This window comes from Luteimonas sp. e5, assembly GCF_054031035.1.
This window is the reverse complement of the sequence record NZ_JBSTRX010000001.1, coordinates 54,075-166,901: the sequence shown is the minus strand read 5'-3', so window position 1 is coordinate 166,901 and position 112,827 is coordinate 54,075. Positions and strand designations below refer to the sequence as shown.

Sequence of the window (112,827 nt, the reverse complement as noted above, 5' to 3'; positions counted from 1 at the left end):
CGGCATGGCTTCGGCGTGTTGAATCGGATACGTGCCGGATATATCAGAGCCGCATTGACTGAAATGGCTACACACCGCCGTTTCATTCGCCGTTCGCGGGGACAATGTATCCCCGTAACAGCTTTGGCGGGCCGGTTGCCGATGGTCTGCCGCCTGCCTGCTGGCGGGTCAGGTCAGGTGCGCCCATGCGCCAATGCGCGCCAGTGTTGCGCCAGTGCTGGCCTAGCTGCATGAGCGCGCTCCCAAAAGCGCGCCAATGCGCTAAGGGGTTATAGGGGACGGCGCGGCGCACTTTTTTCATGATTCGTTCAGCCTCGGGTGCGCCAATGCCCAGCGTTCGTGCTGCTTGCGATGGGTGCTGCGGTAGGTCTCACGGGTGATCCGGCGCTCCCGCGACAGGCGCACCAGGGCGGCTTTGGTGCGGCGCTTGCCCTCTGCCTTCCGTAGGTAGTCGGGGAACTCGCCCAGCGATTCCAGGACGTGCCACGCGGTATGGGAGCCGCTAACGGCGGTCGGCACGGTCAGCCCGGCCTGTATGGCGATCTCCAGCAGCCCCAGCACGGTGTCTGCATCCTCTGCGGCCTGTTCCACGTCTGCCGGGCCGATGCGCTGGAACGGCTCCAGCACGCCTTGCGGTGTCCACGCCAGCAGTACCGGGTCGGCGGTTTTGCCGTGTTGGTGCTTTTCGTGGAGTACCTCGACCGTATCGCCAGCGTCGGGGATCATCGCCAGCCGTGAGCGCGCGGAGTTGTGCCACGCGGTGCTGCCCGAGTAGCTGTTACCTGCCGCGCCCGTGAGTGCTGCCGCCTTGTTGATATGCGCCAGCAGGATCAGCCCTGCATTGTTGCGCTTGGCTGTCTGCGCCAGCCTCCGCACGAACTGGCGCACCGCGCGGCGCTCGTTCTCGTTGCCGTCGAATGCATCGGAAGCGTTGTCGATAATGACCAGGTCAGCGCCCGCTGCCGCCGCCTCGACCTCCAGCATCGCCGGGGTTGCGGCCAGCCATTTGCGGCCAAACTCGTTGACCTCTGTCATCAGCGCGGCGTCGGCTTCGGTGCCGTCGACCACGCGCAAGCCATCGGCCACCGCATCGGCATTCAAGCCATGCGCCTGCACGATCTTCCGCAGCCGGTGCCGCACCATCGGCCCGGCATCCTCCAGCGACACGAACAGCACGCGGCCCTGTGACACCTTCCAGCCGTACACGTCCAGCCCGCAGGCGACGTGTGCGGCCAGGGTGAGCGCGAACATGGACTTGCCGGCGCCCCCGTGGCCCCCCAGCAGCGTCACCACGCTACGGGGAACGGTCGGCTCCACAACGTACTGTGGCGGCTCTGGCGGCGCTTGCATCAGGCCGGCAAGGGGAACGTCCACCAGCAACGGCCCGGCGCTCTCCGGCGCCTCTGCGGCCTCTGTCGGCGGCGCCCATTCGCCGCTGCGTAACTTGGCCACCGCGCCATCTAGCGCCCGCTGCATTTCATCCGGCGTGACTTCCCGGCTCCAGCGTCCGCGTTCGGCCTCCTTGAACATCGCCGCGCGCGCCGCCTCCATCGACAGGCCGCGATGCACTTCGTTGGCCATACGCCCGGCCAGCTTCAACACGTCCGCGTGCCGGTCGGCGTTGATCGTGACCTCGCCGGTTCCGTTGCGGGCGGATGGGTGGGACACGCTGTCCGGCCCACGTGCCGCGTTGAACGCCTCGCGCACAACCTGGGCGGAGTAGGGCAGGCCGCCGGATTCATGAAAGATGCGTGTGCGGAACGGTTCGCCCTTGTGGTGCACGAAACCGGGCAGGCGCATCACACGCGACGGATTGCACACGCTGGGGTCACTTCCGTACTTGGCGGCGATGGCCTGCTGGATCGGCTTGAACGCCGCCACCTCCAGCCCGTCGACCAGCCAATAGGCGTGGAACTTGCCCGGACTGGATTGCACGATGATGTGCGGCTCCAGGTCGAAGCGATCCGGCAGCGTGTCGGGCTTGTCGAAGTCTGCGAACACGGCGCGGATGCGGGTGATCTCGCCATCCTTCTGGCCGCCCTCGTTGACCACCACGAACACGCCGCGCCCGTTGGCGTTGTCGATGCCGAGCGAAACGCGCTTGTTGTGGAAGTCACCGGCAAATGCCCTGCCGCCTCCGCCTCCCTTGTCCGCGAACGTGCGGAATTGCCAATCGTCGTTTTCCGGGTCTAGCAGCGCCAGGAATTGCTGCGCCTCGGCCATGCTAGGCTTGTTGTCGACTTCGCCGCCCGCGATAGTCACCGCATCGCCCGGCCCGCCAGCCGGGCTTTGCTTTTGGGGGATGGTCATTCATGCCTCCCTTCATCGATCAGGCGCTCACGGAAGCGGCACACGTACCGGCGCAGCCCTTCCAGCGCGATCAACATGCGGTCGCACTTGTCGCCGGTCGGGCGTGCGTGAAGCTCCTGCAACTGTCCATGCAGGCAATCGGAAATGTCGGCCAGCTCGCGGCGCATGGCTTCCGCGTTCGGGCCGTACAGCAGCCCCAGCGCGGCCAGGTGTTCGGCGGGGGTCATTGCTTGGCCTCCCAGTGATGGGACACCACTTCCTCGACCAGGGATTGCATTCCGCGCATCGCCAATGCGTCCAGCAGCGGCGAAATGGCGTTGACATCGTCGGATGACGTGGCCAGTTGATACATGGCCTGCCGCGCAACGCTTCGCGCGTCGATCTCCGGCTGGGCGTGAACGGTGTTCACGGCGGCGAACGCGTGGAAGTAAAGCGCGAATGCGACAGGGTCGGCCTTTTCAGCGGCCTGCATGTCGGCGCGAACTTCGGAGTAGGTCAGCATGACCGCACCTCCGTCGCTTCCCGCTGTTCCTCAACCCATGCGGCCAGTGCCTCCCGCGAATACAGGACGCGCCCATTGATCGTGAAGTACGGGGGGCCGATGCGATGACGTCGCCACCGCTTCAAGGTTTCATCGGATCGGGACAACCATGCGGCGGCTTGCCGCGTGGTCAGGTTCTCGGCGGCCAAGCTGGCCGGAGTGTTGACCTCGTTTGACACTGTTTCCTCCGCTTACGCCGTGGAATGTGGCGTGCGGGGAAATAGTTGGTGATGCAGGGCATGGCGCGGGAGTGCGCTAACTCGGCTTTGTTGGCCTAGTTAGCGCCCCCCATTGTGATTGGCGGAAGGGGTCGATCATCGTGCCGACGATTCCGCGCAAGCATCCGCTTGATCTTGCTTTCGGGGTCTTTGCCCAACGTGACACTGGACAACGCCAGCAGCGACGGCGCGGCCCGCATGAAGCGGCTGCGGGGTGCTGCGCTTACCCTGCCGATGGCCTTCTCCCAGCCCTCCATCAGCGCGTTGACCAGCCAATCATCAGCGCCACCTTTCGGCATCGGCCCGCCTTTGGAGTGAGTCTCCCAACCTGCCGTCTCCAGCCGTTCGGGCAGTGTGCAAAGCGTTTCCAGCACGTTGCGGAATGCGCCCAAATCAGCACGCTTCCCCAGCGGCCATGCAACGTCCAGGATGCGGCCCTCGGCTGTCTCATCGTGAAGCGCCAGCGCCGAGCGTAGACGGCGCGCTGCGGTGCTTATCGGCTTCGCTGCTGCCGTCACCTGCTTGTCAGTGATCGTTGCAGCCGGGTACTTGGTGCAGTGCTCCATCCACGCGCCAAGCGCGCGCGCGTCCATCGTGTCGCCAAGCTGGGACGCATAGGCATCGCAGAATGGCGTGGACAGCTTGCGGTCGATCTCTGCGACGGCTTCGGCTTCGGTGTCGCCGCCACCTGTCACCAGCATTGGGATAGATGCCCCGCCGACAAGCTCGGGCTTCACGAACACCTCTGCCCATGCCTTGCCGTCGCCGTAGGTCATGGCGCGCACTTCCAAGCGGTCGGTCACGCCGCCACCTCGCGCTTAATCGGCGTGACGTTGTCCGCTGGCGGCTCGCAAAGCATCCGCAGCAACTCCAGCGCCTCGCGCTTCTCATCGCTGAAATCGTGCTTGGCATAGTGGCGATTCTGGACACCGCCCAGCCCATGCGATTGCAGGTGTGCGCGGGTGCTTTCGTTCACGCCTGCCGCCTGTAGCCGGGTCTCAACGGTGATCCGCAACTCGCCAGCGGTGAAGGGTTCCGCAACCTCTCCGGCGGTGAACATGTCGGCGGCAACTTGGGCCACGCGGTGCCGCAGTACGTGGTACTCCGCGCCGGTCTGCCCAGCGTCGATGGTGAACACGTGCTTTCCCTCGCTGCCCTGCATCGCCTCCATTGCCTGCATCGCGTCGGGGATCAGCGGCACGACATGGCGGCGCGCCTGCTTGCGTCGGCCCTTGGAATCAAACAGCGTGAGCGTGTCGCCGTCCACGTTCGCCGTGGTCGCGCGCGCCAACTGCGCCGCGCGCTGCGCCCCGGTCAGCAGGTGAAAGCGCAACAGCGCGCCGTCTGGATCGTCCATCGCGGTGATCCGCTTCCAGTAGGCCCGCAATTCCTCCAGCGAAAGCGCCCGCTTGCCTTGTTCCTCCATCGCTTCGGTGTCGATCTTAGGCCGGTCGATGGTCTCCAAATCCCGCGCGATGTTGGGCAGGCCCGCAAACTTCTTGAACAGGTCGGCATTGTTCGCCTTGCCCTTGGCCTTGGCGGCCATCGTGTACGCGGCACGGATGTAGCTGCGCACCTTTTCCGCCTGCCGGTACTTCTTGGCGCGGATCAGCTTCGCCAGCGGTTGCAGCAAGTCATCCACCGTGACCTCGCCAGCGGGCTTTTTCCACAACGTAGGGCAGGGCGCTTGCACGTTGGTCTCCAGCGCCTTGCGCGTGGCGGCGGCGCTGGGCTTCTTGTCACGCTCCAGCGCGTCGGTGTACGCCTCCAGCAGCGCGCCCAGCGATCCGGTTGATTGGCGTTCCTCTGCGGCGGCGCGCGCGTCCTTGGCCTCTTGCCACGGGTCGCCACCGTCATTGACTGCGGCCCTTAGCGCAATGGCCTTGCGCTTGGCGGCAGACAGGGACAGGGCAGGGGCTTTGCCGTACTGGCCGATGACCATGCGGCGCTCGCGCCCCGTGGCCTTGGCTTGATACACCAGCAGGAACGTTTTGCGGCCAGCGGGTGTGGTCTGGATGGCGAAGCCTCGCACGTCGCCATCGTCGTAATCGATGCGGGGCCGTCCGGGGGTCGGCTCCAGCTTCGCCAGGGCGGAATCGGTGAAAGCGAACTTGGCCATTCGGGGTGTCCTCGGGCTGGTGGCGGGGTTCCCGGTTGTCGGATATGGCCCGGAAATATCCGGCACGTATCCGATAACGGGTGTCCCCGAAGTGACCACCATTTAACACCCATAATCCCTGTGATGCAACCGATACCGCTTAAAAACAGCGGTCTAGCGCATCGGATACATGGTGCAAGTGCTTGATCCGATTGGCGGGGACAACCCCCTAATCCGGGCTTGAAAATCCCCGTGTCGGGGGTTCGATTCCCTCCCCGGCCACCATCGCATCGAAAAGGCCTGCATCGCTGCAGGCCTTTTTCATTTGCACGCAAGCATGTTGTGCCGGCTTGCCGCATGCACTCAATAACTCAGCATCGCCCATACCCCGGCTTCGTTGGTGCGGGTGTTGCGGGCGTCTGAATCCAGCGTGGTGCGCTTGCCGACCAGGCCCAGGCGCAGGTGCGGGCCCTGCTTCCATTCCACGCCAAGCTGGTGGTAACGCTGTTCGCGGCTGGGGTCGAGTCGACGGCTCATGCGGGTACGGTCATGCCGCGCGAACGCCGTCCATTGCGGTGCGATCCGGTAGCTGCCCCAGGCCGACCAGCCGTTGCTGGCGTCCTCCTCGGGGCGCACCACCTGGGTCCAGTTGTCGGCACGGAAATATTGCACGCCGGCGCGACCGCGCTCGCCAACCCAGCTCGCCATCAGGTTCCAGCGTTGCGCGGTGTGCTCACGCTCGCGGCTGCCGGCATCCTGCGCCCGGGTGCCGTGGTAGGCACCGGCCGCCAGTTCCACCGACTTCACCGGGAACCAGCCCACCCGCACTTCCACGTCGGGGCGCTTGCCCAGCCGCGGGCGCTGGAAGCCGGCGCCGGTGACCAGCGATGCGGCATAGCTGACCTGGCCCTGCCGGCCCTTGATGTGGATGCCGTAATCCGCTGCTGCCCCCATGCGGTTCATGGCGATGAGCTGCGGGTCGACGTAGCGGAAGCCTTCGCGCGATTCCTGCGCGATCCATGGGGTGGGCGCACTGCCGATCTGCAACTGCGCGCCATTGCCCAGCTTGCGCTCGAGGTAGGCATGACGCAGCCAGATGTCGGTGGGATCGCTGTTGCGATGCCATTGCACGTCGGTCATGAACTGCGCGGACCATTGTTCGTTGAAACGATGGTCAAGCCGCAGGAACAGGCGCTTGAGGTCGACTGCGAGGCCTTCGTCGGCACTGCTGCGGCCTTCATGCTGGCGATCGCTGGCATTGACGAAGATCGTGGTCGAAAACTTGGTGGCCGGGGCCGGCCTGGCTTCGCCGGCGGCTGCCTGAGCCAAGGCAGGATGGGCCATGGCCAGCAGCAAGCCACTGGCGGCGAGCGGGAAAAGCCTGTTCATCGATTTCTCCGCGCGCGCCTCAGTAGCGCGCGTCCTTGGGTTTGTTGCCATCCGGCCAGTCTCCCGCCTTGCCGGCGAAATCCGGGCGCGGTTTCTGGGTGAAGTAATACGCCACGTCGACCGCGTCCTGGTCACTCATCAGGATCTGGCCCAGCGGTGCTTCCATGCTGACCGCGACCGGCATATTGTGCTTCACGAAGGCCGCCGCCTTGTACAACCGCGCCATGCCCGCGCCGATGTTGAAGGAATCATCACCCCACAGCGGCGGATGGATGTAATCACCGAACTGGTCCTTCATGCCTTCGCCATCGGCACCGTGGCAGGCCGCGCATTGCTGCGCGTAGATCCGTTGGCCGTTGGCAGGATCGGGCTCGAGCGTGTTGTCGATCGGCCCTTCGCTGACCGCCTCGATGCTGTGCCCCTCGGGCAGGCCCTGCCCGAGCCAACCCATGTAGGCCAGCATCGCCTTCATCTCCTTCGACTCCGGCGGCAGCGGATGGCCATCCATCGAGCGCTGGAAGCAGCCGTTGATCCGCTGCACCAGGTCGATCGGCTTGCCCGGCCGCGGCATGAAGCGCGGATAGCGCGCGGCGGCGTTGAGGTAGTGGTTGCTGAACGGGCGCTTGCCCTGCGCCATGTGGCAGCTGTTGCAGTTCAGGCCGTTGCCGACGTTCTCCGGCAAAAGGCGCGCGGTTTCATTGAGCAGGCGGCGGCCCAGCATCACCTCGTCGGCATTGGGCAGCTCGCTGATGCCCGACATGCGCGGTGCCATGTAATCGCCCACACGACGGCCTTCGCCATCGAGCACAGCCAGCGGCTGCGCGGCGGGGGCGTCGAGATCCGGGTTCTGGTAGCGGTGCCAGCCCCAGGCGCCGGCGATCACCACCGCCAGCAACAGCAGCAAGGCTGCAACGGAAGTCTTGTTCATGGTGCCTGCTCCTCCTCGACCTGCACCCCCGGCACGTGGTGGCGCGGCTTGTTGGCGATCACCCGGCGCATGCGGGCGATGTCCACCGGCTTCACTTCGCTGCCGTGGTTGCCCCAGGCATTGCGGATGAAGGTGATGATCTCGGCCAGTTCCTCGTTGTTGACATGGGTGTAGCCGGGCATGGCGAAGGTCATCACGTCATGCCGGGTTTCGGCCATGCGGCCACCGGCCAGGGTGACCTGGATCAGCGAGCTGGGGTCTTCGGCGAACACGATCGAGTTGCCCGCCAGCGCCGGGTAGATGCGCGGTGCGCCACGGCCATCGTTGCGATGGCAGTAGGCACAGTACTCGACGTAGCCCAGCGCGCCGCGCTCGCTGTAATCACCGGCGCGCAGGCGCGCGGTGGTGGTGTCCTCGCGCGGCTCCCAGGTTTCGCTGCGGCCCTTGCGTGCCGGCAGTTGCTTGAGATAGCGCGCCATCGCACGCAGGTCTTCGTCGCTCATGTGCTGGGTACTGTGCTCGACCACGTCGGCCATGCCACCGAAGGCGGCGGTGCGGTCGGTGCGCCCGCTGCGCAGGAACTCGTGGACTTCGTCCTCGGTCCAGGTCGCCAGCCCGAGCCCCTCGTTGCGCAGATTCTTCGCGTACCAGCCTTCCAGCACCGAGCCCGACAGATACACGCCGCTGGCATCATCCTTCAGCGCCTTTTCCTGGAAACCGATGCCGCGCGGGGTGTGGCAGGCGCCGCAGTGGGCCAGGCCTTCGACCAGATAGGCACCGCGTTGCGCCACCGGATCCAGCGACGGATCCGGCTCGAAGCTGCGGTTGCGGGCGAAGAACATCTGCCACCACGCCAGCGGCCAGCGCATGTTGGCCGGCCAGGGAATGGTCGCCGCCGGATTGGTCTGCTCGACCGGCTCCACCGCCGACATGAAGTAGGCATACATCGCCTTGATCTCGTCATCGGAGGCGATCATGTAGGAGACGAACGGCATCGCCGGGTACAGCGCCTTGCCGTCGCGGCGCACGCCACGGCGCACCGCGCGTTCGAAGTCGGCGAAGTCGTACTCGCCGATGCCGGTCCTGGCATCCGGGGTGATGTTGGTGGAATAGATCGCACCCATCGGTGTCTGCATGCCGAGGCCACCGGCGAATGGCTTGCCACCCGGCGCGGTATGGCAGGCGCCGCAGTCGGCGACACGCGCCAGGTACTCGCCCTGGCGAATCAGTTCCGGGTCTTTGACATCGACCTCCAGCTCCATGCGCGGCGCCATCCAGCGCGGTGCCACGGCGGCAACCGCGACTGCCGCCAACAGCAGCAGCACGATGGCGGCCAGGACCATGATCAATTTCTTCATCGGCACCGATTCCTGAATGGCGTGTCGGGCACTCTAACGAATGCCTGTTAACCAAACGTTGAGCACGATCAAGCACTTCCCTGCACGCAGGCGGATTTGCAAGTCACGAGTCAGCGCGGCGCGCTATCCTCGGGACGTCACTGCCAGGAGTCGTCGATGAAAGCACTGCGCATCCTTGTTCCACTTCTCCTTGTCGCCTTGCTTGCCGCCTGCGCCAGCGGCGGCAGCCGGCGGGTATCCGAGCCCGCGGCCAGCATCCAGCAATTGAGCGTGGATGCCAGTGGCGGATGGACGCTCAACCTGCGCCTGCAGAACTACAGCGCGGTGGCGATGCGCTTCGACCGCATCGAACTCGCGCTCGACGTCGGTGGTGCCAAGGCCGGTACCTTGAGCGCACAGCCGGGGCTGTCGATCCCGCCCGAGTCGGCCGACGTCATCGAATTGACGCTGACTCCGGATGCACAGGCACGCCTGCAGGTGGCCGACGCGCTCGCTGCCGGCCGCAGCATCGGCTACCGTCTGCAAGGCCGTGTCCATGCCACGCCCGATGGCGCCGGCATGCGCCAGTTCCAAGTGCAACGCGACAGTGCGCTGAGTCCGGCCCCGGGCCTGCCCGGCGTGTTGCGCTGAGATCGGGAGAGGATTGCGATGAGCCATTACCAGGCACCCCTCGCCGACATGCGCTTTGCGCTGTTCGATGTCTTGCAGGTCGAGTCCACCTGGACTGCGCTGGGGCTGGACGAGGCCGGGCGCGAATTGGCCGATGCCGTGCTGGAAGAAGCCGCACGCTTCTGCGAACAGGTGCTGGCACCGCTCAATGCCGTCGGTGACCAGGGCTGCCGCTTCGATGCCGACAGCGGCGAGGTGAGCACCCCGCCCGGCTTCGCCGCCGCATTCGCGCAGTTCGTCGAGGCCGGCTGGCCCGGCCTCAATGCGCCGCTGCGTTACGGCGGTCAGGGCTTGCCCGAATCGCTGGGTGCCGCGGTCAAGGAAATGATCGACGCCGCCAACCTTGCCTGGGGCAATTTCCCGCTGCTCTCGCACGGCGCCACCGAGGCGCTGCTGCATCACGGCAACGACTGGCAGCGCGAAGTGTTCCTCAAGCCGCTGGTCGAAGGCCGCTGGACCGGCACCATGTGCCTGACCGAACCCCAGGCCGGAACCGACCTCGGCCTGCTGCGTACCCGCGCCACGCCCAATGACGATGGCAGCCATGCCATCAGCGGCACCAAGATCTTCATCACCGCCGGCGAGCACGACATGGCCGAGAACATCGTGCACCTGGTGCTGGCGCGGCTGCCCGATGCGCCCACTGGCAGCCGCGGCATTTCCCTGTTCGTGGTGCCGAAGTTCAAGGTTGCCGAAGACGGCAGCCTCGGCGAGCGCAATGCACTGCGTTGCGGCGCGATCGAACACAAGATGGGCATCCACGGCTCGGCCACCTGCGTGATGAACTTCGATGCGGCGCAGGGCTGGCTGGTCGGCGAGCCGCATCGCGGCCTGAAGGCCATGTTCACCATGATGAACACGGCGCGACTGGCGGTCGGCCTGCAGGGCCTGGGCCTGGCCGAGCGCGCGTGGCAGAACGCATTGGCCTATGCCCGCGAGCGGGTGCAGGGGCGCGCATTGTCCGGCGCGGCCTTCCCCGCGCAGCCGGCCGATCCGATCATCGTCCACCCCGACGTGCGGCGCATGTTGCTGACGCAGAAGGCGTTGATCGAAGGCGCACGCCTGCTCGCCTGCCATGCCTTCGTGCAGGTCGATGTCGCCGCGCATGCGCAGGACGCCGCCGCGCGCGAACGTGCCGATGCGGTGGTCGGCTTTCTCACCCCGATCGTCAAGGCCTGTCTCACCGAATGGGGCAACGAGTGCACCTCGCTCGCGCTGCAATGCTTCGGTGGCCACGGCTACATCAGCGAGCACGGCATGGAGCAACTGGCCCGCGATGCGCGCATCACCACCCTGTATGAAGGCACCACCGGCATCCAGGCACTCGATCTGGTCGGTCGCAAGCTGTTGGCGCTGAAGGGCGCCGGACTGCGTGCGCTGCTGGAAGACGCACGCACGTTCTGCCGCGACGAGGCCGGCAACCCGGCATTGGCCGAACTGCTGCCGCAGCTCACCGCCAAACTGGACGAATGGGAGGCACTGTCCGCGCATGTCGCGAGTGCCGCCGCCCGCGATGCCGAGGAAATCGGCGCGGCGGCGTGGGATTACCTGTTCCACTCCGGCTACGTGCTGCTGGCCTTCTGGTGGGCGCGCGCGGTGGCCGCAGCAGAAGCAAGCGAGCATGCACCCGCCTTCCGCCAGGCCAAGCGCGATACCGCGCGCTTCTACTACCAGCGCATCCTGCCGCGCACGCTGGTACACAAGGCGGCGATCGAAAGCGGTGCCGGCAACCTGATGGCGTTGCCGGCGGATGCGTTCGGATGAATCCTCACTATCCACCCGCGACGTGGCAGCTGCGCGGCGGCTGCTGGCCGCCGGGCAACCATGCGCTGTTGCGACCTTTTGCGGCGCGGACTACACAAATCGTCATGTTTGGCGTATAAGCTTTTGTTTCAATGGGTATCGAACGCGCACGCCTGCGCCAGATCGAAACCGGCCCCGCCACGGGATCGGACAGCCCGGTTTTCTCCCCGCCCCACCCCGCCAGCGTGCGCTTCCTCGCGCTGGATGCGCATGGCCGGGCACTGGAATGGATCCGCTGGCAGGACGCCGCCTGCCTGTATGCACGCGACGCCGTGGCCTGGACGCTGGGCGAGCCGTGCCTGACCGTGCATGGCGGCATTTCGCGCCTGACCGGCCGACAGAGCACGCTGGACCTGCATCCGATCGTTGCCGCGCGCGGCCATGCCCGCGGTCGCGCACTCGACCCCACACCGGCACTGACCAATGCCGCGCTGTTCGCACGCGACGCGCACCTGTGCATGTACTGCGGCCAACGCCCCTCGCGTCAGCAGCTGACTCGTGACCACGTGTTGCCGGTGTCGCGTGGCGGCCGCGACATCTGGGAAAACGTGGTCACCGCCTGTTACCAGTGCAATTCGCGCAAGGGCAGCCGCACCCCGCAGCAGGCCAACATGCCGCTGATCGCGGTGCCCTACCGGCCCAGCTGGATCGAGCATCTGATCCTGTCCAATCGCAACATCCTCGCCGACCAGATGGACTTCCTTGCCGCGCAGATGCCGCGCAAGCCCAGGCGCCGTCTGGACTGATCGACCACAGATGGATGCAACCGCATGGGCGTGCGCCCGGCACGCGCAACGGACTGCGGCTGGCGGCCGGCTACAGCGGCTTGACCGGGAAAATCACCCGGCGGTTGCCTCGACTTCACATCCAGCGCACCCATCGCCTGCGCGGCCACCGTAAAATGGGCGGATGATCGACTCCACGCGTTATCCGCGCCTGGCGCGCATCGATTCCCCCGCCGACCTGCGCGGCTTCGAGGAAGGCGAGCTGCGCGCCATCGCCGACGAGCTGCGCGCCTACCTGATCGAATCCGCGGGCAAGTCCGGTGGCCATTTCGGCGCCAACCTCGGCGTGGTCGAACTGACCACGGCGCTGCATTACGTGTACGACACGCCCGAGGACCGCATCGTGTGGGATGTCGGCCACCAGGCCTACCCGCACAAGATCCTCACCGGCCGCCGCGACGCGATCCACACCGTCAAGCAGAAAGGCGGCGTGGCACCGTTCCCCAAGCGCGAGGAATCCGAATACGACACCTTCGGCGTCGGCCATTCCTCGACCTCGATCTCGGCCGCACTGGGCATGGCAATCGCCGCGCGCCATGCCGGCAGCGATCGCCACGTGGTGGCGGTGATCGGCGATGGTGCGATGACCGCGGGCATGGCCTACGAAGCGCTCAACCACGCCGGCGGCATGGACGAGGAGCCGGACATCCTGGTGATCCTCAACGACAACCGCATGTCGATCTCCGAGGCGGTCGGCGGCCTGACCCGCATGCTCGGGCGCATGTCCGGCAGCAAGACGCTGAACGCATTGCGCGAAGGCGGCAAGAAGCTGCTCGGTGACAAGGACGGCCAGCCGGCGCGCTTCGTCAGGCGCTGGGAAGAACACTGGAAGGGCATGTTCGTGCCCTCCACCCTGTTCGAGGAAATGGGCTTCCACTACACCGGCCCGATCGATGGTCACGACATCGATGCGCTGGTGTCCACGCTGAAGACCTTGCAGGGCCTCAAAGGTCCGCAGTTGCTGCACGTCATCACCACCAAGGGCAAGGGCTACGAGCGCGCCGAAGCCGACCAGATCGGCTACCACGCGGTGTCCCCGTTCGACCCGGAACTGGGCATGGTGTCCAAGCCCGGCGCGGTGAAGAAACCGACCTATACCGACGTGTTCGGCGACTGGCTGTGCGACATGGCCGCGGCCGATGACAAGTTGCTGGCGATCACCCCGGCGATGCGCGAAGGCTCGGGGCTGGTGCGTTTCAGCAAGGAATACCCGGAGCGCTACTTCGACGTCGCCATCGCCGAACAGCACGCGGTGACCCTCGCCGCCGGCATGGCCTGCGAAGGCGCCAAGCCGGTGGTGGCGATCTATTCCACCTTCCTGCAACGCGGCTACGACCAGCTGGTGCACGATGTCGCGATCCAGAACCTCGACGTGCTGTTCGCCATCGACCGCGGCGGCGTGGTCGGCCCGGACGGGGCCACCCATGCCGGCAACCTCGACCTCAGCTACCTGCGCTGCGTGCCGAACATGGTGGTGATGACACCCAGCGACGAGGCCGAATGCCGCAAGTTGCTGTCCACCGGCCATCGCCATGTCGGCCCGGCCGCTGTGCGTTACCCGCGCGGCAGTGGCACCGGCATCACCGCCGGCAACGATCTCGACGGCGTGCCGGTCGGCAAGGCGGTGGTCAAGCGCCGCGGACACCGCATCGCCCTGCTTGCCTTCGGCGCCCCGTTGTCGGCTGCCGAACAGGTTGGCGCGGAGCTGGATCTGAGCGTGGTCGACATGCGTTTCGTCAAACCGCTGGATCGCGAGTTGCTGCTCGATCTGGCCCGCAACCATGAGGGCCTGGTCACGCTGGAGGACAACGTGATCGCCGGCGGTGCCGGCTCGGCCGTGGCCGAACTGCTCGCCGCCGAAGACATCCAGCTGCCGATCCTGCACCTGGGCCTGCCCGATGCCTTCCAGGCCCACGCCAGCCGCGAAGACCTGCTGGCCGAGGCCGGGCTGGATGCGGCCGGCATCCGTGCCGCGATCACCACGCGCTGGCCACGCGATGCACTGCGCGCGGCCGCGAGTTGATCAAGCCCGGCTGGATCGATACGCACGCCCGGTTTTCGGAGATTGATGTTGAACCGCATACACCTTTCCCTGCCCCTGCTCGTCCTGCTGGCGGCCATCACCGCCTTGCTGCCTGCGCCTGCGCGCGCGGATGCTGAAGCCGGCAGCATGCCGTTCGTGGTCGAACAGACCTTCTGGACCCGCCCCGGTCGCGCCGAACAGTTCATTGCGCTGTATCGCAAGACCCGGCTGCCGGTGTTGCAGGCACAAAAGCGCGCCGGCCATCTGCTTGCGATCCGACTCGCCCAGCCACAGCTGGCCGCCGGCAAGGACCAGTGGGACTTCCGCGTGACCCTGACCTGGAAAGATCGCGACGCCGCGCTGCGCTTCGCCGCCGAGGAAGCCGGCGCCGGTCGCCAGGCGGTGGAAGAACATCTGCGCGAGGAGCTGGTGCAGGAGCGCAGCGAAGTGCTGGTGCTGGAATACAGCTACTGACGCACTCGCTGCCGGCGCGTGGCGCAGCGACGCCGCATCCCGCCATCTGATCCGGCGACGCACACCCCGGTTGCGGGCTATGCTGCCGCCATCGTGACGCTGCACGGGCCGTGTTCATGACCACCCCGATCACTTCCGTCACCCTGCCCGACTGGTCGGCCCTGCAGGTGGCGGCCATCGGCACCGCGTACTTCGCTGTCCTCTACTTCGGTTTCGGCCTGCTCGGCTGGTGGCTTTCGCGGCATGCATTGCCGCGCCTGGGCTTCGGTCGCCGGCTTGATCCGCGCCCCTTGCGGCCGGGTCAGTTGCGCCGGGAAATCGGCCGCTCCTGCGTGTCGATCCTGCTGTTCGGCATGGGCGTGTTGCTGCCGTGGTGGCTGCTGCGCAGCGGTATCTCGCGGCTGGTGGCCGAGCCGGGCGCGCTGCGTGTCGCGCTGGAAATCATCGCCCTGTTCCTGTGGAACGAGCTGCATTTCTATGCCTGCCACCGCTTGCTGCACACCCGCCCCTTGCGCCGTTTCCACGCCGAGCATCATCGTTCGCACACGCCGACGCCATTCTCGACCTATGCCTTCCACCCGGTCGAAGCCTTGCTGCTCGGCAGCGTGCCGATCATCCCGATGCTGCTGCACGATTTCAGCGCCATCGCATTGCTCAGCCTGCCGGTGATGAGCATCATGCTCAACGTGTTGGGGCACGCCAATTACGAGTTCAGCCGCCATGCGCCGGCCCGCGGCCCGCTTCAGGCCAGCCGCCGCCATCACCTGCATCATGCGCTCTACCATGGCAATTACGGCTTCCTGCTGGACGTGTTCGACCGCATCGGCGGCACGGTGATCACGCCGGATGCCGCCAACGAACGAATCGCCCAAGGCACAAAGGACTGACATGCCCGCGTATTACGACAAGGTGTTCATCACCGCCAGTGCCCGCCACCTGCCCGGTCCGGCGATCGACAATGCCGCGATGGACGCCTTCGTGGCGCCACTGAACCGGATTTCCGGCCGTATCAAGAAGCGCATCCTCGACGAAAACGGCATCCGCACCCGGCATTACGCCATCGATGCCGATGGCACGACCCGCGAAACACCCGAGGCGATGGCGGCCGCCGCCATCCGCATCTGCCTGCGGGACGCCGGTTGCACGCTGGAAGACATCGGCATGCTCGCTACCGGCGGCTGCAGTGGCAACGCGCTGCTGCCGGGCCTGGCCAACATGCTGCAGGGCGAACTGGCCGCACCACCGATGCAGGTGCTGACCTCGCAGGGCATCTGCGCCTCGGGCGTGGCCGCGTGGGCCGCGGCCGCGGCGACGATCGAGCTGGGCCAGCATGCGCAGGCGCTGGTCGCGGCAGCGGAAATGCCCTCGCGCCTGTTCAAGCGCTCGCGCTATGCCGGCTGCGGCTACGACGCCGACTTCGATGCCCACTTCCTGCGCTGGATGCTGTCCGATGGTGCCGGCGCCCTGCTGCTGGGCCCGGCACCGCGCGCCGATTCGCCAGTGCGCCTGCGACTGCGCTTCATCCACCAGCGCTCGTTCTCCGGCGACTACCCGGTGTGCATGCAGCTCGGCCTCAAGGCCGATCGCAGCCGCTCGCACCTGGATTACCCGCGCTGGGAGGATGCCGAGCGCGATGGCGCGCTGCTGTTGCGCCAGGACATCCGCCTGCTGCCGCATCTGTTCGACGTCGGCATCCACGAGTACGCCTCATTGGCCGCTGCAGGCCATTTCGACCCCGCCGGCATCGACCATTTCCTGTGCCATTACTCGTCGGAAAAATTCGCACCGGTGATCGACGAGTTGATGCTCAAGGCGGGCCTTTCGATCCCGCGCGAACGCTGGTACAGCAATCTGGCAACACGCGGCAATACCGGCGCGGCCTCGATCTTCATCATGCTCGACGAGTTCCTGCGCAGCCATCAGTTGCAGCCGGGACAGCGCATCCTGTGCTTCGTGCCCGAGTCCGGTCGCTTCACCGTCACCTTCATCCTGCTTGAAGTGGAGGATGCCGATGCGCCATTGGCGGCAGCCGCGCCTGCCGCGGTTGTCGCGGGCAAACGCAGCGATGCCGATGACGGTGCGGGCGCCGTGGCCGCACCGCACGATCCGGCCGATGCCGCCGACCCGGTGCTGCGCGACCTGCTGGCGCGGCTGGCCGGCATCTGGCACGACTACCGCTCGCGGGTGTGGCGCACGCCGACCGTCAGGCGCCTGCGCGAAGGGGCATGGACGCGCGCCGATTACCTCGGCTGGATGCGCGACTGGATCCCGCAGGTGCGCGAAGGCTCGTACTGGATGCGCGAGGGTGCGGCCTCGGTGAGTGCGCCGTTCGAGCCACTGGCCGCGCTGATCCGGACCCATGCCGGCGAGGAACAGGACGATTACGAGATCCTGTTCGACGACTATCGAAAGGCCGGCGGCAGTGTCGCCGACATCGACCAGCTGCGCCGCAATCCAGGCGGCGAGGCGCTGAACAGTTATCTGCATGCGCTGGCGGCGACACCCAATCCGATCGGCCTGCTCGGTGCGATCTACATCATCGAAGGCACCGGCCAGCGCATCATCCCGGCCCTGCTGCCGCTGATGCGCAGCTCACTGCGCGATGTGCCGCGGGATGCGTTCCGCTTCCTCGACTACCATGGCGAGAATGACCAGAATCACCTGTTGCGCTGGCTGCGCGGTGTGGAGATCGTGCTGCAGCATGATGCCGATGGCCGCCATGCCGAGGCCATCGTCGACACCGCGCGGCGCACCGCGGAGCTGTATCTGATGCAATTCCAGCACCTGCTGCCCGTCACGGACGCCACCGCATGAACCAGCGCCGCCCGGATTTCATGGAGCTGCCGCACGACCCGGACGATCCGAGCCCGTGGCGTGCACTGTGGCTGGACCAGTCCACGCCGATCGATGACGAGGTCAAGCGCGCCTGGCTGATCGACTCCAGCTCGCCGTCCAGGCAATACCTGTTGCCGTTCATGCGGCCGTTCGCGCGCAGCCTGATCATCCTGATCCAGGTGCTGAAGGTCATCCTGCCGCGCAAGCTGGCGTTCTCGCGCGCACTGCATCGGCTGCTCGCCTGGGGCATGGAGAACTTCATCCGCCCCGAAGCCAACTGGCTGATCCTGCGCCATTTCTGCATCGGCTCGCAGGTGCTCGGCTTCATCGCCGCCAATGCCCCGGTCGAGGTGCCGACGCGGCCGCTCACGCCGAAGCGGATCGCCGATGTCGAGCCCGACATGTACCTGGTCCACGACCTCAATCTGTACAACTTCATCATCAACTTGAACCAGGCGCTGCGCGATGCCGGCAAAAAGCTGGAATACGTCGCCGAGCCCGACCTGTCGATGGTGCGCCAGCCCGACCACCTGCGCATCGAGGACATGCCGCATCGGTGGCGCAACTTCCTCGACCTGCAGAGCGCGATCGAGCTGTTCACCCCGATCTATCAGCTGTTCCTGTCCGACGACGACTTCTGGCGCGCGACCAATTCGCTGCAGCTGGACGAAACCATCGGCATCTACGCGGCCACGATCCTCGGCGCGGAGTCGCGCCTGGGCCTGGTCAACAACAAGCACCCGCTGCTGCCGATGTCCACCCTGCGCGCCGGCTACCGCCTGTCACTGCATGGACTTTCGACCGAAATGCTGCACGGCTTCCTGATCCGGCTGAAGGCCGCGCAGGCCGCTGGCAACGGCGGCGATGGTCTATAATGCGCCGCTCACGGGGTGTAGCGCAGCCTGGTAGCGCACTTGTCTGGGGGACAAGTGGTCGTCGGTTCGAATCCGGCCACCCCGACCAAAACATTTTTGAAATCAGCAGCTTGTGGTACATCCATGAGCTGCTTTTTCGTTGCGGCGCCGTTGCCTCACGGGTGCACGCGGCCTGCAGCAGGTTCCGCTCATGGCCTTCGGGCACGGTGGTGGTCACCACTTCGAGGTGACCCGTCAGGGCGCGTTCCCGGGGCCGTGCTGCGGCACTGCTCCGCCTTCCTCGGCACCACCCCGCATCCCGTGCCAGCCTCCGTGCCGCCTGCTCACATGGCCGGAGCCACGAATCCGGACACCTTGCTCAAGTCCGATGCGTGAAGCACCCCTGACACGCCGAACCCGCCTTGCGGCGGGTTCGGGGGAAGTCGGGCCGGCGGCATCCGCGGCCGTGTGCCGACTCGGTAATCAACAGGCTTACCAGCACTCCGAGAGGCTGCCGCTGCTGTTGGTCTTCACGCCGGCTTGATTGACCGAAAGATTCCCGCAGCGATCCGAGGCTTGTGCACCATTGGCGGTGGCGGTCACGGTGATCGTGGACTGGGTGGCCACGGGATTGATCGCCAGCGTGTAATGCGCAGTGCCGCCTTCGCGTGGCGACTGCGCAGCCGGCAAGGTGAAGCCGACGTACGTGTTGTTGACGGTGTGGAAGCGCTCCGCCAACTGCATGTACTCGACCAGATCGGCCTTGGCCTGTGCACGGCGTGACTTGCGCACATACTCGTTGTAGCTCGGATAAGCGATCGCGGCGAGGATCGCGATCACCGCGACCACGATCATCAGTTCGATCAGGGTGAAGCCGGCATGTCGCTGCATCGTCAGGTTCTCCGGTTGGCGGCGGATCATAGCAACTGCACCCAGGACTGGCGGCCACACGGGCGCGGCAGGAACATCGGCTGGGCACCGGCCACGCGCAGCATGAATTTGCAGGTCCAGCCTTCCGGCAGACCTTCGGCACCCTTGGAGCCGGCACGCGACAGCGAGTTGAGCGCGATGTCCTTGATCGGCGCCGAGCCGCCGGTGGCCAGCGTGAATGCATTGCTGCCCGCAGCCGGGCGCACCCCGTCGGGGGTACCCAGGTTGACATGGTTCATCGCCGAGGCACCGCTGAGCGCACTCACGCCATACAGGCGGTTGTTGCCTCCACCCACGCAGTCATCGGTGGCCTCCGGCTCATAGGTGGTGAAGAACACGGTGCCGCTGGCCACGCGCGGCGTGCCGACGACGCGTTCGCCACGCAGCTGCCGGCTGCTGCCCGTGCCCACTGCCAGATCCACGTACCAGCCCACATGCGTGCTGGCCAGTGCATTCACCGACAGGCTGCGCTGGCCGGTGGCATTGGATGTCAGGGTCTGCGCAAGCAGGTTGCTGCGCGCCACGGTCGCGCCATCTCCCTTGTCGAGCACGCCGTAGAAGGTCTGCAGGCTGCTGTCGGCCGGGTCACCATTGAAGGAGAAACTGCCGGTGCCGAAGAACAGCATCACCCCGCCCATCGGGCCGGGCGCGGCCTCAAGGCCGCCGAGGATCGGCTGGCGGTTGCCGCCGCTGTTGGCATCCGTGGCGATGAACACCGGGTTGGACTGCACGCTCATGTCGCGCAGGTCGAAGCGCCAGATCGCACCGTTCTGATCGGCGGCATACACGGTATCGGCCAGGCCATCGCGGATCCGCGTATTGGTATCGCCGTGGTAGCGGTCGAGCACCACGATGTTGCCCAGGCCATTGGCCGCGATGCTGCCCGCCTCGTGCGCCTGGATCACGTCGACCGCACCGCTGGCGATATCCACCACGAACAGGGCGGCACGCTTGTTTTCACTGTTGTAGCCATTGCCGAAGATGGCCTTCCAGGCCACCGAGTTGCCGGAACGCACCGGCACGATCACCGGGCGACCAAGCACGTGGCCGATGTTGTTCGCGATGGTCGGATTGGCGACCTTGTCGTTGATGTCCCACAACACCTGGCTTGCGCCAAACGTGTCCGGGTTGCTGACGTCAAGCGCGAATGCGCCACGCCCACCCGCACCGGAGGTACCGACCAGCACGCTCTTCCAGCCACCGCCGATGTGCACATCGGACACCGTCACCGGACCATCGACGTAATAACGATGCTGGAACACCTGGTTGTCCCGGTCCGCCACGTCATACGGGAACAGCAGGTTGCCCATGTGGCCGAGCGCGGTGACCGGGATGTAGGCGAACTTTTCTTCACCGGTCTTGCCGTCGAAGGCATGCAGCATGCCGTCGTTGGCGCCGACGAAGACCATCGGCCGATCCGCGGTGCGCTTGGCGGCCAAATGGTCGGCATAACCGCCACTTCCCGCAGTCCCCATGTACGGATAGACCGGCGAAGCCACGGTGCCAAGGCGGATGGTCTGGTAGCCGAAGTCGAGGCCCGGCGACGTCACCAGCGGTGAAGAGTTGACGATGTCGCCCAGGCGCGTACCACGGTCACGCAGTCGGCCGCCGTTGGCCACCTCGAGGCTCTGGTCGCCGCGCAGATAGGCCACGGCATTGGCCAGCGAGATGTCCAGGCGGCTACCCGGACCGCTGATGCCATTCACCGCACCGGATGCCGAACAGCGTGCCAGCGGCCCACTGCACAGATTGCCCACCGAAAGGTTGCCGGCAGTGAAGCTCAGCGCCTGTGGCGTGACGCCGCTCGCCTGGTTGCGACCGAACAGGATGTTGCGGCTGCCGGGCGCGGGCAGCTTGCTCGATGCTTCCCACGCCGACTGCCACGCGCCCGTGCCGGTCGCGGGATTGACCTGCCAGCGTTCGGCGGACAAGGTGCTGAACCAGTCCGTGCCGTTGTTGCGCGAGGTATAGGCCGGGGTCACCGACATGCTGTCGCTGCCGACGCGGGCACCGGCCATGCCCAAGCTGCCGGAGGGCGTGGTGCCGCCACCGGCCGCGGAGAGCACGCGACGCATCGCCGCGGTGATGTCCAGCGGTGTGCGCGCATTGATGTATTCACCACGGCCGACGACCGAGGCGTGCCAGATTTCGTCGACCGCACTGGGATCGTTGTCCACCCGTCCCGGCCAGTTGGCGTACACGCTGCTGTCGGTATACGGATCCTGCGGCGGATCGGCATCGGGGTCGTACAGGTTGCCGCTGGCACCCAGGGTCACCCCGTAGAAGTTCATGTGCAGATTGGCATTGCAATCCAGCCGCTTCCACTCGGTGGTGTTCGGGTCCAGCGTGGCACACAGGTCGGAAACCGGCACCTTGCCCGCAGGCAGGTCGGGGCGCAGGTTGTTGTAGTAATAGTTGGCTGCGATTGCGCCCATGCCATTGGCCGGGCCATCGAAGGGAGCACCACGCCCGGAGATCGCCGGCGCAGTCGGCCCGCCCGCGTTGCTGAGTCCGTCGGTGAACAACATCGCGATGTTGCGCTGACACTGCAGCTTGACCGGGGCATTCGCGTCGGTACGCATGAACTGCTGGCCGATGTAGTTCACCGCCGCGCGGTTGGGCGTGTTGCCACCTGCACCAAGGCCCAGCATCCTGGAGTACAGCGTCTGCTTGTCGCTGTTGCTGCTCATGTCGTACATCGGCAGCTGCGCGGGCTTGGTGCCGTTGATGGTGAAATAGCCCACGCGCATGTCGCGCACGCTTACCATCGACTGGGTCATGCCCGCGATCATCGCCCGCTGTCGGTTGCCATAGAAACTGAACCAGTTGGCGAAGTTCTGGATCGCTGCCTGGTAGGCGGCGGCCGAGGTGTAATTCCCGGGACGGATCTCGTAGCGGTACATGTCGCAACGTGCGGCACCGGTCGCGGTGGGATAGGTGCAGGCGTTCTGCACCAGCACGCGCTGGTCATTGCGATAGCCGGCCGGTGCCGGCTGGCTGACCGGCAGGTAATAGGTGGCAGGGAAAAAGCCGAGGTGGACGTTGGTGTTGCAGCTCGCGGTCACGTCGTGCCTCATCTCCCGCCAGCCGCTGGGCGATGAGGGCTGACTGTTGGCATAGGAAAACCCGCAGTTGGTCGTACCGCGGAAGCGGGTGCCCTTGGGGATGACCATCCCGGTACGAACGCGGAACTGGTGATCGGTCGCATTCGTGGTACTGGTCCGGAAGGAGTCGGCGGTCAGGTCGACCGTGTAGGTGCCTGACGCAGGATGCACGCGCGTCGCAGTAGGCGTTGCCGCCGGCCACGAGCTGCCATCGGAGTTCAGCCACGGCTCGTAGGTGGTTTCCGGGTCGAAATACGCCTTGTTGTAGACGTGCGAACGCGAGAAGCCGTACTGGTCGAAGGGCGGAATTGCAGCGTTGTCATTGCCCGGTGCGGTCTGCTTGGGTGCGGGATACGGCGCCACATACACGTACTGGCGGCCGGCATCCGTGCGCACCTGGCCGGCCCGCGTGCCCGTGCTGTGGAAGAAACTGTACGGGCCGCCCCAGTCCGCGCCCCAGTAGGCGCTGCCGTCACGCCCCGGAAACAAGGTCTGGAACGTCATCGAACCCGAGTCGTCCACCGCCATGATGAAAGCGGGCGGGACGATGGCCTGGATGTTCATCGGCGCCTGCGCCAGATCCCCCACGCCCTGTGCCGCGACCAGGCGCCAGGAGTGGAAGCCGATGCCGGCCACACCCGCCAGCAACAGGGCGGAAAGCGCAACGCGTTTGCGAGTATTCATCACCCACCTCATGGAATAAACACCGTGCTCACCGCGGCATCCGCACCGGGATTGGGCTCACGGTCGGTGGCATAGGCACTGATCTGGTAGACGGCATCCTGCGGACCACCGGTTTCCGCCTGCCGTCCCTGCGCACTGCTCTGGTAGCCCTGCATGCAGCGATCCAGCTTGTGCACCACCAGCCGGTCCGCGGCACTGCTGCTCATTTCCACGTCACGCGCCCAGCGGCCGGCATTGAATTCGTGGTCGACGTCGCACTCCCGCACCTGGGTATTGGCCGGTGCGCAGCCGGCGGTGGAGGTGCTGTTGGTGCGGTCCTCCCAATAGCACTCGGCGATGCTGGCGGTGTTCTCGGCATTCTGGAATGCGGCGTTGATGCCGCCGTAGCCGGCGACCATCCGTTCCTGCAGGCTCGCCATCTGCATGCCTGCGATGCCGAGCAGCGCAATCAGGATCAACATGATCAGCGCCACGTACAGCACCGCGCCACGCTGCCGCGATGGTGCGGTTCGGGTGCTGCCAGTGCGGTAGCGGGACGGGAAGTTGGAGGATTTGGCCATCATCGCGCTTACTCGTAACGGAACATGCGATTGCGCAGCGCCACGGTGGATTCGTAGATGCTGCGCGTGCGCTGATCGCTGGGTGGGGTCAGGGTCACACCGAGCAGGCGTGGAGCGGTCGTCGCCTGCGGCGTGCGTGCGGGTTCGACGCTGCGCGCCAGAACGCCTACGCGCACCTGCCCCACCCGGCTCCAGTCCGTGGCGCTGCCGCCCAGCGAAGCAGCGGTCGCCAGATCGGTGATCTGCCCGCTGCGGTCGGCGGGATCGGCGGCACTGTCGAGCCCGTAGATCAGCTGCAGGTTCTCGATGCCTTCGACCAGCTCCTCGCTCACCGCACTGCCGCTGGCAAAACGCGCGCGCCACAACGACGGGCCGCCGCCGGCACCAAGTGCGACGTAATACACCACCACCTCGCCACGATAGAGGTGGGTGGCGGCCTCGGCACCGGCGCTGTAGCGCACATCCAGGTCGAGCGCGGTATTGCCTGCCTGCACCGTGCCGGCGGCCGCATTGGCGGAACCGGCGAACACGTCGGCGTTGATGCAGTCCGAAATCGCGAACACGGTCGGGGTGGCGATGCCATCCTGGGTCAGCGAGGACCAATCCGCGGGGGTGAACTGTGCACGTGCGCCCTCGATCACATTGATCGGCACGCCTTCAGGGCTGAAAAAGCGCAGCACCACGACATCACTGCCACCCATCGGCGCAGGAGCCAGGCTGCTGATCCAGGCCGGCAACGCGGGCGACCAGCCCGTGCCGGGGCTGGCCAGGGTGATGGTATTGCCGGGGCCGCTGCCCAGCGCATCGTAGCCCTGCACCGCACGGGTGAAGTCGAATGCGCCGCCGGTGGGAAAGTCCGAACGCAACTGATTGGGCGTGGCGCCCTGCAGTCGCGCCTGGTCATTGGTGCAGCCATAATGCCCGGCCATGCGCAGGTCGCGCTGCAGGTAGTCCATGGCGAAGCGGCCATTCTCCTGCACCCGACCCACGCCCTCGGCCAGCGCATAGGAGCTGCGCGTGGCCATGAAAATCTGCATCACGCCCAGCAGCAGCACCAGGCCGATGGCGAGCGCCACCATCAGTTCGACCAGCGACAGGCCTTGCTGGCGCGCGCGGTTCACAGCCGGCCTCCCAGGGTGACGCGACCGGTTTCCATGGCCCCGGTCCTGCGCTCGGCATCACTCTCCCAGCGCTGGTCGTTCCAGGCCACGGTCACCGTGGCCACTCCATCCTCGAACGTGACCCGCGCATTGGCGTCCTCGCCCAGTGCCTGGCGCACCTGGCATTGCCAGCGCGTGATGTTGTTGGCGATCGTGACCGCGCCGGTGGTCAGGCCGCACGAGGTGGCAGCGGTCCCGGCAGCGAAACTCGCGGCCGTGTATGCCGCGGCATCGGGCACGTTCGAGCGCATCTGGTCGAGCATGTCGGCGGCCAGGTTGATCGCCTGGGTGCGGTGGTTGGCGCTTTGCGCAAAACGCACGGTCATGGTCTGCACGAGTGCGAACCCGAGCAGACCGAAGGCCAGCACGAGGACCGCGATCATCACCTCGAGCAGGGTGAAACCGCCCTGCTGGCGGGAAAGGGAACCGAAGCGGGTCATGAACATGTCTCCAGAGAGGCGCCCTTGCGCACCTGCCCGGTCCGGCTGACGGTCAGGGAACGCTTCATCGGCCTGCTGCCGCAATCACGTGGCTGCAGGGACAGGGATTGTGTGGCGGCCAGCCGTCCGCGGCGATCGAAGCGCAGTCCCGAGGCCGCCGGGCCAGTGACGCGGAGCGTGTCGGCCTTGCCCTGAAAGTAGCGCAACACGGGGTCGGTGGCATCGAAGCTGCCATTGCCGTTGGCATCGCCCCACACCATCCAACCATTCGACCAGTCGCTGCCGTCACAGGCGGTACCCGCGGTACTGGCACACACCCCGGCGCCGCGGGTATTGCGGATCGCTTCGGTGCGCGCCAGCGCCAGCGCACTGGTCAGGTCATTGGTCGCGCTCACCAAGCGATTGCTGCGCATGGTGTCGCGAAAGCTCGGCATGGCGATGCCGACGAGGATTGCCAGCACGGCGATCGTCACCATCAATTCCACCAAGGTAAAACCCGCCTGCTGCTTCATGTGTTCCCCATGCCTGCGCGTGTTCGTGGCATTCTCCCAGCCATGGCCAGAGTAGGCGAATCGGCGCGCGATGCCACAGCATGGTGACGAGCGGCACCAATTGCCCGACGAACGCCCCGTGGCCCGTCCGGTGAGCACTGCGCCGCTCTCCGCCGGGCGCACGACGCCGACACTGGCCGCTTCGCACCTGCTGTGGCTGATGCTGCTGGGCGAAGGGCTGGCGCTGATCCTGACCCTGGCGCTGGGCCTGCAGAACCCGTTCCGCTTCTTCGCCATGCTCTCGCTGGCGATCCAGTTCACCCTGCTGCTGACCCTGATCGGGACGTTGGTGGCGCATCGCCGCCATCCGCGCCTGACGCCGCCCGCGCTGGCCAACATCGCCCTGCTGCTGTTCGTGGCCAGCGCCCTGCTGCTGACACTGGGCACGGGCTTCATTTTTGCCCCGACCGTGGCCCTGTCCAGCACCGATTGGCACTGGCTGCTGCTGCGCCTGTGCGGGATCAGCATCGTCGCCGCCGTGCTCGGCCTCGCCCTGTTCCACGTGCACTGGCGCACGCGCAGCCTGTCGCTGCGCCTGAAGCAGGCCGAACTCGACCTGTTGCGCGCGCGGGTCAATCCGCATTTCCTGTTCAACACGCTCAATACCGCGACGGCACTCGTGCATGAGCAACCGCAGCTGGCCGAGCAGGTGCTGCTGGACTTGTCCGACCTGTTCCGCGCGGCGCTGGCCGATTCCGGCGAACATGGCCTGGCCGAAGAAATCGCGCTGACCCGGCGTTACCTCGAAATCGAGCAGCTGCGACTGGATTCACGCCTCGACGTGGGCTGGGCCCTGCCCGAGCCCCTGCCGCCGACGCGCGTGCCGGCGCTGGCGGTGCAGACACTGGTCGAAAACGCGGTGCGCCATGGCATCGAACGGCTGCCCGGCGGCGGCCGGCTGCGCATCGAGGCTGGCAAGCGCGATGGCGTGCTGAGTCTGGTGGTGCGCAATCCCCTGCCCGGCGATGAGGCCGATGACAGTCGCGGCCACCGCCTCGGCATCGAGGCCACCCGCGCGCGCATGGCAGCGCTGGGCGAAGGCGCGGGCCTGCACACGCGCAGCCATGACGGCGAATTCGTCGCCGAACTGCGCCTGCCGTTGCGTTGAGCGTGCGCGCGGCCGGTCGGGTCAGGTCATCACTTCGTAGACCGGGCGGTACTCGCCGGCGATCTTCATCCGCCGCTGCTCGACGAATGCCCGCAGCAGCGCGTCGAGGGATTCCATCATGTCCTGTGCGCCATGGATGCGGAACGGGCCGAACTCCTCGATCCGGCGCATGCCGGTTTCCTTGACGTTGCCGGCGACGATGCCGGAGAACGCGCGGCGCAGGTCGGCGGCAAGCTCATGCGGCTTGCGGCCATGGTGCAGGTCCAGCGCGGCCATCGCTTCGTGGCTGGGATCGAACGGTTGCTGGAACTCCAGCGGAATGTTGAGCCGCCAGTTGAAGAAGAACGAATCCTGCTGCGCGACGCGCTCTTCGCGCACACGGCGGATGCCATCGCCCATGTGCCTGGCCACCTCCACCGGATCGCCGATGATGATGCGGTAGTGCGCGGTCGCCGCCTCGCCCAGGGTCAGCCGGATGAAGCGGTCGATCTGCTCGAAATACGGCGCCGCGGAGACCGGCCCGGTGAAGATCAGCGGGAACTCCAGCCCGGCGTTTTCCTCGCGCAGCAGGATGCCGAGCAGGTACAGGATTTCCTCCGCGGTGCCGACGCCGCCGGGGAACACGATGATGCCGTGGCCCATGCGCACGAAGGCTTCCAGCCGCTTCTCGATGTCCGGCATGATCACCAGGTGGTTGACGATCGGATTGGGCGACTCGGCGGCGATGATGCCCGGCTCGGTGATGCCGATGTAGCGCGAGCGGCGCTGGCGCTGCTTGGCATGGGCGATGGTCGCGCCCTTCATCGGCCCCTTCATCGCACCCGGGCCGCAGCCGGTGCAGATGTCGATGCCGCGCAGGCCCAGTTCGTAGCCCACTTCCTTGGTGTAGAGGTATTCGTTGCGCGAAATCGAATGCCCGCCCCAGCACACCACGAGGTTGGGCTCGCGCGGATGCAGCACGCGTGCGTTGCGCAGCACGCGGAACACCGCATCGGTGATGCCCGGCCCGGTGGCGAGGTCCGCTGCATGCTCGGGGCCGAGCTCATTCGCCGCATAGGCCAGGTCGCGCACGGTGGCGAACAGCAGCTCGGCCACGCCGCGGATGATGCGCCCATCGACGAAGGCCATGCCCGGTGCGTCGTGCAGGTCGATGCGGATGCCGCGATCCTGTTGCAGCACCTGGATGTCGAAATTGGGGTACAGCTCGCGCGCGGCGCGCGGGTCATCCGATGCGCTGCCGCTGGTCAGCACCGCCAGTGCGCAACGGCGCAGCAACTCGTGCATGCCGCCGGATGAAGCGTCCTTGAGCCGCGCGACTTCCTCGCGCGAGAGGATGTCGAGCCCGCCACGCGGATAGATGCTGGCATCGACGGTGGCAAGGGTGGAAGCGGCCCGTGCCGCAACGGTATCGGTGGTGTTTGTCATGCGCGGACTTTAGCGCATTGCGATGCCCGGACATGTGACTTCGCGCCGCTTCGGGCCACCCGGGCAGCGTCGCAAAAAGAAACGGCCGGATCACTCCGGCCGCTTCGCTGCATGGATGCAAACGTGGCGATGATCAGAACTTGTACTTGAAACTCAGCATCGCCGACCAGCGCGAGACGCCGGTATTGCCCTTGTCGTTGTTGTTTTCCTGGATCTGCGGGTTGTCCGTGGAACCGGTGAAGTTGTACACGTACTTGCCGGTCGCCGGGTCGATGCCCGCGTAGTTGGCCACGCGACGGGTGGAGAAGAAGCCGTAATCGTCGATCAGGCCCCAGTCCTTGTTCAGCAGGTTGCCGATGTTCATCACGTCCAGGGCGATCTCGGTCTTGTGCCCGCGCCAGAAGCCGGGCAGCTCCTGTGCGACGCGCAGATCGAAGCTGTTGACCCAGCTGGCGCGGAACGCATTGGCCGGCGCCACCTGGCCACGGTACTTCGACAGCTCCGGGTTGGCGTCGAGCCACTGGAAGAACGCCTGCTCCATCGCCGCACCGCCGGTCCAGAGCACGTCGCCGGGGCCGCCGGGCACGTAGAACAGGTCGTTGGTGGTGGCGCCGTCGCCGTTGACGTCGTTGTAGAAGATGTAGCTGAACGGACGACCGCTGCGGCCTTCGTAGAACAGGCCGACGCGGGTGTTGTAGTCACCGAAGAAGGCACGCTTGAACTCCACCGTGCCGCTGAGGCGGTCACGCAGGGCGTAACGCGAGGCGCGCGCGACGTTCTCGTTGGTGTTGAAGATCAGCGTGTTGTTCCAGTTCGAGGTGTTCTGCGAGCTGGTCAGCGGGCTCACTTCCCAGGCATTGGTGCGGGTGTAGAACGCGCTCCAGCCCCAGGTCTGGGTCAGCGGCTTCATCAGGCCCAGGGTCAGCTGGTGGCTCTTGCCCTTGCTGGTGTTGCGCATCAGCATCACGTTGCCGATGTCGCGCGGGCGGTTGGCCTTGGCCAGCGCACCATTGCGCCCATCGGTCATGCCGAAGCGATCGGTGTTGGCGGGGTCGCGACCGGCGTCGTTCCAGTAGATCGCACGTCCGTCCGGGCCGTAGGCGGTCGGCTCCATGACATCCAGGCGCTCGAAGTACAGGCCGTCCTTGACCTTGGTCGCCAACAGCTCGATCGAGAACACCACGTCCTGCCAGCCCAGCTCCTGCTCGTAGGCGAGGTTGGCCTTCCACACCGACGGCAGGCGCAGGCCCGGCTCGGCGATGTCCACGTTGATGCGCGCGGAGGTCGGGGTGAGGCCGGCGGTCGGCGGCGGCACCTGCGGGTTGAAGCCGAAGTCGGCGGCATCCTGCCCGCGCAGGTTGTACTCGACGTAGTTCAGGCCGGTGTTCTGGTAGGTGCCGGCCAGCCACACGTTCGGCGCCGCACCCGAGAACAGGCCCACGCCGCCGCGCAGCTGGGCGCGGAAGTCGGCCATCGGCGACCAGTTGAAGCCGATGCGCGGCTGCACCAGCTGCTTGTCGACGGTATTGGTGTTGTCGTAACCGAACAGCTCCTGGATGCGCGGGTTGTACAGGCGCTGGTCGCTGAAGCTCGGCTTGTCCACGCGCACGCCGTACATCAGGGTGAAGTCCGGGGTGATCGCCCAGCTGTCCTGCGCGAACAGGCCGAGGTTCTTCAGCGTGTAGCGCGCCGGGATGTCGTCGTAGCTGCCACCGGCGCGCGGTGCGCGCAATTCATACTGCAGCGGCGTGCCGGCAACGAAGTCGGCCAGGGTGTTGAACACGTACACGCCGTTGAGATTGCGGCCGTAGAAGTTCAGCACGTCGTTCTTGCTGTAGTCGGCGCCGACCTTGATGGTGTGGTCACCGGCATAGAAGATGCCCGCGCCGAACGCGGTCAGCTCGTTGGTCTCGATGATGTTGACGTGGGTGTTCTGCTCGGTGCCGATGAAGATGCTCGAGTTGTTGGTGCCGAAGCCGTTGATGCGGATGCTCGGCAGGTGGCTGTAGGGCACGCGCTCGGCACGGTAGTCGCGGCGGCTGACCTTGAACTCGGTGGAGAAGTTGTCGCTCCAGTCGGAGAACAGCTCGCCGGTCAGGCTCTTGAAGGTCTTGGGCTGGTCATACCAGTAGCTGCTGAGCGAAACCGAGCTGTTGCCCAGGCCGGGGAAGCGCGCCACCGACTGTTCCATGTTGCTGTAGCGGATGGCGAAGCGATGATCGTCGGTGATGTTCCAGTCGATCTTGGCCGCGTACTCCTCGATCTCGGTCTTGTTGCCCGGCACGTTCAGCGAGCCGGCATCGAAACCGTAGCCCTGCGCCGCGTTCTGCACCGCGGTGATGTCCGAATCGAGGATGTTGACGCCATACGGGGTGTCGGACAGGCTGATGCCCGGCGCATCGCGTTCGAACTTCTCGTAGTTGACGAAGAAGAACAGGCGATCCTTGATGATCGGGCCGCCGAAGGTCGCGCCCCAGGTCTTCTCGCTGTTGAAGCCGGCGAACGGGATGCCGCGCAGGTCCTTGCGCACCCAGTCGCCGTCGCGGTAGGCACCGTACACGCTGCCGGCGAAGCGGTTGGTACCGGACTTGGTCACCGCGTTGATCACCGCACCGGTACCACCGAAGATGGTGGTGTCGTAGTTGGCGAGATCGATGTTGATTTCCTCGATCGCGTCCATCGACACCGGCTGGCGCTCGGTCGGCAGGTTGTTCGACTCCAGGCCGAACGGATCGCTGGCGCTGACGCCGTCGATCTTGATCGCGTTGTAGCGGGTGTTCTGGCCGCCGGCGGAAATCGCGCCGTCGGCCTTGCTGACCTGCGAGATGCGCGGGTCGAGGCGGATGAAATCCTGGATGTTGCGGTTGGCCGAGGGCAGCGCGTCGATGCTGTCGCGGGTGACGTTGGTCGCGGTGCCCATCTTGTTCTGGCTGAAGATTTCCGGACCGGCGACACCGGTCACCACCACGGTGTCGAGCGCCTGGCCCGAAGCCAGCTGCGCATTGACCGTGGCCACCTGGTTCAGCGGCAGATAGACGTCGGATTCGGTATCGGTGCCTTCACCGGACTTGTTCACGGTGATGGTGTACGGGCCACCCACGCGCAGGCCGCGCGCGCTGTAACGGCCGCTGGCATCGGTGACGACGCGGCTGGTGGTACCGGACTCGACGTGGACGATGGTCACTTCGGCCCCGGCCACCGGACGTCCGCTGGCATCGGTGACCATGCCGCCGACGCCGGCGGACGTGCTCTGCGCGAATGCCGGCGCGGCGGCCAGGGCGGCGATCAGCCCCAATGCAAGCTGGGAGCGGCGGAAAGTGCGGGTGCGGGTGGACATGGGGAGGGCCTCGCTATGGCTCATGGACGACGTGCGGCCCGGAGGCAACATACCGGGCCGTCTGGTTAACGACAGATTAACATGCTAGGAGGTGATTATGACACTGCGATGACGACTGCAAGACGTGTTTGCGGCAGCGCAGCATCCAGCGCGGCGAGCGCCCCGCTCGCCACACCGCAGGCTCAGCCCGCGATCGACGGGCTGTTGAGGTAGGCCGACAGGCCGTCGAGGAACATCTGGATCGAAATCGCCACGAGCAGCATACCCATGAGTCGCTCGACCGCGGTCAGCACACGCCGGCCGAGCAGGCGATAGAGTAGCGGCGAGAGCATCAGGATCGCTGCTGTCGCTGCCCATGCGATGACCAGCGCCAGACTCCATTCGCCCATGCGATCCGGGTACTGGGTACCCATCAGCATCACCGCGGCCATGCCCGAGGGGCCGGCGATCATCGGGATCGCGACCGGCACGATGAAGGGTTCGCCATCGGGCAACTCGCCCATGATGCCGTCGGCGGGCGGGAAGATCATGCGGATGCCGATCAGGAACAGCACGATGCCGCCGGCGATCGCCACCGATTCCTGGCGCAGGTGCATCGCTTCCAGCGCGTACTTGCCGAACCACAGGAACAGCAGCAGCACCACCAGCGCGATGACCAGCTCACGTGCGATCACCACCAACTGGCGTCGCGGCGGCAGCGAGCGCAGCAGGCTGAGCACCACCGGCACATTGCCCAGCGGGTCGAGGATCAGGAACAGCAGCAGCGCGGCCGAGGCGACGGTCATGGGCCGGCATTATGCGGGAAGGATGCGGCAGGCGCGCAACTGCGCGACGGGTGCACCGCGCAGCCGTCACCTCGCGCAGGCGGACAGAGGCTGGCCGGGCTCAGCCGCGCAAGGTCGGCAGTTCGATACGCGAGGCGGATACCGCCGCCTCCGCGGCGGGCGCGATGTCGGCTTCGGCCTGCACGCGCTGGATGCGCCCGTTCCAGGCCGCAGCGGCCGGGGTCAGCAGGCGCACGCAATCGGCGGCATAGCACTCCGGTGCACGCAGGTCGGGATCGAGGTCTTCGATCATCGCGCGGGCGCGGATGCCGCTGCGCATCGGCCCGGGCTGCAGGCCGCGCACGGCGACGCCGCTGCCTTCCAGCTCGCGGTTCCACAGCGGCACCAGTGCCGCGCGTGCCTGCTGGCTGGCGGCGTACGCGCCCCAGAACGGCTGCCCATGAGTGCCGGCATCGTCCACCACGAACACCACCGCGGCCTCCCCTGCCGCCTTCAGCAACGGCAGGCAGGCGCTGGTCAGCCACATCGGCGCGGTGACGTTGACATGCAGGATGCGCGCGATGTCGGCGGGATCGCTCAACTCCAGCGGCGTCAGGCCGCGGAACTCGGCGGCACAGTGCAGCAGGCCGTCGAGGCGGCCGAATTCCTGCTTCAGGCGCAATGCCAGCTCCAGGTGATCGTCCGGCGTCGCGCCTTCCAGATCCATCGGGTACAGCAGCGGCGCGGCCGCGACCGCGGCGATGGCGTCATGCACCCGGTTCAGGCGCCGCAGATGGCGGCCGAGCAGCACCACTTCGGCACCGGCACGCGCGCAGGCCAGTGCCGCCGCCTGGCCGAGGCCGCCGGTGGCACCGGCAACCAGCACCACGCGATCCTGCAGCGGCAATGGCCCGGGATCGCTCACGCCTGCCCGGCTTCGGCCACGATGCGGGCGAGCTCGCCCGATTCGTGCAGTTCGAGGGTGATGTCGCAACCGCCGATCAACTCGCCATTGATGAACAGCTGCGGGAAGGTCGGCCAGTTGGAGAAGCGCGGCAGATTGGCGCGGATTTCGGGGTCTTCCAGCACGTTCACGGTATGCAGGCGCTCGGCGCCGGCGGCCTTCAGCGCCTGCACGGTACGGCTGGAGAAGCCGCACATCGGGAACTGCGGCGTGCCCTTCATGTACAGCACGATGGGATGGGATTCGACGTCGTTCCTGATGCGATCCATCACGTTCATGGCGTCTCCTTGATGGTGTTGACGGGCAAATGACGGCAGGGTCATTACAATCCCCCATTGTAAGTCCTTTGCCGCCACGCTTCCCCCGCGCGGCCCACCCCAATCACAAGGAGCCAGACATGGCCATCGAGCTGCCAGCCCTTCCCTATGAGCGCAACGCGCTGGAACCGCACATTTCCGCCGAGACCATCGAGTACCACTACGGCAAGCACCACAAGGCCTACGTGGACAACCTAAACAAGATGATCGAAGGCACCGAGTTCGCCGACATGGCGCTCGAAGACATCGTCAAGAAGTCGCAGGGTGGCGTGTTCAACAACGCGGCCCAGGTGTGGAACCACACCTTCTACTGGAACTGCCTCTCGCCCAATGGCGGCGGCGAGCCGTCCGGCAAGCTGGCCGATGCGATCAACGCCGCGTTCGGTGATTTCGCCAAGTTCAAGGAAGAGTTCACCAAGACCGCGGTCGGCACCTTCGGCTCGGGCTGGGCGTGGCTGGTGCAGCGTGGCGACGGCAGCGTGGCCCTGGTCAGCACCTCCAATGCCGCCACCCCGCTGACCGGCGACGACACCCCGCTGCTGACCTGCGACGTATGGGAGCACGCCTACTACATCGACTACCGCAACGCGCGTCCGAAGTACCTGGAGCACTTCTGGAACCTGGTCAACTGGGACTTCGTGGCCAAGAACATGAAGTAAGCGCCACGCGCTTGGTGTCACCGCAAAACGGCCGGGCATGTCCCGGCCGTTTTCGTTTCGCTCCGCCGTCAAGCGCCCGCGGCGGGCGCGATCAAGCCCGGCTCAGTCCGGCCGCTTGAGGTCGTAGCCGTATTTGGCGGCCAGCTGGCCGTCATCGCCGCTTTCACCGTGACAGACCCTGAAGTACAGGTTGGCGACGCCCTGCTCCGCGCCGAACACGCCGCCCGGGTTGAGCCAGAGCCTTGTCGGCTGGCCCTGGTAGCGCACCAGCGGCTCGCTGCGCGAGCACTGCACGCTGGCCTTCGCCGGAGCGTCATCCCAGTCGATGTCCACACCCTCGGCGCTTTCCGGATAAGCGTCGGAACCATGGGTGGAGTCACCGACCATGACCGTGAGCGCATAGCGCGGCGGCATGACGTCCTCGCGCTGCACTGCATCCAGCCGATACCACCAGCAGCCACCCATGCGGCAGTTGGCGCGCAACACCGTGCCCACGGCGGGTGCGGGGGCGAAGTCTGCGGCGGCGTCGGGATCGGTGTCGGTGGCCGGTTCGGTCGCCGGCGGGGTTTGCACGCCGCTGTCTGCATCGTTGGCCGCTTGCTCGGCGGCGCCGGGCGGCGCGGGTTCGGCAGTCGCTGGCCGGCTGTCGGCATCGCTTGCCGGCGGCGGGCTGCACGCCGCCAGCGCGGCGGCGCACAGCGTGGCGACAAGGATTCGCGATGGCATCGAGATCGGCATGGGCGTCGGCTCCGCACAAGACATGCGCCGAGCCTACGCGCCGCCGATCATCCCGCGCGTGAAGCCTGCAAGGCGTCGATCACCGGCGCAACCTGCTGCTGCCGGCCCAAGGCGTCGCCAATGCGCTGCAAGGCCGCGGCCAGCGCCTGCGGGCAGTCCTCGCGCACGGTGGCGTGGCCGACCTTGCGCCCGGCGCGCGGGCGCTTGCCGTAATCGTGCCAATGCCCACCCGGCTCGCGCAGCACCGGCGCGGCATCGGGCAGCTGCCCGATCCAGTTGAGCATGCAGGCATGCCCGCGCATGCGCGTGGAACCCAGCGGCAGGCCCAGCACCGCACGCAGGTGGTTCTGGAACTGGCTGGTTTCGCTGCCTTCGATGGTCCAGTGCCCGGAGTTGTGCACCCGCGGTGCGATCTCGTTGGCCAGCAGGCGCCCGTCGTGCTCGAACAGCTCCAGCGCCAGCACGCCGACGTAATCCAGCGCCTCGACGATGCGTCGGGCATGATCCAGTGCCTGCTCGCGCAGCGCCTCGGAGACCTGCGCCGGGGCCAGGCTCGCCGAGAGCACGCCATCGACATGCCAGTTCTGCGCCAGCGGCCAGGCATGGAACTGGCCGTCGCGGCTGCGCAGCGCCAGCACCGACAGCTCGCGCTGGAACGGCACGAAGGCTTCCAGGATCAGGCCGACGCGCTCGGCCTGTGCGCCCAGCGCGTCCCACGCCGGGTCCAGATCGGCGGCGCTGCGAATGCGGAACTGGCCCTTGCCGTCATAGCCCAGGCGCCGGGTCTTGAGGATGCAGGGCGTGCCCATCCGCGCCACCGCCTGCTCAAGGTCGGCGCGGCTGCCGATATCGGCGTAGTCCGGCAGTGGAATGCCCAACTCGCGGAACAGGGTCTTTTCCGCCAGCCGGTCCTGCGCCACCGCCAGCGCGCGCGGGTTGGGGAACACCGGGCGCCGCTCGGCGAGCCATTGCGCAGCTTCCGCGGGCACGTTTTCGAAATCGAAAGTGGCGATGTCGACCTCATCGGCGAAGCGCTGCAGCGCCGCGGGATCGGCGTACTCGCCGACCAGCAGTGGCGCGAACTGCCCGGCGCAGGCATCCGCGGCCCCGTCGAGCACGCGGAAGCGCAGGCCGAGCGGCGCACCGGCAAGCGCCATCATGCGCGCCAACTGGCCGCCACCGAGGATGCCGACCGTGGTCATTGCGGGTCGATGCGCGGGTCGTCGGTGGCCATCACGTCGGCCGTCTGCCGCGCGCGGAAATCGGCCAGACTGCTGGCGACGGCCTGATCCTCGCCGGCCAGCATCGCCGCCGCGAACAGCGCCGCATTGGCGGCACCGGCGACACCGATGGCAAAGGTCGCCACCGGCACGCCGGCCGGCATCTGCACGATCGACAGCAACGAGTCCAGGCCGTTGAGTGCACGCGATTGCACAGGCACGCCGAGCACCGGCACTGCGGTCTTGGATGCCAGCATGCCGGGCAGGTGCGCGGCCCCGCCGGCCCCGGCGATGATCGCGCGCAGGCCGCGTGCGGCGGCGGTTTCGGCATACTCGAACAGCACATCGGGTGTGCGGTGCGCGGACACCACGCGCACCTCGTGGGCGATGCCGAGTGCCTCCAGGCGCTCGGCCGCCGGGCGCATGGTGTCCCAGTCCGAGCGCGAGCCCATCACGATGCCCACCTTGGGCGACGAGTCGGGGTTCATGGCCGATTCCCTGTGCAAAGACGTATTCTAGCGAGCCCGCCCGGTGATGCCACACGATGGACAAGAAACTGCTGGAAATCCTTGCCTGCCCACTCACCCGCCAACCGCTGGCGCTGCTCGACGGCGAACGGTTGGCCCGGCTCAATGCCGCGATCGCCGCCGGCGGCATCCGCTTCGGCGAGCATCTGGCCACCGAACCCTTGCGCGAGGCGCTGGTCAGCCGCGACGGCAAGCATGTCTACCGCGTCGATGACGGCATTCCGGTATTGCTGCCGGACGAGGCGCTGGACGCAGCCAGCGTGGACGGCCTGACCGCATGAACGTGCAGGTGTTCCCGCCGCATCCGGCGCAGGTGGCGGAAGACGTGCACCTGGCGCTGGTCGAGGATGTCGGCGCCGGCGATGTCACCGCCGACCTGCTGCCGGACGAACCGGCCGAGGCGTACCTGCTGTGCAAGGAGGACGCGGTGATCGCCGGGCGGCCGTGGTTCGACGCCACCCACCAGGCGCTCGACCGCGCGGTGCGCATCGACTGGCGCATCGACGAAGGCGATCGCGTGCCCGCGAACACGGTGATCGCCACCCTGCACGGGCGCAGCCGCGCGCTGGTCAGCGCCGAGCGGGTCGCGCTCAACTTCCTGCAGACCCTGTCCGGGACCGCCACCGTCACCGCCGCCTTCGTCGCCGCGGTGGCCGGCACCGGCACGCGCATCCTCGACACGCGCAAGACCCTGCCCGGCCTGCGCCTGGCGCAGAAGTACGCGGTACGCGTGGGCGGCGGCGACAACCACCGCATCGGTCTGTTCGATGCGATGATGCTGAAGGAAAACCACATCCGCGCCTTCGGCTCGCTGGCCGGGGCGGTCAAGGCCGCGCGTGGCATGCACCCGGGGCTGCCGCTGATCGTCGAAGTGGAAACCGTGGACGAACTGCGCGAGGCCCTGCACAGCGGCTGCGACCGCGTGCTGATCGATGATTTCGATGCCGCGACGCGGCGCGAGGCGGTACGCATCGCGCACGACGAGTTCGGCGCGCGCATCCCGCTGGAAGTCTCCGGCGGAGTGGATCTCGACGGCATCCGCGCGATCGCCGCCGACGGTGTGGACTGCATTTCCATCGGCGCCTTGACCAAGCATGTGCGCGCGGTGGACCTTTCGATGAAACTTGGCCCGCCGCCCGGGATCGCGGTTCACGCCTGATCGCGTCTGCTCGTGGCAGGCTGGCCTTCCTCAACCGGGAGACTGATGACATGGCCATTCCTTCCGTCCCGAGCTTCGCCTTGTTGGCCGCCCTGGCCACCCCGCCCTCGCTCAATCTGGTGCTGGACGACGACGCGGGCATGCGCATGCCCGCATCGCTGGCCGCAGCCGACACCACGACCCGCTGCGTGGCCGAGTCGTTGCAGGCGCAGCTTGACGATGGCGCGTGGCTCGGACAGCTCCCGCCGCGCGACACGCCGTTTCGCGAGGACGAAATCGGATCATGGGTGGTGCTGCATGATGCGACGCCGGCGATCGACGGACATGACATTGGCCTGGTGATCGAACCCGGCGACACGGCGCGTGGCTGGCTGGTGCGCGCCGGCGGCCTCGATGGCGCGCTCCACGTACGCGGCCCGATCGAACTGCCGGCACATTGCGCAGCGCCCACCCCGGGACATGGCGTTCCGCGTGGGGAGGAGATGGCATGAACCACGCTGTGCGAACCGTCGCGTTGACGTGTGCGGGTCTGCTGCTGGGCGCCTGCGCCAGCGCCCCCAAGCCGTCCGCCCCGCCAGCGGAGCAAACCACGTCCCCGACCATCCCCGTCACGCGCGATCCTCGCCTGCCGCCGCGCACCGCGGTGGTGCGTCCGCGCATCACGTTCCCGCCGGGCACGCCGACCGTCGAGCGCATCGTGCAGGTGGCGCTCGCCGAGCATCGCGCCTGGCACCAGCCCTTCATCGACAGCCAGGGACGCCTTGCCAGCCGTCGCGTCGGTGAGGCCGAACGCTCGCGCCTGGCCGATGGTGACGAACCCTGGGCGCGGGTCGCCACATATTGGCGCGACAGCGGCACGCTGTGGGAAATGTCCGGCCGCGAAGGCGCCGAAGCCTGCCGCAACCCGTACGGCTCGAGTTACGTGCGCAACGAATGCCGCGGCTTCGTCAGCGACACCGCATGGTCGGCCGCGTTCATTTCCTGGGTGATGGTGCAGGCCGGGGTGCAGGGTTTCCGCGCTTCGCCACGGCACATCGATTACATTCGCGCAGCCTGGCGCGGCGAAGCGGTCAGCCCTTACCGCATTGAAGATCCCAACCAGGCCGTGCCACGCGTGGGCGACATGCTGTGCTACGTGCGCAACAACCCGAACCTGGCGGGCTTCGGTGGCCTGCAGGGCTTCTTCGCCGGCTCCGACGGTTCACTGCCTTCGCATTGCGACATCGTGGTCAGGATCACCGGCAACGAAGCCTGGCTGGTCGGCGGCAACGTTGCCAACATGGTGACCATGCGCAAGCTGCGCCTGGATGCGCAGGGTCGCGCCGTGCTGCCGCGCCCGATCAGCGCACCGGCCATCAGCGAGGAAGCGGAATACCACGACAACAGCTGCTCACCCGAGAACGAGGCCGCCTGCAGCATGAACCGGCAGAACTGGGCGGCACTGCTGCGCCTGGTGCGGGCCTGACATGCAGGCGGAAACGCTGCTGTGGGGCTTGCTGGGACTGGGTGCGATCGCGGTCTGGTTCAACGCTTCGCGCCGTGCGGCGGAAACCGCGCATGAGCTGGGCCGCCGTGCCTGCCGCCGCAACGGGGTGCAGTGGCTGGACCAGACCGTGCACGCCACCGGCGTGCGCCTGCGGCGCGGTGCGGACGGGCGCCTCGGGCTGGAGCGCAGTTATCGCTTCGAATACTCCCGCGATGGCAGCGACCGCCATGCCGGCAGCCTCTCGTTGCTGGGTGGCGAATTGACCCGTTTCGTCGGCCCGGTGCGCGAGGACGGTCAAATCAGCAGCCTCGACATCGAGGGCTGATCACGCATCAGCGGAATGTCCTGCGCCGACCGCGCAGGTGCCGTTACTTCACCACCCGCAGGTGGCCGCGCCTGGGTGGTGTGGCCGGGCCTTCCGGTGGCGGCTCGTCCTCGTCCGTCGGAGTCGATGCCACCGGTGCCAGCTTCGGCGCCGACTCGTCGATCACATCCGCCGCTTCGTGTTCCGTCCCGGCCGCGGCATCATCCGCGTCCGGCGTGGCAGCCTGCTCCGCCGGCAAGGCCATGCCTTCGCCGGTTTCCCGCGCGTAGATCGCCAGCACCGCCGCCACCGGCACGAACACCTCGTGCGGCACGCCGCCGAAGCGCGCATTGAAGGTGATGTATTCGTTGCCCAGACTGAGCATGTGCACTGCCCGCTCGGCGATGTTGAGCACCACCTTGCCATCACGCGCGGTGCCCGGGGGCACGTGCACGCCGGGAAAATGGGCATCCACCAGCAGGTGCGGGGTCAGGCCGTTGTCACCGATCCATTCGTGGATCGCGCGCAGCAGATAGGGTCGCTGGCTGGTCAGCGCGGGCGCGTCGTTGCTCATCGCTGCTCGGGTCCGTTGCGCAGGGTGGCCCGCGGCATCATTCCGGAATCGCGCGCAGCTTCTTTTCCTCTTCGGTGAGGCTGCGCACGAAGCCCGGGTTGCGGAAGATGCGGTTGCCGTAGTCCTCGATCGCCTTGGCGCCATCGCGCGGCAGCGGGATGCCGAGCGAATCCAGGCGCCAGATGATCGGTGCCATCGCGCAATCGGCCAGGCTCATCTCGGTATTGAGGTAGAACTTGCTGGCCTTGAACACCGGCACCGCCTGCACCACCAGCTCGGCGAGGCGTTTCTTCGCCGCATCCACCTGGGCCTTGGTCCCCAGCTGCATGGCCTGGATCTGCGGCACCCAGTCATGCTCGATGCGCAACATCGCAAGACGCAGGCGCGCGCGGCCGAGCGGCTCGATCGGCATCAGCGGCGGATGCGGATAGCGCTCGTCGATGTATTCGCTGACCACCGAGGCCGAATACAGCACCAAGTCGCGCTCGACCAGGGTCGGCACCGAGTGGTACGGGTTCAGGTCGATCAGGTCCTCGGGCGGACGCATGGGGTCGACCGGGATGAAGTCATAGGTGACGCCCTTGGCTGCCAGCACCAGGCGCACGCGGTGCGACAGCACGTCATCGACGCCCGAATACAAGGTCAGGTTGTTGCGGTTGCGGGTGGTGGTGGCCAGCATCGTCATCATTTCCAATCTCCTTCCATGCAAGGCGAAAGCGGGCCCACGGGCCCGCCTTGCACTGCTGCGTCAATCCACGTCCTTCCAGTATTCGCGCTTCAGCAGCCAGGCCAGGAAGGTGAAAATGGCCAGGAATGCGAGCACCCATACGCCGATGCCCTGGCGCTTGAGCCCGGCCGGCTCACCGCTGTAGGCGAGGAAGCCGGTGATGTCGCGCACCACCTGGTCGAACTCGGCCGGCTTCAGGCGACCGGCCTGGGTGACGGTCAGCGTTTCGATGCAGCGCTCCTCCGCATCGAAGGTACCCGGCGCACAGGCCATCACCGGCGCGCCGCTGTCATCCTTCTCGCCGGTCTCCACCTTGCCGGTGAATACCGGGTGCTGCAGGCCTTGCAGCTCGAACAGCGGGTTGGGCATCGAGACGTTGGGGAACAGCGTGTTGTTCCAGCCCAGCGGGCGCGAGCCATCGAGGTAGAACGACTTCAGGTAGGTGTAGATCCAGTCGTCGCCGCGCACGCGCGAGATCACCGACAGGTCCGGCGGCGCCTTGCCGAAGAACTGCTCGCCCAGTGCCGGATCGATGCCGGTCAGCACGTTGTCGCCGATCTGCGTGTCCTGCTTGAACATCAGGTTCTGCCTGACTTCGTCTTCGCTCAGGCCAAGGTCCTCGCCGATGCGCGAATAGCGCATGTACTTCAGCGAGTGGCAGGCCGCGCAGTAGCTCATGTAGTACTTGGCACCGCGCTGCAGCGAGCCCCTGTCGCTCAGGTCGACGCCGGCGGCCTGCAGGCCACCGCCATCGGCGGCGAGGAGTGCGCCCGGAGTCAGGCCTACCAGCAACACCAGAGCCAGTTTGTGCAGGGTCTTTTTCATGTCAGTGCCCTCCCGTGACGCGTTCGGGCACCGGCTTGGTGCGGTCGAGCCTGGTCCAGATCGGCATGGTCAGGAAGAACAGGAAGTAGTAGACGGTGAGAATGCGGCCGATGATGGTTTCGGTCGGGTCGGTGCCCGGGCCGCCACCGATGATCGACAGCCAGACGAAGGCGCCGGCGAACAGCAGCAACAGCACCCACGACAGCCAGCCGCGATAGCGATAGGACTTGACCGGCGAGCGGTCCAGCCACGGCAGCAGGAACAGCACCGCGATCGCCGCGAACATCACCAGCACGCCCCACAGCTTGATGCCAAAGAACGAGGGCACCACGCGCAGCATCGCGTAGTACGGGGTGAAGTACCACACCGGCTTGATGTGCGCGGGGGTCACCAGTTCGTTGGCCGGGGTGAAGTTGTCATGTTCGAGGAACAGGCCGCCGAAGGCCGGTGCGAAGAAGATGATGAACGCCGCCACCATCAGGAACGCGCCGACGAAGAAGGTGTCCTTGACCGTGTAGTACGGATGGAACGGGATGCCGTCGGCCGGCGCGCTGGGGCTCCAGCGGTTGCCCTTCGGGCCCTTCTTGATCTCGACGCCGTCCGGGTTGTTGGAGCCGACCTCGTGCAGCGCGCCCAGGTGCAGCACCACCAGCAACAGCAGCACCAGCGGCAGCGCGATCACGTGCAGGGCGAAGAAGCGGTTGAGGGTGGCATCGGAGGGGTTGTAGTCACCCATGATCCACTCGGTCAGGCCGCCGCCGATCACCGGGATCGCGCCGAACAGCGAGATGATCACCTTGGCGCCCCAGAACGACATCTGGCCCCAGGGCAGCACGTAGCCCATGAATGCCTCGGCCATCAGCACCAGGTAGATCAGCATGCCGAGGATCCACACCAGCTCGCGCGGCTTGCGGTAGCTGCCGTACATCAGGCCGCGGAACATGTGCAGATAGACCACGACGAAGAACAGCGAGGCGCCGGTGGAGTGCATGTAGCGGATCAGCCAGCCCCACTCCACGTCGCGCATGATGTATTCGACCGAATCGAAGGCTTCCTTCGCGCTCGGCTTGAAGTGCATGGTCAGGAAGATGCCGGTCAGGATCTGGTTGACCAGCACCACCATCGACAACACGCCGAAGATGTACCAGATGTTGAAGTTCTTCGGTGCGTAGTACTCGGTCATGTGCTTGCGGTAGAACGGCATGAAGCCGGGCGCACGCTCATGGAACCAGTTGCTGAGGTTGTCGATGCCGCGGGTGATGATGTTCGCCATGGCTCAGGCCGCTCCTTCCGGCGCAATGCCGATGACCAGGGTGTTGTCGTCCTGGAAGTGGTAGGGCGGCACCGGCAATGCCAGCGGCGCCGGCTGCGCCTTGTACACGCGCCCGGCGATGTCGTACTTGGACTTGTGGCAGGGGCAGAAGTAGCCGCCGCGCCAATCCGGGTCGAACGGCATCGGCTTGACCTCGAAGTGCTTCTCCGGGGCGCAGCCCAGATGCGTGCACACGCCCACCAGCACCAGAATTTCCGGCTTGATCGAGCGGTGCTCGTTCTTGGCGAAGTCGGGAGTCTGGTCGGCGTTGTCCGATTGCGGATCGACCACGTGCGAATCCAGGCCCGGCAGCGAGTCGAGCATCGCCTTGCTGCGACGGGCGATGAAGATCGGCTGACCGCGCCACATCACTTCCAGCTGCTGGCCTTCGGCGATGCCATCGATCGCCTGGATCACCGGGGCGCCCGCCAGCTTGGCTCGCGCGCTGGGATTCCAGCTCTTGATGAATGGGACGGCGGCAAAGCCGGCACCCACTGCTCCGACCACGGCGGTGGTCGCGGTCAGGAACCTGCGACGACCCGGATTGTCCGGGGCTTGGACCTCATCGTTGGCCATTCGGCACTCCGATCAACTGTTGCTGGCAAATGCTGGCGGCGCCTGCCGGGGCAGGCGTGCAAAGACAAGGAAGTGTAACGGAACGCTGAACAATCGGACAATACGTCCGCGAGTGAACACCCCATTCAGCCGCTCAGCGGGCGACCGTCTGCCCATGCCCGCGATAGCGGTCGGCCAACACCCGTACCCGCTCCACGTAGCGCCGGGTTTCGTTGTACGGCGGCACGCCTTTGTATTTGTCCACCGCGCCCTCGCCGGCGTTGTAGCCGGCGGCGGCCAGGGTCAGATCGCCGTTGAAGCGCTTCAGCAGCCAGGCCAGATATTTCACCCCGCCATGGATGTTCTGCCGCGGATCGAAGGCATTGCTGACGCCGAAGCGGCGCGCGGTGGCCGGCATCAGCTGCATCAGGCCCTGCGCCCCGACCCGCGACAAGGCATTCGGGTTGTAGGCGGATTCGGCATGCATCACCGCGCGGATGATCGCCTCGTCGACCCCGTGCAGGCGCGCGGCTTCGGCGATTTCGGCTTGGTAGGCACTGGTATTCAGACGCAGGGTGCCGAAGTTCACGCCCGGCGAGCTGCCACAGGCAAAACAGGTTTCGATGTAGCTGTAGGGGATGGTACGCATCGCCGAAGCGGCTACCCCGGCCGGACGCACGGTGGTGGCGTAGGTCACGCCATTGCGCTTGTAGGTATACACCCGGCCACTGACCCGGCGACTGGACGGCTGCGCGGCGGGCGCACTGACGGGTGAGGTGGCGGGCGAGGGAGCGGCCGCGGGTGAGTTGGTCGCGGTCAGCACCGGCGCCGAACTGCGCGGCGGCGTGCGGGTGACTTTCTGCGGCGTGTAACGCGCCACCGCACTGCAGCGGGCACCCGAGACACGCTGGCTGGAATAGCTGCGGCTGCCATCGGCACCATCGCAGCGATACAGGGTGCCGGCCACGGCTTCGCCGGCGACCAGGCCGCCCAAGGCCAAGCACATGCCCAATACCACCCGATGTCGCATCACGCTCCCCACCAGCGATCCTGTCGAAAGACGACAACTCCTTGTTGTCGCGACATTTTCTACCATATCAGGGTGACATTCCCTAGACTAGGCCGCTCCATCCCGTTTCTTCCATCCGGCCCGGATTGATCGCCGCGCCCCGGAGCAGCCATGACCACCCCGATTCCGCTTGCCGTACTCGATGACGGCCCCACCCGCCCGGCCACCGTGCGCGGCAAGTTGTTCATCCAGACCCACGGTTGCCAGATGAACGAATACGACTCCGATCGCATCGTCGACTTGCTGGCGTCGGAGGAAGGGCTGGAACTGACCGACAACGCCGAAGAAGCCGACGTGATTCTGGTCAACACCTGTTCGATCCGCGAAAAGGCGCAGGAAAAGGTGTTCAGCCAGCTCGGCCGCTGGCGTTCGCTGAAGGAAGGCGACAAGCCGGTGCTGATCGGGGTCGGCGGCTGCGTCGCCTCGCAGGAGGGCGAAGGCATCATCAAGCGCGCGCCGTTCGTGGATCTGGTGTTCGGCCCGCAGACCTTGCACCGGCTGCCGGAGCTGATCCGCGCGCGCCGCCAGTCGGGCACGCCGCAGGTCGACATCAGCTTCCCGGAAATCGAAAAGTTCGATGCCCTGCCCGAGCCGCGCGCCGAAGGCCCGACCGCCTTCGTCTCGATCATGGAAGGCTGCTCCAAGTACTGCAGCTTCTGCGTGGTGCCCTATACCCGCGGCACCGAAGTCAGCCGCCCGTTCGAGGACGTGCTGGTGGAAGTGGTGCAGCTGGCCGCGCAGGGCGTGCGCGAAATCAATCTGCTGGGGCAGAACGTCAATGCCTATCGCGGCGTCATTTCTGCAGATGAAGACGCTGACGGCGAAGCCGAATACGCCGACCTGGCGCTGCTGATCCGCGCCATCGCCGAGATCGACGGCATCGACCGCATCCGCTTCACCACCTCGCACCCGCTGGAGTTTTCGGATTCGCTGATCGAGGCCTACCGCGACGTGCCCAAACTGGCCAACTACCTGCACCTGCCGGTGCAGTCCGGCAGCGACCGCATCCTCGCGGCGATGAAGCGCGGCTACACCGCGCTGGAGTTCAAGTCCAAGGTACGCAAGCTGCGCGCCGTGCGCCCGGACATCTCGATCTCCTCGGATTTCATCGTCGGCTTCCCCGGCGAAACCGAGGCCGATTTCGAGAAGACCATGAAGCTGATCGAAGACGTCGGCTTCGACCAGAGCTTCAGCTTCATCTATTCGCGCCGCCCCGGCACCCCCGCCGCCGACCTGCCCGACGACGTCAGCGACGCCGAAAAGCACGCCCGCCTGTCGCGGCTGCAGGCGCATATCAATGCCCACAGCTTCGAGCTGTCCAAGGCCATGGTCGGCAGCGTGCAGAAGGTGCTGGTCACCGGCACCTCGAAGAAGAACGCCAACGAACTGACCGGCAAGACCGAAAACATGCGCCAGGTGAACTTCCCCGCCCCGCCGCGCCTGATCGGTCAGTTCGTCGACGTGCTGATCACCGAGGCGATGCCCAATTCGCTGCGCGGGCGGGTGGCCACCAGCGACTGACCGCGGCAGAAACTGCTGTGCTCCGGCCGGATGGAGCGGCCGGGGAGCGCCCGTGATCTCGCCACTTGCACATGGGATTGCCTTCGCCTTCATGCAGGGCAATGGGTACGCTGTGTGGCGGGATGGTCACGCACTGGAAGAGGCCACCACCCGCGTCTTCCGCAGTCCATACAGGAGCAGGCCATGAAACCGTTGGGACCCGCCATCGTGCTGCCGCGTGGCGTTGGCCACCGCATCGCCGCATTCGTGTGGTGGGGCGAGAACAGCTTTGCATGGCTTGAGCCGGATTACCTGGAGCCGGACCCGCCACCGCGCAGTGGCTTCCACGTTTGGGAGGGCGAAATCGGGGAGAAGGACGGCAACGCCTGGGCAGACGGCAAGCACGGCCGCGCCACGGTGTTCGATCGCGCCAACGCGAGGGAGAACCCGGACGTGTTCGGGCCGCATGAACTGGCGGCACTGGCGCGCTTCGACGAGCTGCTGGCCGCGCGCGGGACCACGTGGGCCGAGGAGCGCAAGCGCGTGGAGCGCCTGCTGGCAGTGGAGCTGGCCGAGCTGGACTAGCCGAACCGGCACGCAACCAGGCGCTCGATGTGGCAATCCACTGGAGTGCCCAGCGGCGGATATCCGTCCTGTGCCAACACAAATGAACCGGCAGCGACCCGCTCTGCCCATGCCGCCGTTCGCGTCATCTCACGGAATCTTCCGGCACGTATGGTGATAATCGAAGAGATGCCCGGGCAACCGGGCTTTGTCCAAGGAGAATCGATGAAAAGCCTGAAGACCGTCCTGACCGAGCTCAGGGCGCGCAAGACCAATCCCGCCATCAGCATCCTGATGCCGACCCATCGCACCTTCCCCGACAACAAGCAGGATCCGATCCTGCTCAAGAACATGGTCAAGGAAGTCGAGGAACGCCTGCTGGCGCAGATGGACAAGCGCGACGTCTGGCCGATCATGGAGAAGCTCAACGCGGTGGTCGATGCGCATGACCACAACCACAACCTGGATGCGCTGGCGGTGTTCGCCGGGGCCGACGGCGCCCAAGCCGTGCCGCTGCCGTTCGAGGTCAAGCAGCGCGCGGTGATCGACGACAACTTCGCCACCCGTGACCTGACCCGCGGCCTGCTGGATGCGGCCAATTACCTGGTGGTGGTGGTTTCGCGCACCAAGGGCCGCCTGATCGAAGGCCGCAACGAGCGCCCGGTGCGCGAATACGACCGCAATGCCAAGCTGCCGCAGCACAACTTTCCGCTGGAAAACCATTCGCTGTACAGCACCAGCGGGCATGACCGTGCACAGGCGCAGAACGAGGACAACTTCCTCAAGGAGTTCCTCAACCGCATCGACAAGGGTGTGCAGGAAGCGCAGAACCAGCGCGGTGGCGAGCGCCTGCCGCTGATCGTGATGGGCGATGCACGCAACGTCGCGCTGTACCGCGAACTGTGTGACCGCCCGGCCGACATCGTCGGTGAAGTCACCGATGCACCGGACCTGGAAGCGGATGCGTCGCACATCATCGAGTACGCGCAGAAGGCGGTGGACGCGATGCGCGAGAAGCGTCAGGAAGAGGCCCTGGCGCAGATCGGCCAGGCGCGTGGTGCCGGCCTGTTGCATGCCGACCTCTCGCAGATCTACCGCCTCGCCAGCGGCGGCAATGCCGCACGCCTGTTCGTGCGCCGCGGCTACATCCAGCCCGGCACCATGGACAGCGAGACGCTGACCATCGAGCCGCGCGACAACGCCGGCGAGGATGGCGTGATCGACGATGTGGTCGATGAACTGATCGAACTGGTCGGCGACAACGGCGGCGAAATCCATTTCATCGCCAGCGAGGCGATGGGCGAGGACCGCCTGCTGCTGCAAAGCCGCTACTGATCCGCGTTTTCGATCACGCTCAAGCCCCGCTGCGGCGGGGCTTGTCGTTTGTGGCCATGCCGTTGTGCAAGAGCGTGATGGCCGGACTCAGTCCAGCCGCTTGCGGAAGCGCAGGATCGCCAGCACCAGCATCAGCAGCGAGAACACGCTCAGCGCCAGCGCGCTCGGCCACAATTCGACCAGCGACGCGCCACGCAGCATCAGACCGCGGATCAGGCGCAAAAAGTGCGTCAACGGCAGCACTTCCGCGCCCCACTGCACCACCTTGGGCATGCCCGAATACGGGAACATGAAGCCGGACAGCAGCATCGACGGCAGAAACAGGAAAAAGGTCACCTGCATCGCCTGGAACTGCGAGCGCGCCAGCGTGGATACCAGCAGCCCCATGGCCAGGTTGGCGGCGATCAGCAGGCCCGAGGCGATGTACACATCAAGCAGGCTACCGGCGATCGGCACCTGGAACAGCCACACGCCCAAGGCCAGGATCACGCTGGTCTGGATCAGCCCGATGACGATGTAGGGCAGCACCTTGCCGACCATCAGTTCGCTGCTCGACAGGGGCGTGGCGATCAGCAGCTCCATGTTGCCGCGCTCACGTTCGCGCACGATCGCCACCGCGGTGAACAGCACCATGGTCATGGTCAGGATCACGCCGATCAGGCCGGGCACGATGTTGACCGCCGAGCGTCGTTCCGGGTTGTAGAAGGCGACCACGTTGACCGGCCGCGACGTGGTCAGCGGCGAGGCGCCCTGCCCGCCGATCGGCATCTGCGCCAGTTGCGAAGCGGCCGCCTGCACCGCGTTGTCGCTGCCATCGACCAGCACCTGCACCGCCTCGCGGCCGTCCAGCACGCGGCGCTCGAAGTCGGCGGGAACCACGATGCCGATGCTGACATCGCCACGGCGCAATGCCTCCATCGCCTGTTGCGGGGTATCGACCTGCGACTTCACGCTGATCACGCCGGTGGCCAGCATGTCCATCACCACCGCGCGCGAGGCGCTGCTGCCGGCCTCGTCGGCGATCACCGCGTCCAGCCCACGCAGGTTGGTATTGATCGCGTAGCCGAACAACAGCAGTTGCATCACCGGGATGCCGAGGATCATCGCCAGGGTGATGCGGTCGCGGCGCAGCTGCCGCAGTTCCTTGAGCATCACCGCGAACAGCCGCTGCCAGCTCATGGCCCATCCTCCCTGGCGGTGGCGGCCAACCGGCCACGGGTAGCGGCAACGAACACGTCTTCCAGATTCGGTTCCGACGGCGTGACTTCGGCTTGCTGCCCGGCCTGCGCCAGCAGTTCGCGCACCCGTTGCAGCAGGCCGTCCTCGCTCTCGCCCAGTACGCGCAACTGGTTGCCGATCTGCGCCACGCTGAGGATGCCCGGCTGCCCGTCCAGCGCATGTTGCGCGCGCCGCGGCGCGGCGGTGTGCAGGGTCAAGCTGCGACCGGCCAGTGCGGCGGCCAGGTCCGCCGGTGCGCCATCGGCGACCAGCCGGCCGCGGTCGAGGATCGCAAGACCATGGCAGCGCTCGGCCTCGTCCATGTAGTGGGTGGAGACCAGCAAGGTCGCGCCGGCATCGGCCAGTTCGAACAACCGCTCCCAGAAGTCGCGCCGCGATTCCGGGTCCACCGCCGAGGTCGGCTCGTCCAGAAACAACAGTTCCGGCTCGTGCACCACCGCCGCGGCCAGCGCCAGGCGCTGCCGCTGCCCACCGCTCAGCGTTCCAGCCAGTTGCTTCTGCCGGTCCTCGAAGCGGTATTGCACGATCAACTCATCCACCCGCGCGCGCAGCCGGCCGCGCGGCACGCTCTGCACGGCGGCGATGAACTCCAGGTTCTGGCGCACGCTGAGGTCATCGAACAGCGAGAACTTCTGCGTCATGTAGCCGATGCGCCGGCGCAGCTGCTCGGCCTGCTCGGGGATCCGCAAACCCAGCACCTCGATCTCGCCGGCGCTCGGGGTCAGCAGGCCGCACAGCATGCGGATGGTGGTGGACTTGCCCGAACCGTTCGGCCCGAGGAAGCCGTAGACCGCGCCCTTCGGCACGCTCAGATCGACGTCATCCACCGCCTTCAGTGCACCGAAGTGCTTGCTCATGCCACGGGTGCGGATGGCGATCGCACCGCTGCTGGCGTGCTTGTCGCCGGAAGCGTCCATCAGCGCGCGCCGAAGCGCACCTGCACCGGCAGGCCGGCCGGCAAGTCGGCGGCGTCCGTGTCCAGCTGCACTTCGGCCAGGTAGGACAGGCGCGCGGCGTCGTCGCCGGCCAGCGCGAAGTACGGGGTGAACGCCGGTTCGCTGCGGATCATGCGCACCCGGCCCTGCCAGACGTCCTCACGCCCTTCCACCTGCACCCGGGCGATGGTGCCCACCTCGACCTGGCTGCGCAGGGTCTGCGGCACGTAGATGCGCGCATACGGTGCTTCGCCGACCAGCATCACCGCCAGCGGCTGGCCGAGCGCGGGCTGGTCGCCGGGCTTGAACGGCAGACGATCGATCCGACCGGCGCGCGGCGCGCTGACCTCGAGCTTCTCCAGACTGACTTCCTGCGCCCGCGCCTGCGCTTCGGCGGCGGCCTGCGCGGCGCGGCCCTGGGCGATTTCCTGCGGGCGATTGCCGTGCAGCAAGGTCTCCAGTGCCTGCCGTGCGACCGCCACCTGGGCCGACGCCGAACGTGCCGCGGCGCGTGCCCGATCCACCTCGATCGCCGCCACCAGCCGCTGCCGGCCCAGCGGCTCGATGCGCCGCAGGTAACTGTCCGCTTCACCGGCCTGCGCCTGGGCCGCGGCCAGTTGCGCGCGCGCCTGGGCGATGGCCTCGCTGCGCGCGCCGGCTTCCAGCAAGTCGGTGGCTTCGCGCTGGCGCAGGGCGTCGGCACGCGCCGCCTCGGTCTGCGCCTCGATGCGGCGTGCATCCAGCCGCATCAGCAGCGCCCCGGCTTCGACCCGTTCACCTTCGCGCACGTTGATTTCGACAATGCGCTCGGCCGCCGGTGCCGGCACGCTGATGCGATCGTATTCCAGCGAGCCCAGGGCATCAGGCGCCGGCCCGCGGCAGGCGGCGAGCATGGCCACCGTGGCGAGAAATGCGGATCTGGCAATCGGTGTCATGGCGTGGCCTCCGGGCGCAGGGCCCCTTCGAGCAAGGCGATGGCATGGGCTTCGATCTCGCGCGTGCCGAGGCTCCCGGCATCGAGCACCCGGCTCCAGACCGGCAGGCCCGCGGCGGGGAACAGGGTCAGGCCGACCAGCGAAGCCACCAGCAGGGCCGGATCCAGCCCTGCCGGCAGGCGTCCCTCGCGCTGCATCGCGGAAAAACGTGCCACCAGTTGCTGCGTCACGTTCGGGCCGATGTCCTTCACCAGCAGTTCGCGGAAGGCACCGCCCTCGGTCAGCACCTCGCGTACCCACAGCGGCGGCAGCCACGGGTTGGCGGCGATCACCTGCATCATGCCGCGCACGAAGGCCACCGCCAGCGCGCGCGGATCGTCCTGCCCCTGCACCTGCTCCAGCGACTTGCGCAGGGCCGCCATCGCCGGCAGCAGGCGCTCGGCCACCAGCGCCTCGACCAGCGCCGGCTTGTCGCCGAAGTAGTAATGCAGCATCGCCGGGGTGACGCCCGCCTGCTGCGCAATCGTGCGCAAGGCGGTCCCGGCCACGCCACTGCGGGCAAAGCAGGCCAGCGTGGCATCCAGCAGCTTCTCGCGCAGGTCCACGCCGCCTGCCTCGGGACGGCCGGCCCGGCGCCGGCGCGGGGTTTTCCTGCCGGCCACTGGCGTATTCGCGTTCATGGGAAATAATTTAATTCAATGTTTAATTGATTGCAATGCGGCGCACTGCTCCGCCATCCCGGATGTGGCCGGCGTGGTCAGCAGCGGATGATCTGAAGCGTGTGGATCGTGCCGCCGATGCGCCGATCAGGGCCGCTGGTACACCGCCTTGCCATCCACAAAGGTGGCCTGCACGGTCAGCTGCGGCAGGGCCTGTGCGGGCTGCGCCAGCGGGTCTTCGGCCAGCACCACGAAATCGGCGCGCTTGCCCACCGCGAGGCTGCCGACTTCGGCTTCGGCAAAACCGGCATGGGCGGCATCCAGGGTGAAGCCGCGCAGGGCTTCCCAGGCGGTGAGTTTTTCCTGCGGCATCCAGCCACCGGCCGGTAGCCCGTCGCCATCGGTGCGGGTCACCGCGGCGTGCAGGCCCAGGCGCGGATCGACCGATTCCACCGGGAAGTCCGAGCCCAGCGCCAGGCGCACGCCGGCATCGCGGAAGCGGCGCCAGGCGTAGGCACCGGTGATGCGCTGCGGCCCGACGCGCGCCTCGGCCCAGCCCATGTCGCTGGTGGCATGGGTCGGCTGCATCGACGCGATCAGGTTCAGGCTGCGCAGGCGCGGGATGTCCTCCAGCGCAATGATCTGCGCATGCTCGATGCGCCAGCGATGGTCGCTGCGCGCGGCCGCATCACCCAGCGCCGCGGCATAGGCATCGAGCACGTTGCGATTGCCGGCATCGCCGATGGCATGGGTGGCGACCTGCACCCCGCAATCCCTGGCCTTGCCGGCGATGCGGCGCAGCTCGGCCGGCGAGGTCAGCATCAGGCCGTGGTTGCCGTGGTCGTCGCTGTAGGGTTCGATCATGGCCGCGCCGCGGCTGCCCAGCGCGCCATCGGCGAACAGTTTGATGCTGCGCATGCGCAGGCGTCCGCCGGCGTGCTGGTACAGGCCCTCGCTGCACAGCATGTCCAGCGCGGCGCCATCGCCATCGGCCATCGCGGTGATGCGCAGCGGCAGCTTGCCGGCATCGGCCAGGCGCTGGTAACGGCGCAGTCCAGCCAGCGAGACGCCGGCGTCATGCACTCCGGTCAGGCCGTGGGCCACGGCATCGGCCATGCCCAGTTCCAGCGCGCGGCTGGCGGTGGCCTCGTCCAGCGGCGGCATCGCCTCGGCGATGAAGGCCATCGCGCTGTCGATGAAGATGCCGGTGGGCTGGCCGTCGATGCGCTGGATGTCACCGCCCTCGGCCTGCCAATCCCCCTGCAGCGGGCGCGTCGCCAGCCGCATCGCCGCGCTGTTGGCCCAGCCGGCATGGCCATCGACACGGCGCAGCCACACCGGGCGCTCGGGGAACAGCGCATCCAGATCCGCGGCGCTGGGGAAGGCCTTGTCCGGCCACAGGTTCTGGTCCCAGCCGCGGCCGGTCAGCCATGCGCCCTCGGGCAGCGTGGCGGCGAATTCGCGCAGCCGCGCCAGCACGTCCTCTTTGCTGCGCAGGCCGGCCAGATTGACTTGCACATGCAGCAGGCCCAGCCCCTGCATGTGGCCGTGGGCGTCGATCAGCCCGGGGATGACGGTGGCCTCGCCCAGATCCAGCCGCTTCGCTGCCGGATACGCACGCGCCAGCGCCTCGCGTTCGCCAACGGCGAGGATGCGACCGGTATCGTCATGCACCAGCGCCTGCACGCGCGGCTGCGCCGGGTCCATGGTGTGGATGCGCGCGGCGCTGACCAGGGTTTGCGCGATGGCGGCGGGCGCGATCAGCGCGGCACAGCTTGCGGCGAGGACAAGGCGGGACAAACGCATGGGGGACTTCCGGTCGCGGGTGGAGGCTCGAGGGTGCGTGTCGCGGGCCGCCGATGCAAGCTGCAGCGCGGTGCGCGGATCGTGGTCATCGAATCCTGCTACGGTGGGGATTCCCCATCCGGACTGGAGCGCGGTCATGGCGACGATGATGAAGGCGGCGGTATTCGTGGAACCCGGACGCATCGAAGTGGTGGACAAGCCGATCCCCGACATCGGCCCCAACGACGCGCTGATCCGCATCACCACCACCACCATCTGCGGCACCGACGTGCACATCCTAAAGGGCGAGTACCCGGTGGCGAAAGGCCTGACCGTGGGTCACGAGCCGGTCGGCGTGATCGAGAAGCTGGGCAGTGCGGTGCGCGGCTACCACGAGGGCCAGCGTGTGATCGCCGGTGCGATCTGCCCCGACTTCAACAGCTACGCGGCACAGGATGGCGCACCCTCGCAGGACGGCAGTTACCTGATCGAGCACGGCCAATGCGGCGGGCATGGCTACAAGGCCACGGCGGGCTGGCGCTTCGGCAACCTGATCGACGGCACCCAGGCCGAATACGTGCGCGTGCCCGATGCGCAGGGCAACCTGGCGCCGATCCCCGACGGCCTCAGTGACGAGCAGGTGCTGATGTGCCCGGACATCATGTCCACCGGCTTCAAGGGTGCGGAGAATGCCAACATCCGCATCGGCGACACCGTGGTGGTGTTTGCGCAAGGGCCGATCGGACTGTGCGCGACCGCCGGTGCGCGCCTGCTCGGCGCCACCACCATCATCGCGGTGGACGGCAATGACCATCGGCTCGAGATCGCGCGCAGGATGGGCGCGGACGTGGCGCTCAACTTCCGCAACTGCGACGTGGTCGAGGAAGTGATGAAGCTCACCGGCGGCAAGGGGGCGGATGGCTCGATCGAGGCGCTGGGGCTGACCTCGACCTGGGCGCAGGCGCTCAAGGTGCTGCGCCCCGGCGGCACCCTCTCCAGCCTCGGCGTGTATTCCGAAGACCTGCCGATCCCGATGGCCGACTTCGCCGCCGGGCTTGGCGACCACACCATCCGCACCGCGCTGTGCCCGGGTGGCAAGGAGCGCATGCGCCGGCTGATGAACGTGATCGAGGCCAACCGCCTCGACCTCGGCGTGATGGTGACCCACGAGTACCGGCTGGAGGACATCGTCGAGGCCTACGACCTGTTCGCCAACCAGCGCGACGGGGTGCTGAAGATCGCGATCAAGCCGCACTGAAGGGAGCAGGCGCTGGCGCGCCGCGGGGCGATGCCCTGCAACCTGGCACGTGATCACGCCCCGTTGGGGCGAACTGCGCCATAGTGCGCGTCCACCATTCGATCCACCGCCATGCCGCAACGCGATTTCACCCTCGAACCGGACGACAGCGAGCGCCTGGCCAACCTGGCCGGGCCGTTCGACGCCCACCTGCGCCAGATCGAGCTGCGCCTGGGGGTGCAAGTGGCCAACCGCGGCAACGTGTTCCGCGTCAGCGGCGAGGACCCGGCGCTGCTCGCGCGCGCGGAAAAGCTGCTGCGCGAACTGTATGCGGATACCGATGGCGAAATCCTCGATGCGCATGGCGTGAACCTGCGCCTCGCGGGCGAGGCCGAGCCCGCCCCGGCCGCGTCAGGCGACGACGATTACCAGCCACAGGACGTCGCGGTGCGGGTCAAGCGCGGCACCATCAAGGGCCGCGGCGGCAACCAGAAGAAGTACCTGCACGCGATCACCCGCCACGACATCAATTTCGGCATCGGCCCGGCCGGCACCGGCAAGACCTTCCTCGCCGTGGCGATGGCGGTGGACGCGCTCAACCAGTCGCGGGTGCAGCGCCTGGTGCTGGTGCGGCCAGCAGTGGAAGCCGGCGAAAAGCTCGGCTTCCTGCCCGGCGACCTGTCGCAGAAGGTCGATCCCTATCTGCGCCCGCTGTATGACGCACTGTACGAGATGCTGGGCGTTGAAAAGGTGCTCAAGCTGCTGGAGCGCAACGTGATCGAAATCGCACCGCTGGCCTACATGCGCGGGCGCACGCTGAACGATGCCTTCGTGATCCTCGACGAGGCGCAGAACACCACCATCGAGCAGATGAAGATGTTCCTGACCCGGCTCGGCTTCGGCTCGACCGCCGTGGTCACCGGCGACCTGACCCAGATCGACCTGCCACGCCAGGTCAAGTCCGGGCTCAAGGACGCGATCGACGTGCTGCGCGAGGTGGACGGCGTCAGCTTCACCTTCTTCGAGGCGCGCGACGTGGTGCGCCATCCGCTGGTGGCGCGCATCGTCAACGCCTATGACCGCCGCGACGAGCGCGATGCCGCTGCCGCCCCGCCGCCGGCGCCCAGGGGCTAGACTGGCAGTCTGTGCCGGAGCCTGCCATGCATCGCCGCGCCGCCCGCATCCTCATCGCTCTCCTTGCCCTGTCGCTGCCGGCCATGGCCGCCGATGCACCGCCGCGGGCCTTCATCGAACACACCCACGTGATCGCGCCGCAGACCATCGGCGCCTTCCGTCTGGTCGAAAATCACTACGATCCGGCGCAACGCAGATCCGGCGTGCGCCTGCGCTATGCCTGGATCCCGAACCCGGGCATCGCGGTGGACGTGTTCGTCTACCCCGCCGGACGCGCGCCGCAGGCCGATGCGGTGGCACAGGGCATGCAGGGCTTCCGCCAGGACCTGGAAAACGCCGCCGCCTCGGGGCTGTATCGCAACATGCAAATCGGCGAAGCGCAGCCGTTCCCGCTCGATGCGGAACCGCCGGCTGCGGCTGCTCAGCCATCGGCAAACGAGGACCTGGAAGCACGCGTCACCCGAGCCATTGCCGAGCAGGCCACCGTCGGCATGCGCATCGCGATCAGCGCGCAGACCGGCGAAGGCGCTCTCGACCTGCATTCGCGCGGCTATCTGTTCCACCGCCAGCTCAATTTCTTCAAGGTGCGCGTCTCGGTACCGGCCCGGGCCATGCCCGCGGACGAGTTCGACGGCATCGCCGACCATGCCGCGCGCACGCTGGTGGCGGGAATCGAGGCGCTCAACATCGGCGCATGCGGCAACAAGACCATCGAGATCGACAGCCAGGCACGTGGCGACGAGGCGGCGATCGCACTGGTGCGTGCGACCGGCCGAATCCTCACCGAGAATTGCGCGCTGTCCGAGGTGGATGGCAAGCTGGCGCAGAAAGCCCGCGATACGCACGTGACGCGGTTCGATTTCGAACCCGGCGAATGGAGCGCGTCGCCATGAACCGGCAGCCGATGCAACTGGAGGTCAGCCTCAGCTACGGCGCGCCACGCAAGGGTGTGCCGGCGCCGGCCAGTTTCCGCCGCTGGGTGCGGGCAGCGCTAGAGGGCCGGGTGCGCGATGCCGACCTCGCCATCCGCATCGTCGATGCCGAGGAAGGCCGCGCCTTCAATCGCCATTACCGCGGCAAGGATGCGCCCACCAACGTGCTCAGCTTCCCCGCCGAGCGCCCGCCGGGCCTGCCGGCCAAGGCGCGCTTCCCGCTGCTTGGCGACCTCGTGATCTGCGCGCCGGTGGTGGCCAGCGAAGCCGCGGCGCAAGGCAAGGCGCTGAACGCGCATTACGCTCACCTCACCGTGCATGGCACGCTGCATCTGCTCGGCTGGGATCATCAGGACGATGCCGATGCCCAGGCGATGGAGCAACTGGAGCGGGAAATCCTCGCCGGGCTGGGTATCGACGACCCGTACCACGACTGAAACCGGCACCCGATCCATCCACTGCACGGGATTCACATCGGCAGCGGTTAGACTGCAAACTCCTTCTGCGATCCGCCATCGCGCTCCATGACCGACGAACCTGACAGTAGCCCCGCGCCCGGTGAAGGGCGCACGGAAACACGAAGCTGGCTGCGCCGCCTCGGCGCGGCATTCTCCGGCGAGCCGACCACCCGCGGCGATGTGCTCGACTTCCTGCGCGATGCGCATGCCGACGGCCTGCTGGAGCTGGACACGCTGCGCATGATGGAAGGCGCGATCGCGGTATCGGAACTGACCGTGGGCGACGTCATGGTGTCACGCTCGCAGATGGTCACGCTGCAGGTGGACGTGGACATGCGCACCGCGCTGGAGACGGCGGTGGAATCCGGTCATTCGCGCTTTCCGGTGCACGGCGAGGACAAGGACCAGATCCTCGGCGTGCTGCTGGCCAAGGATCTGCTCAAGACCATCACTTCCGATGGCCGCATCACCCTGCACGACCTGCTGCGCCCGGCCTTCCTGATCCCCGAATCCAAGCGCCTGGACCTGTTGCTGCGCGAATTCCGCCTCTCGCGCAATCACATGGCGATCGTGATCGACGAATACGGCGGCGTCGCAGGCCTCGTCACCATCGAAGACGTGCTCGAGCAGATCGTCGGTGACATCGATGACGAGCACGACGACGCGGAAGACGAAAACGCGCTGATATCGCCGCGCCCCGACGGCCAGTACCGGGTCGATGCGCTGACCCCGATCGAGGACTTCAACGAGCGCTTCGGTGCCGACTTCGACGACGACGAATACGACACCATCGGCGGCCTGGTGATCGATGCCATCGGCCACCTGCCCGAAACCGGCGAGGAGCTGACCATGGGTCGCTTCGTGTTCCGCGTTGCCGATGCCGATGCGCGCCGCGTGCATGCGTTCCATGTCGGCGTCTCGGGCGATGCCTGAGCACGAACGGCGGCACATGGCGAAGATGCGTTCCGTCAGCTGGTATCCGCGCCTGGCCAGCTGCGTGCTGCTGCTCTTCGGTCTGCTGCTCACCGCTCTGCCCGGCCACGCCGCGCCGCGCATCGGCGTGGTCACCATGCAGCCGGGCGAGGTGTTCTGGGAGCGCTTCGGCCACGACGCGATCGTGGTCGATGACCCGCTGCACGGGCCGATCTCCTACAACTTCGGCTATTTCGACCTCGACGAACCCGACTTCGTTGTGCGCTTCCTGCGCGGCCGCATGAGCTACCAGCTGGTCGCGCTGCCGCTGGAAGTCGATCTGCGGCAGTACCGCGACAATGGCCGCGGCGTGCGCGTGCAGTGGCTCGACCTCAGTCCGCAGCAGGCGAACAGGCTGGCCGCCGCGCTGGCCGAAAACGCGCTGCCGGAAAACGCGCGCTACGACTACGACTATTTCCGCGACAACTGCGCCACGCGGGTGCGCGATGCGCTGGATTTCGCCCTCGATGGCGCGCTCGGGCCGCAGCTGGGCGCACGGTCGCATGGACTGACCTACCGCAGCGAGGCGACGCGACTGGCCGCGCCCGCACCCTGGATGTGGCTCGGCTTCCAGCTGGGCCTCGGGCCGAACGCCGACCGGCCGCTGTCGCTGTGGGAGGAGAGCTTCATCCCGATGCGCCTGGCCGACGCCCTGCGCGATGCGAAAACCGCCGCCGGCACACCGCTGGTGCTGGCCGAGGAGGAGTGGCTGCCGCACCGGCTGGACGCGGAGCCGTCCTCGGGCACGGCGCGCCTGTCGCTGTTCGCCGCCCTCGGCCTGCTGCTGGCGACGCTGTTGTATTACGGCGCGCGACAGAAGCCGCGCGCGGCCGCCGGGTTCGCGCTCGGCTTCTGGCTGCTGTGCGGGCTGCTCGGTGTGCTGATGCTGTACCTGTGGCTGGGCAGTGCGCACTGGTCGGCCTGGCGCAACCACAACCTGCTGCTGCTCAATCCGCTGGCCTGGCTGCTGCTGCCCGGTGCCTGGGCGCTGCTGCGTGGCCGCCCGCCATCGCCGCGCTTCCGGCTGTGGTTGTGGCTGCCCGCCGCGCTGGCACTGCTGGCGCTGGCGCTCGCCGCCATCGGCATCGACCATCAGGCCAACGCAGCCTGGATCGCGCTGCTGCTGCCGCTGCACCTGGCGCTGGCGATGTCATGGGCGCGCCGTGCGCGTGCAGGAACCGCTCCATGAGCACGCCGGCAGCCGACGTCCGCGGCGTGGTCAATTGCGCGGTTTACCGTGATGGTCGCCGCGAGGACATCCCTCTTGACGCCATCAGCGATGCGTTGGCACGCGATGATGGCGGCTTCGTCTGGGTTGGCCTGTACGAGCCGGAGGAAGCCCTGCTGGAGCGGCTGCAGGAGGAGTTCGGCCTGCATGATCTGGCGATCGAGGATGCGCACAACGCACACCAGCGGCCGAAGATCGAGGCTTTCGGCCCGACCCTGTTCATCGCGGTACACACCGCGCAGCGGCTCGCCGATGACGTGCGCTTCGGCGAAACCCATGTGTTCTTCGGCCAGCGTTTCCTGCTCACCGTGCGCCATGGCGGCTCGCTCAGCTTCGCCGCGGTGCGTGAGCGCCTGGAGCGCGAACCCGAGCGCCTGTGCATGGGCCCGGCGGTGGCGCTGCATGGCGTGCTGGACTTCATCGTCGACAACTACCAGCCGATCATCGACGACTTCCAGCACGAGCTGGGCGAACTGGAGCAGGCGATCTTCGCCGAGGACTTCCACCGCGAAACCGTGCAGCGGCTGTACATGCTGCGCAAGGATCTGACCCGCATGCGCATGTCGGTGGCGCCGCTGCAGGACATCCTGGCCCAGCTCATGCGCTCGGAGGGCTTGGGCATCCCGGAGGAGGCGCGGCCCTATTTCCGCGACGTGCGCGACCACGCCGGGCGCACCATCGACATCATCGACGTGCTGCGCGAGACCGCCGGTGCAGCGATGAGCGTGAACCTGTCGCTGGTCAATTACGCGCAAGGCGAAGTGGTGAAGAAACTGGCCGGCTGGGCCGCGCTGCTGGCATTGCCGACGCTGGTCGCGAGCTGGTACGGGATGAACTTCGAGGGCATGCCGGAGCTGCACCGCAAGTACGCCTACCCGGTATTGATCGGCCTGGTCGCCCTTGGCTGCCTGCTGCTGTATCGCTATCTGAAGAAGGTGCGCTGGCTGTAGCGTCGCCTGCCGCCGCGGGCACTCAAGGCTGTGCCAGCAGCGCCTCGATCAGCCGCGCCACCTCGCCCATCGCGGCGGCGACATTGGCCAGCACCTCGCCCATGGTGATGACTTCGTCCGGGTCCGGGCCGGCACCGGCCGCCCAGTTGGCGACGATGCCGAGGCAGGCATAGTCCAGCCCCAGTTCGCGCGCCAGCGCGGCTTCGGGCATGCCGGTCATGCCGACCAGGTCGCAGCCTTCCAGGCGCATGCGCGCGATCTCGGCACGCGTTTCCAGACGCGGTCCCTGGGTCACCCCGTAGCAGCCACCATCGACCAACATCACATCGGCGGCTGCGGCCGCCTGCAACACGCGTGCGCGCACCTGCGGCGAATAAGGCTCGCCGAAATCGACGTGCAACACCTCGCTGCCCGGCTCCTCGCACAGCGTCGAGATGCGCCCCCAGGTGTAGTCGATCAACTGATCGGGCAGCACCAGCGCGCGCGGCGCACAGGCCGCGCCGATGCCGCCCACGGTATTGAGCGCCAGTACCTGGCCTGCACCCAGTGCCTTCAGCGCCGCAAGGTTGGCGCGATAGTTGATGCGGTGCGGCGGCAGCGAGTGGGCTTCGCCATGGCGCGCGAGGAAGGCCACGCGTCGGCCATGCAGCAAACCGATGTGCACCGGCCCGGAGGGCGCACCATACGGCGTCACCGGTTGCTGTGCCTCGGCATCCGCCAGTTGCGCCAGCGCGTACACGCCGGTGCCGCCGATGATGGCGAGGTCAATGGGCGCATGTCCGGGCATGGGGCTCTCCAGTGACGAGGTGGATGCGGCTCAGGGCTTCAGTGCATAGATCGCCGGCAGGTTGCGGCCCTGCTCGTGGTAATCCATGCCGAAGCCGAACACGTACTGGTCGGGCACGTCGAGTCCGGCATAGTCGGCGCAGACATCCTCCAGGCAGCGCTGGTGCTGCTTGACCGCCAGCACCGCAATGCGCACGTCGGCGGCATTCTGGTCTTCGCACCAGCGCTTCACCGCCTGCATGGTGTGGCCCTCGTCGAGGATGTCATCCACCAGCAGCACCTGGCGCCCGCGCATCGCCACGCGTGGCCGGTGCAGCCAGGCCAGACCCGAGCCACTGGTCTGGCCGTGGTAGCGGGTGGCGTGCAGGTAGTCCAGTTCCAGATCCAGGCCGCGTTCGCCCAGCGCCAAGGCCAGCGCACCGGCGAATGGCAATCCGCCGTTCATCACGGTGACGAACAGCGGTGCGGTTTCGGCCTCGGCGTAATCGGCGTGGATGGCATCGGCCATGCGCGCGATCGCGGCATCGATCGCGGCACGGTCGTGGATGCATTCGGCATTGGCAAGGGCATCGGCAAGACGGTGGCTCATGCGCTCTCTCCCAGGGCATCGACCAGGCGCTCGCGCGCACGGGCATGGCGGTCATCGGCCAGCAGTGCATCCCAGCCCAACGGGCCGCGGCCGATCAGGCCGATCAATGCGGCGGTATTGAAACGGCGATCCTCCACCGCGGCCAACGATTCGGGCACCAGTTCCGGATGGCAGACCAGCACCACGTCGCAACCGGCATCGTAATGCGCATCGATGCGCGCGCGCACGCCACCGGCGGAGAATGCCGCGGCCATGCCGATGTCATCGGAGAACACCACGCCGCCAAAGCCCAGCTCCGCGCGCAGGATGTCCTCGATCCAGCGCCGCGAATACCCCGCCGGTTCGGGGGCCACCTGCGGATAGACCACGTGCGCCATCATCACCGCGTCGGCGCCGGCCTGGATCCCGGCGACGAAGGGCACCAGGTCGAGCGCGCGGATCTCCTGCAGCGGACGCGGGTCGATGGCCTCGTCGAAATGGGTATCGGCCAACACCGAACCATGCCCGGGGAAGTGCTTGAGCGTGGCGCCCATGTCAGCCTCGTGCATGCCCTCGATGTAGGCGCGGGTGAAGTCGGCGACCACCTCGGGATCGGCGGAGAACGCGCGATTGCCGATGGCGAGGTTGCCGCGGCCAAGATCCACCACCGGGGCGAAGCTGAGATCGACACCGGTGGCACGCACTTCGCTGGCCATCAGCCAGGCATGTTCACGCGCCAGTGCCAATGCCGCATTGCGGTCACGCGCGTGCAATGCATCGAAACCCTGCAACGGCGGCAGATCGCTGTAGCCCTCGCGGAAACGCTGCACGCGGCCGCCTTCCTGATCGACGCAGATCAGTTGCGGCTGCGCGGCGGCTTCGCGGATCGATTGCGACAGTTCCGCCGCCTGCGTGCGCGAAGCGAAATTGCGCGCGAACAGGATCACCCCGCCGCAGCCCGGATGCTGCAGCCATTCGCGCTCCTGCGCCTGGAGTTCGGTTCCGGCAACGCCGATGACCAGCATGCAAGCCTCGCTTGGATCGATGTGCGCAATGCGGCACGGGCCTGCATTGTCGCCCAAAGCCGGCGTCGCACGGCCGCTGCCGCCCGCATCCGCGTTCGCGGCACCGGTCGCGTTCAGTCCCGCGGCTCAATCCGTCGCCGGTGGTTGCGCCTGCGCGTCGCGCTGATCCGCCGCCGGCGGCAGGCGTCCGAGCCGGGCCAGCACCTGCCGCCAGACTTCGGGCGGCTGTCCACCCTGCAGGGCGTAGCGGCCATCGATGACGAAGGTCGGCACCGCGCGGATGCCCATGGCGCGCGCCTGCGCCAGCGAAGCCTCGAGTTCAACCTTGCCGGCATCGCCGGCCAGCATCGCCAGCACCGCCTCGCGCTCGAGTCCGCCTGCCGCGCCACAGTCGGCCAGCACCCCGGCATCGGCGAGGTTGCGCCCCTCGGCGAAGTGCGCGCGGAACAGCGCCTCGGCGACCGCATCGGCCTGCGCCCCGGCGGCGGCCATGCCGAGCACGCGGTGCGCATCGCGGGTGGAGACGCGCACCTGGCCGCGATCGAAGTCCATCGGCAGGCCTTCGGCGCGCGCCGTGGCCTGGGTCTCGCTCAGCATGCGCGCGGCCTGCGCGGCGCCACCGAACTTGGTGGCGTAGAACTCGCGCAGTGGCTGCGGCGTGGCATCGGCATCCGGGTCGAGCAGGAACGGCTGCCAGCGCAGCTCGACGGATTCGACGCCCTGCAGCCCGCGCCGCATGCGCTGGCTGCCGATCCAGCACCATGGGCAGACCAGGTCCGACCAGATATCGATGCGCAACGGCGCCGGTGTCATCCGCTCTCCTCCATGGTGGCATCGCTGCCTGCATCAGGCCACTGCGTGAACGGATGCAGTGCCAGGGTCTGGTTGTAATAGCGCAGCTCGTCGGTGACCTCGCGCCCGAGCCACGGCGGCGGCTCGAAAGCCTCGCTTTCGCTGCCCAGCTCGACCTCGGCGACCACCAGCCCGGCGTTGTCGCCGAGGAACTCATCCACTTCCCACAGATGCGCGCCATGCCGCACCAGGTGCCGACGCTTGTGGATGCGCCCCTGCACGCACAGCGCCATGAGCGCCTGCGCATCGGCCGGTGGCAGCGGATACTCGAACTCCTGCCGACGCATGCCCGATTCGGCCGACTTGATGTTGAGCCGCGCGGCATCGCCTTCGATGCGCACCCGCACCGATACCTTCTGTCGGCCGCGATTCACCGATTCGGTATCGTTGAGGTAGGCCTGCGCCATCTCGATCACCGCGTGCGCCTGTTCGCGCCAGGCATCGCCGGTGACCAGGAACTTGCGTTCGATCTCGATGCTCATGGCCGCTCGAACACCGCGATCGATTCCACGTGCGCGGTATGCGGGAACATGTCCATCACCCCGGCGCTGGCGAGTTTCCAGCCGGCCTCGTTGACCAGCCAGCCGGCGTCACGCGCCAGCGAACCGGGATGGCAACTGACGTACACGATGCGGCGGATGCCGTCGAGCGGGAACTGCTGCAGCACTTCCAGCGCACCGGCGCGCGCCGGATCCAGCAGCAGCTTGTCGAAGCCCTGCGTCATCCAGGGCTCCCCACGCAGATCGCTGGCCAGGTCGGCGACGTGGAAGCGCGCATTGTCGATGCCATTGGCGATGGCGTTCGCGCGCGCCCGTGCCACCAGCCCGGCATCGCCCTCCACGCCGACCACATCGCGCGCCAGTCGCGCCAGCGGCAGGGTGAAATTGCCGAGGCCGCAGAACAGGTCGAGCACGCGCTCATCGGGTTGCACGTCGAGCAGCTCCAGCGCCTGCGCGATCATGCGCTGGTTGAGGCCGGCATTGACCTGGATGAAATCGAGTGGACGGAACTCCAGTTCGACCTGCCACTGCGGCAGCGCGAACGCCAGCCGCGGCGCCGCGTCCAGCGGATGCACCGATTCGACGCCACCGGGCTGCAAATGAATGGCGAAGCCATGCGCGCGGCCGAAATCACGCAATCGCCCGAGGTCGTCCGCGCCCAGTGGCTCGAGATGGCGGAACACCAGCGCGGTCGCCTCGTCTCCGGCGATGAACTCGATCTGCGGAATCACCCGGCGCGCATCCAGCGAATCGACCAGCGCGCCGAGCGCTTCGATGTGCAGGCCGATCTGCGGCACCACCACATGGCATTGCCGGATATCGGCGACGAAGCGTGGATCCTGCTCGCGGAAACCGACCAGGGTGCGGTCCTTCTTCTCGACGCGGCGCACCGAGAGCCGCCCCTTGCGCCGGTAGCCCCAGGCCGCGTCGGTCAGCGGCGGCAGCACCCTGGCGGGCGCGACCTTGCCGATGCGCTTGAGGTTTTCCAGCAGCACGTGCTGCTTGGCCTCGATCTGCTGCGGCGCCGCCAGATGCTGCAACACGCAGCCGCCACAGGTGCCGAAATGCTCGCAACGCGGCTCGACCCGGTGCGGCGAAGGCTGCAGCACCGCCAGCGTGCGCGCCTCGTCGAAGTCGCGCGAGCGGCGCGTCTGCTCCACCTGCACCCGCTCGCCCGGCAACGCACCGCTGACGAACACGGTCTTGCCGGCGTGCGGACCTTCGGCGCGACGTGCGACGCCACGGCCGTCATGGCCGAGATCGATGATCTGAAGTTCGAAGGGCGTCTTGTCGAAACGGGCCACGGTCGGCGTCGGCGTTCACGGGCGTGCATTCTCGCACGCACCTGCTGCATCCGCCGCGTGGCATTCAGCCGCGTGCGGCGGTGTAGTGCTGCCAGCGCTGCTTGGCGAAACCGTTGCAGCGCTCGACCTCGCGCGCCAGCACGGCCTTGTCGGGCTTCTGCGGCGTGCCGATGCGCGCCAGCAGATCGGCCGAATGGCGTTCGAACTGCGCCTGATCCACCCCGGCATCCTGCATGCTGCGGCCCATCAGCGCCGCCAGCCGTTCAAGGTCGTCGCGATGCGCGGCATTGCCCGGCAACGTGGCGGCGATGCGGTACAGCGCCAGGCACTGGCTGGCCTGACGCGCGAGGCTCTTGTCACCCGGCGCAGCCTGCACGCTCGCGGCCGGCGCACCGAGGGCCAGCAACGCAAGGCACAGGCCGAGCCGCGTGATCGCGCTCATTTCTGCTTCCAGCTGCCGCCGGACTGGTACCACCAGCCGCTGCGCGCGCTGTCGACCCACTGCTTCGCGAACACCTCGCGGATCTGCGCTTCCCATTCGGGATGCCCATTGGCCACCGCCACTTCGCGGTACAGCGCCTTGCGATCGCGGTTGTCATCGGCCACCGCCGCATTGACCGCGACCCGGTCCTTCAGCGGCAAGGCCGCGGCATCACGCACCACGATCAGGCCATCGCTGCTGAAGCCGAGCGCGCCGGCATCGAAGCCGCTGCGCAGGGTGGCGTCGAAGCGGCGTTGCATCTGTGCCTGGATGGCACGGATCGCCGGGGTATTGATGGTGATGTCGGGCTTGGACTGGGCCTGCGCGGTACCGATGCCGAGCAGCGACCACGGGTCGATGCGCCGCTCCAGCAGTGCCATGCCGCCGGCCGCGCCCTTGCCCGGGGCCTCCACCGGCTCGCCGTCCTCACCGATCACCTTCTCGACGAACTCCTTGGCCGCTTCGCGTGCTTCGGCGGCGGGAAAATACACGTTGATGGTGACGCACGCCGCCAGCACCAGCGCGGCGGGAATGGGCATCCAGTATTTGATCGCCATGCTCTGTCCTTCAGTCGAAAACCGGTTTGACTTCACCCTTGCCGAGGGCCTGCAGGCGCTGCACCAGCGTCGGCCAATCGACCTCGCGATTGTGGCCAACCACGGTCAGGCGCGGCAGACCGCTGCCTTCGACGATAGTAAAGCCCGAGGAGTCTGAACGCGCGGTGTGCGCCGGCTCCAGCCCGCCCATGAGGCAGACCTCGTTGCGCAGCCGGCAGCGGATGCCGATGCGGCGGTAGCCGAAATCGTCGAACAGGCCGATCAGGCGCCCCTGCAGGCTGCTGACGAAACTCTGGTCGCCGACGCTGGACATGTTCTGCACCGCGCGCTGGCTGATGCGCTGGCGCACTCGCTGGCGTGGATCGGTCTGCAGCAGCGCATCGAACTGCACCGGCGTCCAGTCCACCAGCCGCAGCGCGTGCACATGGCCGTCGAGGCGGCCGCTGATGCTGCCGAAATCGAACACCTCGGTCAGGCGCAGGAGATCGAGGTCATTGAAATCGAGGTCGGCCGACAGCGTGGGCGCGGTGCCGAACGGCCGCTCCATCGACAGATTGGTGATTTGCACCGCGCCATCGAAGATGCCGAGGCTGAGCCCGCCATCGAATTCCAGCCGGTCGTCGGCGAACTGAACGCGCGGTACCTGCCCGTTCAGTTCGCCGCGGAACTCCGGCAGTCCGAAGGTGCTCGCCATCGCACCCAGATCGACCGCATCGAGCTCCAGGCCGAACTCGAGCTGCAAGCCATGGCCGGCACCCGGTGGCAGCAGGCGCAGGCCGTGCAGTTCGACTTCGCCACCGAACAGCGGCACCTGCACATCGCGCCGCAGCACCAGTTCGCCGCCACGGCTTTGCAGCGGCAGGCGCGCGGCGCCGAACGCCAGCCCGTACATGCGCGCCTCGCGCCAGCCCAGCGCGGAATCCACCACACCCTCCTGCGCGAACGCCAGCGTGCCATCCAGTCCGTGCACGGCGAAGCGGCCGCGTGGATCATCGATGCCGACCTCGTCCAGTACCGCGTCCAGCCGTTGCAGGCGGCCGTGCGCAATGCGCAGCCGCCCGCGCCAGTGGCCCGACAGTGCCACGTCGGCCATGCCCATGCGCGCCAGCCAACCACTCAGATAGCGCTCGCGCAGGGCGTCATCGGCGCGTCCGGACAGGCTCATCTCCAGCGCCTGCAAGCCTCCCTCGCGATCCAGCGCGGCGCTGCCGCTGGCTTCGAGGCGATCCGCGTCGCGCCACTGCAGCACTGGCAGCCGCCAGCCCTGGCCCGGTGCCTTTTCGCCCTGCAAGGCAAACGTGACCGGTGTGCCGGACAGCCCGAGATAGGCTTCGCCGAACAACGCCTCGCCGGCGATCTCGCCCTGCAGATCGAGGTTCGCCACTTCGTCGCGGCTGCGGTAATCGAGCAACAACCGCGCGTCCAGCCCCTCGGCGACGATGCCGCCATCGGCCGACTGCAGCGCGCCTGCGCTGATCTGCAACGGCCCCTGCACTCGCAGCCCGCCTGCACTCGGTGTGCCAAGGCGCAGCCGTCCATCCAGCCGACCCTCGCCCAAGCGCGCCGCGGACCACGCCTGCACCGCCAGCGCCTGCGCCCAGTGCAGCGGCACCCGGGTCAGGTCGATGCGGGTCAATTCCGGCGCCGCCTCGCGGCGCTGCACGGCCAGCCGCGCCGCGCCCTGGCTCAGGGCGGCATCCAGTCCGGCATCGTCGATGCGCAGCGCCAGGCGCGTGGGTGCCGCGCCACGCGTGCGCAGCGTGCCATCGCAATGCCAGCCATTGCGGCGCATGCGGCGCAGCGGACAGTGCCAGTCCACGTCGCGGAAACGGTAGCCGAGGTCCGCGGCCACCACTTCGCGTGCCTGCAGGCGCAGGACGCCTTCGCTGGCGTCCGCCGGCCAGTCCAGCTGCACGCGCACCCCTTGCATGCTCGCCAGCGGGGTGCTGACGCGGGCGATGCTGGCCCGCGCACTGCGCGCCTCGGCCACCGCGCTGCACGCGATGAGCAGCACCAGCAAGGGCAATCGGCGTAGGATGCATCGGGGCATGCGCGAAAGGATAAGGACGATGCGCGATGAGCGAATGAACCCGCGCCTGCTGCTGGTCGAGGACGATGCCACCAGCCAGGCCTTTCTTGCCGCCGCGGCTGGCGCGCTGCCGGCGGATGTGCACTGTGCCGGCAGCCGCGCCGAAGCACTGGCGATGGCGGGCGAGTTCGATGCCTGGCTGATCGATGCCCATTTGCCCGATGGCAGCGGCATCGAGCTGCTGGCCGAACTGCACGCGCGCCGGTCGGAATCGGCGGCGCCCGCACCGTTCGCACTGGCGCATACCGCATCGCGGCTGGAGGAAGACCTCGAGCGGCTGCGTGCCGCCGGCTTTGATGCCGCCGTGGCCAAGCCGCTCGACAGCGCGCAATGGCAGGCGGCGATCCGCGAGGGCCTTGCCGCGCGCAATCCGCGTGACTGGGACGATGCCGCTGCGCTGCGGGCACTCAACGACAACCCCGAGGCGGTGCGCGGACTGCGTGCGCTGTTTCTGGCCGAGCTGCCGAAGCAGTCGTCAGCGATCCGCACGGCGCTGGAGGCCGGCGATGCCGCGCGTGCCCGTGATGAACTGCACCGGCTCAAGGCCAGTTGCGGCTTCGTTGGCGCGCAGGCGTTGCGTCTGGCAGCCGACGCCCTGCATGCGGCTCCCGACGATCAACGGCATTGGCAGCGCTTCCGCGACGCCGTGGCGCGCGTGCTCGCCGAACCCGCCGTGGACAGATAACGCGCGCGCTGCTCAGCCCGGCATGTCCGGATCCGAACGACCCAGACGCTGCAACTGGCGCGCCATCTCCCAGGATTTCAACGGTCGTCCGGCGAGGTAGTCCGCCAGCAGGGCACGCATCGGCCGACGCAGGCTGGCAAGATCGGCGTCAGGGGGTGGATGGTCGGCAGCCAGCGCCAGCAGCGCGGTGCCGGTCGCCGCTTCACGGCGCGCCTCCGGGCTGCCATCACGCAGCAGGCGACGCGGCCCGTACTCGCCCTCCAGCCGGTAGCGTGCGGATGGGTCGATCTCGCGTCCGTCGCCATCCACGTTCCAGTCGAAACCCAGGCCGATCGCCTGCAGCAGATCGCGTTCGTATCGGCGCAGTGCCCACGCCAGTGCTTCGCCGCAGGCATCGGCCAGCGCGGCCCGCGTGCGCGCGTAGGCGGCGTGCAATTCGGGCAACGGATCCTGACGCGGGGTCAGGCGCAAGGTCAGTTCATTGAGATAGAAACCGGCCAGTGCCGCCTCGCCGGTCAGCCGCGGTGCGGCATCCACCGCTTCGGCCGCATGCAGGGTCGCCAGTTCACCGCGCTGCGATGCCTGCAGGCGGATGCATTGCAGCGGCTGCAGCGCCGCGCGCAGGGCATGCCGCCTGGCGCTGGACACGCCGCGCGCCACCAGCCCCAGCCGGCCATGCTCGGCGCACAGCACTTCGACCAGCAGGCTGGTTTCGCGCCACGCGCGCGCGTGCAGGACGAAGGCGGCCTCGCAACTCAATTGCATCGCGGCACCGCCCCGGCGGCCATGCGCTATTCGCCGTAACCCAGCGCGCGCAACGCGGCTTCATCGTCCGACCAGCCCTGGCGCACGCGCACCCAGGTTTGCAGGAACACCTGCTGGCCGAACAGCCGTTCCATCTGCTCGCGCGCCTTGCTGCCGATCTTGCGCAGGCGCGCCCCGCCCTTGCCGATCACGATCGCCTTCTGGCTGTCGCGCTCGACCCAGATCACCGCGCCGATGCGCAGCAGCCGCGGCTCTTCCTCGAAGCTCTCGATTTCCACCGCGGTCGCATACGGCAGCTCCGCGCCGAGTTGTCGCATCAGCTGCTCGCGCACGAACTCGGCGGCGAGGAAGCGCATGCTGCGGTCGGTGATCTCGTCTTCGTCATGCAGTGGCGGCTGCTCGGGCAACAGCGGCAGCAGGCTTGCCACCAATTCGTCCAGCCCCTGCCGGCGCAGCGCCGACAACGGGTGCACGGCGACGAACTCGCGGCCCTGGCTGACCTCGGCAAGATAGGGCAGCAGCTCGGCCTTGTCGCGCAGGCGGTCGATCTTGTTGACCACCAGCAGCACCGGCACCTTGGCCTTGACCAGGGCATCCAGGGCCAACTGATCCTCCTCGTCCCAGCGCCCCGCCTCGACCACCAGCAACGCCGCATCGACGCCTTCCAGCGCGCCGCGCGCGGCACGGTTGAGCACGCGGCTCATCGCCTTGTTGCGTGCGCCGTGGATGCCGGGCGTATCCACCAACACGATCTGGCCGCCGGGCACGGTGGCGATGCCGAGCATGCGATGGCGGGTGGTCTGCGGGCGGTCGGAGGTGATGCTGACCTTGCTGCCCACCAGGCCATTGATCAGCGTGGACTTGCCGACGTTGGGCCGGCCGATGACGGCGACATGGCCGGCATGATGGGATTGCGCACTCATGCGCGCATTGTATGGCCGGCGCGGCAGCGCGCGGCTCGAATCAGATCCGGCCCGTGGTGGCGTTTCACTTCGCCGCGCCGGCTTCCAGCAACTCGAGCATCGCCGCGGCGGCGATCTGCTCGGCGGCACGGCGCGAGCCGCCCTCGCCCGCGGTCGTCAGCGCAGGCTCGCCGATGCGGCAGCTGACCGCGAAGCTGCGCGCATGTTCCTCACCGCTTTCCGCTTCCAGCACGTACACCGGCAGCGCACGCCCGCGCGCCTGCAGCCATTCCTGCAGCCGCGTCTTGGCGTCCTTGCCGACCTTGTTCGGCGGCGGCAGGGCATCGATCAGCGGCGCGAACCACGGCATCACCGTGGCGCGGCAGGCGTCCAGCCCGGCATCGAGATAGATTGCGCCGACCACCGCCTCCAGCGCATCGGCGAGGATCGAATCGCGCCGATGGCCACCGGACTTCATCTCGCCCGGCCCCAGCCGCAGGCCGTGGCCCAGTTCCAGCGTGCGCGCGATGCCGGCCAGCGCCGACTCGCGCACCAGCTCGGTGCGCGCGCGGGTCAGCGCACCCTCGTCGGCACGCGGCCAGGCCGCGTACAGCGCTTCGGCGGTAAGCAGATTGACGATGGCATCGCCGAGGAACTCCAGCCGCTCGTTGTGCGGCTGCCCGGCGCTGCGATGGGTCAGCGCCTGCTGCAGCAGGCGCGCATCGGTAAACGCATGCGCGATGCGTTTACTGACCGGCACTGCGTACCGGCTCGCTGGCCTTGAACTTGCCGACGATGTCGAGGTTGTAGACCAGCGGCTTGCGCACCTCGTACTCGATGTTGATCAGTGCGCCGGCCGGGCTGCGCTCGACCTTGATGTGCTCGGGGCGCACGCTGTCGACATAGCCGACGTCGAAATGACGCTCCAGCGCGTGGCGGATGCCGACCGGGTCATTGGGCGAGGCCTCGGCGGCGACGCTCTTCAGCGCCTTCTTCACGCTCCAGAACTCCTGGTACATCGGGAACAGCTTCATGCCGATGAACAGCGCGAAACCGACCACCGCGAGCAGGGTCAGGAACCCGGTCAGCGAAATCCCCTGTTGTGTCTTGTTCATCACTACCCCCTTGTTCAGGAAAGACGCGGCGTCCCGGCCGCCGGCGCCCAGCTTACGGGATGCGTTGGCCGATGCGCGAGAAATCCTTGAAGTTCATCCATACCAGGAATGCCTTCCCGCGCAACTGGCTTTCCGGCAGCATGCCCCAGAAACGGCCATCGTCACTGTTGTCGCGGTTGTCGCCCATCACCAGGTAATGCCCGGACGGCACCACGAACTCACCATCGCCGCGCGCGCCGGCTTCGATGCTCTGCAGGAAGTTCTGCACCTGGTGCGGATGCTCGCCGAGCATCTCGGTGGCGAGCACGCCGGGCAGTTCGAAACCGCCATCGGCCACCGCGATCGGCACCTGGCGTTGCGCTTCGTAACGCACCGGCTCGCCGTTGATGGTCAGCACGCCGCGGTGGTAGCCCACCGTGTCGCCGGGCAAGCCCACCACGCGCTTGACGAAATCCTGCCCGGTGATCGGATCATCCGCACCGCGCCCGGGGAACTTGAACACCACCACTTCGCCACGCTTGGGTTCGCCCAGCGCCAGCACCTTGGTGTTGGTCACCGGCAGGCGCAGGCCGTAGGCGAACTTGTTGACCAGGATGAAATCGCCGATCTGCAGGGTCGGGATCATCGAACCGCTGGGGATGCGGAACGGCTCGGCGATGAAGCTGCGCAGGATCAGGATCGCCAGCAGGATCGGAAAGAACGCATTGGCGTAGTCGATGTACCAGGGCAGGTGCTCGGCCTCGAGCAGGCCGCCTTCGGCGCGCCGCTTGCGCAGGAACAGCCGATCAGCGGCCCACAACAGGCCGGCGACCAGGGTCAGGGTGACGAGGGTGATTTCGAACCAGCGCATGAGGGCTCCTTGGAAGCCGGCGACCATGCCTGCGCGCAGCCTGGCACGAGTGCCAGGCCCGGCTCGGCATGGTGGCCGGCGGTTATTTGTTGTCCACCTGCAACACCGCGAGGAAGGCCTCCTGCGGGATTTCCACGCGGCCGACCTGCTTCATCCGCTTCTTGCCTTCCTTCTGCTTTTCCAGCAGCTTCTTCTTGCGGCTGGCGTCGCCGCCGTAGCACTTGGCCAGCACGTTCTTGCGCAGTGCCTTGACCGTGGTGCGGGCGATGATCTGGCTGCCGATCGCGGCCTGGATGGCGACATCGAACATCTGCCGCGGGATCAGCTCGCGCATCTTCTCGGTCAGTTCGCGGCCGCGGCGGTCGGCATGGCTGCGGTGGCAGATGATCGACAGCGCATCGACCTTGTCGCCGTTGATCAACGTGTCCACGCGCACGAACGGGCCGGCATCGAAACGCACGAAGTGGTAGTCCAGCGAGGCATAGCCGCGGCTGACCGACTTGAGCTTGTCGAAGAAGTCCAGCACCACTTCGCCCATCGGCAGCTCGTAGCTGATCTGCACCTGGCTGCCCATGTAGGTGATGCCGATCTGGGTGCCGCGTTTTTCCTCGCACAGCTTGATCACCGCGCCGACATAGTCCGGCGGGGTCAGGATGTTGGCGCGGATGATCGGCTCGCGCACCTCGTCGATCTGGTTGACCGGCGGCAGCTTGGCCGGGTTGTCCAGCGGCACCACGCTGCCATCGGTCTTGAGCACTTCGTAGATCACCGTCGGCGCGGTGGTGATCAGGTTGAGGTCGTACTCGCGCTCCAGCCGCTCCTGCACGATTTCCATGTGCAGCATGCCCAGGAAGCCGCAGCGGAAGCCGAAGCCCATCGCCTCGGAGCTTTCCGGCTCGAAGCGCAGCGCGGCATCGTTCAGGCGCAGCTTGTCCAGCGCCTCGCGCAGATCCGGGTAGTCCTCGGCATCGACCGGGAACAGGCCGGAGAACACCCGCGGCTGCATTTCCTGGAAGCCCGGCAGCGCGTCGGCGGCCGGATCGGCGGCCAAGGTCAGGGTGTCGCCGACCGGCGCACCGTGCACGTCCTTGATGCTGGCCGTCACCCAGCCCACCTCGCCGGCCTTCAGCGCCTGCAGCGGCTTGCGCTTGGGCGTGAACACGCCGACCGCATCGACCTGGTGGGTGCGGCCGGTGCTCATCACCAGCAGCTTGTCACCGGGCTTGATCTCGCCCTGCATGATGCGCACCAGCGAAACCACGCCGAGGTAATTGTCGAACCACGAGTCGATGATCAGCGCCTGCAGCTTGTCGGTATCGCGCGGAGCCGGCGGCGGGATGCGCTGCACGATGGCTTCCAGCACGTCGCGCACGTTGAGGCCGGTCTTGGCGCTGATCGGCACCGCGTCGGAGGCATCGATGCCGATGACAGCCTCGATCTCCTCCTTGGCACGATCCACGTCGGCGGTCGGCAGGTCGATCTTGTTGATCACCGGGATCACTTCCAGGCCCTGCTCCACCGCGGTGTAGCAGTTGGCGACCGATTGCGCCTCCACGCCCTGAGCCGCGTCCACCACCAGCAGCGCGCCTTCGCAGGCAGCCAGCGAGCGGCTGACTTCGTAGCTGAAATCGACGTGGCCGGGGGTGTCGATGAAGTTCAGGTAATAGGTCTGCCCGTCCAGCGCGGTGTACGGCAGCGATACCGAATGCGACTTGATGGTGATGCCGCGCTCGCGCTCGATCGGGTTGTTGTCCAGCACCTGCGCTTCCATCTCGCGCTCGGTCAGGCCGCCGCACAGGTGGATGATGCGGTCGGCCAGCGTCGACTTGCCGTGGTCGACGTGGGCGATGATGGAGAAGTTGCGGATGTTCCGCATCGCGGCGGGAGTTTCGGACGACATCGGCGGCAGTCTGCCGCCCAGGCGGCCCTTTGAATTCAGCCCGTCATTATCGCATGTGACCACCGGCGCGGCGTGCGGCTTCCGCGGCACGCCGCGCCGGGAGGCTCATTCGGCAATCTTCAGCGCGACAAAACGTGGCGCGCTGCGCCCGGGGATGCCGGCCAGGCGCAGCATCACGGTGTCGCCCGGCTTGGCCTGGGCCAGCGCCGACTGCAGATCACGTGCGCTGCCGACCGGCTTTTGATCCACCGAGAGGATCACCGAACCCGGGCTGATCCCGGCTTCGCGCGCGGCACGCGATTCCACCCCGACCACGCCGACACCCTCGCCAGCGCCAAGCTGCAGGCTGCGGCGGTCGTTGGCATCGAGTTCGGCGATGCGCAGGCCGAGCTTGCCGCTGGCGCTGGCAGCCGGCGCGGACGGGGCCGGCATGGCGCCACCACGTTGGCCGAAGCGCGCCTGGTCGGCGCCCGGCGCCTCGCCCAGCACCACCTCGATGTCGCGTTCGCGGCCATCGCGCCACACACCCAGCGTGACCTTCTGTCCCGGCGCCAATGCGCCGACCAGCGGCGGCAGGTCGCTGACTTCATTGATCACCTGACCGTTGAAGCGGCGGATCACGTCGCCCGGACGCAGGCCGGCCTTCTCCGCGCCGCTGCCCGCCTGCACGTCGCTGACCAGCGCACCGCGGTTGTCGGGCAGGCGCATCGCACTGGCGATGCCGCTTTCCAGCGGCTGCATGTTGACCCCGAGCATGCCGCGGCGCACCTGGCCGCCGCTCTTGAGCTGCTCGGCGGCGGCCATCGCGGTATCGATCGGAATGGCGAAGCTGATGCCCTGGAAGCCGCCCGAAGCGCTCAGGATCTGCGAGTTGATGCCGACCACCTCGCCGCGCGTGTTCAGCAGCGGGCCGCCGGAATTGCCGCGGTTGATGGCGACGTCGGTCTGGATGAAGGGCACGTACTGCTGGCCGCCGGTGGAGCGCCCGGTGGCGCTGACGATGCCGGCGCTGACCGAGTGCTCGAGCCCGTATGGCGAGCCGATCGCCACCACCCACTGCCCGGGGCGCACCTCGTCGGAACGGCCCAGCGGCAGCGCCGGCAGGCCCGCGCCTTCGACCTTGAGCAGGGCCACGTCCGACTGCGCGTCACTGCCGACCACGCGGGCCTTGAATTCGCGGCGGTCGCCCAGGCGCACGGTGACTTCTTCGGCATTGGCCACCACGTGCTGGTTGGTGAGCACGTAGCCATCGGCGGAGATCAGGAAGCCGGTGCCCATCGACAGGCCACGCGGCGCCTGCGGCGCGGGGCCGCGCGGACCGGGCATGCCGGGCATGGGGAAGCCGAAGCGACGGAAGATTTCCGCCATCGGGTCATCCATCTGCACCTGGCTGGCCTGGCGCGGCACGATGCGCGCCTCGACGCTGACCACACCCGGGCCCACGCGCTCGACCAGACGGGTGAAGTCGGGCAGCCCGCTGACCAGCTCCGGGCCGCGTGCGGCCGGCGCCACCGGCTGTGCGATCGGCGCCGAGGCGGAAGCCGGGGGCGGGTTCTGCGACTGCGCGCAGGCACTGGTGGCCAGCGCCATGAATGGAACGACAAGCAGGGGGCGCAACAGGGTCTTCATGCAATCAGGCTCGATGAAAGAAGGGAGACACGGGATGGAAAGGCGACGCTCAGGGGTCGACGATGGCTTCGCGCGGCGCGAACGGATCGCTGGAATCAGCGCCGCGCAGGCTGGCGTTGAACGCACCGCTGCCGCTGCCGGGGAACAGTGCGCGTGGCCAGGGCCGGGCCGGCGCCTGGGCATCGGCCGGCAGGAAAGGGTCGGCTTCCACTGCCGGCGCGGGGGCCTTCGCCTCGGCATCCGCGACCAGCCGAACCGGCGGTCCTGCCGTGGCCACCTGCACCGTCGTGGGCTCGGCCACCGCCGGCTCGGCGGCCTGCAGCGGCGCACGCGCTGCGACCCGGCGGCTGGCAGCGGCCTGCACCCGCGTGGCCCGGCCCGTGCTGCGAACCGGTGCCGGCGCTGCCGCGGCGATCACGCGCGCGGGCGCTTCATCGCCGGTGTCGGTCATGTCCGCTTCGGCCGACGCGACCGGCACCGGCGTGGTCGCCTGCAGTGGCGGCAACGAGGTCTCGCCGGCATCGGCGGCCGTCGCCAGCTCCGGGGCGGGCGTGGCCAGCATCAGCGGCAGGCGCCAGGCCAGCAGCGCGGCGATCACGACCGAGGCGGCGAGCGCCCCGCCACCGAACCAGCCCAGGCGATGCGCGGCCACCGCCCGGCGTGGCGCCGTCGCGCCCGGCATGGCATCGACCGTATCGGTGCGGCTGTCGCCGAAGTCGTCGAAAGCATCGGCCGGCATCGGCGGCTGGCCGCTGATGCGCGCGGCCACCGCGTCGGCGAAGCCCGGCGCGGCGAGGCCCTCGACCTGTCCGCGCAATGCATCGCCGGCCAACTGCCAGCACTCCAGGCGCGCCGCAAGCTCGCCGTCGTGCTCCAGCCGGCGCAGCAGGAAGCGCGTGCGCTCGGTGTCCAGTGCGCCATCAAGCAGCGCGGAAAGCTGTTGTCGATGGGTTTCCTGATTCATGCCCGTCCTCGTTCACGTGCAGTGGCGTCGGAGTCCAGCAAGGGCCGCAGCTCGCGGTCGATGGCCTCGCGTGCGCGGAAAATGCGCGAGCGCACGGTGCCGATCGGGCAGCCCATGTGGGTGGCGATTTCCTCGTAGCTGAGTCCTTCCATTTCGCGCAGGCGCAGCGCGGTGCCCAGTTCCTCCGGCAATGCGGCCAATGCGCGCAGCACCGCCTGCTCCACCTGGTGCCGCTGCAACTCGCGCTCGGGGGTCGCGGTTTCGCGCATCTGCGTGGCGCTGGATTGCTCGGCGTCCATCGCTTCGATGTCGGCGCCGGGCGGGCGTCGCTTCATCGCCACCAGGTGGTTCTTCGCGGTATTCACCGCAATGCGGTGCAGCCAGGTGTAGAACTGCGCCTCGCCGCGAAAACCGTGCAACGAGCGCCAAGCGCGCACGAAGGCATCCTGCGCCACGTCCTGCGCCTCCGACCAGTCGCCGACGTAGCGCGCAACCAGCGCGACGATGCGGTGCTGGTAACGCCGCACCAGCACATCGAACGCGGCCGACTCGCCCTGCTGGGCACGACGCACCAGTTCGGCATCGAGCAGTTCGCCCGGGTCCTGCGGATTGTCGATCGGGGTATCGGCCATGCGGGCCGCGGCTCCTTGCCTCATGCACGGGATGTCGCGTCAAACCTGAGGCTGTGACCGCAAAGCGGGGGCGGAAGTTCCCGCCCGCCGCGCGGTGATTTGACGCCCCGCGAACCTGCAACCGATGATACGGGCATCCATACCGTAACGGATGTACCGCCCATGACGCCCCATCTCGACGGCTTGAAGCCGCGCCACTGGCGCACCCGGATGCGCGAGGACAGTGTGTTGGTGCTGGCCTTCGATCGCGAGGGTGAATCGGTCAATGCGTTCTCGCAGGCCGCGCTGATCGAACTGGATGCGATCATCGAGCGCCTCGCGCTGGAGCCGCCCAAGGCGTTGATCGTCGCATCTGCCAAGGCCAGTGGCTTCATCGCCGGCGCCGACATCAAGGAGTTCGCCGAATTCGACCGCATGGGCACGGTGGATGATGCGATCCGCCGCGGCCAGAACGTGTTCGAAAAGCTCGCCCGCCTGCCCTGCCCCAGCGTCGCCGCGATCCACGGCTTCTGCATGGGCGGCGGTACCGAAATCGCGCTGGCCTGCGATTACCGCGTGGCTTCCACCGACCCCTCGACCCGCATCGGCCTGCCGGAAGTGAACCTCGGCATCTTTCCCGGCTGGGGCGGCAGCGTGCGCCTGCCGCGGCTGATCGGCGCGCCCGCGGCGTTCGACCTGATGCTGACCGGACGCAGCGTCAACGCGCGCGCCGCGCGGGCGATGGGCCTGGTCGACCAGACCGCGGAGCCGGCCACCCTGGAAGACAGCGCCGCGCAGCTGGCCCTGCGTGGCCATGCGCGCAGCTTCAAGCAACGCGCGCTGGCCTGGGCCAGCAACTTGTGGCCGGCGCGCCAGCTGCTGGCGCCGATGCTCGTCAAGCAGGTGGCGAAGAAGGCGCCCAAGGCGCACTATCCGGCGCCCTATGCGCTGATCGAAAGCTGGCGCAAGGGCGCCGGCAGCACCGCCGGCCGACTCGCCGGCGAACGCCGCGCGGTGGTCAAGCTGGCCTCCACGCCGACCGCACGCAACCTGATCCGGGTGTATTTCCTGCAGGAGCGGATGAAGGCGCTGGGCGCGGGGGACTCCGGCATCGCCAGGGTGCACGTGGTCGGCGCCGGGGTGATGGGCGGCGACATCGCCGCGTGGGCCGCGTACAAGGGGCTCGAGGTCACCTTGCAGGACCGCGAACAGGGCTACATCGACGCCGCGCTCGAACGCGCCGACGCGCTGTTCGCCAAGCGCATCAAGGACGAGCCGCGGCGCGGCGAAACCGCGGCCCGGCTCAAGGGCGACCTGGCCGGAGATGGCGTCGCGGCGGCCGATCTGGTGATCGAAGCGATCATCGAGAACGCCGATGCCAAGCGCGAGCTGTACGCCACGCTGGAGCCGCGCATGCACGCCGATGCCCTGCTCACCAGCAATACCTCGTCGATTCCGCTGCAGGAGCTGGGCGAGCAGTTGCAGCACCCGGAACGCTTCGCCGGCCTGCACTACTTCAACCCGGTGGCGGCGATGCCGCTGGTCGAGATCATCCGCCATCCACGCATGGCCGCGGCGACCGAGCAGCGCCTGGCCGCGTTCTGCAAGCAGCTGGGCAAGCTGCCGGTGCCGGTCGCGGGTAGCCCCGGCTTCCTGGTCAACCGCGTGCTGTTCCCGTACATGCTCGAGGCGATGACCGCCTATGCCGAGGGCGTGCCCGGGCCGGTGCTGGACAAGGCCGCGCGCGCGTTCGGCATGCCGATGGGGCCGGTGGAGCTGATCGACACGGTGGGCCTTGACGTGGCCGCGGGCGTCGGCGCCGAGCTGGCGCCGTTCCTCGGCCTCGCCATCCCCGAAGCGCTGTCGGCACCGCCCGAGCCGGGCAAGCGCGGCAAGAAGGATGGCCAGGGGATCTATCGCTGGGAAGGCGGCAAGCCGGTCAAGCCCGAGGCGCCGGCCGATTACCGCGCGGCGGACGATCTCGAGGACCGCCTGATCCTGCCGATGATCAACGAGGCGGTGGCCTGCCTGGCCGAAGGCGTGGTCGAGGATGCCGACCTGCTCGATGGCGGGGTGATCTTCGGCACCGGCTTCGCCCCGTTCCGCGGCGGCCCGATCCAGTACGTCCGCGAAACCGGCGTCGACGCGCTGCTCGCCCGCCTGCAGGCGCTGCAGGCACGCCACGGCGAGCGCTTCGCACCGCGCCCGGGCTGGGACCATCCCGCATTGCGCGATTGAAGCGGGCACCCATGGAAACGCAAACGCCGGGCAATGCCCGGCGTTTTGCCATGCGTGTGCCGCGCGTGCACTTACATGGTGGAGGTGGGCTTGTCGCTTTCCAGACGGCCGGCAAGCAGGGTTTCGATGCGGTTCTTCAATTCCACACCCTGTGGCGTGGTGCTGAACTGCACACCGACGCCCGCCGGCCGGTTGCCCTGTGCACCGGCCGGGGTCACCCAGCAGACCGTGCCGGAGACCGCCAGCTTTTCCGATGAATCCGGCAACGTGACCATCATGAACACCTCCTGCCCCAGAGGCGGTCGGCTGTTGCAGGCGGCGAACAGGCCGCCATTCTTGACGAATGGCATCCACGCTGCGTAGAGCGCGTTCTCGTCCTTCAATTCGACGTTGAGGATGCTTTGCCGCATCCTGCCGACGATCGCGTTCATGCCGGTTTCCGTTGTTGCCCGTCGCTCAGGATAGCGCCTGCACGCATGTCGTGGGCGCTACCCGCATGTTTGCGCCGCTCGACACTCAGGCGGCCGGCCATGCCAGCAGCAGGTCGAGCAACAGCAGGTCGCTGCGCACGGTGCTGGACAACAGCTGGTGGCAGCGATTGGCCTGATCGAACCAGTGCGCCAGCGCGCGCATGCGCTGCGGGTCGTCGCTGCCGCGCGCTTGCCCGGCGGCGATGTCGGCGGCGAAGCGCAGGCGCAGCGCGGCCTGTGCATCCGCGCTCCAGCGCTCGGCGATGGCGGCGGCCTGCGCGCGATCGCGGGCCAGCCGCTGCAGGTCCTCGGCCACTTCCTTGCGCAGCGTCAGCGCACCCTCGCGCAACCACTGGTCGGCAAGGCCGGGATGACCACGCGCCAGGGTCAGCGCTTCGCCTGCCTGCACCGTGGCATGGCCCTGCGCGGCCAGCCAGTCCAGCGCCTCGGTACGCGGCGGCAGGCGGAACTCGAGCACCTGGGTGCGGCTGCGGATGGTCGCCGGCAGCCGCGCCGGACGCGCGCTGACGAGCCACAGGAAGCGCCCGCGCTGTGGTTCCTCGAGGGTTTTCAGCAACGCGTTGCAGGCGGCATGGTTGATGCGGTCGGCCGGATCGATCAGCGCCACCTGGCGCTCGCCATATTGCGCGCTCAGCGCGAGCTTCTCCGACATCAGGCGGATCTGCTCGATGACGATTTCCTGACGCATGCGCGGCGGTCGCACCTTGTCGTTCCAGCCGTAGCCGATGAAGCGCGCGTCCGGATGCGCCGGATGCCCCCACGGATGCGCGAGGCTGCCATCGGGCGCCAGTTCCGGCGGGTCAAGCTGGTGCCGGGTATCGAACAGGCGACAGGCACGGCAGTCCGCGCAGGCCTCGCCATCGGCACCGGGTTGCAGGCACAGCGCGCGCCGCGCCAGGCGCTCGGCCACTTCGCGCTTGCCCAGGCGCGCGGGACCGGCAAAGAGCAGCGCATGCGGCAGGCGGCCTGCATCCAGTGCCTCGGCGGCCTTGACGTAGACCCGCTGCTGCCAGGGCGCGAGCGGGTTCATGCGCGATAGGCCGCCAGCGCGGCCACGGCGTCGGCGGCCACCACCTCGGCGGGCCGGCTGGCATCGAGCACGCGGAAGCGTTGCGGCTCGGCCGCGGCACGCGCGAGGAAGCCCTGGCGCACGCGCTGGAAGAAGCCATCGCGCTCGCGCTCGATGCGATCGGGTGCGCCGCCGCGGCGGCGGGTGCGCTCGCGGCCGGTGGCGACATCCAGGTCGAGCAGGAAGGTCAGTCCGGGACGGATGCCGACGAAGTCGCGCTCGAGGCGCTCGATCAGCGTCGCGTCCACGCCGCGGCCCGCACCCTGGTAGGCGTGGCTGGAATCGGTGAAACGGTCGCACAGCACCCAGCTGCCCTCACGCAATGCCGGCAGCAACGTTTCGCCCACATGTTGGGCACGCGCGGCGAACATCAGCAGCAATTCGGTTTCGGCCCGCGCCGGCTCATGCCCCGGGTCGAGCAGCAGGGCACGGATCTTTTCCGCCAGCGGCGTGCCGCCCGGCTCACGGCTGCACAGCACGCGCTCGCCCGCGGCTTCCAGCGCCTCGCGCAGCGCACCGATCACCGTGCTCTTGCCCGCGCCTTCGCCGCCTTCGATGCTGATCAGGCGCGGCTGGATCTCGAGCCCGCTCATCGCGCCGGCGGCAACGGGCGCTCGGCCGGCAGCGCAGGCGCCTGCGGCGTTGCCTGCGGCACCGGCGAGGAGGTGTCATCGGCCGGCATCTCGTCCTCGGAAATCGTCACCGTGCCGCGCATCGGTTCGGCATCGGCGCGCGCGGCGTCGGCGCGCCGGTTGGCCAGATAGGCTTCCACGTTGCGGCGGTGCTCGGCATACGTCGACGCGAAGCGGCTGCGGCCGCTGCCATCGCCCACCGCGACGAAGAACAGCGCATCGCCGGGCGCGGGATGCGCGGTGGCCTTGAGCGAGGCGCGACCGGGCATCGCGATCGGCGTCGGCGGCAGGCCGGCGCGGGTGCGGGTGTTGTACGGGCCGTCGGTGCGCAGGTGTGCCCAGGTGAAGCGGCCATCCCAGTCATCGCCAAGGCCGTAGATGATGGTGGGGTCGGTTTCCAGGCGCATGCCGAGTTTCAACCGACGGTCGAACACGCCGGCGATCTGCGCGCGCTCCTGGTCGATCCCGGTTTCCTTCTCCACGATCGAGGCCATGATCAGCAGCTCGTACGGGGTCTTGAACGGCAGCTCGGGGTCGCGCCCCTGCCACACGTCGTCCAGCTGTTTTTCCATCGCCGCATAGGCGCGCTTGAGCAGCAGGGTGTCGCTGTCGCCGCGGTTGTACTGGTAGGTCTCGGGCAGGAAACGGCCCTCGGGATGCTCGCCGGGATGGCCGATCGCCTGCATCAGGCCGTCGAGATCGAGATCGGCGGTGTCGTGCAGCAGATGCGGCGCGCGGCGCAGCGCACGGCGCAGGTCACGGATGTTCCAGCCCTCGATGATGGTGAAGCGGTAGCTGATGACCTTGCCATCGCGCATGTCGAGCAGCAGCTGGCGCGGGGTGATGCCGGGCCTGAGTGCGTATTCGCCGACCTGCACGCGACCGGCGGCGCCGGTCAGGCGCGCCAGCGCCATCCATTCCAGATCATGCCCACCGCCCACGCCCGATGCGCGCAACTTGCCCAGCACGGTACGGAACGAGTCGCCGCGCTCGACGATCACGCTGTTGTCCGCGCGCATGCCCGGAATCGGTGTATCGGCAAACGACAGGCCACGCTGCCACAACACCCCCGCGGCCAGCGCGATGCACACCAGCAACAGGAAGAAGGTGGTCAGGGCGCTGCGGCAACCTCGGTTTTTCACGATCTCTCCGTGGTGGGGGCGAAACCGGCGTGGGCCTGCGCCAACTGCTGCTGCAGCTCACGCACCGCGGGATGCACGACGGGCCAGCTGCGTGCACCCAGGCGCCGGACGGGCAGGATACCGCGCACCGCGTTGCACAGGAAAACCGCCTCGGCCGCCTCGACCTGCTGCGGCTCCAGCTCGGCCTCCTCGGCGACGCCTGCTTCCAGCAGCCAGCCGCGCATCACGCCGGCGACGCCACACTCGCGCAGCGTCGGCGTTTGCCAGTGCCCGTCGAGCCGCACGAACAGATTGGCCGCGGTCGCGGCGATGACGCGACCGGCGGCATCACGCATCAGGCCCTCGTCGGCCCCGGCCGCGCGCACCTCGTTCGCGGCGAGCACCTGCTCCAGGCGGTTGCCATGCTTGAGTCCGGCCAGCAGTGGCTGCGCCGCCAGCCGCGTCCGGCACCAGACCACGTCCAGCACCTCTGGCGACAGCGGCAGGGGATGCCGCGAAAGGATCCAGAACGGCACGGCCCCGGGGTCGCCGGCATAGCCGTGGGCACCGCCTCCGCGGGTCAGTTGCAGCTTGAGCAGCGCATCGTCGCCGCCGAGCAGGCGCCGGGCTTCCTCATGCATCCGCGACAGCGGCGGCAGGGGCAATGACAGGCGCTGCGCGCCGTGCGCCAGCCGCGCCATGTGCATCGGCCACCACGGCAACTCGCCACGGTGCGCGCGCATGGTTTCGAACAGCGACTCGCCATAGGCCAGACCGCGGTCATCGGCGGCGACCGTGGCCACCTCGTCCGTGCCGAGGAACAGGCGCCGGCTCATCCCTCCACCCCCAGCGCGCGCAGCATGCCGCGTGCCTTGGCCCGGGTTTCGGCCAGCTCGCGCCCGGGATCGGAGTCGATGACGATGCCGGCGCCGGCCCTGAAGCGCAGCCGATCGCCCTCGACTTCCGCGCTGCGGATGAGGATGTTGAGATCCATGTCGCCATCGCGGCCCAGCCAGCCGATGGCGCCGGTGTAGGCGCCACGCCCGGTGCCCTCCAGTTCGGCGATGATCTGCATGCAGCGCACCTTGGGCGCGCCGGTGATGCTGCCGCCCGGAAACACCGCGCGGATCACGTCGATCGGGGAGGTGTCGCGACGCAGGCGGCCACGCACGTTGCTGACGATGTGGTGCACGTGGGCATAGCTCTCCACCACCATCAGCTCGTCCACTTCGACGCTGCCGGGTGCGCACACGCGACCGAGGTCGTTGCGCTCCAGATCGACCAGCATCACGTGCTCGGCACGCTCCTTGGGGTGGCCGATCAGTTCGCGCACCCGCGCCGCCTCGTCATCGCCCGGCATGCGCGGGCGGGTGCCGGCGATCGGACGGGTTTCCACCACGCCGTCGCGGATCGAGACCAGGCGTTCGGGCGATGCACTGACCACTGCCCAGTCGCCATGGGCGAACACGCCGGCGAATGGCGCGGGATTGGCCTGGGCCAGGCGTGCGTGCAGCGCCGTCGCATCCAGTGGCCGCTCGAAACGCGCCTGCCAGCCGCGCGAGAGGTTGACCTGGAACACGTCGCCTGCCGCGAGGTGATCGAGCACCCGGCGCACGCCGTCGAGGAACTGCCCGGGTGCATCCTCCTCCACCCGTGACGGTGGCTGCCAGTGCGGCATCGCGGCCTGCGCCGGCAAAGCCGCGAGATCGGCCATCACCTGCTGCCGCAAGGCTTCGCCGCCCGCCTCATGCAGCAGCCAGGCCTGCGCGCTGCCGTGCTCGTGCAGCAGGGCCACGGGGCAGCGCAGCGCCATCGCCACCGGCAGCCCGCCCTCGGCGCGAGGCAGGCGCAGTACCGGCTCGACTTCCGCCGCCAGCTCGTAACCCAGGAACAGTGCCCAGCCGCCGCGGAACGGCAACACCTCCGTGTCCGCGTCCGGCACGGGCGACTGCCGCGCCGCCTGCCATTCGCTTTCCAGGCGATCGAGGAAACCGCCTTCCAGCACCCTGCCCTGAAGGTCGCGCACGCGGCCATCGGCATGCAGCGCGAAGCCCTCGCCATTGCCGGCGAGCAGCATGTCCCAACGCGCGTGCCGGCGCGCCGAGGCATCCAGTGCCGCCGCCGAGGAGCTCATCAGCAACGGGTAGCGTGCCGGGTCGTGCCGCTGCAACGCCGCCGGATCGACCGCAGGCAACAGGGGTTCGCGCCGCGTGCCCACGTTCTCAGGCGGTTTCGTAATGTTCGACGTCGAAATAACCGACGCCATACTGATCGCGCATGAACTCGGCGGACCGTTCGACCAGCATCTGCAGCAATTCGGCCACGCTCATGGCCACACGCCGGGTGTAAGCCCCGTCATGCTCATGGCAGAACACCTGGCCACGAAACGGCCCATCCACGGCCACGAACAGGCGTTCGGGTGCATGACCGAAACCGGCAAACACCACCGCACCGGGCCAGAACGAAGGCACTCCCAGGATTTCATCGGGATCGGACTCGTCGTCTGGTTCGTCGTCCTCGTCCAGTCCCATCGTGAGCCACTCGTGACATTCCGCCTTGGCCGCCTCCATCATCGCGATCGGCAGGAAAAACAGGCATTCGTCCGGATCGTCCACATTGCAGAACAATACGGCGCCATCGCACTTGCGATAGAGATCAAGCAACGCATCCGAGGCGCCGTTCAGTGCCTCGTTCAACCATGCCAATGCAGCCGTCGATGCGGCCGGCTGGAACTGGTGCCGCAGCGGCGTGATCCTCGCGCCTGCGCTGGCTGCATCGACGAAACGCGGGCTGTCATGCCCGGCCAGCTCCAGCAAGCGCTCGACCGGGGTCATCGCTGGCTCAGATGCGGCGGAACACCAGGGTGCCGTTGGTGCCGCCGAAGCCGAAGCCGTTGGACACCGCGACATCGACCTTCGCCTCGCGCGCCACATTGGGCACGTAGTCGAGGTCGCAGCCTTCGCCGGGCTGCTCCAGGTTGATGGTCGGCGGCACGATGCCCTCGTGCAGCGCCATCACCGAGAAGATCGCCTCGGCGCCACCGGCCGCACCCAGCAGGTGGCCGGTCATCGACTTGGTCGAGCTGACCATGATCTTGTAGGCGTGATCGCCCAGCGCGCGCTTGATCGCCAGGGTTTCGGCGACGTCGCCCAGCGGGGTCGAGGTGCCGTGCGCGTTGAGGTAATCGACCTGCTCGGGGTTGATGCCGGCGTCCTTGAACGCGGCCGCCATGCAGCGCGCCGGGCCTTCGCCGTTCTCGCTGGGTGCGGTCATGTGGAAAGCGTCGGAGCTGGCGCCGAAGCCGGCCAGTTCGCAGTAGATGCGCGCGCCACGCGCCTTGGCGTGTTCGTATTCCTCGAGCACCAGGATGCCGGCGCCATCGCCCATGACGAAGCCGTCGCGCTGCACGTCCCACGGCCGCGACGCACCTTCCGGGTCGTCGTTGCGGGTGGACATAGCCTTCATCGCGCAGAAGCCGGCCATCGAGCTGGGCGAGGAGCCGCGCTCGGCACCGCCGGCGACCATCACGTCGGCATCGCCGTGCTGGATCATGCGCATGGCCATGCCGATGGAGTGGTTGGAGGTGGCGCAGGCCGACACCGCGGAGAAGTTCGGGCCTTTCATGCCGGTCAGCAGGCTCAGCTGGCCGGGCAGCATGTTAATGATGGTGCTGGGCACGTAGAACGGGCTGACCTTGCGCGGGCCGCCCTGGTGCAGCTTGACCGCGGTTTCCTCTATGCCGAGGATGCCGCCGATGCCCGAGCCGATCAGCGCGCCGATGCGCTCGGCATTGGCCTCGGTCACCTCCAGCCCGGCATCGGCCATCGCCATCAGCGAGGCGGCCACGCCGTAGTGGATGAACGGGTCCATCTTGCGGGCATCCTTGGGATTGACCCACTGGCCGATGTCGAAATCGCGGATTTCACCGGCAATCCGGGTGGCGTAACCCTCGGTGTCGAAATGGGTGATCGGACCGATGCCGGAGCGGCCGGCCTTGATGCCCTCCCAGGTGCTTTGCAGGTCATTGCCGAGCGGCGAGAGGATGCCAAGACCGGTGATGACGACGCGACGTTTGGACATGCGGACTTCCTGTATGCGGGTTCGTGGCGGCGGACACGCGCGGGGCCGCATGCGCGGCCCCGACGACTATCCCGAAAAGACCGGGATCACTCCTTGACGTGGGCCTTCACGTAATCGATGGCCTGCTGCACGGTGGTGATCTTCTCGGCTTCCTCGTCCGGGATCTCGCACTCGAACTCTTCTTCCAGCGCCATCACCAGTTCGACGGTGTCCAGCGAGTCCGCGCCCAGGTCGTCCACGAACGATGCGCTGTTGGTGACGTCCTCTTCCTTCGCGCCCAGCTGCTCGACGACGATTTTCTTGACGCGTTCTTCGATGTTGCTCATGTGTGGCCCCTCCGGGGAATTGGTTCAGGTGAAAACAGGTGGCTAGTGTACGGGAAACGGGGCTCGCGCAAGCAAACGCCTGCGAATGGTGAATCCGGCCCCGCGCGCGGTCAGGGCATGTACATGCCGCCGTTGACGTGCAGGGTCTCGCCGGTGATGTAAGCCGCGTCGGGGCCGGCGAGGAAAGCAACCGCCCTGGCAATGTCCCCGGGCTCGCCCAGGCGGCCCAGCGCGATCTGTTCGGCCATCGCGGCCTTGGCGTCTTGCGGCAGGTCAGCGGTCATGTCGGTGGCGATGAAGCCGGGCGCGACCACGTTGACGGTGATGCCGCGGCTGCCGATCTCCTTGGCCAGCGACTTGGAGAACGCGATGATGCCGGCCTTGGCCGCGGCGTAATTGGCCTGTCCGGCATTGCCGGTGACGCCGATCACCGAGGCGATGTTGATGATGCGGCCACGGCGCGCCTTCATCATGCCGCGCATCACCGCCTTGCTGGCGCGGTAGACGCTGGTCAGGTTGGTGTCGAGGATCGCCTGCCAGTCTTCGTCCTTCATCCGCATCAGCAGGTTGTCGCGAGTGATGCCGGCGTTGTTGACCAGGATCGAGAGGCCGCCGAATTCCTTTTGCACTTCATCGATCAGGGCTTCGATCGCGCCGGGGTCATTGACGTTCAGCACGCGACCGTGGCCGCCGTGCGCGGCCAGACGCTCGCCGATGGCCTTGGCACCGCCGTCCGAAGTGGCGGTGCCGATCACGGTCGCGCCGCGCGCAGCCAGTTCATCGGCGATCGCGGCGCCGATGCCGCGCGAGGCGCCGGTGACCAGCGCGATTTCGTTTTCAAGGGGCTTGTTCATGCAGGTATCCAGTAGTCCGATGGTCGCCGGCCGCACGCGTGCGGACCGACATGACGGGGATGCGACGATGCGCGGCGGTGCCGGCTCAGCTCCACTCTTCCAGCGCGCCCTCGAAGCCGGGCATGTCGCCGAGTGCGCGTGCATCGACCGACTTGTCGATGCGCCGCATCAGGCCGGTCAGCACCTTGCCGGGGCCACATTCGCCGATGCGCGTCGCGCCGGCGGCGGTCAACGCTTCGATGCAGGCGGTCCAGCGCACCGGCAGGTACAACTGGCGCACCAGCGCGTCGCGGATCGCATCCACGTCGTCGTGCACCCGGGCATCGACGTTCTGCACCACCGGCACGCCGGGCGCCGTCCAGCGCAACCCGCGCATGGTTTCGGCCAGGCGATTGGCAGCCTCGCGCATCAGCGGCGTGTGCGAGGGCACGCTCACCGCGAGCTTGACCGCCTTCTTCACTCCACGCTCGGCGAGCAGTTGCAGCGCCTTGTCGACCGCCGCGGCGTCGCCACCGATCACGATCTGCCCCGGCGAGTTGTAGTTCGCCGGCACCACCACCTGGCTGTCGGAAGCGGCCTCGCAGATTTCTGCCACCAGCGCATCCTCGGCGCCGATCACCGCCGCCATCGCGCCAGTGCCGGCGGGTGCGGCGTCCTGCATCAACTGGCCACGGATGCGCACCAGGTGCGCGCCATCGCGCAGCGACAGGGCCCCGGCCGCAACCAGCGCGGTGTATTCGCCCAGGCTGTGCCCGGCCAGGCGCGCCGGCTGCACGCCGCCCTGCGCCTGCCACGCGCGCCACACCGCGATGCCGGCGGCCAACAGGGCCGGCTGGGTGTATTCGGTGCGATTGAGCATTTCCTCCGGGCCCTGTTGCGACAAGGCCCACAGGTCACTGCCGGCCCCTTCGGAAGCCTCGTCGAAGGTTTCGCGGATGACGGGGTGGCGCTCGGAAAGCTCGGCCAGCATGCCCAGGCTCTGCGAGCCCTGGCCCGGGAAGACGAAAGCGGTTTGCGGATTGGTCACGCGCGGATCCGTGCAGGAACAAGCGCTGATGATATCGGCCCGGCGCGGCGATTGTCTTTACCCGTGCGCAGCTGCGGCGATGCCGGCATCAGTAGCGCAGCAGCACCGAGCCCCAGGTGAAGCCGCCGCCGAAGGCTTCCAGCAGCAGCAACTGGCCGCGCTCGACCTTGCCCGAACGCACCGCTTCGTCCAGCGCCAGCGGCACCGAGCCGGACGAGGTGTTGCCATGCCGGTCGACGGTCACGATCACCCGATCCATCGGCATGTCCAGGCGCTTGGCGGTGGCTTCGATGATGCGCAGGTTGGCCTGGTGCGGGATCAGCCAATCCAGGTCGCTGCGTGCCAGGCCATTGGCCTGCAGGGTTTCATCGACCACCGCATCCAGTGCCTTGACCGCATGCTTGAACACGTCATTGCCGGTCATCAGCACGCGCACGCCGGCATTGTCCTCGTCCGGCTTGAAGCCCTCCGACACGCCGACCGGATTCCACAGCAGCTCCTTCTTGCTGCCATCGGCATGCAAATGCGTGCTGAGGATGCCGGTGTCCTCGTCCGCGGCCAGCACCACCGCGCCGGCACCGTCGCCGAACAGCACGCAGGTGCTGCGGTCGCTCCAGTCCACCATGCGGGTCAGCGTCTCCGAGCCGATCACCAGCGCCTTGCGCACCGAGCCGCTGCGGATGAACTGGTCGGCCACGCTCATCGCATAGATGAAGCCCGAGCAGGCGGCATTCACGTCCAGCGCCGGACAGCCATTGGCAATGCCCAGTTCGGCCTGCAACAGGCAGGCCGAGGACGGGAAGATCAGGTTGGGCGTGGTGGTACCGAGCACGATCAATTCGATCTCGGAAGCGTCGGTGCCGGCGGCTTCGAGTGCACGCAGGGCGGCATCGCGGGCCAGCGAAACGGTGGTCTCGCCCTCGCCGGCCACATGCCGCTGGCGGATGCCGGTGCGGCTGGCGATCCATTCGTCACTGGTATCCACGCGCTGGGCCAGCTCGTCGTTGCTGACGACACGCACCGGCAGTGCACTGCCGGTGCCGATGATGCGGGAATACAGGCGCGGGGTGGCGGTCATGAGCTGCTCCAGTGGCGACGGAGCACGCGGCGTCCGCTGCGATTCAAATGCGCATCCACGTGATGCGGATGCGCGGACACGAAAAAACGATACCGGCCGCAGCCGGCATCGTCATCGTACCTTGGGACAAGTGGACAACGTCCGACGCCACCAGCCCGGTCCGGGCATGGCGTCGATACGCAGCCGATCAGTCTTCGTCAACGATCTTCGAGCGCGGCTCGATGACCTTGCGGCCACGGTAATAGCCGTCGGCGGTGACGTGGTGGCGCAGGTGGGTTTCGCCGCTGGTCGGATCGGTCGACAGCTGCTTGGCGGCCAGGGTGTCGTGGGCGCGGCGCATGCCTCGCTTGGACGGGGAAACGCGGGACTTCTGCACTGCCATGATGAAAACTCCAATGAAACCGTGTGTTGCGTGGAAATCAGTCGCGTCGGCCCTTGAGCGCGGCCAGCGCGGAAAACGGATTGGCGGCGGCGAACTCCTCCTCGCCGGCGCGCCATTCGGCGTCGATCGCTGCCGAGCCGGGCTCCACCGGCACTGCCGGCACCGCCAGGATCAGCTCGTCCTCGACCAGATCGGCCGGAACCAGACGACCATCGGCGGCGACCAGCAACGGCTCGCATCCGGGTGGCAGCGCGGCCTCGTCCGCTTCCTCGCGGATCAGACCGAGCGTCTGCTCCAGCACCAGCGGCAGCACGAACGGACGCAGGCTGCGCTGACACCGCAGCGGCAGACCGGCCTCCACGCGCAACGCGGCGATGGCCGTGCCGAGGCTGTCGCGACCGAATTCGATCCGGTACCGCGCCACGCCGCGGGCATCGTCGAGCAGGCTGGCCAGCCGTGGCATTGCATCCAGCGGCCACTCGCCTTCCAGCACCCGCCCTGCCGCCACCATGCGCCAGACATCGACAGCTTGGGACGGAACAGCGGACATAAGCTGCAGAATGTTATGGAATGCCGGTGCGGCTGTCAAATCCGGCGCAACTCAATCGCCGATCAAGACCGCCTGCTCCGACCAGTCGCTGACCACGCCGTCACGGCCGATCAGGCGCAGGCCCAGCCAGTGGCGTCCGGATGCCAGACTGCTGGCATCCACCTCGGCCTCGAAACCGACATGCGGATGTTGCGGATCGGTGCTGATTTTCCAGTAATCGGCAACGCCCGGCGCGCTGATGCCATACCTCGCCTGCGCCACCGGTCGGCCATCGAGCAGGATCTCCACCGATTCGATGCCAATGCCATCACGGAACGCCCAGCCCTTGACCATGAAGCGTCGCGGCACGCGGGCATTGGCCACGGGGGCGTCGACATAGGCCAGCGCCGGCGCGGTGCACGGGCCACTGCCCGGCCGCGGCCCCTGTGCCAGGCGCGCCAGCACGAAACGCTGCGCGCCGTGGTCCACGTTCACCACCCGTGAGGGCACGATCGGCCCCACTTGCGCGCACAGGCTGTGGTACTGCGCCAGCAGTTCGCGGCCGCGCACCGCATCGGTGCCGATCACCAGCAGCGTCGGCATCCCTGCCGGCGGCAATGCGCCCTCGCCTTGCAACCCCCACAGCTGCAACTGCGGCGCACGCCCATGCTTGTGGTTGAGCGGATGGTCGAGCACGCGGATGGCCGAATCCTGCAGCTTGAAGCCGAGTTCGGAGCCGAGCTTGAAGTTGTCGACCAGAAGCACGCTGCCGGCCGGCATCGCCGCCAGTTCCTCGCGCACCGCCTGCGCCACTTCATCCCAGCCGGCGAAATTGGCCGGATAACTCTTGTGCCCGGCCATGTGCTGGCGGAACTGTGCACTCGATAGTGCCGCGTACCAGCCCAGCGCGGCCACCAGGCCGATGCCGAGCATGCCCCACATCAAGCGGCGCCACATGGGTCGCCAGCGCTGCAGCACGCGCGGCGCGGCCGCGAGCAGGGCGAAATAACCCGGCAAGGTCCAATGGAAGCTGACCCGCTCGGTATCGGCGAAAAAGCCGAGCAGGAAATAGCCCAGGGTGGAGATGCCGCCGAGCAGGCCGAAATAGCGCCACTGCGAGTCTGCTTCACCGGGCATGCCCTGGCGCATCGAGGCGACGAAGGTCTGCATCAGTGCCAGCAACAACAAGGGTGTCACCAGCAGAGCCTGGATCAGGATGAAGTTCAGGCCGCCCGGATCAAAGCTCCACGGGTGGCGGTCGAGCAGCTGGAAGCGCAGGCCGGCGTCGGCATTGTCGAAGTTCCACGCCAGCAGCGGCAGCCACGCCATCGCGCCGATCGCCAATGCCACCAGCACCCGCGGATCGCGCAGCAGGCGCCGACCCTCGGCCAGCAGCATCAGCGCGATGAAGCCGACCACGATCACGCCGAGGAAGCGGTAGTGGCTGAGTGCACCGATGGCCAGGCCCACTGCCAGTTCCAGCGCACGCGCGGCATTGACCTTGTGCAGCAGGCGCGCGCCGGCATCCAGGCACAGTGCCGCCGCCAATGCCATCGGCACATCCGGCAATGCCAGCAGGCCGAGGGTGCCGGACAGCGGCATCAACAGCGTCAGCAGACCCGCCTGCCAACCGGCGCACTCGCCGAACCAGCGTGCCGCCGCCTTGGCCACCAGCCAAGGCAACAACGCCGCCATCAGCAGGAAAGGCAGGCGCAGCGCGAATACGTGATGGCCACCGAGTTCGGTGCCGAGGCGGGTCAACCAGGCGGTCAGGCCGGGCAGGTCGGAATAGGCCAGCGCCAGGTGCTGGCCTTCCTGCCAGTAGAACGCCTCGTCCACGAACAGCGGCAGGTGCCAGGCAATCGGCAACTTGAGCAGCAACACCGCGACCCAGGCGAACAGGAAGCGCCTGCGCCAGGACCACGCCGCATCGGGGGCCACCGTTACACTCATGCGCTGGGATCGAAATCTTGGAAGCGGGAAGGTTAACCGACGTGGACACGATGGCAGACGAGCGGCTGCGCGAACGCTTGCGCGCGGCGCAGGCGCAGGTCAATGAATTGCTGCTGGGCAAGCCGCAGGAGGTGCGGCTGTGCTTCGTCGCGCTGCTGGCCGGCGGCCATGTCCTGATCGAGGACCTGCCCGGGCTTGGCAAGACCACGCTCGCGCATGCGCTGGCGGCCACCCTGGGCCTCAAGTTCCAGCGCGTGCAATTCACCTCGGACCTGCTGCCGGCGGACATCGTCGGCGTTTCGGTGTACGACGCCGGCGCGCGCGCATTCGAGTTCCATCCCGGTCCGGTGTTCAGCCATATCCTGCTCGGCGACGAGATCAACCGTGCGCCGCCGCGCACGCAGAGCGCCCTGCTCGAGGCCATGGCCGAGCAACAGGTGACCGTGGACGGCAGCACGCACCCGCTGCCCTCACCGTTCTTCGTCATCGCCACGCAGAATCCGGTCGACCTCTCCGGCACCTACCCGCTGCCGGATTCGCAGCTCGATCGCTTCCTGTTGCGCCTGTCGATGGGCTACCCGGCCCCCGAGGCCGAACGTGCACTGCTGGCGGGCGAGGATCGCCGCGAACTGATCGCGCGGGTGCAGCCCTTGCTCGACGAGGCCGACGTGCTGGCGCTGCAGCAGGCGGTGGCGCGGGTGCATGCCAGCGATGCGCTGCTGGATTACGTGCAGGCGTTGCTGACGCGCAGTCGCCAGCATCCCGGCGTGCATGTGGGCCTGTCGCCGCGCGCCGGCCTTGCCCTGCTGCGTGCCGCACGTGCGCACGCCCTGCTGCTCGGCCGCGCCCACGTGGTGCCCGAGGACGTGCAGGCGCTGTTCCTGCCGCTGGCCGCGCACCGCCTGGTCGGCGAGGGGGATGCGGGCGATGGTCGGCAGCTGGCCCGCTCGGTGCTGCGCGCGGTGCCGGTGGACTGACGCATGAGCCTGCGGCAGCGCATGCGCGAAGCGTTGGCGGGCCTGATGCGCCCGCGCGAGAGCGAGACGCTGCCGGTGCTGATCGACCGCCGTCGCATCTATGTGCTGCCGACCCGATTCGGCCTGTTCTTCCTGCTGCTGGTCGCGGTGATGGGCCTGGGTGCGCTCAATTACAACAACAACCCCGCGCTGCTGCTGGCCCTGCTGCTTGGGGGGGCCGGCTTGGCCAGCCTGCTCGCCGCGCATCTGCAGCTGTCCGGTCTTCGCGCCGAAGCGATCGCGGCCGAACCGGTAGCGGCCGGCACCGCGATGCCGTTGCGTCTGGCCTTCGCCAGCACGCACAACCGGGTACGCGCCGGGCTGCAGCTGCGCATGGGTGATTCCACGGGCATGCTGTCGCTGCCGGCACAGGGCGGTGGCGTGGCCGAAATCGAACTGCCCACAGAGCACCGCGGCTGGCTGACGGCCGAGCGCCTCGAACTGTCCACCACCCGCCCGCTGGGATTGGCGCGTGCCTGGTCGATCCTGCGTCCGGACGATCGGTTTCTGGTCTATCCCGCACCCGAACGCAACGGCCCACCGTTGCCACCGACGGTAGAGGACGGCGACCACCGTCGCCCCCATTTCGCCGGCGAGGACCTGCACCTGCTGCGTGACTACCAGCGCGGCGATCCGCTGCGCAGCATCGCGTGGAAGGCCAGCGCGCGCCGCGATCAGCTGATCGCGCGCACCTGGGAGCAGGCGCATGGCGATGATGTCGAACTGGACTGGTTCAGCCTCGATCTGGAACACGAGGCGCGCATCCGGCGCCTCGCGCACTGGGTGGAGCTGGCCGAGCGCGAAGGTCGCCGCTGGCGCCTGCACCTGCCGCTCATGGCCCCCATCGGGCCGGGCGCCGGCGCCGCGCATCGCCATGAATGTCTGCGCGCCCTCGCGCTGATGCCGGACGCGGCTGCGCTGCGATGATGCTCGACGATGCCCTGCGCCGCAGTCTGTGGCCGATGCTGGCGCTGTGCCTGGCACCGCTGCTGCGGCAACTGCCCGGCAACGTCGCACTGGCGGTACTGGCCACTGCCGCATTGGTGGCGCTCGGCAGCTGGCGTCGTCCGTTGCCACCGGCACTGCGTCTGCTGCTGGCACTGATCGCGATCGGCGCGGTGCTGGCGAGCTTCGGCCTGCGTCTGGGGCGTGATACCGGCTGCGCCCTGCTGGCGGCGATGCTGGCGATCAAGCCGGCGGAGACGCGCAGCCTGCGCGATGCGCGCAGTCTGACCGGATTCGCCCTGTTTGCCCCGTTCGCCGCCTTTCTGCTCGACCAGGGCCCGCTGTCGCTGCTGCTCGGGTTGCTCGCCTCGATCGGCGCGCTGCTCACCCTGCTGCGGCTGTCCACTGCCGAGGCCGGCATCGCCCTGCCCCCGCTGCCGCGTGCCGCGGGCCAGGTGGGCCGCCTGCTGGCGCTGGGCCTGCCGCTGGCGCTGGCCGCATTCTGGCTGTTCCCGCGCATCGGCAGCCCGCTGTGGGGCGTGCCCGACCGCGCCCAGGCCAAGATCGGACTGTCCGACCACATGGCCCCCGGCGACTGGCTCGACCTGCTGGTGGATGACAGCCCCGCGCTGCGCGCGCGCTTCCTTGGCCCGGCCCCGGCCTTGCAGGCGATGTACTGGCGCGGCCCGGTGCTGTGGGATTTCGATGGCCGAACCTGGCGCGCCGGGGCAGCACCGATGCGTTCGCAGCCCGCGGCACGCACGCCAGCGGGTGCCGGCTGGCGCTACGAGCTTGAGGTCGAACCCAGCGAGCGCCGCTACATCACCGCGCTGGATCTGCCGCAGAACGCACCCGAAGGCAGCGTGCTGGCGGCGGAAGGCAACCTGTTCGCCCACACGCGGCTGCAGACGGTGACCCGCTGGCAACTGCATTCGGCACCGCCACGCGTGTTCGCAGCCGAGCTCACCCCGGCCCAGCGCGCCCGGGCGCTGGCCTTCCCGCGCCAGTTCAATCCGCGCGCGCAGCAACTGGCACGGCGCTGGCAGGAAGAAAGCGGCGGTGATGCCGCGGCGATCGTCGAGCACGCGATGGCGATGGTCAATGCCGAACTGGCCTATTCGCTGGCACCCCCGGCACTGGGCCGCGACAGCGTCGACGAGTTCCTGTTCCAGACCCGCACCGGCTATTGCGAACACTTCAGCTCGGCCTTCGTGTTCCTGATGCGCGCAGCCGGCGTGCCGGCACGGGTGGTGACCGGCTATGCCGGCGGCTACCGCAATGCGCTGGGGGATTACTGGGTAGTACGCAATTCCGATGCGCATGCCTGGGCCGAGGTGTGGCTGGCCGGGCGCGGCTGGGTACGGGTGGACCCGACCGCGGCAGTGGCGCCCGAACGCATCTTCGACACCGTGGGCGATCGCCGCCCGGGACGCATCGGTGATTTCGACGGCTTCACCCGGTTCTGGGATGTCGCCGACTGGATGCGTCGCGGCTGGAACGACTTCGTGCTCGGCTTCAATGCCGAGCGGCAGTCACGCATGCTGCAATGGCTGGGCGTGGAGCGGCTGCAGCCTCGGCACCTGGTGCTGCTGCTGAGCCTGGGCAGCCTGCTCGCACTCGGCTGGATGCTGTGGTGGCTGCGTCGCGGCGAGCGCGAACGTGATCCGCTGCTGCGCGCCTGGCATCGACTGGGCAGGCGTTACCAGCGCTTGGGCCTGGCGCGCGATGCAAACGAAACCGCCGGCGACTGGGCCGCACGCGTTGCCAAGGCACGTCCGCGCGACGCGGCGCAACTGCAGGCATTGGCCGCACGCTTCGTCGCCGCGCGCTACGCGCCCGCCGGTGCCGACGAGGCATTGCTGCGCGACCTGCAGCGCCATCGCCCGGCACGCGACTGAGTCGGCTCAGGGCGTGCCGAACTGGCCCAGCGGCGCACCGGCGAGCAGGTGCAGATGGATCTGGAACACGGTTTGCCCACCGTCCTCGTTGCAGTTCATCACGATACGGTAGCCATCCTCGGCCAGGCCCTGCTCGCGTGCGTAGCGCGCGGCGGCGAGGGCGAGGCGACCGATCACTTCCGGCCCCGAATCGGGTACGTCGTTGAGCGTGGCGAAGTCACGCTTGGGCACGAACAGCACATGCACCGGCGCCTGCGGTGCGATGTCGCGGAAGGCGAACAGATGCTCGTCCTCGTACACGATGTCCGCCGGCAATTCGCCGGCGCGGATCTTGTGGAACACGGTGCTCATCTGCCGCTCCCGATCATGACCAGCCCTCATTGTCGATGATTGCGCACTGCTGCGGGCATGCGCACCGCCCCGACGCTGCCGGCCTCACTCGTGCGGCGGCCACAGCAGCATCGCATCGCCATAGCTGAAGAAGCGATAGCGCTGCGCCACCGCATGCGCATAGGCGGCGAGAATGCACTCGCGCCCGACCAGTGCCGAGACCAGCATCAACAGCGTGCTTTCGGGCAGGTGGAAGTTGGTCAGCAGGCCGTCCACGCTGGTGATGCGGTAACCGGGATAGATGAAGATGCGGGTTTCGCCGCTGAAGGGCTGCAGCACGCGACGGCCGTCGGCATCGGGCTGCAGCGCCGATTCCAGCGCGCGCACCACGGTGGTGCCGACCGCGATCACACGCCCGCCGCGTGCACGGGTGCGCGCCACCTGCGCCACCAGCGCCTCGTCCACCTGCAGCCATTCGGCATGCATGCGGTGCTCGTGCACCTCCTCCACCCGCATCGGCTGGAAGGTGCCCGCGCCGACGTGCAGCGTCACCTGGCCGAACTCGATCCCGCGTGCCTGCAGCGTCGAAAGCAAGCCTTGGTCGAAATGCAGGCTCGCCGTCGGCGCGGCGACCGCGCCCGGCCGGCGCGCGAACACGCTCTGGTAGCGCTCGGCATCGGAAGCATCGGGCGCACGCTGGATATAGGGGGGCAGCGGCAGGCTGCCGGCCTGCTGCAACCAGTCCGCCAGCGGCGCATCGACCATGAAACGCAGCTCATGGAAGGCACCATCGCGGTCGATCACTTCGGCCTCGCCACCGGCATCGAGCACGATGCGTGAGCCGGGTTTGGGCGTCTTGCTGGCACCGATCTGCGCGCGTGCACGGTCTTCGCCCAGCAGGCGTTCGATGAGGATCTCCACCCGTCCGCCGGTGGCCTTGCGCCCGTGCAGCCGCGCCGGAATGACGCGGGTGTCGTTGAACACCAGGAGGTCGCCTTCGCGCAGCAGCGCCGGCAGCTCGCGCATCATGCGATCTTCAAAAGCGCCGTCCGGACACACGTGCAGCAGACGACTGGCCGAGCGCTCGGCCAGCGGTTGCTGCGCGATCAGCTCGGGCGGCAGCTCGAAATGGAAGTCGGATTTCTTCATGCGGAACAGGAGGTGGCGCGGACGGAGCGGCACAGCGTAATCGCTTGGCGGGAACGGCACGGCATGACCGGCTCAGCGCTCGAACTTGCTGGACAGCACGATCGCCGAGGTGGTGCGTTCCACGCCATCGATCAGGCCGATGCGGTCGGTCAATGCGTCCATCTCCTCCACCCCGGGCACCACGCCCAGCGCGATCAGGTCGAACGGGCCGCTGACCGAATGCAGCGCGCGCACTTCGGGCATGGCGCGCAAGGCTTCCACCACGGCCGCACTTTGCCGCGGCAGCACGGTGATCAGGATGTGCGCACGCAGGTGACCGCGCTCCACCGCATCGTGCACGCGCACGCCGTAACCGGCGATCACGCCGCTGCGCTCCAGGCGCTCGATGCGGCTTTGCACCGTGGTGCGCGAGAGCTTCAATCGCCGTGCGATCTGCGCGGTGGAGGCGCGTGCGTTCTCGCGCAGCAGGCTAAGCAATTGCTGGTCGGCGGGAGAAATCTTCATCGGCGGCGGGAATCCATGACGGGAGAGGCCTGAATCGAGGCTTGTTTCGTCGAACCGACGAAATAGTCGCACATTTCGTCGAAAACCCCACTACCGGACGACGATTTAATGCCGATAATGAAGGATTCCCCTTCTTCCGGAGTTCGCATGAGCCTGCTCGACACTCTTTCGCCGCTGCGCGCGCACGGCAAGGCCCGCACCACGGGCCTGGACGATGCCACCCTCGAGCGCTTTGCCGCCAGCCATCCGGAACTGGGCGAAGCCATCGCTGCTGCCGGCGCCGAATACGCCGCGATCAAGCGCGACTTCCCCGAGCTGCTGGAGCTGGACGAGGCGGCCCAGGCGGAGCAGGTGCAGGCCGGCTTCGTCAATTTCTATTCCGCCGACACGGTCAATCCGTATGTCGCCATCGCCGCGCGCGGGCCGTGGATCGTCACCCTCAAGGGGGCGGTACTGCACGACTCCGGCGGCTACGGCATGCTCGGCCTCGGCCACACGCCCAAGGCGGTGCTGGAGGCGATGGCCAAGCCGCAGGTCATGGCCAACATCATGACCCCGAACATCGCCCAGCTGAAGTTCGACCGCGCCATGCGCAAGGAGATCGGCCAGACCCGCGGCGGCTGCCCGTATGCCCACTTCATGTGCCTGAACTCCGGCTCCGAATCGGTTTCGCTGGCCGCGCGCATCGTCGATGCCAATGCCAAGGCGCAGACCGATCCGGGCGCCCGCCATGCCGACAAGGCGATCAAGCGGGTGGTGGTCAAGGGCGCGTTCCATGGCCGCACCGACAAGCCGGCGCTGTATTCGGACTCCACCCGCAAGACCTATCTGCAGCACCTGGCGAGTTACCGTGGCGAGTCCAGCGTGATCGCGGTGGCACCCTACGACATCGACGCACTGAAGCAGGTGTTCAGTGACGCCGAAGCCAATGGCTGGTTCATCGAAGCGATGTTCATGGAGCCGGTGATGGGCGAAGGCGACCCCGGCCGCAGCGTGCCGCGTGCCTTCTACGATGCCGCGCGCGAGCTCACCCGCGAGCACGGCGCCCTGCTGCTGGTCGATTCGATCCAGGCCGGCCTGCGCGCCACCGGCTACCTGTCGATCGTCGATTACCCCGGTTTCGAGGATTGCGCCGCGCCGGATCTGGAAACCTTCTCCAAGGCGCTCAATGCCGGCCAGTATCCGCTCTCGGTGCTGGCACTGACCGAGCATGCCGGCAGCTGCTACAAGCGCGGCCTGTACGGCAACACCATGACCGCCAACCCGCGCGCGCTGGACGTGGCCTGTGCGGTGCTCGGCTCGCTGACCCCGCAGCTGCGCGCCAACATCCGCGACCGCGGCACCCAGGCCGTGGCCAAGCTCGAAGCACTGAAGGACGAGTTGGGCGGGCTGATCACCAAGGTGCAGGGCACCGGCCTGCTGTTCTCCTGCGAGCTGGCCAAGGGCTTCAAGGGCTATGGCGCCGGCAGCACCGAGGAATGGATGCGCGAACAGGGCATCGGCGTGATCCACGGCGGCGAGAACTCGCTGCGCTTCACCCCGCATTTCGCCATCGGCGAGGACGAGCTGGACCTCGTGGTCGAGATGATCAAGCGCGCGCTGCGCGAAGGTCCGCGCCAGGACGCGGCGGGCTGAGCACGCCCCACCCTTCGCCTCGGCCGTGCCCGGGGCAAAGGGATGCCTGCTGCGGCGCGGCCGAGGCTGCGCCGCAACTCACTTCCTGCCGTCAGTCGCCTGCGCAAACGCCTGCAGTGCCTGCGCAATCAGTCCGCGGGCTTCGGCGGCATCGCCCCAACCGCGCAGCTCGACCGCGTCGCGACCGTGCGGAAGCTGCTTGTAGACGCGGAAGAAGGCTTCGATCCGCGCCCGCTCGGCCGCGGGCAGGTCGTCCACATCGCGGATCGCGGCATGGGTCGCATCGACGGCCTCCACCGGCACGCCGATGATCTTCTCGTCGGCTTTGCCGGCATCGACCATGCGCAGCACACCGATCGGGCGGAAGCGGATCAGGCTGCCCGGATGCAACGGCGCGCGGGTCAGCACCAGCGCATCCAGTGGATCGCCGTCACCGGCCAGGCTGCGCGGGATCGAGCCGTAATTGGCCGGGTATGCCATCGGCATGGACAGGAAGCGGTCGACGTGCAACAGGCCGTCATCGGCGCCAAGCTCGTACTTGATCGCGCTTCCGGCCGGGATTTCCACCGCCAGCAGCACCTCGGCGGGGGCCGCGTCAGGCTGCAACGCATGCAGCGGATGCGTCGCCGGAGGTGCCGCCAGCGCCGCGCCGGCGAACAGGCCGAGCAGCAACCAGCACATCAGGTGCAAGCGCCGCGGGATCAGGGCCGACGCAGCGTGCGCCGGCCCGGACATCGGTCGGCTCACTCCCAGCAGCGGTCGCGACGACCGCCAAGAGTGGCCTCGCGGTGATTGCAGTCGCGCGGTGCGATGCGCCCTTCGCGGATTTCGCGCAGCTTCTTGCGCCCGTTGCCGTCGCGACTGATTTCAAAGGCGTCATACAGCCGGCCGGTGGCGGTGCGCGCTTCGTAGGCCAGACGCCCGGCGTCGATGCGCAGCACCTGGAACAGCTGGGTGTCCTCGGCGGTCGGATCCATGGTGCGCCTGGCCTCCTCGCTCAAGCGGTACTGCTTGGGCCCGGCCACGGTGACCAGGTATTGCGGCAGGGTCTGGCCGCGGCGCTCGCCCGAGCGACGGCCATAGGTGTGGTCATGCCCCTGCAGCACCAGGTCGACGCCATGCTTCTCGATCACCGGCCCCAGCACCGCGAGCAGCTTGTCGCTGGCACCGCGCCCGCGCGGCGAGAACAGCGGCTGGTGGATCATCACCAGCGTCCAGCCCTGCGGCTGCCGGCCAAGCACGCCATCCAGCCAGCGTGCCTGCTCCTGCATCGAGTCCAGATCCAGCGCCGAGGTGCCATCGAGTACCACCACGCGCACGCCCTGCACGTCGAACCAGTACGTGGTGTGGCGGGTGTGCTCGCCGCCCGCACCATTGCCCGGCAGCGCGAACGCGGCTTTCCAATGCTCGCCCAGCACGCGGCGCTCCTGCGGCGTGTCCTCGAACTCCTCCCAGTACTCGTGGTTGCCGGCCGCCGGGGCGAGCAGCATCACGTCGGGCAGGTCACCGAGGGCTTCGAACCACTCGCCCCACTCGTCGTCGTCGATCGCCTCGCTGACCAGGTCACCGGCAAACAACGCCATGCGTGCATCCGGCGCATGGCGCATGCCCTCGCGGATCACCCGGCTGACATGGCTGAGGTTCTTGTTCTGGGTGTCACCGAAATAAAGCAGGGTCAACGGCGCGGCCGCTGCCGCGGTGGTGCGCAACTGGCGCCAGCCGCTCCACGTGCCCTCGCCTTCGACGCGGAACATGTACAGGGTGTCCGGCTCAAGGCCATCGACATCGACGCGATGCACATGCGCCTTGCGCGTGCCCGCCTGCAGCGGGCGGGTGCTCGCGCGCAGCTCGCGCGGCTGGCCGACGTCGGGCGAATCCACCGCCACGGTGATCTGCACGCGCGGCGAATCGACACGCTCATTGGTGCGCCAATTGATGGCGAAGCCGTGCGCCGGATCCTGCGCCGGCGTGGCGACGATGCGGTCAGGCATGGCCGAAGGCTCGTAGCGCGGGCTGTTCGCCGGCACCGCGAGGTTGGGTTCATTCTGACCGGGTGCCTGCGCCAGGGCGAACGGTGCGGCGACGGACAGGAGGCCGCACAACACGAGGCTGCAGACACGGGAAGCAATGCGGGAACGCTGGATCACGGGCAAGTCCTGAAAGGAAGTCGAGTGTACCCGCGGCGACCTGCCACGGGAGTGCAGCCAACCTAGCCAGCCGATGTTGCAATTCGATTGCAGCGGAGTGACTGACTCCAAATCGCAACAAATCCATCATCGATGCGTCATATCCGCGCCCCAGACTTGCGCCAAGCCGCGCCGGGACGTGGTTTGCCAGTCGGCACGTGCATGTCATTGCGGTTGCCGGACGGTGTCACCTCTCCCTTCGGCGTCATGTCCGCATTCGCCTGAAACCTTCTGGAGTCACAATGAAGCTGCACCGCACTGCCCTCGCCCTGGCCATTGCCGGAGGCCTTGCCCTGCCCATCGGCGCGCGCGCCGATGTTTCGCTCGATGCGCCGGCCGATGCCCTGGCCGAGGCCAGCGCCGGCACCGTGCTCGGCCAGGTCAAGGAAGCCGCGCGCGGCGTGTACCTGGAAGGTGCGGTGGTCAGCATCGACGGCCGCCAGACGCGCACCGACGGCGCCGGCAACTTCCGCATCACCGGCCTTGTCCCCGGCAACTACACGCTGAGCGTGGACTACCTCGGCTACCAGCGCTACAGCACCCAGATCACCGTCAGCGAGCATAGTGCCACGCGCACCGACATCACCCTGCACGCCAGCGGCGCCAGCGGTGAACAGCTCGATCGCGTGGTGGTGCGCGGCCAGCGTGACGCCCAGGCATTGGCGCTCAACCAGCAGCGTTCCAGCGGCAATTACATCAACGTGGTGTCTGCCGACCTGCTGGGTCAGTTCCCCGACAACAACATCGCCGAATCGACCCAGCGCATCCCCGGCGTGTCGATCGAGCGTGACCAGGGCGAAGGCCGCTACGTCACCGTGCGCGGTGCGCCCAAGGAGTTCACCACGGTGTCGATCGATGGCGTGCAGCTGGCCAACCCCGACCAGGCCAGCCGCGGCGTGGAACTGGACACCATCCCCTCGGACGTGATCTCCGCGCTGGAAGTGACCAAGGCGCTGACCCCGGACATGGATGGCGATGCCATCGCCGGCAACATCAACATCCGCACCCAGAGCGCGCTCGACCGCGACGGCATGACCCTGCGCGCCTCGCTCGGCGCCGGCAAGTTCCAGCTCGGTGATGGCGACAACCAGCGTGCCGCCGCCACCATCGGCCAGCGTTTCGGCGCCGACGGCAACATCGGCGTGCTGGTCTCCGCCTCGCACAGCCGCCAGGGCCGCTTCACCGACAACGTGGAAACGGTCTACTTCCAGGACGGTGCCAACGGCCCGATCCTGCCCGAGACGGTTGAAATCAAGGATTACGAAGGCACCCGCACGCGTACCGGCATCACCGGGCGGCTGGACTTCCGCCTCAACGAGGACAACCTGCTGTACTTCATCGCCTCCAACTCGCGTTTCCGCGACCACGAGTTCCGCGACAACCTGGTGATCGACATGGATCGCCATGCGGCCGGCTCCGACGACATCACCGGCACCGTGCGCGCCACCTTCGACAAGGAGCTGCGCGAGCGCACCTACGACAAGACCATCCGCACCTTCAACCTGGGTGGCGAGCACTGGCTGGGGGACTGGCGTGCCGACTGGCAGGTGTCGCGCAGCCGTGCGGAAAAGACCACCAGCCCGCGCAACCAGTTCATCTTCCGCTCCTCGGTGCGGCCGCAGATGAACTACGACTACAGCGACCACGACTTCCCGACCTGGGTCATCCAGGGGCGTGACGATGCCCCGGCCAGTGGCGTCAACCTGCCCGAGGACTGGTTCGGCTTCCGCCGCCTCAACGAGCGTTACGAATACGGCAAGGAAAGCGAAACCGGCCTGCGCATCGACCTCAAGCGCGAGCAGACCTGGCTCGGCGACGACGGTGACATCAAGTTCGGCCTGCGCGCGCGCCTGCGCGACAAGTCGTTCGATGACGAGCGCCGCCGCAACAGCAGCGCCGCGGACTTCGCCAACCTCGGCATCAGCATGTCCGACATGCTGTGCAGCGACCTGGGCGATTCCAACAACTTCGGCTACTTCCATGCCGGCCGCCGCTTCTGCCGCGACATCTTCTCCAGGCATGCCGGTCAGCTGATCGCCAGCGACAATCACAAGCGCCTGGTCGCCGACTCGATCACCGGCGACTACACCGCCGGCGAGGACATCCATTCCGCCTATGCGCGACTGGATGCACGCTGGGACGCGCTGACCATGATCGCCGGCCTGCGCTACGAGCGCACCCGCATCTCGGGTGAGGCGGCCGAGTTCGACGAAGACAGCGAGGAAGCGATCACCCGCAGCGTCGGTCGCAGCTATGGCCACCTGCTGCCGAGCCTGCACCTGCGCCACGAGTTCGGCCCCGACAGCATCCTGCGTGCCTCCTACTCGACCGGCCTGAACCGTCCGAACTTCATGCACACCGCGCCCTACCGCATCCTCGGCGAGCGCGAAGGCAACAGCGACGGAACCCTGGTGCAGGACATCGCCGAAGGCAACCCGGCGCTCAAGGCCGCCTATGCGCACAACTTCGATGTCAGCTTCGAGCACTACCTGCGTCCGCTCGGCCTGCTTTCGGCGGCGCTGTTCTACAAGCGCATCAGCGATCCGCTGTTCGTCGCCAACAGCACCGTGGTCGATGGCAACACGCGCATCAACCTGACCCGCCCGGAAAACGGCGGCAGCGGCCGCGTGCATGGCCTGGAGCTGGCCTGGCAGCAGACCTTCGACCAGCTGCCCGAACCGTTCGACGGCTTCGGCGTGTATGCCAACTACACCTGGGCCAAGTCGCGCGCCGAACTGCCGTTCGACGGCGGCACCACCGAGCTGCCCGGCACCTCGCGGCACAACTACAACCTGGCCCTGTCCTACGAGAAGTACGGGCTGAACGCGCGCCTGGCCTATACCTACCGCAGCCGCTTCATCCAGGAGTTCAACATCGACAACCCGGACCTCAACGTGTTCTGGGATGGCCGTGCCAGCGTCGATCTGAGCGCCAGCTACCGGATCAATCGCCAGTGGCAGGTGTTCGCCGAGGTCAACAACCTGACCGACACCCGCCAGGCACGCTTCCAGGGCGTGCGCAGCCGGGTGCTGGAACTGGAAGGCTTCGGCCGCTCGTGGCTGGCCGGGGTGCGCTTCGAATACTGAGTGCGCCACGCTCCGCCGCAATGACGAAGGCCGGGATCCGTCCCGGCCTTCGTCGTTTCAATCGCGCCGCACGGCTTCGGCCGCTTCGCACAGGCGCTGCAATTCCTCGGCATCGAACCCCGCTTCCAGGCGTGCCGCCAGGTTGAACGGCCCGTGCAGCACCCCGCCAGCATATTCGTGCAGCAGTTCGGTGAAGCGCCGGCGCGGCTCGACGCCGGCGCGCTCGCAGTGCCAGCGATACCAGCGCGAGCCGGCGGCGACATGGGCGATTTCCTCTTGCAGGATGGTGGCGAGGATCGCCGCGCTGGCTTCGTCACCGAGTGCGCGCAGCTTCCCGATCATCCCCGGCGTCACGTCCAGCCCGCGCGCCTCCAGCACCCGCGGCACCAGCGCCATGCGCGCGAGGCCGTCATGCGCGGTCTTCTCGGCCATTTCCCACAGCCCGTCGTGGGCATCGAAATCACCGTAGTCGTGGCCGAACTCGCGCAGGCGCGCACGCAGCATGTGGAAATGGCGTGCTTCGTCATCGGCCACCTGCACCCAGTCGGCGTAGTAGTCGGCAGGCAGGCCGCGGAAACGCCACAGCGCATCGCAGGCGAGGTCGATGGCGTTGAACTCGATATGCGCGATCGCATGCAGATGGAAATCTACTGGCGCAATCCAGCCCTGTTCCTAGCGGAAGAATAAGGCTGGATATTAGAATCGATACGCCTCGTACGGGACAGGTTTCTTGGATCCCAAGAACCGGAGGCAGCCACTGGTTGGTGTGCAGCACGTCGGGTGGAAAGGTAATCAAGTGCTACGTCCAGTATGTGCCTCATTGAAAATGAAGATATGATGTCCAGACAAAGCATCTTTATTTTGATTGCATTAGTTATCGGCTTGCTCGCAGGCTTTGCCGGCGCAAAACATTTGCAAACGCGCGAACTGGGCGGAGTGGGTGACGCTCAAGTCCGAACGATGCTTATGTATACGAGCTTGCTGCGTCCCATCAATGGGCGGTCGCCTGACGAGGCAGTAATCCGCGCACGCGTCGCCAGGTCCGCCGCCATATATCTGCGTGGTGCGGCCTATCACTATCCAGAAATTCGGCTCAAGCAAAACCGACAAGCACTTCTTCATACGAGCGAAGCGGCGCTAGGCGACGGGCTGCTGGAGCATATCCCGGAACCCGAATACAAGAACTTTGTCTCAGCCACAGCTCTCTGCATTACCCGTCATCCCGATAACATCGCCCAACTGGAAGGCTGCATTAAGCAGATCCCCAGCCCTTACGCCGAGCAAATGCATCCGGCACAAGCACCGCCATCGTAATCGGCTAACCGCAACGCTGCTTGACCTTGGCCTCGTCTGAGCGCTGCGCCTGCAATTGTTCGAGATAGCCGTGGTCCACGCCGGTGACGTACTCACCGGAGAAGCAGGAGCTGTCGAAACGCATGCCCGGGTTCTTCGGCCCGGCAACGGCCGCTTCCAGATCGTCCAGATCCTGATACACCAGCCAGTCGCAGCCGATCAGCTCGCGGATCTGTTCGACGTCGCGGCCATGCGCGATCAGCTCGCGCGGCGTGGGCATGTCGATGCCGTAGATGTTGGGGTAGCGCACCGGCGGCGCGGCCGAGGCCAGGTACACCTTGCGCGCGCCGGCATCACGCGCCATCTGCACGATCTGCTGGCTGGTGGTGCCGCGCACGATCGAATCATCGACCAGCAACACCACGCGGTTGCGAAACTCCAGCGGGATCGGATTGAGCTTGCGACGCACCGACTTCGCGCGCTCGTCCTGGCCGGGCATGATGAAAGTACGGCCGACGTAGCGATTCTTGATGAAGCCCTCGCGGTACTTGACGCCGAGCACGTTGGCGATCTCCAGCGCCGCATCGCGACTGGTATCGGGGATCGGAATCACCACGTCGATGTCATGCTCCGGCCATTCGCGCAGGATCTTCTCGCCCAGCGCCACGCCCATGCGCATGCGCGCCTTGTGCACCGACACGTTGTCCATCATCGAGTCCGGACGCGCGAAATAGACGTACTCGAACACGCACGGGCGCGGCTCCACCGCCTCGGCGACCACGCAATGGTGCAGCTGGCCATCGGCGGTGACCACCACCGCCTCGCCCGGCGCGACGTCACGCAGGCGGCTGAAGCCGATCAGGTCGAGCGCCACCGATTCGGAAGCCAGCGCGTATTCCTCGCCCTCGGGCGTGCTGCGCTGGCCGATCACCAGCGGGCGGATCGCATTGGGATCGCGGAACGCCACCAGGCCCAGGCCCATCACCATGCACACCGCGGCGAAGCCGCCCTTGGCACGCCGCATCAGTCCGCGCACCGCCTCGAACGCGGCCTCGGCATCGAGCGTCGCCTGCTGCGCCAGTTCGTGCGCGAACACGTTGAGCAGCACTTCCGAATCACTTTGCGTGTTGACGCTGCGACGGTCCTGCTCGAACACTTCGCGACGCAGCTCCTCGGTATTGATCAGGTTGCCGTTGTGGGCCAACGCGATGCCGTACGGCGAGTTGACGTAGAACGGCTGCGCCTCGTCACTGCCCTCGCTGCCGGCGGTGGGATAGCGGCAGTGGGCGATGCCCATGCGCCCCTTGAGCTGGGCCATCATGCGCGCGTTGAACACGTCGCTGACCAGGCCATTGCCCTTTTCCATGCGCAGTTGGCGACCGTCGCTGGTGGCGATGCCTGCGGCGTCCTGGCCGCGGTGCTGCAGCACGATCAGGCCGTCATACAACCGTGCCGCCACTTCGCTGTGGCTGACGATGCCGAGGATGCCGCACATGGGCCGGGACTCCGCTTGAGTGGTGCTGGGTGGAAAGAAGATGCTGCCGCAATGCGCTCAGGGATGCGAGCGCACCATGCCATTCACGCCGAGCCGGGCTGCGGCCTGTGCACGCAAGCGCTCGGCTTCGGCACGGTCGGCCACCGGGCCCAGGCGCACGCGGGTGCGTGGTCCGTCGGCGGTATTGATGGTTTCGCTGAACGCCGACAGCCCCGCCGCGCGCGCCTTGTCGCGCAATGCGGTAGCCGCCGCCGGGTCGGCGAATGCGCCCAGCTGTACCGCGAAACCCACATCCGCCGCCGCCGGCCTGGGCGATTCCGGCGCAGGCTTCGGCGTGGGCTCGGTCACGGGCGCCGGCTTGGGTTCGGCCTTGGCTTCGGACTTCGGCGCGGCGGCAACCTCACGCGGTGCCGGCGCGGGCTGCGTCGCAGTCGGCTTGGACTCGGGCGCAGGGGCCGTCGCGGTGCTCGTCGGCCCGGCTGCATCAGGCAGCGGGCGCGTGCTGACCGTGGCACTCGCGGTGGCAGGCGTGGTGTCGGCATCCAGCGCGATCACCCGCGCAGGCACCTTGTCATTGACTTCGACTGCGCGCAGGCGCGCATCTTCGGCGGCAGCACGGGTGGCAAACGGACCGATGCGCACCCGCCATGCACTGCGCCCGGCCAGGGTGGCCGCTTCGGCGCGCGCGCCAAGGCCGGCACCAGCGAGCGCGGCAACCACCCGATCAGCATCCGCCGAACTGGCGTAGTGGCCGAACTGCACCGCCCAATTCCCGCCCGCAGTGCCCGGGGAAACGGGTACCTCACGCGCTCCGGCCTGCGCGGCGGCGGCATCGGGCAGCGGCTCATCCAGTCCGGTAATGCCACCGGCCGGGGCTTCGGCGGGGGCGCCCAGCGGCAGGTCGCGGGTCTGGAATCCTTCGCGCGGTGCATTGGGCACATCCAGCGACACATCCGCCGCACCGCTGACCGGCGCCGGCCCCTTGACCAGCATCGGCAGGAACACCACCGCGATCGCGACCAGCACGACCGCACCGATCAGGCGCTGTTTCAGGGCTCGTTCCATTCAGGCGCTGGCTGCAGGCGGGTGTTCGATTATAACGTGCGCTCCGCCACGGCCCCTTTCGCGCGCAGCTGCTTCAGCCCGCGTTCGGCTGCATGGAAGCTGCCGAACACGAGGATGCGCCCCCCTTCGTTGCTGTGCTCCAGGGCCAGCTCGATGCCGGCTTCGACGCTCGGTGCGCATGCCAGCAGCGGCAGACCGGCGGACAGGCGTTCGGCCAGCACCGCGGCTTCCTGTCCGCGCGGGCCGGCCTCCAGGCTGCCGGCGATGATCCAGCCATCGACCTGTGCAGCCAGCGCCTGCACCACGCCCACCGCATCCTTGTCCGCCAGTGCCGCGTACACCGCCAGCGTCGGCGTCCGCGGGCGCTCGGCCAGGGCCGCGGCCAGCGCGCGCGCGGCCTGCGGGTTGTGGCCGACATCGAGCACGATCTCGACGCCGTGGTGATGCCACGATTGCATGCGCGCGGCGATCCGGGCCTCGGCGACGCCACGCGCCCATGTCTGCGGCGCGGCGTCGAAGCCGATCGCGCGCAGCGCGGCGATGGCGCAGGCGGCATTGCGCATCTGCACCGGTGCGGCAAGGCCAGGGCGCGGCAACTCCAGTTCGAAGCCGGGCTCGCGGTAACGCCAATGCGCTGCGTCCAGCGGCTCGGCGAAAAAATCGCTGCCGATGCGCCAGCTCGACGCGCCGATCGCGTAGGCATGCCGCAGCACACTGGCCGGCGGATCGTCATCGCCCAGCACCAGCGGCTTCCAGGCACGCGCGATACCGGCCTTTTCATGGCCGATGCGTTCGATGTCATCGCCCAGCCAATCCCGGTGGTCGAGGTCGACGGTGGTGATCACCGCGCAATCGGCATCCACCACGTTCACCGCGTCCAGACGACCGCCCAGGCCCACTTCGAGCACCGCGAGGTCGAGCTCGGCGCGCTGGAACAGCCACAGCGCGGCAAGGGTGCCGGTTTCGAAATAGGTCAGCGGCGTGTCACCGCGTGCCGCCTCGATCGCCTCGAAGGCCGCCACCAGCTCGGCATCGGTGGCTTCGCGCCCCTCGATGCGCACGCGCTCGTTGTAGCGCTCGAGGTGCGGCGAGGTGTAGCTGCCCACGCGCCAGCCGCCGGCACGCGCGATCGACTCGATGAAGGCCACGCAGGAGCCCTTGCCATTGGTGCCGGCCACGCTGATGACATGGCGCGCCGGGCGTGCGGGCGGCAGCCGCGCGGCGACCTTGCGCACGCGCTCCAGGCCCAGTTCGACCTGCTTCGGGTGCCGGGTTTCCAGCCGTTCCAGCCAGGCGGCGAGTGCAGGTTCCATCTGCCGGATTGTAAGCCTGCGTGCGGCGTCTCAGAGGGCGCGGTGCAGCGCCTCGCCGAACAGCGCGGTGTGGTGCGCGCTGTCGTTGAGTCGCACCACCTCCAACGCATCCACGCTCGCGCCCTGCAGCAGGTTGAGCGTCGCCGGTGCCTGGCGGAATCCCCACAGCCGGTCGAAGGGAATGCCGAGGATGTGGCACAGCAGCACGCGGTTCACCGCATCGTGCGCCACCAGCAGCAGGGTCTGCTCTTCACCCAACCCCTCGCAGGCACGCACCAGCGCCGGCCATGCGCGATCGAACACCTGCTGCAGCGACTCGCCCCCGGGCATCTGCACCGACTGCGGCTGCGCGCGCCAGGCCTGCAGCCGCTCGGGATCACGTGCGGCGATTTCGCTGGCGAGCAATCCCTCCCATTCGCCATGCGCGATTTCCGCAAGCCCGGCATCCAGTGCCAGCATGGCGCTGCGCTCCGGGCCAAGGGCGAGCTCGGCGGTTTTCCGCGCACGGCCCAGCGGCGAGGCCAGCGCACGGTCGATGTCGACCGCCTGCAGGCGCTTGCCCAGCGCGCGCGCCTGCGCCTCGCCCACATCAGACAACGGGATATCGACCTGGCCCTGGTAACGGCCTTCGGCATTCCACGGCGTTTCACCGTGACGGGCAAGCAGGATGCGCATGGGAGTCCTTGTGATTGGATATGTGCCGTCGCGACCTGACGATGACGGCGTGCGACGAGGATACGCAGTGCAGCGCGTGATGCAAAAAAAGCGGCGCATGTCGCCATGCGCCGCCGCTGACGAAAACCCGCCGCACCCGTGACGGGTGCGACGGACCAATGCTCACTTCTGTGCCGGCACACCCATTTCCTGCAGCAGCTGCGGTGCCGGGTAGACCTCCTGCATCA

At 67.8% G+C, this 112,827-nt stretch carries 110 protein-coding genes, 1 tRNA gene and 1 pseudogene (1 of these 112 cut by a window edge); 34 read left to right on the top strand and 78 right to left on the bottom strand.

Annotated features, from left to right (window positions below):
- Positions 1–297: 297 nt before the first annotated feature.
- The 9 genes from ACW11F_RS00850 to ACW11F_RS00810 form a co-directional block, all read right to left on the bottom strand.
- Positions 298–2,310, bottom strand: a complete 2,013-nt coding sequence (locus ACW11F_RS00850) for an AAA family ATPase (RefSeq protein ID WP_456994949.1) — start codon at positions 2,308–2,310, stop codon at positions 298–300.
- Positions 2,307–2,537: a hypothetical protein gene (locus ACW11F_RS00845; protein WP_456994947.1), complete on the bottom strand. Its 231-nt coding sequence runs from the start codon at positions 2,535–2,537 to the stop codon at positions 2,307–2,309. The genes ACW11F_RS00850 and ACW11F_RS00845 overlap by 4 nt, the downstream gene beginning before the upstream one ends.
- Entirely contained in the window at positions 2,534–2,812 is a 279-nt protein-coding gene (locus ACW11F_RS00840) for a hypothetical protein (protein ID WP_456994945.1), read from the bottom strand. Before ACW11F_RS00840 ends, ACW11F_RS00845 begins: the two co-directional genes overlap by 4 nt.
- Positions 2,806–3,030 (bottom strand): helix-turn-helix domain-containing protein, encoded by a 225-nt coding sequence (locus ACW11F_RS00835; protein ID WP_456994943.1) that lies wholly within the window; start codon positions 3,028–3,030, stop codon positions 2,806–2,808. Before ACW11F_RS00835 ends, ACW11F_RS00840 begins: the two co-directional genes overlap by 7 nt.
- Positions 3,031–3,125: 95 nt before the next feature.
- Entirely contained in the window at positions 3,126–3,872 is a 747-nt protein-coding gene (locus ACW11F_RS00830) for a hypothetical protein (protein ID WP_456994941.1), read from the bottom strand.
- Positions 3,869–5,188, bottom strand: coding sequence for a tyrosine-type recombinase/integrase (locus ACW11F_RS00825; RefSeq protein ID WP_456994939.1), 1,320 nt, complete (start codon positions 5,186–5,188; stop codon positions 3,869–3,871). Before ACW11F_RS00825 ends, ACW11F_RS00830 begins: the two co-directional genes overlap by 4 nt.
- 342 nt (positions 5,189–5,530) lie before the next feature.
- The gene (locus tag ACW11F_RS00820) at positions 5,531–6,556 is read right to left on the bottom strand and encodes a hypothetical protein (RefSeq protein WP_456994937.1); all 1,026 of its coding nucleotides are present in this window, start codon (positions 6,554–6,556) and stop codon (positions 5,531–5,533) included.
- Positions 6,557–6,575: 19 nt separating this feature from the next.
- Entirely contained in the window at positions 6,576–7,484 is a 909-nt protein-coding gene (locus ACW11F_RS00815) for a c-type cytochrome (protein WP_456994935.1), read from the bottom strand.
- Positions 7,481–8,842, bottom strand: a complete 1,362-nt coding sequence (locus ACW11F_RS00810) for a c-type cytochrome (RefSeq protein WP_456994933.1) — start codon at positions 8,840–8,842, stop codon at positions 7,481–7,483. The genes ACW11F_RS00815 and ACW11F_RS00810 overlap by 4 nt, the downstream gene beginning before the upstream one ends.
- A 156-nt stretch (positions 8,843–8,998) precedes the next feature.
- On the opposite strand from ACW11F_RS00810, the gene ACW11F_RS00805 reads away from it, so the two are divergent.
- From ACW11F_RS00805 to ACW11F_RS00765, 9 genes are all read left to right on the top strand, one after another.
- Entirely contained in the window at positions 8,999–9,472 is a 474-nt protein-coding gene (locus tag ACW11F_RS00805) for an NDR1/HIN1-like protein (protein WP_456994931.1), read from the top strand.
- Between the two features lie 18 nt (positions 9,473–9,490).
- A complete protein-coding gene (locus tag ACW11F_RS00800; protein WP_456994929.1) occupies positions 9,491–11,275 on the top strand; it encodes an acyl-CoA dehydrogenase C-terminal domain-containing protein in 1,785 nt (594 codons plus the stop codon).
- Positions 11,276–11,406: 131 nt separating this feature from the next.
- Entirely contained in the window at positions 11,407–12,060 is a 654-nt protein-coding gene (locus tag ACW11F_RS00795) for an HNH endonuclease (protein ID WP_456994927.1), read from the top strand.
- 163 nt (positions 12,061–12,223) lie between these two features.
- Positions 12,224–14,122 carry a 1-deoxy-D-xylulose-5-phosphate synthase gene (dxs, locus tag ACW11F_RS00790; protein WP_456994925.1) on the top strand — a complete coding sequence of 633 codons (1,899 nt, stop codon included), beginning with the start codon at positions 12,224–12,226 and terminating at the stop codon, positions 14,120–14,122.
- Positions 14,123–14,170: 48 nt separating this feature from the next.
- Positions 14,171–14,596 (top strand): hypothetical protein, encoded by a 426-nt coding sequence (locus ACW11F_RS00785; protein ID WP_456994923.1) that lies wholly within the window; start codon positions 14,171–14,173, stop codon positions 14,594–14,596.
- Between the two features lie 116 nt (positions 14,597–14,712).
- Positions 14,713–15,483: a sterol desaturase family protein gene (locus tag ACW11F_RS00780; RefSeq protein WP_456994921.1), complete on the top strand. Its 771-nt coding sequence runs from the start codon at positions 14,713–14,715 to the stop codon at positions 15,481–15,483.
- Position 15,484: 1 nt separating this feature from the next.
- Complete coding sequence (locus ACW11F_RS00775) at positions 15,485–17,410, top strand: 3-oxoacyl-[acyl-carrier-protein] synthase III C-terminal domain-containing protein (protein WP_456994919.1); 1,926 nt, start codon at positions 15,485–15,487, stop codon at positions 17,408–17,410.
- The gene (locus ACW11F_RS00770; protein ID WP_456994917.1) at positions 17,407–18,306 is read left to right on the top strand and encodes a DUF6999 family protein; all 900 of its coding nucleotides are present in this window, start codon (positions 17,407–17,409) and stop codon (positions 18,304–18,306) included. The genes ACW11F_RS00775 and ACW11F_RS00770 overlap by 4 nt, the downstream gene beginning before the upstream one ends.
- 11 nt (positions 18,307–18,317) lie before the next feature.
- Positions 18,318–18,394, top strand: a tRNA-Pro gene (locus ACW11F_RS00765).
- A gap of 383 nt (positions 18,395–18,777) precedes the next feature.
- On the opposite strand, the gene ACW11F_RS00760 is transcribed toward ACW11F_RS00765, so the two are convergent.
- From ACW11F_RS00760 to ACW11F_RS00735, 6 genes are read right to left on the bottom strand one after another with little or no spacing between them, the layout of a single operon-like run.
- Positions 18,778–19,176, bottom strand: a complete 399-nt coding sequence (locus ACW11F_RS00760) for a type IV pilin protein (protein WP_456994915.1) — start codon at positions 19,174–19,176, stop codon at positions 18,778–18,780.
- Positions 19,177–19,202: 26 nt separating this feature from the next.
- Positions 19,203–23,003, bottom strand: a complete 3,801-nt coding sequence (locus tag ACW11F_RS00755; RefSeq protein ID WP_456994913.1) for a pilus assembly protein — start codon at positions 23,001–23,003, stop codon at positions 19,203–19,205.
- A gap of 8 nt (positions 23,004–23,011) precedes the next feature.
- Entirely contained in the window at positions 23,012–23,566 is a 555-nt protein-coding gene (locus ACW11F_RS00750; RefSeq protein WP_456994911.1) for a PilX N-terminal domain-containing pilus assembly protein, read from the bottom strand.
- A 5-nt stretch (positions 23,567–23,571) separates the two neighbouring features.
- The gene (locus ACW11F_RS00745) at positions 23,572–24,684 is read right to left on the bottom strand and encodes a PilW family protein (protein ID WP_456994909.1); all 1,113 of its coding nucleotides are present in this window, start codon (positions 24,682–24,684) and stop codon (positions 23,572–23,574) included.
- The gene (pilV, locus tag ACW11F_RS00740) at positions 24,681–25,163 is read right to left on the bottom strand and encodes a type IV pilus modification protein PilV (RefSeq protein ID WP_456994907.1); all 483 of its coding nucleotides are present in this window, start codon (positions 25,161–25,163) and stop codon (positions 24,681–24,683) included. Before pilV ends, ACW11F_RS00745 begins: the two co-directional genes overlap by 4 nt.
- On the bottom strand, positions 25,160–25,813 hold the full coding sequence (locus ACW11F_RS00735) for a GspH/FimT family pseudopilin (protein ID WP_456994905.1): 654 nt from the start codon (positions 25,811–25,813) through the stop codon (positions 25,160–25,162). The genes pilV and ACW11F_RS00735 overlap by 4 nt, the downstream gene beginning before the upstream one ends.
- Between ACW11F_RS00735 and ACW11F_RS00730 the strand changes: the two genes are divergently transcribed.
- Positions 25,806–26,822 carry a sensor histidine kinase gene (locus ACW11F_RS00730; RefSeq protein WP_456994903.1) on the top strand — a complete coding sequence of 339 codons (1,017 nt, stop codon included), beginning with the start codon at positions 25,806–25,808 and terminating at the stop codon, positions 26,820–26,822. The two genes, ACW11F_RS00735 and ACW11F_RS00730, sit on opposite strands and share 8 nt — an antisense overlap.
- Before the next feature lie 21 nt (positions 26,823–26,843).
- Here the strand turns inward: ACW11F_RS00730 and ppnN are convergent, their stop codons facing one another.
- From ppnN to grxD, 5 genes are all read right to left on the bottom strand, one after another.
- Positions 26,844–28,247 carry a nucleotide 5'-monophosphate nucleosidase PpnN gene (ppnN, locus tag ACW11F_RS00725; RefSeq protein WP_456994901.1) on the bottom strand — a complete coding sequence of 468 codons (1,404 nt, stop codon included), beginning with the start codon at positions 28,245–28,247 and terminating at the stop codon, positions 26,844–26,846.
- Between the two features lie 133 nt (positions 28,248–28,380).
- Positions 28,381–31,584: a TonB-dependent receptor gene (locus tag ACW11F_RS00720; protein ID WP_456994899.1), complete on the bottom strand. Its 3,204-nt coding sequence runs from the start codon at positions 31,582–31,584 to the stop codon at positions 28,381–28,383.
- Between the two features lie 182 nt (positions 31,585–31,766).
- A complete protein-coding gene (locus ACW11F_RS00715) occupies positions 31,767–32,369 on the bottom strand; it encodes a YhgN family NAAT transporter (protein ID WP_456994897.1) in 603 nt (200 codons plus the stop codon).
- Between the two features lie 100 nt (positions 32,370–32,469).
- Positions 32,470–33,273, bottom strand: coding sequence for an SDR family NAD(P)-dependent oxidoreductase (locus ACW11F_RS00710; RefSeq protein ID WP_456994895.1), 804 nt, complete (start codon positions 33,271–33,273; stop codon positions 32,470–32,472).
- Positions 33,270–33,590, bottom strand: a complete 321-nt coding sequence (gene grxD / locus ACW11F_RS00705) for a Grx4 family monothiol glutaredoxin (protein WP_456994893.1) — start codon at positions 33,588–33,590, stop codon at positions 33,270–33,272. Before grxD ends, ACW11F_RS00710 begins: the two co-directional genes overlap by 4 nt.
- A 119-nt stretch (positions 33,591–33,709) precedes the next feature.
- Between grxD and sodB the strand changes: the two genes are divergently transcribed.
- Positions 33,710–34,288: a superoxide dismutase [Fe] gene (gene sodB, locus ACW11F_RS00700; RefSeq protein WP_456994891.1), complete on the top strand. Its 579-nt coding sequence runs from the start codon at positions 33,710–33,712 to the stop codon at positions 34,286–34,288.
- Between the two features lie 102 nt (positions 34,289–34,390).
- Here sodB and ACW11F_RS00695 read toward each other — a convergent pair whose 3' ends face one another.
- Genes ACW11F_RS00695 through purE form a run of 3 tightly spaced genes read right to left on the bottom strand, consistent with a single transcriptional unit; the run spans position 34,391 to position 36,734 of the window.
- Entirely contained in the window at positions 34,391–35,014 is a 624-nt protein-coding gene (locus ACW11F_RS00695; protein WP_456994889.1) for a hypothetical protein, read from the bottom strand.
- 59 nt (positions 35,015–35,073) lie between these two features.
- Complete coding sequence (locus ACW11F_RS00690; RefSeq protein ID WP_456994887.1) at positions 35,074–36,228, bottom strand: 5-(carboxyamino)imidazole ribonucleotide synthase; 1,155 nt, start codon at positions 36,226–36,228, stop codon at positions 35,074–35,076.
- The gene (gene purE / locus ACW11F_RS00685; protein WP_456994885.1) at positions 36,225–36,734 is read right to left on the bottom strand and encodes a 5-(carboxyamino)imidazole ribonucleotide mutase; all 510 of its coding nucleotides are present in this window, start codon (positions 36,732–36,734) and stop codon (positions 36,225–36,227) included. Before purE ends, ACW11F_RS00690 begins: the two co-directional genes overlap by 4 nt.
- Positions 36,735–36,790: 56 nt before the next feature.
- Between purE and ACW11F_RS00680 the strand changes: the two genes are divergently transcribed.
- The 5 genes from ACW11F_RS00680 to ACW11F_RS00660 are packed head-to-tail and all read left to right on the top strand — an operon-like array spanning position 36,791 to position 39,743.
- The gene (locus ACW11F_RS00680; protein ID WP_456994883.1) at positions 36,791–37,054 is read left to right on the top strand and encodes a Trm112 family protein; all 264 of its coding nucleotides are present in this window, start codon (positions 36,791–36,793) and stop codon (positions 37,052–37,054) included.
- Complete coding sequence (gene nadC, locus ACW11F_RS00675) at positions 37,051–37,932, top strand: carboxylating nicotinate-nucleotide diphosphorylase (protein ID WP_456994881.1); 882 nt, start codon at positions 37,051–37,053, stop codon at positions 37,930–37,932. Before ACW11F_RS00680 ends, nadC begins: the two co-directional genes overlap by 4 nt.
- 50 nt (positions 37,933–37,982) lie before the next feature.
- On the top strand, positions 37,983–38,423 hold the full coding sequence (locus ACW11F_RS00670) for a hypothetical protein (protein ID WP_456994879.1): 441 nt from the start codon (positions 37,983–37,985) through the stop codon (positions 38,421–38,423).
- Positions 38,420–39,397 (top strand): DUF2272 domain-containing protein, encoded by a 978-nt coding sequence (locus ACW11F_RS00665; protein ID WP_456994877.1) that lies wholly within the window; start codon positions 38,420–38,422, stop codon positions 39,395–39,397. The genes ACW11F_RS00670 and ACW11F_RS00665 overlap by 4 nt, the downstream gene beginning before the upstream one ends.
- Position 39,398: 1 nt before the next feature.
- The gene (locus tag ACW11F_RS00660; RefSeq protein WP_456994875.1) at positions 39,399–39,743 is read left to right on the top strand and encodes a DUF3301 domain-containing protein; all 345 of its coding nucleotides are present in this window, start codon (positions 39,399–39,401) and stop codon (positions 39,741–39,743) included.
- Between the two features lie 43 nt (positions 39,744–39,786).
- On the opposite strand, the gene ACW11F_RS00655 is transcribed toward ACW11F_RS00660, so the two are convergent.
- The 6 genes from ACW11F_RS00655 to ACW11F_RS00630 all read right to left on the bottom strand — a co-directional run bounded on the left by ACW11F_RS00655 (position 39,787) and on the right by ACW11F_RS00630 (position 44,721).
- Positions 39,787–40,296, bottom strand: a complete 510-nt coding sequence (locus ACW11F_RS00655; RefSeq protein WP_456994873.1) for a ClpXP protease specificity-enhancing factor — start codon at positions 40,294–40,296, stop codon at positions 39,787–39,789.
- A gap of 37 nt (positions 40,297–40,333) precedes the next feature.
- Complete coding sequence (locus tag ACW11F_RS00650; RefSeq protein ID WP_456995851.1) at positions 40,334–40,972, bottom strand: glutathione S-transferase N-terminal domain-containing protein; 639 nt, start codon at positions 40,970–40,972, stop codon at positions 40,334–40,336.
- 72 nt (positions 40,973–41,044) lie between these two features.
- Complete coding sequence (locus tag ACW11F_RS00645; protein WP_456994871.1) at positions 41,045–41,848, bottom strand: cytochrome c1; 804 nt, start codon at positions 41,846–41,848, stop codon at positions 41,045–41,047.
- Between the two features lies 1 nt (position 41,849).
- On the bottom strand, positions 41,850–43,121 hold the full coding sequence (locus tag ACW11F_RS00640) for a cytochrome b (RefSeq protein ID WP_456994869.1): 1,272 nt from the start codon (positions 43,119–43,121) through the stop codon (positions 41,850–41,852).
- 3 nt (positions 43,122–43,124) lie between these two features.
- Positions 43,125–43,736: a ubiquinol-cytochrome c reductase iron-sulfur subunit gene (petA, locus tag ACW11F_RS00635; RefSeq protein ID WP_456994867.1), complete on the bottom strand. Its 612-nt coding sequence runs from the start codon at positions 43,734–43,736 to the stop codon at positions 43,125–43,127.
- 133 nt (positions 43,737–43,869) lie between these two features.
- Positions 43,870–44,721, bottom strand: coding sequence for a lytic transglycosylase domain-containing protein (locus tag ACW11F_RS00630; RefSeq protein WP_456994865.1), 852 nt, complete (start codon positions 44,719–44,721; stop codon positions 43,870–43,872).
- Positions 44,722–44,895: 174 nt separating this feature from the next.
- Here ACW11F_RS00630 and miaB point away from each other — a divergent pair, with 174 nt between their 5' ends.
- From miaB to ACW11F_RS00615, 3 genes are all read left to right on the top strand, one after another.
- Positions 44,896–46,305 (top strand): tRNA (N6-isopentenyl adenosine(37)-C2)-methylthiotransferase MiaB, encoded by a 1,410-nt coding sequence (gene miaB / locus ACW11F_RS00625; RefSeq protein ID WP_456994863.1) that lies wholly within the window; start codon positions 44,896–44,898, stop codon positions 46,303–46,305.
- 183 nt (positions 46,306–46,488) lie between these two features.
- On the top strand, positions 46,489–46,869 hold the full coding sequence (locus ACW11F_RS00620; protein ID WP_456994861.1) for a hypothetical protein: 381 nt from the start codon (positions 46,489–46,491) through the stop codon (positions 46,867–46,869).
- Positions 46,870–47,073: 204 nt separating this feature from the next.
- The gene (locus ACW11F_RS00615; RefSeq protein ID WP_456994859.1) at positions 47,074–48,183 is read left to right on the top strand and encodes an AOC03_06830 family ribosome hibernation factor; all 1,110 of its coding nucleotides are present in this window, start codon (positions 47,074–47,076) and stop codon (positions 48,181–48,183) included.
- 87 nt (positions 48,184–48,270) lie between these two features.
- On the opposite strand, the gene ACW11F_RS00610 is transcribed toward ACW11F_RS00615, so the two are convergent.
- The 5 genes from ACW11F_RS00610 to ACW11F_RS00590 form a co-directional block, all read right to left on the bottom strand.
- The gene (locus tag ACW11F_RS00610) at positions 48,271–49,362 is read right to left on the bottom strand and encodes an ABC transporter permease (protein WP_456994857.1); all 1,092 of its coding nucleotides are present in this window, start codon (positions 49,360–49,362) and stop codon (positions 48,271–48,273) included.
- Positions 49,359–50,279 carry an ATP-binding cassette domain-containing protein gene (locus tag ACW11F_RS00605; RefSeq protein WP_456995850.1) on the bottom strand — a complete coding sequence of 307 codons (921 nt, stop codon included), beginning with the start codon at positions 50,277–50,279 and terminating at the stop codon, positions 49,359–49,361. The genes ACW11F_RS00610 and ACW11F_RS00605 overlap by 4 nt, the downstream gene beginning before the upstream one ends.
- Positions 50,280–50,338: 59 nt before the next feature.
- A complete protein-coding gene (locus ACW11F_RS00600) occupies positions 50,339–51,292 on the bottom strand; it encodes an HlyD family secretion protein (RefSeq protein WP_456994855.1) in 954 nt (317 codons plus the stop codon).
- Positions 51,289–51,972, bottom strand: coding sequence for a TetR/AcrR family transcriptional regulator (locus ACW11F_RS00595; RefSeq protein ID WP_456994853.1), 684 nt, complete (start codon positions 51,970–51,972; stop codon positions 51,289–51,291). The genes ACW11F_RS00600 and ACW11F_RS00595 overlap by 4 nt, the downstream gene beginning before the upstream one ends.
- Before the next feature lie 126 nt (positions 51,973–52,098).
- On the bottom strand, positions 52,099–53,757 hold the full coding sequence (locus ACW11F_RS00590; protein WP_456994851.1) for an amidohydrolase: 1,659 nt from the start codon (positions 53,755–53,757) through the stop codon (positions 52,099–52,101).
- A 136-nt stretch (positions 53,758–53,893) separates the two neighbouring features.
- On the opposite strand from ACW11F_RS00590, the gene ACW11F_RS00585 reads away from it, so the two are divergent.
- The 7 genes from ACW11F_RS00585 to ACW11F_RS00555 all read left to right on the top strand — a co-directional run bounded on the left by ACW11F_RS00585 (position 53,894) and on the right by ACW11F_RS00555 (position 60,647).
- Positions 53,894–54,994 carry an NAD(P)-dependent alcohol dehydrogenase gene (locus tag ACW11F_RS00585; protein WP_456994849.1) on the top strand — a complete coding sequence of 367 codons (1,101 nt, stop codon included), beginning with the start codon at positions 53,894–53,896 and terminating at the stop codon, positions 54,992–54,994.
- Positions 54,995–55,105: 111 nt separating this feature from the next.
- Positions 55,106–56,107 carry a PhoH family protein gene (locus ACW11F_RS00580; protein ID WP_456994847.1) on the top strand — a complete coding sequence of 334 codons (1,002 nt, stop codon included), beginning with the start codon at positions 55,106–55,108 and terminating at the stop codon, positions 56,105–56,107.
- 26 nt (positions 56,108–56,133) lie between these two features.
- Positions 56,134–57,000, top strand: a complete 867-nt coding sequence (locus ACW11F_RS00575) for a hypothetical protein (RefSeq protein ID WP_456994845.1) — start codon at positions 56,134–56,136, stop codon at positions 56,998–57,000.
- Complete coding sequence (gene ybeY / locus ACW11F_RS00570) at positions 56,997–57,476, top strand: rRNA maturation RNase YbeY (RefSeq protein ID WP_456994843.1); 480 nt, start codon at positions 56,997–56,999, stop codon at positions 57,474–57,476. The genes ACW11F_RS00575 and ybeY overlap by 4 nt, the downstream gene beginning before the upstream one ends.
- Before the next feature lie 87 nt (positions 57,477–57,563).
- The gene (locus tag ACW11F_RS00565) at positions 57,564–58,430 is read left to right on the top strand and encodes an HlyC/CorC family transporter (protein WP_456994841.1); all 867 of its coding nucleotides are present in this window, start codon (positions 57,564–57,566) and stop codon (positions 58,428–58,430) included.
- A complete protein-coding gene (locus ACW11F_RS00560; RefSeq protein WP_456994839.1) occupies positions 58,423–59,658 on the top strand; it encodes a lipoprotein N-acyltransferase Lnb domain-containing protein in 1,236 nt (411 codons plus the stop codon). The genes ACW11F_RS00565 and ACW11F_RS00560 overlap by 8 nt, the downstream gene beginning before the upstream one ends.
- Entirely contained in the window at positions 59,655–60,647 is a 993-nt protein-coding gene (locus ACW11F_RS00555) for a magnesium and cobalt transport protein CorA (RefSeq protein WP_456994837.1), read from the top strand. The genes ACW11F_RS00560 and ACW11F_RS00555 overlap by 4 nt, the downstream gene beginning before the upstream one ends.
- Before the next feature lie 22 nt (positions 60,648–60,669).
- Here the strand turns inward: ACW11F_RS00555 and ACW11F_RS00550 are convergent, their stop codons facing one another.
- From ACW11F_RS00550 to ACW11F_RS00510, 9 genes are all read right to left on the bottom strand, one after another.
- The gene (locus ACW11F_RS00550) at positions 60,670–61,434 is read right to left on the bottom strand and encodes an S-methyl-5'-thioinosine phosphorylase (RefSeq protein ID WP_456994835.1); all 765 of its coding nucleotides are present in this window, start codon (positions 61,432–61,434) and stop codon (positions 60,670–60,672) included.
- Positions 61,435–61,464: 30 nt separating this feature from the next.
- A complete protein-coding gene (locus tag ACW11F_RS00545; protein ID WP_456994833.1) occupies positions 61,465–62,022 on the bottom strand; it encodes a hypoxanthine-guanine phosphoribosyltransferase in 558 nt (185 codons plus the stop codon).
- A complete protein-coding gene (gene nagZ, locus ACW11F_RS00540) occupies positions 62,019–63,026 on the bottom strand; it encodes a beta-N-acetylhexosaminidase (RefSeq protein ID WP_456994831.1) in 1,008 nt (335 codons plus the stop codon). Before nagZ ends, ACW11F_RS00545 begins: the two co-directional genes overlap by 4 nt.
- A 126-nt stretch (positions 63,027–63,152) precedes the next feature.
- Positions 63,153–63,824 (bottom strand): DsbA family oxidoreductase, encoded by a 672-nt coding sequence (locus ACW11F_RS00535; protein ID WP_456995849.1) that lies wholly within the window; start codon positions 63,822–63,824, stop codon positions 63,153–63,155.
- Positions 63,825–63,835: 11 nt separating this feature from the next.
- Positions 63,836–64,360, bottom strand: a complete 525-nt coding sequence (locus ACW11F_RS00530) for a CYTH domain-containing protein (protein ID WP_456994829.1) — start codon at positions 64,358–64,360, stop codon at positions 63,836–63,838.
- Positions 64,357–65,682 carry a 23S rRNA (uracil(1939)-C(5))-methyltransferase RlmD gene (rlmD, locus tag ACW11F_RS00525; RefSeq protein ID WP_456994827.1) on the bottom strand — a complete coding sequence of 442 codons (1,326 nt, stop codon included), beginning with the start codon at positions 65,680–65,682 and terminating at the stop codon, positions 64,357–64,359. Before rlmD ends, ACW11F_RS00530 begins: the two co-directional genes overlap by 4 nt.
- 64 nt (positions 65,683–65,746) lie before the next feature.
- On the bottom strand, positions 65,747–66,124 hold the full coding sequence (locus ACW11F_RS00520) for a hypothetical protein (RefSeq protein ID WP_456994825.1): 378 nt from the start codon (positions 66,122–66,124) through the stop codon (positions 65,747–65,749).
- Positions 66,121–66,720, bottom strand: coding sequence for a YdbL family protein (locus tag ACW11F_RS00515; protein WP_456994823.1), 600 nt, complete (start codon positions 66,718–66,720; stop codon positions 66,121–66,123). The genes ACW11F_RS00520 and ACW11F_RS00515 overlap by 4 nt, the downstream gene beginning before the upstream one ends.
- A 10-nt stretch (positions 66,721–66,730) precedes the next feature.
- A complete protein-coding gene (locus tag ACW11F_RS00510) occupies positions 66,731–68,734 on the bottom strand; it encodes a hypothetical protein (RefSeq protein ID WP_456995848.1) in 2,004 nt (667 codons plus the stop codon).
- Positions 68,735–68,789: 55 nt separating this feature from the next.
- On the opposite strand from ACW11F_RS00510, the gene ACW11F_RS00505 reads away from it, so the two are divergent.
- On the top strand, positions 68,790–69,494 hold the full coding sequence (locus tag ACW11F_RS00505) for an Hpt domain-containing response regulator (RefSeq protein ID WP_456994821.1): 705 nt from the start codon (positions 68,790–68,792) through the stop codon (positions 69,492–69,494).
- 12 nt (positions 69,495–69,506) lie between these two features.
- Here the strand turns inward: ACW11F_RS00505 and recO are convergent, their stop codons facing one another.
- The 9 genes from recO to rpoE form a co-directional block, all read right to left on the bottom strand.
- On the bottom strand, positions 69,507–70,259 hold the full coding sequence (recO, locus tag ACW11F_RS00500; RefSeq protein ID WP_456994819.1) for a DNA repair protein RecO: 753 nt from the start codon (positions 70,257–70,259) through the stop codon (positions 69,507–69,509).
- 26 nt (positions 70,260–70,285) lie between these two features.
- Entirely contained in the window at positions 70,286–71,182 is an 897-nt protein-coding gene (gene era, locus ACW11F_RS00495; RefSeq protein ID WP_456994817.1) for a GTPase Era, read from the bottom strand.
- A gap of 64 nt (positions 71,183–71,246) precedes the next feature.
- Positions 71,247–71,921, bottom strand: a complete 675-nt coding sequence (gene rnc / locus ACW11F_RS00490; protein WP_456994815.1) for a ribonuclease III — start codon at positions 71,919–71,921, stop codon at positions 71,247–71,249.
- Positions 71,908–72,276 carry a DUF4845 domain-containing protein gene (locus ACW11F_RS00485; RefSeq protein WP_456994813.1) on the bottom strand — a complete coding sequence of 123 codons (369 nt, stop codon included), beginning with the start codon at positions 72,274–72,276 and terminating at the stop codon, positions 71,908–71,910. The genes rnc and ACW11F_RS00485 overlap by 14 nt, the downstream gene beginning before the upstream one ends.
- 52 nt (positions 72,277–72,328) lie before the next feature.
- Positions 72,329–73,126 carry a signal peptidase I gene (lepB, locus tag ACW11F_RS00480; protein ID WP_456994811.1) on the bottom strand — a complete coding sequence of 266 codons (798 nt, stop codon included), beginning with the start codon at positions 73,124–73,126 and terminating at the stop codon, positions 72,329–72,331.
- Positions 73,127–73,208: 82 nt separating this feature from the next.
- Entirely contained in the window at positions 73,209–75,002 is a 1,794-nt protein-coding gene (gene lepA, locus ACW11F_RS00475; protein ID WP_456994809.1) for a translation elongation factor 4, read from the bottom strand.
- A 129-nt stretch (positions 75,003–75,131) separates the two neighbouring features.
- Entirely contained in the window at positions 75,132–76,655 is a 1,524-nt protein-coding gene (locus tag ACW11F_RS00470; RefSeq protein ID WP_456994807.1) for a Do family serine endopeptidase, read from the bottom strand.
- A 49-nt stretch (positions 76,656–76,704) separates the two neighbouring features.
- A complete protein-coding gene (locus tag ACW11F_RS00465) occupies positions 76,705–77,619 on the bottom strand; it encodes an RseA family anti-sigma factor (RefSeq protein WP_456994805.1) in 915 nt (304 codons plus the stop codon).
- Positions 77,616–78,251: an RNA polymerase sigma factor RpoE gene (gene rpoE / locus ACW11F_RS00460; RefSeq protein WP_456994803.1), complete on the bottom strand. Its 636-nt coding sequence runs from the start codon at positions 78,249–78,251 to the stop codon at positions 77,616–77,618. Before rpoE ends, ACW11F_RS00465 begins: the two co-directional genes overlap by 4 nt.
- Before the next feature lie 162 nt (positions 78,252–78,413).
- Here rpoE and ACW11F_RS00455 point away from each other — a divergent pair, with 162 nt between their 5' ends.
- Positions 78,414–80,468 (top strand): 3-hydroxyacyl-CoA dehydrogenase NAD-binding domain-containing protein, encoded by a 2,055-nt coding sequence (locus ACW11F_RS00455; RefSeq protein WP_456994801.1) that lies wholly within the window; start codon positions 78,414–78,416, stop codon positions 80,466–80,468.
- A 71-nt stretch (positions 80,469–80,539) separates the two neighbouring features.
- Here the strand turns inward: ACW11F_RS00455 and ACW11F_RS00450 are convergent, their stop codons facing one another.
- The 15 genes from ACW11F_RS00450 to ACW11F_RS00380 all read right to left on the bottom strand — a co-directional run bounded on the left by ACW11F_RS00450 (position 80,540) and on the right by ACW11F_RS00380 (position 94,010).
- Entirely contained in the window at positions 80,540–80,899 is a 360-nt protein-coding gene (locus ACW11F_RS00450; RefSeq protein ID WP_456994799.1) for a PilZ domain-containing protein, read from the bottom strand.
- Positions 80,900–80,984: 85 nt separating this feature from the next.
- Positions 80,985–81,989 carry a DNA polymerase III subunit delta' gene (locus tag ACW11F_RS00445; RefSeq protein WP_456994797.1) on the bottom strand — a complete coding sequence of 335 codons (1,005 nt, stop codon included), beginning with the start codon at positions 81,987–81,989 and terminating at the stop codon, positions 80,985–80,987.
- Entirely contained in the window at positions 81,986–82,621 is a 636-nt protein-coding gene (gene tmk / locus ACW11F_RS00440; protein ID WP_456994795.1) for a dTMP kinase, read from the bottom strand. Before tmk ends, ACW11F_RS00445 begins: the two co-directional genes overlap by 4 nt.
- Complete coding sequence (gene mltG, locus ACW11F_RS00435; protein WP_456995847.1) at positions 82,618–83,805, bottom strand: endolytic transglycosylase MltG; 1,188 nt, start codon at positions 83,803–83,805, stop codon at positions 82,618–82,620. Before mltG ends, tmk begins: the two co-directional genes overlap by 4 nt.
- Positions 83,799–84,617: an aminodeoxychorismate lyase gene (pabC, locus tag ACW11F_RS00430; RefSeq protein WP_456994793.1), complete on the bottom strand. Its 819-nt coding sequence runs from the start codon at positions 84,615–84,617 to the stop codon at positions 83,799–83,801. Before pabC ends, mltG begins: the two co-directional genes overlap by 7 nt.
- Positions 84,614–85,999 carry an aminodeoxychorismate synthase component I gene (locus ACW11F_RS00425; protein ID WP_456994791.1) on the bottom strand — a complete coding sequence of 462 codons (1,386 nt, stop codon included), beginning with the start codon at positions 85,997–85,999 and terminating at the stop codon, positions 84,614–84,616. Before ACW11F_RS00425 ends, pabC begins: the two co-directional genes overlap by 4 nt.
- 4 nt (positions 86,000–86,003) lie before the next feature.
- On the bottom strand, positions 86,004–86,615 hold the full coding sequence (locus ACW11F_RS00420; RefSeq protein WP_456994789.1) for a hypothetical protein: 612 nt from the start codon (positions 86,613–86,615) through the stop codon (positions 86,004–86,006).
- 7 nt (positions 86,616–86,622) lie between these two features.
- Positions 86,623–87,861, bottom strand: coding sequence for a beta-ketoacyl-ACP synthase II (fabF, locus tag ACW11F_RS00415; protein ID WP_456994787.1), 1,239 nt, complete (start codon positions 87,859–87,861; stop codon positions 86,623–86,625).
- An 86-nt stretch (positions 87,862–87,947) separates the two neighbouring features.
- Positions 87,948–88,187 carry an acyl carrier protein gene (gene acpP / locus ACW11F_RS00410; protein ID WP_456994785.1) on the bottom strand — a complete coding sequence of 80 codons (240 nt, stop codon included), beginning with the start codon at positions 88,185–88,187 and terminating at the stop codon, positions 87,948–87,950.
- A gap of 110 nt (positions 88,188–88,297) precedes the next feature.
- Positions 88,298–89,041 (bottom strand): 3-oxoacyl-ACP reductase FabG, encoded by a 744-nt coding sequence (fabG, locus tag ACW11F_RS00405; RefSeq protein WP_456994783.1) that lies wholly within the window; start codon positions 89,039–89,041, stop codon positions 88,298–88,300.
- Between the two features lie 85 nt (positions 89,042–89,126).
- Positions 89,127–90,068: an ACP S-malonyltransferase gene (fabD, locus tag ACW11F_RS00400; protein WP_456994781.1), complete on the bottom strand. Its 942-nt coding sequence runs from the start codon at positions 90,066–90,068 to the stop codon at positions 89,127–89,129.
- An 88-nt stretch (positions 90,069–90,156) separates the two neighbouring features.
- Entirely contained in the window at positions 90,157–91,146 is a 990-nt protein-coding gene (locus ACW11F_RS00395; RefSeq protein ID WP_456994779.1) for a beta-ketoacyl-ACP synthase III, read from the bottom strand.
- A gap of 187 nt (positions 91,147–91,333) precedes the next feature.
- Positions 91,334–91,528, bottom strand: a complete 195-nt coding sequence (gene rpmF / locus ACW11F_RS00390; RefSeq protein ID WP_456994777.1) for a 50S ribosomal protein L32 — start codon at positions 91,526–91,528, stop codon at positions 91,334–91,336.
- 37 nt (positions 91,529–91,565) lie between these two features.
- Positions 91,566–92,078, bottom strand: coding sequence for a YceD family protein (locus ACW11F_RS00385; protein ID WP_456994775.1), 513 nt, complete (start codon positions 92,076–92,078; stop codon positions 91,566–91,568).
- Between the two features lie 51 nt (positions 92,079–92,129).
- Entirely contained in the window at positions 92,130–94,010 is a 1,881-nt protein-coding gene (locus ACW11F_RS00380; protein ID WP_456994773.1) for an ArnT family glycosyltransferase, read from the bottom strand.
- A 50-nt stretch (positions 94,011–94,060) separates the two neighbouring features.
- Between ACW11F_RS00380 and ACW11F_RS00375 the strand changes: the two genes are divergently transcribed.
- From ACW11F_RS00375 to ACW11F_RS00365, 3 genes are read left to right on the top strand one after another with little or no spacing between them, the layout of a single operon-like run.
- A complete protein-coding gene (locus ACW11F_RS00375; RefSeq protein WP_456995846.1) occupies positions 94,061–94,987 on the top strand; it encodes an AAA family ATPase in 927 nt (308 codons plus the stop codon).
- Positions 94,988–94,990: 3 nt separating this feature from the next.
- A complete protein-coding gene (locus tag ACW11F_RS00370) occupies positions 94,991–95,953 on the top strand; it encodes a DUF58 domain-containing protein (RefSeq protein WP_456994771.1) in 963 nt (320 codons plus the stop codon).
- Entirely contained in the window at positions 95,905–97,869 is a 1,965-nt protein-coding gene (locus ACW11F_RS00365) for a transglutaminase TgpA family protein (protein ID WP_456994769.1), read from the top strand. Before ACW11F_RS00370 ends, ACW11F_RS00365 begins: the two co-directional genes overlap by 49 nt.
- 6 nt (positions 97,870–97,875) lie before the next feature.
- Here ACW11F_RS00365 and ACW11F_RS00360 read toward each other — a convergent pair whose 3' ends face one another.
- From ACW11F_RS00360 to ACW11F_RS00350, 3 genes are all read right to left on the bottom strand, one after another.
- On the bottom strand, positions 97,876–98,220 hold the full coding sequence (locus ACW11F_RS00360; RefSeq protein WP_456994767.1) for a histidine triad nucleotide-binding protein: 345 nt from the start codon (positions 98,218–98,220) through the stop codon (positions 97,876–97,878).
- An 84-nt stretch (positions 98,221–98,304) separates the two neighbouring features.
- A complete protein-coding gene (gene queA, locus ACW11F_RS00355) occupies positions 98,305–99,348 on the bottom strand; it encodes a tRNA preQ1(34) S-adenosylmethionine ribosyltransferase-isomerase QueA (protein ID WP_456994765.1) in 1,044 nt (347 codons plus the stop codon).
- A 72-nt stretch (positions 99,349–99,420) separates the two neighbouring features.
- A complete protein-coding gene (locus ACW11F_RS00350; RefSeq protein ID WP_456994763.1) occupies positions 99,421–99,852 on the bottom strand; it encodes an Lrp/AsnC family transcriptional regulator in 432 nt (143 codons plus the stop codon).
- Positions 99,853–99,999: 147 nt separating this feature from the next.
- Here ACW11F_RS00350 and ACW11F_RS00345 point away from each other — a divergent pair, with 147 nt between their 5' ends.
- Positions 100,000–101,487 carry an aminotransferase class III-fold pyridoxal phosphate-dependent enzyme gene (locus ACW11F_RS00345; RefSeq protein ID WP_456994761.1) on the top strand — a complete coding sequence of 496 codons (1,488 nt, stop codon included), beginning with the start codon at positions 100,000–100,002 and terminating at the stop codon, positions 101,485–101,487.
- 78 nt (positions 101,488–101,565) lie between these two features.
- Here the strand turns inward: ACW11F_RS00345 and ACW11F_RS00340 are convergent, their stop codons facing one another.
- Together ACW11F_RS00340 and ACW11F_RS00335 are read right to left on the bottom strand one after the other, a co-directional pair.
- A complete protein-coding gene (locus tag ACW11F_RS00340) occupies positions 101,566–102,168 on the bottom strand; it encodes an inorganic diphosphatase (RefSeq protein ID WP_456995845.1) in 603 nt (200 codons plus the stop codon).
- A gap of 62 nt (positions 102,169–102,230) precedes the next feature.
- On the bottom strand, positions 102,231–103,589 hold the full coding sequence (locus ACW11F_RS00335; protein WP_456995844.1) for a metallophosphoesterase: 1,359 nt from the start codon (positions 103,587–103,589) through the stop codon (positions 102,231–102,233).
- A 326-nt stretch (positions 103,590–103,915) separates the two neighbouring features.
- On the opposite strand from ACW11F_RS00335, the gene ACW11F_RS00330 reads away from it, so the two are divergent.
- A complete protein-coding gene (locus ACW11F_RS00330; protein ID WP_456994759.1) occupies positions 103,916–106,759 on the top strand; it encodes a TonB-dependent receptor in 2,844 nt (947 codons plus the stop codon).
- Between the two features lie 57 nt (positions 106,760–106,816).
- Here the strand turns inward: ACW11F_RS00330 and ACW11F_RS00325 are convergent.
- A pseudogene (locus tag ACW11F_RS00325) lies at positions 106,817–107,398 on the bottom strand (ferritin-like domain-containing protein); the annotation flags it as partial.
- A gap of 198 nt (positions 107,399–107,596) precedes the next feature.
- Between ACW11F_RS00325 and ACW11F_RS00320 the strand changes: the two are divergent.
- Positions 107,597–108,073 (top strand): hypothetical protein, encoded by a 477-nt coding sequence (locus ACW11F_RS00320; RefSeq protein WP_456994757.1) that lies wholly within the window; start codon positions 107,597–107,599, stop codon positions 108,071–108,073.
- A 4-nt stretch (positions 108,074–108,077) separates the two neighbouring features.
- Here ACW11F_RS00320 and purF read toward each other — a convergent pair whose 3' ends face one another.
- From purF to ACW11F_RS00295, 5 genes are all read right to left on the bottom strand, one after another.
- Entirely contained in the window at positions 108,078–109,547 is a 1,470-nt protein-coding gene (gene purF / locus ACW11F_RS00315; RefSeq protein ID WP_456994755.1) for an amidophosphoribosyltransferase, read from the bottom strand.
- A gap of 57 nt (positions 109,548–109,604) precedes the next feature.
- Positions 109,605–110,612: an SPOR domain-containing protein gene (locus ACW11F_RS00310; RefSeq protein WP_456994753.1), complete on the bottom strand. Its 1,008-nt coding sequence runs from the start codon at positions 110,610–110,612 to the stop codon at positions 109,605–109,607.
- Positions 110,613–110,641: 29 nt separating this feature from the next.
- Positions 110,642–111,925: a bifunctional tetrahydrofolate synthase/dihydrofolate synthase gene (gene folC, locus ACW11F_RS00305; protein WP_456994751.1), complete on the bottom strand. Its 1,284-nt coding sequence runs from the start codon at positions 111,923–111,925 to the stop codon at positions 110,642–110,644.
- A gap of 30 nt (positions 111,926–111,955) precedes the next feature.
- The gene (locus ACW11F_RS00300) at positions 111,956–112,600 is read right to left on the bottom strand and encodes a histidine phosphatase family protein (RefSeq protein WP_456994749.1); all 645 of its coding nucleotides are present in this window, start codon (positions 112,598–112,600) and stop codon (positions 111,956–111,958) included.
- A 162-nt stretch (positions 112,601–112,762) separates the two neighbouring features.
- On the bottom strand, positions 112,763–112,827 hold the 3' portion of the coding sequence (locus tag ACW11F_RS00295; RefSeq protein WP_456994747.1) for a S46 family peptidase. It continues 2,104 nt past the right edge of the window; only the last 65 of its 2,169 coding nucleotides appear in the window; the start codon falls outside the window, past its right edge — the gene reads right to left on this strand; its stop codon occupies positions 112,763–112,765.

Coding starts and splice junctions, on each gene's coding strand:
- purF (WP_456994755.1), bottom strand. CDS start 109,547: ATGTGCGGCATCCTCGGCATCGTCAGCCACAGCGAAGTGGCGGCACGG.
- ACW11F_RS00370 (WP_456994771.1), top strand. CDS start 94,991: ATGAGCCTGCGGCAGCGCATGCGCGAAGCGTTGGCGGGCCTGATGCGC.
- petA (WP_456994867.1), bottom strand. CDS start 43,736: ATGGCCAACGATGAGGTCCAAGCCCCGGACAATCCGGGTCGTCGCAGG.
- ACW11F_RS00640 (WP_456994869.1), bottom strand. CDS start 43,121: ATGGCGAACATCATCACCCGCGGCATCGACAACCTCAGCAACTGGTTC.
- ACW11F_RS00655 (WP_456994873.1), bottom strand. CDS start 40,296: ATGAGCAACGACGCGCCCGCGCTGACCAGCCAGCGACCCTATCTGCTG.
- nadC (WP_456994881.1), top strand. CDS start 37,051: ATGAACGTGCAGGTGTTCCCGCCGCATCCGGCGCAGGTGGCGGAAGAC.
- purE (WP_456994885.1), bottom strand. CDS start 36,734: ATGAACCCCGACTCGTCGCCCAAGGTGGGCATCGTGATGGGCTCGCGC.
- ACW11F_RS00310 (WP_456994753.1), bottom strand. CDS start 110,612: ATGGAACGAGCCCTGAAACAGCGCCTGATCGGTGCGGTCGTGCTGGTC.
- ACW11F_RS00610 (WP_456994857.1), bottom strand. CDS start 49,362: ATGAGCTGGCAGCGGCTGTTCGCGGTGATGCTCAAGGAACTGCGGCAG.
- ACW11F_RS00770 (WP_456994917.1), top strand. CDS start 17,407: ATGAACCAGCGCCGCCCGGATTTCATGGAGCTGCCGCACGACCCGGAC.
- ACW11F_RS00690 (WP_456994887.1), bottom strand. CDS start 36,228: ATGACCACGGTCGGCATCCTCGGTGGCGGCCAGTTGGCGCGCATGATG.
- ACW11F_RS00520 (WP_456994825.1), bottom strand. CDS start 66,124: ATGAGCGCGATCACGCGGCTCGGCCTGTGCCTTGCGTTGCTGGCCCTC.
- ACW11F_RS00465 (WP_456994805.1), bottom strand. CDS start 77,619: ATGAATCAGGAAACCCATCGACAACAGCTTTCCGCGCTGCTTGATGGC.
- ACW11F_RS00805 (WP_456994931.1), top strand. CDS start 8,999: ATGAAAGCACTGCGCATCCTTGTTCCACTTCTCCTTGTCGCCTTGCTT.
- ACW11F_RS00395 (WP_456994779.1), bottom strand. CDS start 91,146: ATGACCGCCACCCCGCGCCTGTATTCCCGCATCATCGGCACCGGCAGT.
- ACW11F_RS00585 (WP_456994849.1), top strand. CDS start 53,894: ATGGCGACGATGATGAAGGCGGCGGTATTCGTGGAACCCGGACGCATC.
- ACW11F_RS00775 (WP_456994919.1), top strand. CDS start 15,485: ATGCCCGCGTATTACGACAAGGTGTTCATCACCGCCAGTGCCCGCCAC.
- fabG (WP_456994783.1), bottom strand. CDS start 89,041: ATGAACAAGCCCCTTGAAAACGAAATCGCGCTGGTCACCGGCGCCTCG.
- ACW11F_RS00720 (WP_456994899.1), bottom strand. CDS start 31,584: ATGTCCACCCGCACCCGCACTTTCCGCCGCTCCCAGCTTGCATTGGGG.
- ACW11F_RS00605 (WP_456995850.1), bottom strand. CDS start 50,279: ATGAGCAAGCACTTCGGTGCACTGAAGGCGGTGGATGACGTCGATCTG.
- ACW11F_RS00815 (WP_456994935.1), bottom strand. CDS start 7,484: ATGAACAAGACTTCCGTTGCAGCCTTGCTGCTGTTGCTGGCGGTGGTG.
- ACW11F_RS00365 (WP_456994769.1), top strand. CDS start 95,905: ATGTCTGCGCGCCCTCGCGCTGATGCCGGACGCGGCTGCGCTGCGATG.
- ACW11F_RS00470 (WP_456994807.1), bottom strand. CDS start 76,655: ATGAAGACCCTGTTGCGCCCCCTGCTTGTCGTTCCATTCATGGCGCTG.
- ACW11F_RS00715 (WP_456994897.1), bottom strand. CDS start 32,369: ATGACCGTCGCCTCGGCCGCGCTGCTGCTGTTCCTGATCCTCGACCCG.
- queA (WP_456994765.1), bottom strand. CDS start 99,348: ATGAAGAAATCCGACTTCCATTTCGAGCTGCCGCCCGAGCTGATCGCG.
- ACW11F_RS00660 (WP_456994875.1), top strand. CDS start 39,399: ATGCAGGCGGAAACGCTGCTGTGGGGCTTGCTGGGACTGGGTGCGATC.
- ACW11F_RS00670 (WP_456994879.1), top strand. CDS start 37,983: ATGGCCATTCCTTCCGTCCCGAGCTTCGCCTTGTTGGCCGCCCTGGCC.
- ACW11F_RS00580 (WP_456994847.1), top strand. CDS start 55,106: ATGCCGCAACGCGATTTCACCCTCGAACCGGACGACAGCGAGCGCCTG.
- ACW11F_RS00600 (WP_456994855.1), bottom strand. CDS start 51,292: ATGACACCGATTGCCAGATCCGCATTTCTCGCCACGGTGGCCATGCTC.
- rpmF (WP_456994777.1), bottom strand. CDS start 91,528: ATGGCAGTGCAGAAGTCCCGCGTTTCCCCGTCCAAGCGAGGCATGCGC.
- ACW11F_RS00825 (WP_456994939.1), bottom strand. CDS start 5,188: ATGGCCAAGTTCGCTTTCACCGATTCCGCCCTGGCGAAGCTGGAGCCG.
- ppnN (WP_456994901.1), bottom strand. CDS start 28,247: ATGACAAACACCACCGATACCGTTGCGGCACGGGCCGCTTCCACCCTT.
- sodB (WP_456994891.1), top strand. CDS start 33,710: ATGGCCATCGAGCTGCCAGCCCTTCCCTATGAGCGCAACGCGCTGGAA.
- ACW11F_RS00350 (WP_456994763.1), bottom strand. CDS start 99,852: ATGAAGATTTCTCCCGCCGACCAGCAATTGCTTAGCCTGCTGCGCGAG.
- ACW11F_RS00820 (WP_456994937.1), bottom strand. CDS start 6,556: ATGAACAGGCTTTTCCCGCTCGCCGCCAGTGGCTTGCTGCTGGCCATG.
- ACW11F_RS00590 (WP_456994851.1), bottom strand. CDS start 53,757: ATGCGTTTGTCCCGCCTTGTCCTCGCCGCAAGCTGTGCCGCGCTGATC.
- ACW11F_RS00750 (WP_456994911.1), bottom strand. CDS start 23,566: ATGATGGCCAAATCCTCCAACTTCCCGTCCCGCTACCGCACTGGCAGC.
- recO (WP_456994819.1), bottom strand. CDS start 70,259: ATGCAATTGAGTTGCGAGGCCGCCTTCGTCCTGCACGCGCGCGCGTGG.
- ACW11F_RS00320 (WP_456994757.1), top strand. CDS start 107,597: ATGTCCAGACAAAGCATCTTTATTTTGATTGCATTAGTTATCGGCTTG.
- ACW11F_RS00340 (WP_456995845.1), bottom strand. CDS start 102,168: ATGTGCTGGTTGCTGCTCGGCCTGTTCGCCGGCGCGGCGCTGGCGGCA.
- ACW11F_RS00385 (WP_456994775.1), bottom strand. CDS start 92,078: ATGTCCGCTGTTCCGTCCCAAGCTGTCGATGTCTGGCGCATGGTGGCG.
- ACW11F_RS00505 (WP_456994821.1), top strand. CDS start 68,790: ATGCGCGATGAGCGAATGAACCCGCGCCTGCTGCTGGTCGAGGACGAT.
- ACW11F_RS00595 (WP_456994853.1), bottom strand. CDS start 51,972: ATGAACGCGAATACGCCAGTGGCCGGCAGGAAAACCCCGCGCCGGCGC.
- grxD (WP_456994893.1), bottom strand. CDS start 33,590: ATGAACGTGATGGATCGCATCAGGAACGACGTCGAATCCCATCCCATC.
- ACW11F_RS00530 (WP_456994829.1), bottom strand. CDS start 64,360: ATGAGCATCGAGATCGAACGCAAGTTCCTGGTCACCGGCGATGCCTGG.
- ACW11F_RS00795 (WP_456994927.1), top strand. CDS start 11,407: ATGGGTATCGAACGCGCACGCCTGCGCCAGATCGAAACCGGCCCCGCC.
- ACW11F_RS00680 (WP_456994883.1), top strand. CDS start 36,791: ATGGACAAGAAACTGCTGGAAATCCTTGCCTGCCCACTCACCCGCCAA.
- rpoE (WP_456994803.1), bottom strand. CDS start 78,251: ATGGCCGATACCCCGATCGACAATCCGCAGGACCCGGGCGAACTGCTC.
- ACW11F_RS00760 (WP_456994915.1), bottom strand. CDS start 19,176: ATGCAGCGACATGCCGGCTTCACCCTGATCGAACTGATGATCGTGGTC.
- ACW11F_RS00810 (WP_456994933.1), bottom strand. CDS start 8,842: ATGAAGAAATTGATCATGGTCCTGGCCGCCATCGTGCTGCTGCTGTTG.
- tmk (WP_456994795.1), bottom strand. CDS start 82,621: ATGAGCGGGCTCGAGATCCAGCCGCGCCTGATCAGCATCGAAGGCGGC.
- pabC (WP_456994793.1), bottom strand. CDS start 84,617: ATGAGCCGGCGCCTGTTCCTCGGCACGGACGAGGTGGCCACGGTCGCC.
- ACW11F_RS00555 (WP_456994837.1), top strand. CDS start 59,655: ATGAGCACGCCGGCAGCCGACGTCCGCGGCGTGGTCAATTGCGCGGTT.
- ACW11F_RS00645 (WP_456994871.1), bottom strand. CDS start 41,848: ATGAAAAAGACCCTGCACAAACTGGCTCTGGTGTTGCTGGTAGGCCTG.
- ybeY (WP_456994843.1), top strand. CDS start 56,997: ATGAACCGGCAGCCGATGCAACTGGAGGTCAGCCTCAGCTACGGCGCG.
- era (WP_456994817.1), bottom strand. CDS start 71,182: ATGAGTGCGCAATCCCATCATGCCGGCCATGTCGCCGTCATCGGCCGG.
- fabF (WP_456994787.1), bottom strand. CDS start 87,861: ATGTCCAAACGTCGCGTCGTCATCACCGGTCTTGGCATCCTCTCGCCG.
- ACW11F_RS00300 (WP_456994749.1), bottom strand. CDS start 112,600: ATGCGCATCCTGCTTGCCCGTCACGGTGAAACGCCGTGGAATGCCGAA.
- ACW11F_RS00620 (WP_456994861.1), top strand. CDS start 46,489: ATGAAACCGTTGGGACCCGCCATCGTGCTGCCGCGTGGCGTTGGCCAC.
- ACW11F_RS00420 (WP_456994789.1), bottom strand. CDS start 86,615: ATGACCCCGGTCGAGCGCTTGCTGGAGCTGGCCGGGCATGACAGCCCG.
- ACW11F_RS00455 (WP_456994801.1), top strand. CDS start 78,414: ATGACGCCCCATCTCGACGGCTTGAAGCCGCGCCACTGGCGCACCCGG.
- ACW11F_RS00755 (WP_456994913.1), bottom strand. CDS start 23,003: ATGAATACTCGCAAACGCGTTGCGCTTTCCGCCCTGTTGCTGGCGGGT.
- ACW11F_RS00560 (WP_456994839.1), top strand. CDS start 58,423: ATGCCTGAGCACGAACGGCGGCACATGGCGAAGATGCGTTCCGTCAGC.
- ACW11F_RS00665 (WP_456994877.1), top strand. CDS start 38,420: ATGAACCACGCTGTGCGAACCGTCGCGTTGACGTGTGCGGGTCTGCTG.
- ACW11F_RS00550 (WP_456994835.1), bottom strand. CDS start 61,434: ATGCCCGGACATGCGCCCATTGACCTCGCCATCATCGGCGGCACCGGC.
- ACW11F_RS00565 (WP_456994841.1), top strand. CDS start 57,564: ATGACCGACGAACCTGACAGTAGCCCCGCGCCCGGTGAAGGGCGCACG.
- ACW11F_RS00345 (WP_456994761.1), top strand. CDS start 100,000: ATGAGCCTGCTCGACACTCTTTCGCCGCTGCGCGCGCACGGCAAGGCC.
- folC (WP_456994751.1), bottom strand. CDS start 111,925: ATGGAACCTGCACTCGCCGCCTGGCTGGAACGGCTGGAAACCCGGCAC.
- acpP (WP_456994785.1), bottom strand. CDS start 88,187: ATGAGCAACATCGAAGAACGCGTCAAGAAAATCGTCGTCGAGCAGCTG.
- nagZ (WP_456994831.1), bottom strand. CDS start 63,026: ATGCTGGTCATCGGCGTTGCCGGAACCGAACTCCAGGCGCAGGAGCGC.
- ACW11F_RS00840 (WP_456994945.1), bottom strand. CDS start 2,812: ATGCTGACCTACTCCGAAGTTCGCGCCGACATGCAGGCCGCTGAAAAG.
- ACW11F_RS00445 (WP_456994797.1), bottom strand. CDS start 81,989: ATGAACCCGCTCGCGCCCTGGCAGCAGCGGGTCTACGTCAAGGCCGCC.
- ACW11F_RS00360 (WP_456994767.1), bottom strand. CDS start 98,220: ATGAGCACCGTGTTCCACAAGATCCGCGCCGGCGAATTGCCGGCGGAC.
- ACW11F_RS00800 (WP_456994929.1), top strand. CDS start 9,491: ATGAGCCATTACCAGGCACCCCTCGCCGACATGCGCTTTGCGCTGTTC.
- ACW11F_RS00330 (WP_456994759.1), top strand. CDS start 103,916: ATGAAGCTGCACCGCACTGCCCTCGCCCTGGCCATTGCCGGAGGCCTT.
- lepA (WP_456994809.1), bottom strand. CDS start 75,002: ATGCGGAACATCCGCAACTTCTCCATCATCGCCCACGTCGACCACGGC.
- ACW11F_RS00375 (WP_456995846.1), top strand. CDS start 94,061: ATGGCAGACGAGCGGCTGCGCGAACGCTTGCGCGCGGCGCAGGCGCAG.
- miaB (WP_456994863.1), top strand. CDS start 44,896: ATGACCACCCCGATTCCGCTTGCCGTACTCGATGACGGCCCCACCCGC.
- ACW11F_RS00780 (WP_456994921.1), top strand. CDS start 14,713: ATGACCACCCCGATCACTTCCGTCACCCTGCCCGACTGGTCGGCCCTG.
- lepB (WP_456994811.1), bottom strand. CDS start 73,126: ATGCGCTGGTTCGAAATCACCCTCGTCACCCTGACCCTGGTCGCCGGC.
- ACW11F_RS00545 (WP_456994833.1), bottom strand. CDS start 62,022: ATGAGCCACCGTCTTGCCGATGCCCTTGCCAATGCCGAATGCATCCAC.
- ACW11F_RS00845 (WP_456994947.1), bottom strand. CDS start 2,537: ATGACCCCCGCCGAACACCTGGCCGCGCTGGGGCTGCTGTACGGCCCG.
- ACW11F_RS00450 (WP_456994799.1), bottom strand. CDS start 80,899: ATGAACGCGATCGTCGGCAGGATGCGGCAAAGCATCCTCAACGTCGAA.
- ACW11F_RS00850 (WP_456994949.1), bottom strand. CDS start 2,310: ATGACCATCCCCCAAAAGCAAAGCCCGGCTGGCGGGCCGGGCGATGCG.
- ACW11F_RS00575 (WP_456994845.1), top strand. CDS start 56,134: ATGCATCGCCGCGCCGCCCGCATCCTCATCGCTCTCCTTGCCCTGTCG.
- ACW11F_RS00630 (WP_456994865.1), bottom strand. CDS start 44,721: ATGTGCTTGGCCTTGGGCGGCCTGGTCGCCGGCGAAGCCGTGGCCGGC.
- ACW11F_RS00695 (WP_456994889.1), bottom strand. CDS start 35,014: ATGCCATCGCGAATCCTTGTCGCCACGCTGTGCGCCGCCGCGCTGGCG.
- ACW11F_RS00485 (WP_456994813.1), bottom strand. CDS start 72,276: ATGAACAAGACACAACAGGGGATTTCGCTGACCGGGTTCCTGACCCTG.
- dxs (WP_456994925.1), top strand. CDS start 12,224: ATGATCGACTCCACGCGTTATCCGCGCCTGGCGCGCATCGATTCCCCC.
- ACW11F_RS00380 (WP_456994773.1), bottom strand. CDS start 94,010: ATGAGTGTAACGGTGGCCCCCGATGCGGCGTGGTCCTGGCGCAGGCGC.
- ACW11F_RS00515 (WP_456994823.1), bottom strand. CDS start 66,720: ATGGCGATCAAATACTGGATGCCCATTCCCGCCGCGCTGGTGCTGGCG.
- ACW11F_RS00615 (WP_456994859.1), top strand. CDS start 47,074: ATGAAAAGCCTGAAGACCGTCCTGACCGAGCTCAGGGCGCGCAAGACC.
- pilV (WP_456994907.1), bottom strand. CDS start 25,163: ATGACCCGCTTCGGTTCCCTTTCCCGCCAGCAGGGCGGTTTCACCCTG.